The organism is Rhodospirillales bacterium, from assembly GCA_023898805.1.
GTDB lineage: Bacteria > Pseudomonadota > Alphaproteobacteria > Micavibrionales > UBA1664 > UBA6145.
In genome coordinates this window covers 1,595,343-1,709,180 of the sequence record CP060260.1, presented here as the reverse complement: position 1 = coordinate 1,709,180, position 113,838 = coordinate 1,595,343, and the positions used below count along the sequence as shown (strand labels likewise).

The following is a 113,838-nucleotide window of genomic DNA, read 5'->3' as shown; positions in this document are numbered from 1 at the left end:
GCCCCAGTTTCGTGGTACGGTGGATGCGGAAAAGCGGCCAAAGGACGAAGGGCAGACCCGATACCTGCAGCAGCGATTTTGGCGTTTGGGCCGCCAGCGCCCCCAGACGGGTCGCCGCCCCGCCCGCCAACACCACGATGTCGATCGGGGCCTGCGCCGTTGCCATACTTGTTGGGTCCATATTCTCCGCGCTCCCCCTCACCCGCATCCTAGACGTAAATTGGGATTTGTAAAAACAGGTGTTTTTTCAGTATAATGAAAGAACAGCGGGGTACAGGGACAATCGGGCATGTCAAGCTTCGAGCGTGGATTCTATTTAAAAATCATGGCTTTCGCGGCCGGGGCGTGGCTTGCCTTGGCCGGTCCTGTCTTCGCGGGTGGGCAGATCTGCGACAGCGTGATGACCCAGGGGGTTTCCGCGCAGATCGACCGCTATGTCACCGCCAAGAACGAATTCGTTTCGACCAATTTCACGCCGCCGCCGTCCGTGGCACAGGTATCGAACACGCCTTGCATGTCCAAGGAACTGCAACGCATATCGAACCAGTTTTCCAACGTGCCCAGCATGTATTCCAACCAGTTCATCGGCGGCCTGCTTTCCGCGGGCGGTCCCATTTCCGGCCTGATGGCCAAGATGTTCAAGGCGAACATCGATTCCTTCAACGATGCGGCAAAAATGCTGCCCAAAATGCTGGACTTCCAGTCGATGGCGTCAAGCGCGCTGGGCAGCCTGCTCGATTCCCTTGGACTCGGCGATGCGTTCTCAAGCCAATTATGCGGGTTGATGGTCGACATGCTGCTTAAATACGTGCAGTGCGAAAACCCGATCAAACTGCCAAGCCTTGGCAATCTCTTCGGGTCGCTTAACAACCTGCTGCCCAAGGGTTGCGCCGGTTCCGCCCTGCGTTCTGCCCTGTATCAGGCGGGCAACCTTGAAGCCATGCAAACGCGCAACCAGCCGATCTTCACCTCGCCCACCGGACAATCCTATATGGGCAGTGCCGACACGCTTAATAAGGCGCGCGGAACCATTGACGCGAAACAGCCGACGGAAAATGGAACATTGTACTAGGTGACAGACAAATACATGAAAGCAGATATCCAGACCCATTTTTCCAAGCGCGCCAAAAGTCGGCAGGAACGGACAGCCCGGCTGAGAACCGTGTTCGGCGCGTTTTCTCTTGGCCTGCTTTTCGTCGTCGGCGGCTGCACCAGCGGGCTGGCCAACACGGGCCATCCTCCCCTCGGAATCAATCAGCAAAACACCTCAGCAGGTTTTTCGGCGCTTGATTTAGCACCTGCAAAAAGCGATCCGGAGGCCATGCGCATCGCATCGGTGCTTGCCAAGGATATCATCAGCGAGGCCAAAAAGTTTCAAAACTTGCATTTTGATGTTTCCGCCCGGTTTATTCCTACTTCCATCCTGCCCAAGGACAGCCTGATCATCGTCTACATCGACAGCGATGCCTCCTGCGGGGCCGCAACCGGGTGTACAGCCTATATTTTTGAAAAGGTCGATTCGAAGAAGAATGTTTGGAAGCAGGTTTTTTATAACATGGGGGATGAATTCAGCTTCTCCACGGATGCCAAGGAAAACCTGCTTTTCATGAACATGCTCAGAGGCGACCACACCTCGCATTGGGTCATGCCCTCGAATGGCGGCTCTTTCGAGCTTATCAAACAGACTGGCGCGATACGCCCATGATAGAGGCCTATCCGCGAAACAGATTCTTTATTTTTCTGTTTTGCCTCCTTTTGCCTTTTTGTTTTTTTTCATTCCTACATGCAGAGGACACGCCGCCCGCATCCGGCTGCAAAATGGACGATTATTATAACGCGTTGGCGAAACAGGAGAGCAGCAATCGGCCTGATGTCTGCGCGATCACAAAAAAAGGCGACCATTGCTGCGGCCTGTATCAGTTTTGCAGCGCGGAAGCCGCCCAATATGGTCTGCAAACCGCTTACCAGAACGGTAAATGGGTCATGACATCCAGCGTGGAGGCGCAACAGAATGCGATCAGGGCCTATACAGAAGCGCACCGACGCGAACTTCAAGACATAATTAACCAATATGTTGGAAAAACAGACAGTTATGGTACGACGATTACCGAATCAGGGATTCTTGGTGCCGCGCATCTGTGCGGCGTTACCGGTGTCAAAAACTATCTTACAAAAAACATGGACGTGGATGATGGCAATACATCCTGTTCGGATTACTTGAGCCAGTTTGCCGGATACAGCGCAGAGGGCGGGCCGGAGTGCGGGGGAGGCGGCAACGGCAGCGCGGTAAGCGGGAAAATGTGCGATCAGGCAATCTATGCTGGCGTGTCGGATCAGGTGAACGGCGCGGTCTCGCGCAAGAATGAATTCGTGGCCACAAACCACTCCCCGCCCCCATCGGTGGCGCAGGTGACGAACACGCCATGCATGTCCAAGGAATTGCAGCGCATCGGCAACCAGTTTTCCAACGTGCCCAGCATGTATTCCAACCAGTTTCTGGGCGGCCTGCTTTCCGCTGGCGGTCCCATTTCCGGCCTGATGTCAAAAATGTTCGGCGCGCAGATGCAGTCCTTCACCCAGGCCGCGCAGTTCCTGCCCAAAATGCTCAACTTCCAGTCCATGGCCCAATCCGCCCTATCCTCCCTCATGGACTCGCTCGGCCTCGGCGATGCATTCTCAAGCCAGCTTTGCGGGCTGATGGTCGACATGATCCTTAAATACGTGCAGTGCGAAAACCCGATCAAACTGCCCAGCCTTGGCAAACTCGGCTCCCTCAACAACCTGCTGCCCAAGGGCTGCGCCGGCGACGCCCTGCGCTCCACCCTGTATCAGGCCGCGAACATGCAATCGCTGCGCACCGCCAGCCAGCCGATCGTTTCGCTTCCCAACGGTACGCTGAGCTTTGGGTCGGCCACGGACATCAACGATTCACGCGGCCTTCCGCCGACAAATACGACAAGCACGACCAGTATCGGGGGCAGCCAATGAATATGCCCCAAGCAAACATGATTTTTGCCCGGTTTTGGGTTAGAATGAAGGGCTTGCGTTTTTCAAAGGGTGTGGCCATGCAATTTTCACCGTATTTCCGTCATCTGGCACTGGCCGGCATGGCCTGTGCGCTGGCCTTCGGGTTGGCCGTGGGGCCGGTTTCGGCGACTGCGACGAAAGCATCGCAACCTGCCCAGAAAAGCCAGCCCGCGGCGGATCCGGATTCAGGCAGGCCGCAGCATTTCGATTCGGACACACAGACATCGGACAAGGCCGCCGAGGATTTGATCCGCAAGCTGTATGCCGCCAAAATCAAGGATATGAAGTCGTATATTCCTGATGAGCCGAAAATCTTCGCGCGCTTTGTTTCCCTTGGTCCCGGCAAGCCCAAGAACAGCATAGCCGCCGTGTTCAACCAACCCGGCGTTTGCGGCGTGCAGTACTGCGAAACCGCCATCGCCGAAAATCTGGGCGACAACAAATACCGCACGGTCTGGGATTACAATGCGGGTGACTTTTTCCTGATACAGGGTCCAAACCCGGATTATTACGATCTTGTGCTGCCAACGCCGACCAATGTGGGCAACGCGAATACGATCTGGCGGATGGATCCAAGAACGAAAGAATACGAATTCGTTTCAGGACCGAATGCGAATTAAGGCGGATTGAGGGGATACGCGCCAATGGCAGGGATGGGCATGCACGAACAGAATCTTAGACCACGTCTGAAACAGGCGGGTTCGTTTTTGCTGCTGCTTTCGGTTTTTCTTGCATCGTTCGTGTTTTTTTCCAATGCCCGGGCCGATCAATATCAGGATTGCATGGCCAAGCTGGAAAGTAACGGCGGCTGCGCGCAAGGGTCTGCCGGATACACATGCGTCAACACAGAAGGCTGCATGGGCCGGTATCAGTTTTGCCCTGGCACGCTGAAAGGATATATGGACCCGTACGACCCGCAAAAATTCCTCAACGATCCTGCGTTGCAGGACAGCATCATGGCAAAATTCACCGCCAACAATGCTGCATGCGTGGATAAAAACCTGTCTGGCTGGATAGGAAAAGATTACAAGGGCATTACCATCACACGCGAGGGATTGATCGGTGCATCCCACTTGCTTGGATGCGCAGGGGTTGGGAGATGCCTGAGCGGTGGCAAGTGTACAGATGGTTACCAGACAGATATGGGAAGATACTTGCAGGCGTTTAGCAGCCCTGATTGCGCATATGACGGCAAGGCCACGAATACCGGCACCAATCTTTTGTGCGACGAAAAAATTTATGCGCGGGTGTCGGAACAGGTGAACGCCGCGGTTTCGCGCAAGAACGAATTCGTCGCGACAAATATGGCTCCGCCCCCATCGGTGGCGCAGGTGACGAACACGCCATGCATGTCCAAGGAATTGCAGCGCATCGGCAACCAATTTTCCAACGTGCCCAGCATGTATTCCAACCAGTTTCTGGGCGGCCTGCTTTCCGCCGGCGGTCCCATTTCCGGCCTGATGTCCAAGATGTTCGGCGCGCAGATGCAGTCCTTCACCCAGGCCGCGCAGTTCCTGCCCAAAATGCTCAACTTCCAGTCCATGGCCCAATCCGCCCTGTCCTCCCTCATGGACTCACTCGGCCTCGGCGATGCGTTCTCAAGCCAGCTTTGCGGGCTGATGGTCGACATGATCCTTAAATACGTGCAGTGCGAAAACCCGATCAAACTGCCCAGCCTTGGCAAACTCGGCTCCCTCAACAACCTGCTGCCCAAGGGCTGCGCCGGCGACGCCCTGCGCTCCACCCTGTATCAGGCCGCGAACAGCAAGATGTTCGATACGGTCAACCAGCCGGTCACGCAGATTCAGGGCGGCGGTCTGGGTCTTGGCACGGCGACGAAGAAATAAATATCCAGGATTCGGGCGCCGGCCATTTTTCCTAACGTGGGTTTGACAAACCATGCGGAGCGCCGTTTAAAGATGGTCATGATTCTGCGCGTCTACCGGACAGTGATCGGGCATTGCGGCTGGCTTTTACGCCTTGTGGTTTTGGCACGGCTGGCGCGTAGGCATGAGGAGCGCGGTCATGCCGTCGAACGCTATGGGAACGCCACCCTGCCCCGGCCTGCGGGTAAGGTTTTATGGATCCATGCCGCCAGTATCGGAGAAATGCGCTCGGTGCTGCCGCTCGCGCGGCTGATTCTGGAGCGCAACGCCGATTTGACCTGCCTGATCACCACGGTCACCGTCACCGCCGCGCGGCTGGTGCGGGACATGAACCATCCGCGCATCCTGCACCAATACGCGCCTTTCGATCATCCCGCATGGGTCATGCGGTTCCTTGAACACTGGCAGCCGGCGGCGGCGGTATGGGTGGAATCGGAATTGTGGCCCAACACGCTGGATGCCCTGCATGCGCGCCGGGCCGGGGTCATGATGGTCAACGGGCGGATGTCGGAGCGCAGCGCGCGGCGCTGGTCGCGGGTTCCGCGCACGATCGCGCATGTATTATCGTTGTTCGACGTATGTCTGGCGCAGAGCGAGGCCGACGCCGTGCGGCTGCGGACGCTGGGCGCGCAAAACGTCGTGGTCGCGGGAAACATGAAATATTCAGGCGCGCCCCTGCCCTATGACCCGGCGGCACTGGAAACCCTGCGCGCGCAGGTCGCGAACCGGCCCGTCATCCTGTTCGCCAGCACGCATGAGGGCGAGGAAGAAATCTGCGCCCACGTCCTGCGCACGCTGAATGCCGCGCATCCCGATCTTCTGGGCATTATCATGCCGCGCCATCCCTCGCGCGGGCCACAGATTCGTACGATGCTGGAGCGCGAGGGGTTCCGGGTCGCGCAACGCTCGCTGGCCGAGCCACCGTACATGGACATGCAGGTTTATCTGGCAGATACGCTGGGCGAACCGGGGTTGTTTTACCGTCTGGCGCGGATCGTGTTTCTGGGCAATTCGCTGATCACCACACCGGGCGGCGGGCATAACCCGATCGAACCCGCGCAACTTGGCTGTGCCGTCGTCTTCGGTCCGCATATGTGGAATTTTGCCGAAATCGCCGAGGATCTACGCCAATCGCGTGCCGCAATCCGCATCGAAAGCGCGGGCGAGCTGGCCGGAGTCTTGCAACGCCTGTTGGAGGACGACACGCGCGCGGCGTCGATGGGCCGCACGGCGCAAAGCTTCATGGCCGATCAAAACGGCGTGCTGGGGCGCGTGGTCCTGCACCTGCGACGCACACTGACCAGCGCGGGGATCGCATCATGATGCCGCTGTGCGCACCGCGTTTCTGGTATGACGCGAATGGCGGCATACCCGCGCGCATTCTGGCGCCTTTGGGCTGGCTGTGGTGCATGGCGGCGGCGCGGCGGCAACGCCATGCCAATACCTATGCCGCGCGAATTCCGGTGATCTGCCTGGGCAATGTCACGATCGGCGGCGCGGGCAAAACGCCTACGGCAATCGCCCTGATGCAGGCGTTGATGGAAGGCGGCAAGGTACGCAACCCCTGTTTCCTGACGCGTGGGTACGGCGGCGAAGCGCGCACCGCAACCCTGGCTGCGATGCCCGAGAGCACGCGACACGGGGACGAGTCGGTTTTGCTGGCACGCCATGCACCTGTGGTGGTTGCCGCCGACCGGGTCGCGGGATTGAAACTGACGGAAAGCGCTGGTTTCGATCTGGTCATCGCAGATGACGGATACCAGAACCCGTCTTTCGCCAAGACTGCGGGCGTATTGGTCTTCGACGGGGCGGTGGGCATCGGCAACGGGCGCTGCATTCCGGCGGGACCATTGCGGGAATCGCTTGCGGCGGCGCTGGAACGCGCGCACGCCGCCGTCATCATCGGACCGGACAAGACGGGCCTGCGCGCACGGCTTGGGGATTTGCCCGTATTTATGGGACGGATCGAGGCCGGTGCCCTGCCGCAGGCACGGTATCTGGCATTCGCCGGAATCGGACGGCCGGATAAATTTTTCGACACGTTGCGCGGCGGCCTTGCCGAACTGGCCGCCTGCATCCCCTTTCCCGACCATCACCCGTATTCGGAATCGGACATGCAACGCCTGGAGCGGCTGGCCGCGCAGCACGGCGCGCAGCTCGTAACCACCGAAAAGGACCATGTGCGCATTCCGCTGGCATGGCGCGATCGGGTTTCGACCTTAAAAGTGCGGGTGGTCATCGACGCCATGGCGGATCTGGTCCGCCTTTTGGTGCCGTGATGCGCCACGTCCTTGAATACGCGCTGTTGCGCGGCTTTTTGGGGGTATGCGCCGTGTTGCCGGTCGATGCCGCGTCGGGCATGGGGGCGGTCATTCTGGGCGCGATCGGGCCGCGCATGGGCATTTCGCGCACCGCGCGCGCCAATATCGAACGCGCATTCCCTGAATGGACGCCGGCGCAGGTCAAAGCGTGCGTGGGCGGCATATGGCGGCATTTCGGGCGGGTGATCGCGGAATACCCGCATCTGGAAACCATCGCGCGCAGCCGCGTCACTTATTTAAACCTAGAGGTATTCGAGGCTTTGCGTGGGCGCACGGTTTTATTCGTCAGCGGGCATATCGGCAATTGGGAAGTCATGCCGCCCGCCCTGCTGCTGGGTCAGGGCATCACCATGCATTCGGCCTATCGCGCGCCCAACAACCCGCTGGTCGACCGATTGATCGTACGGCTGCGCGGCTTTGGCGGGCGGTTGAAATCCTTCGGCAAGCATCGCAAGGGACTGGCCGAGATTTTGCGCGCGCTGGAAGGCGGAGAGTCGGTCGGGATGCTGATCGACCAGAAAATGAACACCGGCATCGAGGTGCCCTTTTTTGGCCGCCCCGCCATGACCAGCACCGCCTTTGTCGAGTTGGCGCGCAAGACCGGCTGCCCGCTGGTGCCGGGACATATCGCACGCACGAAGGGCTGTCATTTCGTGTTTTCGCTTGAGCCGCCGATCGCGGTCGCAGGCCGTGAAACCGAAACGGTGGTGCGCGAGATGCACGGATTTCTGGAACGCTGGATCCGCGCTACGCCGGAACAGTGGTTGTGGATGCACCGGCGCTGGAAATCTTGACTTTCATCATTATTTTTCATATTATTTTTACATGGTTACACGCCGTACCATTTTACGTGCCGGGCTTGCCGTTGGCGCGGCCCTGACCGGGATTTTCGCCGAGGCCGCGAATTTCAAGATTCAGGACGGCATTCAGGCCATGCATGGCTGCGCCATCGATCCCGGCGTTTCCGCCCTCGCCCGCCGCATTCCACAACTGGATTTCGATTTCAACAGCATCAAGGCCGCCACGCCCGGCTGCCGCCTTGGGTATCGGCCCCGGTAAATTTCAGTTCTGTTTGTCTTCGGGTGTCGCACGCAGCTTGAGATAATAAAGCGACGGCGTCGAAACGAAGTAGGACGAGTGCGTCCCGATCAGGATGCCAATGAACAGCGCCGACACGAAGGCGCGGATTACCAGCCCGCCGAACAGCCACAGCGCAAGCAGCGCAAGCAGGGTCGAACCCGATGTCATGATCGTGCGCGGCAGGGTCGAGTTGATCGAGAAATTGATCACGTCGCGCATCGGCATTTTACGGTATTTGCGCAAGGTTTCGCGCACGCGGTCGAAAATGATCACGGTTTCGTTGATCGAATAGCCCGCGACCAGCAAAATCGCCGAAAGCGTCGAAAGATCGAACGGCATCTGGGTAAGCGAAAACAGCCCCAGAATCCCGACCACGTCGTGGATCAGCGCCAACATCGCCCCGATGCCGTACTGCCAGTTAAAGCGCAGCCAGATATACGAAAAGATGCACACGAGCGCCATGACCACGGCCTTGAGCCCGTCCATCTTGAGTTCCGCGCCCACCTGCGGCCCGACGAAATCGGCACGGCGGTAATCGACCTTGCCCGCACCGAAATCCTGATCCAGCAGCGCGCGGATCTTGTCGGTCGCGTCCTTTTGCGCATCCGGCCCGCCGGGTTGTTCGCCGAAGCGCAGCATCAGCGAGCGTTTGTTGCCGAGTTCCTGAATCGGCACCTCGCCTATATCCAGACCGGAAAGCTGTTCGCGCAGCTGCGCCATGTCGGGGTCGACGGGGGTCGCGATCTCCATCACCGTGCCGCCGGTGAAATCGATGCCGAAATTCAGGCCCTTGATGCTCAAACAGAGAATCGACCCGCCGATAATCACCAGCGAGGCGAAAAACGCGTAAAAGCGGTGGCCGAAGAAATCGATCTTCGTGTCGTGGGGGACCAGCGGGAACAGCTTGATGATCATACGGCAATCGCTTTCGGTTTCTTCCAGCGCAGGAAGCCCACCACCATCAGGCGGGTGAGCATCATCGAGGCGAAATAGGCGGTTCCCACGCCGATCGACGTGGTGACCGCGAAGCCCTTGATCGGCCCGGTGCCGAAGGAAAACAGAATCAGCGCCGAAATCAGCGCGGTCAGGTTGGAATCGATGATCGTGGTCTTGGCGCGTTCATAACCCGTATCGACAGCGGCAAGGATCGAGCGCCCGGCGCGCAGTTCCTCCTTGATGCGTTCAAAGACCAGCACGTTGCCGTCGACCGCAAGGCCGATGGCCAGCACGATACCCGCGATGCCCGGCAGGGTCAGCGTCGCCTGAAGCATCGACATCACCGCGATCAACAGCACCATGTTCATCAGCAGCGCCAGCGAAGCGAAGACCCCGAACAGGCCATAGACCGTGCAGGCGAAAACGATCACGAAAACCAGTGCCATGACGCAGGCCTTTTTGCCCGCCGCGACAGAATCCGAACCCAGCGTCGGGCCGACGGTGCGTTCCTCCACGATCTTGAGCGGCGCGGGCAGCGCGCCCGCACGCAGAAGCAAGGCAAGATCGCTTGATGTCTGGACCGTGAAAGACCCGGAAATCTGGCCGGATCCGCCGCAGATCGGTTCGTTGATGCGGGGGGCCGAGATGACGACGTTGTCGAGCACGATGGCAAAGGGCTTGCCGACGTTCTGGGTCGTCACATCGCAAAAACGTTTCGCGCCCAGCGTGTTCAACTGGAACGTCACCACCGGCTGGCCGTTCTGGTTGAAGCTGGGCTGGGCGTTGACCAGCATGTCGCCGGTGATCATCGCGTTCTTTTGCACCGGCAGGGACTGACCCGGATATTCCTGCATCGGCAGCATGACATCGCCCAGACCCGGTTTGCCGGTCATCGCCGCGTCGGAATCGACCAGTTGAAAGCCCAGTTTCGCGGTCTTGCCCAACAGATTCTTGACGTGTTCGGGATCGCCCAGACCCGGCAGCTGGACCACAATCCGGTCCTCGCCCTCGCGGGCGATGGATGGTTCGCGCGTACCGGTTTCATCGACGCGGCGGCGGACGATTTCGATCGACTGTTCGATCGCGTGGTCCTTGATCGCCTTGAGTTTCGCCTCGCTGAAAACAGCCGTGATGGTGCCGTGCCCGTCGTCGGTAAGGTCAAGTTCCGGGTCGGCCTTGCGGAAGGCCGAACGGGCCGCGTCGGTGTCGGTCGGGTTGCGCAGCACCACGACAAAGCCCGTTGGCGTGACACGCAGGCTGGAATAGCCGATCTTGCGCGTGCGCAGCTCGCTGCGCGCGGCCTGCATCGCGTTGTCGGCCTGATCGTGAATCGCGTCGTCGAGTCCGACCTGCAGCATCAGGTACGAACCACCCTGCAAATCCAGACCGAGATTGACGGTGCGCGAAGGCACGAAGGACGGAACCTTCGCCGCCCAGGCATCGGCCTGCGCGCGGGTCATCAGATTGGGCGCGGCATAGATAAAGCCCGCCAGGCAAACCAGCAGGATCAGAGCGACCTTCCAAAGCGGGATGCGGATCATGACGTGTACGCGACCCCGGGGTTATTTCGCGGGCGCGTCAGGGACCGTTTCGGACCCGCGCACGGAAAGCGTATAGCGCAGAGCCGTGACCTTGGTGCCGCCGAGATCGACCTCGACCTCCGCGTCCGAAACCAGACGGCTGATATTACCGACCAGCCCGCCACCGGTGACCACGCGGTCACCGACCTTGAGGGCGCCAAGCATCGTCTGTTGCTGTTTCATGCGCTTTTGCTGGGGACGGATCAGCAGCACGTAAAACAGCACGAACATCAGAGCGATCAGGCCCATATTGGTCAGGAACGTATCGCCCATGCCCGGTGTCGCGGCGGCATCGGCGGCAGCGGAAGCGGGCGCGACCGTTGCAGGGGCGGCATCCTGTGCGAAAGCTTGGGTAATCAACATATCTTCATGCTCCGGTTTGCAATTCGCCGGGTACTATAAAGACGATCGGGGCAAAGGCAAGGCGTTCGCCAAAATGCGCCGGTCACGGCGCGCGGGGCGCGGGCCGTTCGGGTGCCTGAATGCCAGCCAGACGCCTTGCTTGCTGTATTTCGGGCCAGATACCGCGCATGCGGGCGATTCTTTGCGCCCATGACGGATGCTCGTCCCAAAGCGCCTTCAGGCGTCCGGATGCGGTCGGCGGCGATTCCGACATGGATTCGATCGCGCTGATCCCATCCATGAACCCCACGGCCGCGTCCAGATCGCCGGTTTTGTACAATCCGTTGCGGTCGGCACGGTATTCCGTTTTGCGATCGGCATAGGTTATCGCCAACCCCACAAGCGGCGCGGCGGCAGCCGTGCCCAGAAGCGCGGCCAACGGCCCCAGCACATACCCGTTCCCGTTGAATGGCATCAAAAAGCCGGGCACGGGCACCGTGGGCGCGCTTGACATCCATATGCCATTCAAGGCCATCAACGCCGCTGTCGCGTAAAGCAGGGGCTGGAAGCCAGCAAGACCCAAAATCAGGACTTTCCTTGATATGGATTCGGGGTCGCCCGTTTCCCTGTGCGCACGTTCATGCGCATAGATAAAACGCAACTGTTCCGGCTTGTCCGCAAAACGCGAAAGCGCCTGCGGCGTGGTCAGCAAAGCATTTTCCGCCGTTGCAAAAAAATACTCGCGCGCACGATTGACGCCATCCATCAGCTTTTCCATCTGATCTTCCGGGTTATCGTCAACCAATGCGCGTATTGCCAGATCGTCCAGCGTGCAGCCAGCCACCAATGCTAAAGTTAATCCCGGGGATGCCAGATACGGTGTCAGACGCCTTGATGGATCATCGAAAAGCCCTTCTGTTTCGTGAAAAACGGCCAGCGCCGCCGCCTGATCCGGCACGGTTTCATCCAACAGCCTGATTTCATCCGCCGCCGTGTATCGATCAATGATCTTGTTTTTGGATTTCGCGAAAGGCGCGGCGTAATGACGGAACACCGCCGCCAGACCGCCTATGACCCCGGCCCCCAGCGCCAAAGGATTGAAAAGCTGCGTCAACATCCCACCCATGGCGAGCGCGGCCAAAGCGGGCACGCCCGTGATCATCGCCTGTTCTGCGGGCGGGCGATTTTTCCATGGTTTCTGGTGCGTTGGCCTGAGGCGTGACATAGCCCGTGTTTAGCAGCCACACACATAACGCGTCAATAATTATGGATAATTTTGGCCGGTATCAGGCCCAGGCCAGAAGCTTGTTGATGTCCGGCTCCAGATCCATCGATTCCGCGGCCACGTCGGGCAAAAGGGGAACGAAACGCACCGGCATCAATTCCTGACTGGTGAATTCGGTGTCGGAAACGCGGGTATATTTGACCAAGGTCTGGGCGGTGCCGTCCGGCCCCACGGGCACGACCATGATGCCGCCGATCGAAAGTTGAAAAAGCAGGTCGTTCGGCGCTTGCCCGTGCGCGCCGGCGGTGACGATGATGCGGTCGAAGGGCGCCTGCACCGGCCAGCCCTTCATGCCGTCGCCGACCACACAGGTGATGTTGCGGATGTTCATGGCGCGGAAACGCTGTTCCGCGATGTCGAGCAGGGGTTTGTGCCGCTCCATCGAATAGACGCGGCGCACAAGCCGGGAAAGAATGGCGGCCTGATACCCCGAACCGGTGCCGATTTCCAGAACCTTCATCCGGTCGTTGAGTTCGAGCGCCTGCGACATGGTGGCGACGACCAGCGGCTGGGAAATGGTCTGGCCCAGACCGATGGGCAGGGCCCGGTCCTCGTATGCCTGATCGAAAAACAGTTCGGGGACGAATTCCTCACGCGGGACGCGTTCGATCGCGGCCAATACCTGCGTATCGGCAATGCCATGGCGACGCAAATGCATGATCAGCCGAATTTTGTTTGCTTGCAATGCGTTCATGGATTTTCTTGAAGTTGTATAAGAGCGAATCGACCCCTTTATTCTGATCCGAACAAGGGGCCGATACAAGTGTTTTGGAATTAAGGATTTAAGACTGGTTCTTCGCGATCTCGGTCAGGCCGCCCATATAGGGGCGCAGGACTTCAGGAACCACCACCGCATCGCGGGCGGGGTCCCAGTAGTTTTCCAGCACCGCGATTAAAGCGCGGCCGACCGCCACGCCCGACCCGTTGAGGGTGTGGACAAAGCAGGTGTCCTTTTCGCCCGGACGCTTGGTGCGCGCCTTCATGCGGCGGGCCTGAAAATCCCCGCAATTCGAGCAGGAGGAGATTTCGCGGTAACGGTCCTGCCCCGGCAGCCAGACCTCGATGTCATAGGTTTTGCGCGCGCCAAAGCCGGTATCGCCCGAACACAGGACGATGGTGCGGAAAGGCAAACCAAGTCTGGTCAGGACGCTTTCGGCGCATTTGGTCATGCGCTCGTGCTCGGCCACCGAATCCTCGGGCCGGGTGATAGACACCATTTCGACCTTATAGAACTGGTGCTGGCGGATCATGCCCTTGGTGTCCTTGCCCGCCGCCCCGGCTTCCGACCGGAAGCACGGCGTATGCGCCGTATAGCGGCGCGGCAGTGTGGATTCCTCGACGATCATATCCGCGACCATGTTGGTCAGACTGACTTCGGCGGTCGGGATCAGCCAGTCACCGCGCGTGGTCTGGAACAGATCCTCGCCGAATTTGGGCAGTTGCCCGGTGCCGTACATGGTTTCGGATTTGACCAGAAGCGGCGGGGAAACTTCGGTATAGCCGTGTTCGGCCGTGTGGGTGTCGAGCATGAATTGCGCCAGCGCGCGTTCAAGCCGCGCCAAACCCGAATGCATCAACACGAAGCGCGCGCCGGAAAGTTTGGCCGCGACATCGAAATCCATCTGGCCCAGCGCCTCGCCGATCGCGACATGGTCCGGGTGGCCCGGCCCGGTTTTGGCGGGCGTCCCGACGCGGCGGATTTCGACGTTGCTGTCTTCGTCCCGACCGTCCGGCACGTCGTCGGCAAGGATGTTCGGCAGGCGGGAAAGCAGATCGGTGAGCTTGTCGCCGATTTCCTTTTCCTCCCCCTCCAGCGCGGTCATTTTGTCCTTCAGCGCCGCGACCTCGGCCATCGCCGCGTCGGCGTTTTCCTTTTTCGCCTTCAACTGGCCGATCAGTTTCGATTTCTCGTTGCGTTGCGATTGCAGTTCCTGCAACGCTGTCTGGGCGGCGCGGCGCTTTTCATCAAGCGCCAGAATCGCGGGCGATTGCGCGGGCAAGGCGCGGCGCGCCATCGCAGAATCAAAGGTTTCGGGATTGGCGCGGATGTCTTTTAAATCATGCATGTGCCTGATTTAGCGCAACTCGAACACGGCTTCAAAAGATTCTTTCAAGGCGGCGTCCAGATCATCCATCGAAACGTTTTTGTCCAGGGCCGCCAGCGAGGTCACCCCGTGTTCGCTGATGCCGCAGGGCACGATGCCCGCATAATGCGAAAGGTCGGTCGTATTGTTGATGGATATGCCGTGAAACGTCACCCAGTGGCGCACGCGCACGCCGATGGCGGCGATTTTGGATTCTTTGATTCGCGCGCCGCCGCCCGCCAACCCGGCGCGCGTTTTGGTTTGCGCGCCGCCGCCCACCAACCCGGCGCGCGGGTGCACCACCCATATCCCCACGCGGCCGGGGCGGCGTTCGCCGGTCACGCCGAAGGTCGCCAGCGTGCGGATAATCCATTCCTCCAACTGCCAGATGTATTTCTTCAGATCCGGTTCGGGCTGGCGGGCGCGCAAGTTGAGCATCGCATAGGCCACGCGCTGGCCCGGCCCGTGATAGGTGTATTCCCCGCCCCTGCCCGTTTCATGGACAGGAAAGCGGGCATCCAAAAGGTCGGCGGCCTTGGCCGAGGTGCCCGCCGTATACAGCGGCGGGTGTTCCAGCAGCCAGACGCATTCCGGCGCATCACCGGCAGCAATGGCGGCAACGCGCCCCTCCATAAAGGCCAGCGCATCGGCGTAATCTACCGGCGCGGTGCCGGATTTCCATTCAACCCTTGCAGGATCGCTTCTTCTTATGCAAAAAGTTTGCATGCCGCTTTCCAAAGACGCCATTGAAACCATGGTCGAGTCCGCGCTGTTAAAAGCAGGGCTTACGCGCGGACAGGCCCCTGAACTGCATTACCTTATCAGCGGATCTCTGATCCGTTATCAGCATGTTCTACCCAGCGCAGGGGCAAGGCTCAAGAGTATCGAGGATACATGGGCTCTGGCGCATGCGTTTTGCACGCCGTATTTCCCGTCCGCCCGCGACATCAGCCAGGATTTTTACTGCATGGCGGCGATGCCGTCCCTGACGCTGACAACACCGCATACCATCGGGGAGGTTCCTTTTTTCCTTGAGAACGTGCGCCCGCGTGAACATCCCTTGGAACACCCATGGATCTTAAGCCTGTGCGCCGACAGGATTTTCAGCGACAGAGGGGATTGGAAAAAGATGCACGACCAGCCGCAAGAGGTGCGGATGATGGTCGAATTGCTGGCCGTCATGGCCATTCGTCCCCTGCCCGAAGCGCAAATCGCGCGGGCGCTGGCCGATTCGTCGCATGTACCCAGCACTCCGCAGGACGCGCAGGGCGGCAAGGTCACGCCGCTGTTCGGCGCAAAAGCCGCGCCTGCCGCGCCAAAAGCGCATGATTACGACATGATCAGGCTGCGCTGGCTGCGCGCACGCCTGACCGGGCGCGAGAGCGCGCTTGCGCAGGAATTCCACCGGCGCATGAGCGAACTGGATGAACGGCTGCATCCGGGCGCTGAGGCGGTGGCGGGGGCTGGCGAAAAGGTCGTCACCCTTAAGCCAAAAGTCTAGGCAAACCACGTTTCACCTTCTTTTCCATGGTTTTCCCAGCCCCTGCGGTAAAATTTGCTTTTATCGTTATGACAATATACTGTCGGCGGTCATGACACCTCCGCGCTTCCCTGCCCCGCATTTTGCCTGCTACGCGCAAGACAACGGTTTTTCCGCCGGCCTGTTCGCCCTTAGGGAAATGGGCGTGGCGCCCGACCGCTCGCCGGGGCTGCTAGCCCTGATGGACGCGTATTGCGCCGTGCATCCGCGTGTGGCGATCTGCAAACCCGGCACGCAGGCGCAACAGAATGCCATCATGGCCGCGTTCGCAACCCCCTTGCGCAGGCATCTGAACCTGCTGCGCACCAATCCACAGCCCTATCTGCTTGGCGCGGACGACATCACCGATGATCTGCGCTGTGCCGCGGTCATCAGCCTGCAAGACCGGCGGCTGGACGAAAAATTGCGCGCCATCATTACGCCAGACACGCGCGGTATGACCGCCATCCAGGCCGGGTATGAAACGGCCAAGGATGTCGAGAAAGCGATGAGCGCCAAAGGCACGGCAGAGATGCGCGAAGCCTTTGATCAATTGAGGGCGTATGGCCAGATCTGTTACCTGCTGATGGGGTGCCAGTTGGCGCGAACCTATATCGATATTCGCAGCGGGACAGTCCCCGAAGTGACGGCACGGTTCAGCACCGTTCATGGCCGGAAGATATTGCTGGGGTTCCGGGGATGGCTGAACGAATTGAACGATGCCATCAACGGCCATCAATCCGCCCTTGCCGACAGACTGCGCGCCATGATCGGCACCGCGTTCAGGCTGCACGAATGCGCGCCCGAAGTACCCAAAGCGCCCTAAAGCCATTTTCCGCTTTCCTTGGTGCGGCGCACCGTGTATGCGTATTGCCACGTTCAGGCGGATTTGCTAGACCTCGCGGCAATCCGTAGTGATAATGCGGTCGTGGCGGAATGGTAGACGCGCAGCGTTGAGGTCGCTGTGGGGCAACCCGTGGAAGTTCGAGTCTTCTCGACCGCACCATCACTACATCCCAGACATTGCACCCTTGCCCGTTTTTGGATGACCGATGGACCAGTCCCTGCGCGACGCCGCCTTTGAATACCATTTGAAACCGACCCCCGGTAAACTTGCGATCAAGGTCACCAAGCCGATGACCACGCAACGCGACCTGAGCCTGGCCTATTCGCCCGGCGTTGCGGCGGCGTGCGAGGCGATCGCCGAAAACCCGCTTAAGGCGCTGGATTATACCAGCCGCGGCAATATCGTGGCCGTCATATCCAACGGCACCGCCGTCCTTGGGCTTGGCAATATCGGCGCGCTGGCGTCCAAGCCGGTGATGGAGGGCAAGTCGGCCCTGTTCAAGAAATTCGCGGACATCGATTCCTACGACATCGAGATCGACGAAACCGACGTCGATAAATGCGTCGAGATCATCGCCAGCCTTGAGCCGACCTTCGGCGGCATCAACCTTGAGGATTTCAAGGCGCCTGAGTGTTTCGAGATCGAGCGCCGCCTGCGCGAGCGCATGAAAATCCCCGTCTTCCACGACGACCAGCACGGCACCGCGATCATCGTCGGCGCCGCGTTCACAAACTGGATCCGCTGGTCCGGGCGCAGCATGTCGGAAATCCGGCTTGTCGCCTCCGGCGCGGGGGCCAGCGCCCTTGCGTGCCTGAACATGCTGGTGCAACTGGGCCTGCCGCGCGACAACATCACCGTCACCGACAAGACCGGCGTCATCTATAAAGGTCGCAAGGAAGGGATGGACAAATACAAGGAAGCCTATGCGATCGACACCAACGCCCGCACCCTGAAGGACGCGATCGCGGGCGCGGACGTGTTCCTTGGCCTGTCGGGCCCCGGCGTCCTGAACAAGGACATGGTGCAATCGATGGCGGCGGCGCCGCTGGTGATGGCGCTGGCAAACCCCACCCCGGAAATCATGCCCGAAGACGTGCGCGCCGCGAAACCCGACGCGATCGTGTGCACCGGCCGGTCGGATTACACCAATCAGGTGAACAACGTCCTGTGCTTCCCGTTCCTGTTCCGCGGCGCGCTGGACGTCGGCGCGACCGCGATCAACGAGGAGATGAAGGTCGCCTGCGTCAAGGCCATCGCGGATCTTGCGATGGAGGAAGCGACGCACGAGGTCACCGCGATCTATGGCGACGAAAACCTGAGCTTCGGCCCCGAATACCTGATCCCCAAGCCGTTCGACCCCCGCCTGATCGTGACGGTGCCGATGGCCGTCGCCAAGGCCGCGATGGATTCCGGCGTGGCCGCGCGTCCGATCAAGGATTGGGATGCGTACCGCGACCGGCTGACGCAGCATACTTACCGGTCCAACATGCTGATGCGGCCGCTGTTTTCCCGTTCCAAGGCGGTGCAGAAAAAAATCATCTATGCCGAGGGCGAGGAAGACCGCGTATTGCAGGCCGCGCAGACCCTGATCGACGACAAGCTGGCGCGTCCGATCCTGATCGGGCGGGAAAAGGTCGTGGCAATGCGGTTGAAAAAGCTGCGCCTGCGGATGCAGGCCGGGCGCGATTTCGACCTGGTCGACCCCGAGGACGATCCGCGTTACCGCGATTACTGGACGCTGTACCACCAGATCATGGAGCGCAAGGGCGTGACGCCCGACGTCGCCAAGCTGACGGTGCGCACCAACCCCACCGTCATCGCCGCACTGATGGTCCATCGCGGCGAAGCCGACGCCATGATCTGCGGCGTCATCGGCCAGTACCACGAACACATGCGTTACGTGCAGGACATTATCGGCCTGAGATCCGGAGTCGAAACCGCCGCGGCTTGCGTCGGTTTGATTACGGGCAAAGGAATCGTCTTTTTCTGCGACACGCACGTCAATCCAAACCCGTCGATTTCCCAGATCACGGAAATGACCCTGCTGGCCGCCGAGGAAATGCGCCGTTTCGGCGTCGAACCCAAGGCCGCGCTGGTGTCGCATTCCAATTTCGGGACGCATAACCACCCGTCGGCGATCAAGATGCGCATGGCGGTGCAGGATTTGCGCATGCGCGCGCCGGAGCTGGAGGTCGAGGGCGAGATGCACGCCGATGCCGCGCTTTCTGAAGACGTGCGCCGGATCGTGATGCCCAATTCGCCGATGAAGGGCGCTGCCAACCTGCTGGTCTTTCCGACCGTCGAGGCCGCGAACATCACCTATAACGCGGTCAAGGTGCTGACCGAGGGCGTACCGGTGGGTCCGTTCCTTCTGGGCATCGCGCGGCCGGTGCATATCGTCACCTCGGCGGCGACTCCGCGCGGGCTGGTCAACGTGTCGGTGATGGCGGCGGTGAGCGCTCAGGTCATGGCCGACGAGGCCGAGGCGCGCAAAACGATCAATGCCGTCGCCGCGGACCTGGGGTAAGGACCACCCGTTAAATCACTCGCATTCTTCGCGCCTTTGCGTATAAAGAGGGCGAATGGAACCGGACGACACACGCACCGTGGAGTCGTCCGTCAGCGAAGACCGGCAAACCCCGCCCGTCGAGAACGAAGTCGTCCTTGACGCGTCGCTTTCGGACGAAGCCATCGCCAGCATCCTGACCGCGCTCGACGATGGGCGCGACGACGATGTGCGCGTGTTTCTTGAGGTGTTGGGCCCCGCGGACCGCGCCGACCTTCTGGCCAAGATCGGGCCGCAGGACCGCGCCTTCCTGATTGACCGGTTCCCGCACGTCTTCGACGCCGAGGTGTTTTCATGGCTTGCGCCCGAACTGGCGCGCCAGACGCTGGAGGAAATGGCGCCGGGACGCGTCGCGCAACTGATTTCGACCCTTGAAACCGACGACGCGGTGCATCTGATCGAGGATCTTTCGCCGCGCGTACAAAAAGAAATTTTGCGCAAGCTTTCGGCCGTGGACCGCGAGGCGGTCGAAGAAAGCCTTGCCTATCCCGACGATTCCGCCGGACGTCTGATGGGGCGCGACTTTGTTGCCATCCCGCGTTTCTGGACGGTGGGAAAGACCATCGATTACCTGCGCGAGGCACCGGAGGACGATCTGCCCGAAAACTTTTCGGTCGTTTTCGTCATCGACCCTTTGTACCACGTGGTCGGGGAAATTCCGCTGGACCGCATCCTGCGTTCGCGCCGGGCGGTGAAGATCGAGGATCTGGCGCTTGACGCCATCCACCCGATTCCCGCCGAAACAGACCAGGAGGACGTGGCGCGCCTGTTCCAGCGCGAGGAGTTGTCGTCCGCCCCCGTGGTCGATGCGAACAACCGGATCATCGGGGTGATCACCGTCGACGACGTGGTCAGCGTCATTACCGAGGAAGCGCAGGAAGACATCCTGCGTCTGGGTGGCGTGGGCGAAAGCGACATGCACCGCCCGCTGGTGCCCACGGCCGTATCGCGGTTCTGGTGGCTTGCGATCAATCTGGGGACCGCGTTCCTCGCCTCCAGCGTGGTCGGGTTGTTCGAGGGCACGCTTCAGAAAATCGTGGCGCTGGCGGTGTTGATGCCGATCGTCGCGGGCATGGGCGGCAACGCCGGGACCCAGACGTTGACCGTTGCCGTGCGCGCGCTGGCAATGAGGGAGCTTTCACGCACCAACATGGCGCGAATGATCTTCAAGGAAACGGCGGTTGGATTCCTGAACGGCACGGCGTTCGCCCTGATCACCGGCATCATCGCCGCGTGGTGGTTTTCCAACCCGCTTCTGGGCGTGGTCATCGGGCTTGCGATGACCATCAATCTGGTGGCGGCGGGGTTGTTCGGCATCATGATTCCGCTGGCGCTGCAAAAAATGCGGATTGATCCGGCACTGGCCTCCGCCGTGTTCCTGACCACCGTCACCGACGTGGTCGGATTTTTCACCTTCCTTGGTCTGGCCACGCTATTGATGCGATGAGGCGGAGGCGATGACCGGCTTGCTGTTCGAAACCTGTATTCCCCTTGCGATCTTGATCGCGGTGGGATTCATGGCGGGCAAATACCAGCCGACCGACATGAAATCGGTGCCGATCATCGCGATTTACGGCATCACGCCACTGGTCGGTCTGGGCGCGGCGGCGCAAATGCATTTCACGCCGCAGCTTGCCCTTTTGCCTTTCGTCACCTTTTTTCTGGCCGCTCTGGTGGCCGGCGTTTCCATGGCGGTGGGGCGCATCGCGCTGACCGATGCGGGGCAGCGTTACCTTCTGCCCGTGGCGTGCGGGTCTGGCAATACCGGGTATTTCGGCCTGCCCATCGTGCTGGCGCTGTTCGGTGACAAGGCAGCGGGGGTGTATTTTCTGGCCAATCTGGGGGTTTCGATTTTCGAGACCACGATCGGATATTATTTCATCGTGCGCGGCACCACCACGCCGCGCGCGGCGTTCGTGCGGGTCGCCCGCCTGCCGCTGATCTATGCGCTGGCGGCGGGGCTTGTTTTATCGGGCTTCGATGTCGCGCTGCCCGCGTGGTTTTTAAAGCTCTGGGGCATGACCAAGGGCGCCTACGCCGTCGTGGGCATGATGATCGCGGGCCTCGCGCTGGCACAGCAGCCGGGCTTCACGCTCAACCCCCGGCTGCTTGGCGTCACCGTGCTGGGGCGGTTCGTGTTCTGGCCGTGCGCCGCGCTTGGGTTCGGGTGGCTGGACGCGCATCTTTTGCACTGGTTCGATTCCCAGACCGATCATCTGCTGATCGTGCTTTCGCTTGTGCCGGTGGCCGCCAACCTGCCCGCCTATGCCGCCACGGTGGGATCGTATGTCAAGGATTGCGCCCTGCTGGTGTTGATCAGCACCATCGCGGCGATCATCGGCCTGCCGTTTATTTTGCCGCTGTTATTGTAGCGCCTTGTAGCCCGCGAACAGGCAGGCGGAGGCAAGGATGGTCAGGGCCGCGCGCAGAATGACGTACCAGTCGTGCCCCGGCCAGACGCGGCGATCGACGACGAAGGCCGCGACATAGCCCCAAAAGATCAGGAACAACGCCTGCGGCACCGGCAGCAGCAGCGCCACCCACGCAAGCAGCGCCGGGCAGACGCCGTAAAGATACCGCCAGCCATTTTCCGGCCCCTCGCCCTCATACAGGGCCGCGCCCCAGTGCACCGCACCCGAAAACGCCAGCACCAGCGCCGCCCATCCCGCCAGCGCGCGGGCAAAAACGGGTTGCCATTCAGGCGCCACAAACCACAGACAGGATGCCAGAACGACGAAAGGCACCAGCCCGGCCATTCCCAACGTTACGGCAAGGCGTGAGGCGGGTATGCGCAGTGCGGGCATTGTCTTGTCCTTTGTTCCATAGGCGTATGAAAACACTTGTATTTCCAGCCCAATCTAGCATGTTAAGCCTGCATGGCCAGACGTTCCCGCATTGACGATTTTGACGCACCGCGCGGGAGCATTTTCATGCGCCTGCTTAAATGGCTGTTCGTGCTGGCGATCTGGGGTGGCATCGCGATGGCCGGTGTCGTGCTGTGGTACGGCAAGGATCTGATCGAACTGACCAAAAAATCGAATTTCGAGCGCAAACGTTCGGTCCTGATTCTGGCCGAAGACGGACAAACAGTTTTGGCCAATTACGGTGAAAGCGCGGGCGTGCGCGTGCGGGTGCAAGACCTGCCGCCTTATGTCGGCAACGCGGTGCTGGCGATCGAGGACCGGCGATTCCGCTACCATTTCGGCATCGACCCGATCGGACTTGTGCGCGCGGCCTATACCAATTTCCGCTACGGCCACGTCATACAGGGCGGATCGACGATCACCCAGCAACTGGCCAAAAACCTGTTTTTGAAACCCGACCGGACACTCAAGCGCAAGATTCAGGAGGCGATCCTCGCGATCTGGCTGGAAACCAAATATTCCAAGAACGAGATTCTTTCCGCCTATCTCAACCGCGTGTATTTCGGGTCCGGCGCTTACGGCATCGACGCCGCCGCGCATGTCTATTTCGACAAACCCGCCGACCGCCTGACGCTGGAGGAGGCGGCAATGCTGGCCGGCCTTTTGAAAGCACCGACGCGGCTTGCGCCCGACAACAATCCAGACAAGGCCATGGCGCGCATGAACATGGTGCTGGACGCGATGCAGGAAGCCGGGTTCCTGGAACAGGACAAGGAAGAAAGCAGCGTCGAGCAAGACGGACGCCCGGTACCGCCACCGCGCAAGCCGATCAATCTGCGCGACACCAACGACGGCAGCCGGTACTTCGCCGACTGGGTGCTGGACCGCGCGAACGAGCTGATCGGCATTTCGGGCGCGGATCTGACCATCGTCACCACGCTGAACCCGCGCTTGCAAAAAGCCTCGCAGGCGGCGATCGGCAACTCGCTGGACCTGTTCTTCAAGGACGCCAAGAAAATACCGCAGGCCGCGCTGGTCATGCTGGCCCGCGATGGGGCGATTTTGTCGATGATCGGCGGACGCAATTACAAGGATTCGCAGTTCAACCGCGCGACGCAGGCGATGCGCCAGCCGGGATCGTCGTTCAAGCCGTTCGTATATCTGGCCGCGCTGGAGCGCGGCTGGCGTCCGGGCGACCCGATCACCGACGCACCGATCAACCTGAACGGCTATGCCCCCGCCAACCACGACGGCAGGTATTACGGCGACGTGCCGCTGACATCGGCCATCGCGCTTTCGCTCAACGCCGCGACGGTCAATCTGGCTTCCAAGGTCGGGGTGGACGCCATCATCGATACCGCTCGACGCGCAGGCATCACCAGCGAATTGGTGCATAATTACAGCATCGCGCTGGGCACGTCCGAGGTAAACGTCCTTGAAATGGCCGGAGCCTACGCCACGATTGCGAATGACGGCACATTCACCCCGCCTTACGGCATCATCTCGATCCGTGGGTCGGGCAACGACATTTTATACCGCCATGAAGCCAAGCCCGAGCCCGCCGTGCTAGACCCCGATTCCTGCAACCGGTTGATCGCGATGATGCAGGAAGTCGTCTATCGCGGCACCGGCGGGCGCGCCTTTCCCGGCTTTCCGGTCGCAGGCAAAACCGGCACGTCGCAGGATTACCGCGACACGTGGTTCGACGGATTTTCCAGCGTCGCGGTCGCTGCCGTGTGGGTGGGCAACGACGACAACACGCCGATGCGCAAACAATACGGCGGCAACGCCCCCGCCGACATTTTCCGCCAGATCATGCAGGCCGCGCAGGAAGGCCACCCCATCGCCGCACTGACCAATGCCGATCCGTATGAAATGTCGCTGGGTTCGGCGCTGATGAGTCAGGGGTTGGGCGGCGTGTTCAGCCGCATCTTCGGCGGCGATGACGCGACGGCCCCGGCGCAGCCTCTGCCGCAGGGTCAGCAACCGCCCATGTATGTCCGGCCAGACCGGCGCATGCGCCCGATCATGGACGGGCCGATGCATTTCAACGATTAAAGGCCCCCGTTTTTAACTGCGGAGAGCCCCTTCGCGTTTGGTCATTGCAATGAAGGCAAGGAAGAAACCGTCTTACCGTCGTTTTCAGACTCCGGCGTGTCAGCCGCCTTTGGCCGCGGCCTGCTTGTCGTAGTAACGCTTACAAGCGGCACGAATCTCGGCCAGAAAGCTTTGGCCGTGTTCGTTGGTTTCGTCGCGGATCTTCATATCCAGAAGCGTGCGTGCGACCCGGACGAAAGCGTCGAGAATATCAAGCACGTCGATATCGAGTTTCCGCACGTCCTCGATAAAGGTCAGCACAAAGGCCGCGACGCGGCAGACCATCATTTCATGGAACATGCCGGATATCGATTTGATGTCCATCAGCGGCTTGCTGATCGCGGGCAAAAATTCCTCGCGATCGTAGGAAAGCTTGCGGGCTTCGGCCATTGCCGTCTGCATCGCGGTCAGCATTTCGCGGATTTGGGGCGCGACATCGACCGACACGCTGTCGAGATATTGCTGCGCCTTGGCGACCGAATCGGCGTCCAGCGCGCCGGTGCCGACTTTCTGCTGTAGCTCGAAATCGGCACGATAAAAACGCGGAAAGGTTTCGCGGTAACCGTATTTTTCCTTTTTAGACATGGTCAGTCGTCATCCTCCTGCCGGCGGTCGGGGCCGTTATATTCGCTTCGACGGCGGCGGCGGTCGGGGCCGAAAAATTCCTGCGTTTCGACAAAATCGCGCGGATGGTCGATGACATAGGCGATGCGGCGCGCCAGTTCGTTGGCGGTGAACGGCTTGACCAGAAATTCGGTGATACCTTTATCGCGCGCGACCGCCACCCGGACCGAGGCCGCATAACCGGTCATCACAATCACCGGCACGTTACGTTTGGGGCTGGATGTGTTGCGGCGGATCCATTTGACCATTTCAAGGCCGTCCACCGGGTCCATTTCCCAATCCGTGATGATGACGTCGGGACGTTCGCGGGTGAAAACCTGATACCCCTGCTCGCCATTGCGGGCCTGATAAACCTGGCCCACGCCGATCAGTTTAAGGGTGTTGGTCACCACCTCAAGCATGGCCTGATTGTCCTCGACGACCAGTATGCTGAGTTTGTCGAATTTGTACGGCATCTCGTGATCTTCCTATACCCATAGGAAAATTGGCGGATAATCCGTTCAAACCTATCACAGATTCAGGCAAATAAAAGTTCTTATGCGCCGCCGGATATTCAGCAACGACCGGGAGGCGTTACAACCTCGCCAATGGCGCGATGGGCCGTGCGCGCCGATCCGACTTCAGGCGCCATTTCGTCACCGATCGCCTGCCAATGGGCCTGTAGCGCGATGTAGCCGGGCGGCGGGCTGGCCAAAGGCCGCAGACGATAGAGATTCGCATCGACATGGTCGAGAAAATCGCCGGGAAAAGCAAGGCGCGGCGCCATCAAGCCCAGATCGACCAGCACCCGGCTGACATAGGCGTCGGAATTGTCGGTTGCATCGGCGGCACGGTGAATTGCGGTCAGAATCCGTACCTCCATCCTGCGCGACGGGCCTTCGCGCAGGGCACGGATGAACCCCATATAGATGTCGCGTTCAACCGGCCCGGCGCTTTCGGGCAAGCAGGGCAGGATGATGCGGATTTGCGTACGACGGGCGGGCGTTAAGACGATTCCGGTCATGATTAACCCCTTTGGCTGGCGGGGCGTCTGTATGACGTCCCTTGCCACCATGGTCCGCCCATAAAGATTAATGGAATCTGAATCCGTGCGTTTCGGCCCGACAGGCCTGTGGATGAATATTTTCAAGCCTTTGGAATCGCTGCGCGCGCGGCTTCATCAACACGTTCGTTTTCGGGGTGGCCCGCATGACCCTTGACCCATTCCCAGCGTACTTCATGCGGTACAAGCGCGGCGTTGAGTCGTTGCCAGAGGTCCTGATTCTTGACCTCTCGCCTATCGGCGGTGCGCCAGCCGCGCGCGACCCAGCCGGGCATATATTTCGTGATTCCATCCATGACGTATCGGCTGTCGGTATAGACCGTGACCCGCATCGGCTTTTTCAAAGCCTCTAGCCCCACGATCACCGCGGTCAATTCCATGCGGTTGTTGGTGGTCGCCGCCTCGCCGCCCGAAAGCAGCTTTTCCGCCGCACCATAACGCAGCAGCGCAGCCCAGCCGCCGGGGCCGGGATTGCCCGAACAGGCGCCGTCGGTGAACAGGGTCACGGCCATTGGAAATCTGCCTTGAGCTTGGCTGCGTATTCGTCAGGATCCTTGCGCACGACATCCGCACCCGGCGGCGTGAAGGTCCAGTCATACAAGCGCGTTGCCAGAAAGCGCAGCGCGGCGGCGCGGCGCAGCGCCGGAAAGGCCGCACGTTCATCCGCATCCAGCGGGCGCAACGCGCGGTACGCGGCCAGCATCGCGGCGACGCAATCCACCCTTGCCTTGCCCCGCCGGTCGTAACACCAGGCGTTGAGTGTGATCGCAAGATCGTAGGCATAGGGCGCGGTGCAAGCGAAGCCGAAGTCGATCACACCCGAGAGTGTCCCCGTCGAATCAAAAAACACATTGTCGACGAACAAATCAGCATGGACCGCACCGGACGGCAGCGCACCCCATGCAAGCGACGCGGCTTCGTCCAGGGCTGTTTGCGCCAGTTCAAACAAGGCCGGGTCGGCGGCTTCCCGCACCGCATCGAACAGAGCACGCCATTCGGGCACGCCCACCGGATTGATCCGCGCTGGCGCGAAATCCCGCGCCGCCAGATGCATGCGCGCCAGTGCCGCGCCGACCTGTGCGGCATGGCCTGGCGTCACGTCCTCAAGCGCGATGTCACGCCCATCCAGAAAGGTGATGATCGCTGCGGGTTTGCCCGCCAGCACGCCCGGCGACCCCATGCATTCAGGTACCGGGACGCCCGCGCGGGCAAGATGGCTTATGAAGGAAAAGATGAAGGGCAGGTTTTCCGGATTCACCCGCTTTTCAAAAAGGGTCAGAACATAGCGTCCAGCATCGGTGAACAGATGATAATTGGTGTTTTCGACGCCCTGCGTGATGCCCTGATGGTCGCGGTATTCGCCAACGCCGTGCCCTTGGATGAAGGCGCGCACGGCGGATGCATCAACGGGGGTGTAAACTGCCATGGCCTAAGGCTAGGCGACTTCGAGCGCGCGCGGAAGGCGGAAGGTAACGTTTTCCTCACGGATCGTGACGGTTTCCAGCGTCACGGCGAAACGCGCGCGGAAAGCTTCGACCACCTCGTCAACCAGCACGTCGGGGGCGGAGGCGCCCGCAGTCAGGCCGAGCGTGCGGACAGCGGCCAGCCACGCCCAGTCGATGTCGGCGGCACGCTGGATCAGCCGCGCACGCGGACAGCCATAATTGCGCGCGACCTCCACCAACCGGTTGGAATTCGAGGAATTGGGCGCGCCAATCACCAAAAGCGCATCGACATGAGGGGCGATGGCCTTGACCGCCTCCTGCCGGTTGGTGGTGGCGTAACAGATATCCTCGCGCCCCGGCCCTACGATACCGGGAAATCGTACCTTCAATGCCTCGACCACCTGCGCAGTGTCGTCAACTGAAAGCGTCGTTTGCGTGGCGTAGGCCAGATTGCCCGGATCCCTGACCGCAAGACGGGCCACGTCTTCCACACTTTCGACCAGAAGCACCGCGCCCGGCGGCAGTTGGCCCATCGTGCCAGACACTTCAGGGTGGCCCGCGTGCCCCACCAGTACGATCTGGCGCCCCTGCGCATCATGACGCTGCGTTTCGTAATGAACCTTGGTCACCAGCGGGCAGGTCGCATCGATCGCGAACATGTTGCGTCGGCGCGCCTCGTCATGCACTGCGCGCGGGGCGCCATGGGCGGAGAACACCACCGGGCGCTCGGCATGATTTTCTGGAATCTCGTCCAGTTCCTCGATAAAGACCGCGCCCTTGGCCCTTAATGCATCGACGACATAGCGGTTATGGACGATTTCATGGCGGACATAGACCGGCGCGCCGAAGCGTTCAAGCGCGCGTTCGACGATCTGGATCGCGCGGTCGACCCCCGCGCAAAAACCACGCGGCGCGGCCAGCTTTATCGTAAGCGGCGTCTTGTCCATGCGCGCAACATAAGGCAGACTCTTGGTAATTGCCATGGGCGATTCGTATAGGTCGCCCCGTCTTTTTTGGCCCCATATCCATTGGAAGGTTGATCCATGCGTCATTTTTCCATTCTGTTCGTTTCCTGCGCCGCGATCGCGCTTTCCGCCTGTTCCATGCTGCATAAGGACGCCGGAACGCCGGCGGCCCACGATACCACGCCGGCGGCGGAGGCCGCCGCACCGGTCGCGCCGTCAACGCAGGAACAAAAGGAAATATCCGCGATGATGGGCGAGTCCGCCCCTGCCCCTGTCGCGCAAACCACCGAAGCCGCCGTGCCGCAAACGCCTGCGCCCGAAACCGCACCGGATTCGGTTTCGGCTGCCGCGACGGACACCGTAACCGCCGACACCGCCCAGATCGTCAAGCCCGGCCCCGCCCCCGCCGACGCGCCCAAGGAATGCCCGGGCGTCGCGGTACTGCCTGATACCAAATCCATCACCTATTTCGACGACCCTGAAGGTAAACCCACCGGTGCGCTGGTCGCGCGCGCATCGCTGGTCGACATCAAAGGCGGGTGCGATTACACCCCGACCGGGGTCATCGTCGACATCGACATGATCATGAAAGGCCGCATCACCGACAAAGGCCGGTACGAAGGCCGCCGCGACCTTGAAGCGTTCATGACCTTCCCCTATTTCGTCGCGGTCATGGATCCGTCAGGCAAGATGATCGACAAGAAAATTCTGGCCACCGCCATGCGTTTCAAGCCGCAGATCGACGATCTGGACCATGCGGAAAAAATCACCCAGACGATTCCGCTGCCCGATATCGCGCAGGGCCCCAAATACACCATCACCGTAGGTTTCCAGTTGAACCGCGCGCAGCTTGATTACAACCGTGGCGCCACCGAGGACACGCCGAAACCGGCGGGCAAGGCAGGCACCAAAAAGGCCCCGGACACCAAAGGAATGAGCGGCGCGCCCAAAAACGTGAACGTCAAGCAACCGGGCAGTATGTCCGACGACCCATTGGCGGCGGCAAAGGCGGCGACCAAGGAGAAAGCTGATTCTAAGCCCGCCGTTTCGTCGAAACCTTCGACGACGGGCGACACGCCGCAGGCGCCCGCAGAAAATGCGTCCACACCTGCTCCAGCCCCTGCCGCAACTCAATCCGGGGCATCCAAGATGTCGCCGATAGTCGAGTAACGTCGAGCAGCTTGCGCGGCACGCCGTCCGGCTTCGACCCGTCATAGACGATCGTCCCCTTGAATCCCGCGATCTCGCCCAGCATATGGGCGAGATTTTTTATGCCGATCTCCCGCCCCGTGCCGACATTGACCGGTTCCACGTCGCGATAGCAACCCGCCAGATGCAGCGCCGCGTCCGCCAGATCGTCGACATGCATGAATTCGCGCAGCGGCGCGCCGGTGCCCCAGATCGTCACCGACTTCGCACAGGTTTCCAGCGCCTCGCGGAATTTGAGCATCAGGGCCGGAATGACATGGCTGGTCCGCGCATCATAAGTATCGCCGGGGCCATACAGGTTGCAGGGCAAAAGGCTGATATAATCCAGCCCGTACTGCCGGCGCATCGCGCGGACCAGCTCGATTCCCGCCAGCTTGGCCATCGCGTAGGCGCGGTTGGTTTCCTCCAACGGGCCGGACATCAAATCCTGCTCGCGCATCGGCTGGGGCGCATCTTTGGGGTAAATGCAGCTTGAGCCGAAAAACACCAGCCGCTTCACGCCCAGTTCCGCCGCGGCGGTGATCACGTTGGTCTGGATCTGCAAATTGTCGGCGATGAAATCGGCGGGGCTGGTCATGTTGGCCAGGATGCCCCCGACTCGCGCCGCCGCCAGAAAAATGATTTCAGGACGATTTTTAAAAATGAATTTTTCTACGTCAACCTTGCATCTTAGATCAAGATTCTCACGCGATGGATCAGGTATGGCTTTCGGCAGCCTGCGCGCCAGCGCAGCCCCCACCATGCCGCGTGACCCGGCAATCCACGTGTGCGATTCGCAGTACTTGAACCTCATCGTCGCTTCCTGTTAGGAATCCATAAAAAATAACCATAAAAACAGAGGCTTTTCAATGAACACATCTGGGAACACATCTGGAAGCGCATTCGGGACAGTATCCAAGGCCGCATCGGCATATTTCAAATCGATTTTCATGGCTTATTCGGACATCGGCCATGATTTCACCGAGGGCGGAACGCCGATCTGTGTTTTTCGCAACCCGAATGAAACGCCTACAGCCTACCATGCGCAAAGCTTTGCCACATCTAATGGCGGGACGCTGATCGTGCATGATGCCGCGTCCCTGAGGCGTTTTTTGTCCGAACACAGATACATCCGCTTTCTTGCGCCGTCTGCCTATGTGCGCTGGAACCACGCCTATACCGAGTTGGCCCGCCGCCCCCGACACGATACTAAAGCGGCGCCAGCCCTGCGCGTAGCGGCCTGAGCGCCGGGTTTCTGGCCTCGCCTTCGACCATTTCTGCGACCAGATCCTTAAAGGCGGTTGTCGGCGTCCAGCCCAGAACGCGCCGGGCTTTACCGGCATCGCCGATCAGCGCAGGCACATCGAGGGGACGATACAAGGCGGGATCGACACGGACGATCAGGCGGCCCTTCGCATCGCGCGCGGTTTCAGACACAGCTTCGCCAGACCAGACCAGGTCAGGCAGGGCCGCATCGACAAAATCGCGGACACTGTATGCAGTGCCGGTGGCCAGCACGTAATCGTCGGACCTGCCCTGCTGCAACATGCGCCACATGCCCTCGACGTAATCGCGGGCGTGGCCCCAATCGCGCCGCGCATCAAGGTTGCCAAGCGCCAGCGGTTCGCCATTCCAGCTTCCGTTGCGCACATTGTGGGCAAAGGCCGCGATCTTGGCGGTTACGAAATTGCTGCCGCGGCGCGGGCTTTCATGGTTGAACAAAATGCCGTTGCAGGCGAACAAGCCATAGGATTCACGGTAAATGCGCACCATGTGAAAGGCATAAAACTTGGCCGCGCCGTAAGGACTGGCGGGCACCATCGGCGAGGTTTCGTCGAACGGGCCGCCGCCCTGACCGAAAAGCTCCGATGTCGAAGCCTGATAGAATTTCGCATCCGGTTTCAAGGTGCGCAACGCATCCATCACCCGCACGCAGCCCAGCGCGTCGATATCGCCGGTATGCTCGGGTTCGGAGAAACTGACATGGACATGGCTTTGCGCGGCAAGGTTATACACCTCGTCCGGTTGCGCGGCGGCCAGCGCGCGCCAGATCGACCCAGCATCGGCCATGTCGCCATTGTGCAAGGTCAGGTCAAGGCCGCGAATGCGCACATGATTGTCCACCGAAGTGCGGCGGACCATACCGTGGACGCGGTACCCCTTGGACAGCAGCAGTTCGGCCAGATACGATCCGTCCTGTCCGGTCACCCCGAAAATGAAAGCCGTTTTATGCAACGTCATACGGGCGTCATCATCATTACCCATCCCGACTTCGTCAAGCACGATACCGGACCCGGCCATCCCGAGCGACCGGCGCGGATTGCCGCGATCATGGACATGGTTGCGCGCGATTTGCCCGATATTCCCGTGATCGACGCGCAGTCCGCGACGGACGAACAGATCACGCGCGCGCATCCACCCGCCTATCTGATGGCGCTGGAGGCGCAAGTGCCGATGCGCGGGCTGGTCGCGCTGGACGCCGACACGACGATGTCGCCCGGTTCGATGGAGGCCGCACGGCTGGCTGCCGGGGCCGGGATTCAGGGTGTCGACATGGTGCTGGACGGGCGTGCCGGGGCCGTATTCTGTGCCATCCGCCCGCCCGGACACCATGCCGAGATGCTGCGCCCGATGGGGTTTTGCCTTTTGTCCAATGCCTATATCGCGGCGCGGCACGCGATCGACGCACACAGGTGCCGGGGGTGCCGGCGCGTCGCCATCGTCGATTTCGACGTGCATCACGGCAACGGCACCGCCGATCTGGTACGCCGGCACCAAAAGGGCGACGTACTTTACGCCTCCACCCACCAGTTTCCGTTCTATCCCGGCACCGGCAACCCGGCGGTCGAGGGCGATGCGGGCGGTTTCATCCTTGATGTCCCCTTGCCCGCCGGTACGGGTTCGGACGTTTTCCGCGCGGCCTATACCGATGCCATCCTGCCGCGATTGCGCGATTTCGCGCCCGATCTGGTTATCCTGTCCGCCGGGTTCGACGCCCACAAGGACGACCCGCTGGGCGGGATGCGGCTGGAAGCCGGGGATTTCGCGTGGGTGACGCAGGAAATCCGCGCGATTTGTCCGCGCATCGTTTCGCTGCTGGAAGGCGGGTATGATCTTGCGGCGCTGGCGGATTGCGCGCGGGCGCATATCGGCGCTTTGGCTGCGTAAACAGGCATTAATTCTTGCCGTTACGGGGGTTTGGCGGTAGGCTTTCGCCCCGATGCCCAAGACAAGCCAAGATTTCAGTGACGATGCCGTCGCCGCCCTGTCCTTCGAGGATGCGCTGGGTGCGCTGGAGGGCATCGTCAAGTCGCTGGAAAGCGGTCAAATCCCGCTGGAAGACTCGATTCAGGCCTATGAGCGCGGCATGAAGCTGCGCGCACATTGCGAGGCGCGGCTTAAATCCGCCCGCCTGCGCGTCGAAAAAATCACCCTGAATGCCGACGGCCAGCCGGACGGCACCACCCCGTTCAACCCCGACCAGTAAAAGCAGGCCCAATCCCATGCCGTCACCCCGCGAAGCCTCCCCCGAACTCCAACGCGCACTCGACGAAACCGTCGCCGGCATCAACACCACCGTCAACACGCTGATCCCTGAATCGGATGAGCCGGAAAACCGCCTGAACGAAGCGATGCGTTACGCCACGCTGGAAGGCGGCAAGCGCATCCGTCCATTTCTGGTGATCGAGTGCGCGAAACTGTTCGGAGTCGACCATCTGCGTGCCAAGCGCGTGGGCGCGGCCCTTGAATTCGTCCACGCCTATAGTCTGGTGCATGACGATCTGCCCGCGATGGACGACGCCGATCTGCGGCGCGGCAAACCTTCGGTGCACAAGAAATTCGACGAAGCGACTGCGATTCTGGCGGGTGACGCGTTGCTGACGCTGGCCTTCGAAATTCTGGCCGAGCCGGAAACGCACGAAGACCCGCGCGTGCGCTGTGAATTGATCACGTTGCTGGCACGCTCGGCCGGCATGACCGGCATGGTCGGCGGGCAGATGCTGGACCTGATCGGGGAAAAGGCTCAATTCGACGTCGGTCAGATCAGCCGCCTGCACCGCATGAAAACCGGCATGCTGATGTCCTTTGCGTGCGAGGCCGGCGCGATTCTGGGCAAGGCCGACGAAACGCGACGCAAGGCGCTGCGCAGCTATGCCTTCGACCTCGGCCTCGCCTTTCAGGTCACCGACGACATCTTGGACGTCGAGGGCGACCCCGCCGAAACCGGCAAGGAAAAGGGCAAGGACGCCCAATCGGGCAAATCGACCTTCGTCACCACGCTGGGCCATGAGCAGGCCAAGATGCGCGCGGAAATGCTGGTGCATCAGGCCATCCGCCACCTGCACGTGTTCGACCAGCGCGCGGCCACCCTCAAGGCCTTCGCGATGTACGTTCTGGAACGCCGGGCATAATCGCCTCGACCCGGATTACGCCGGAATATACCGCAAATGCGCGTTTGCCACCGCCGGGTGCGGGGCGGGTTTTATTTTGATCTCGACTTTGTCGCCGACGCGGATGATACCCTGATGGGCCACTGCGGCGTTCTGGCCGAAGAACACACCCTGCAGGCCACCGCCCTTGCCGCGACGCTGGGCCACCAGCGCCCTGGTCGGCTGGTCGTCCGGATAACGTTCGCCGGTGATCTGGTTGATCGTCGGGATGGAGCAGCGCGTGCAGGGTTTGACCAGTTCCAGCGATGCGGCGTTGCCGATGCGAACAAGGCGCACCCAATCCTCGATCCACGGGTCCAGCCCGTCGATCACGATATTGGGCCGGAAATCGCCCATCTTGACCGCGACGTTGTTGAAATGCGGACGCAACGCGTCGAACGACGACGTGCTGGTCACCAGCACCGGGCCGCCATCAGCCAGCGCGGTCGTATCCATCGCTCCGTAATGGTCATTATCAAGATGACGGCGGCGGGATTCATCGAACCGCACCAGACGCACCTTTTGGCCCACAAGATCGGAAAACCACGTGGCGGCATCGTCCCCCGAATCCAGCACCGACACCGGGTTGCCATGCACGAAGGCGGTACGGGCAACGCGATTTTCATCCAGATTGGGGTTGGCAACCTGAAGATGATGCGCGCTGATGAAATGCGCGGCGCTTTCCGTGAACACATCCTGAAGGCTGGGTATAAGATGGGTATGGACCTGCGCCAGTTTTTCGCCGCCGGGTTCGCGCTGGGTGAAATGATGCAGGGCTTTTTCCCCCTCGGCCCAGACCAGCATCCAGTTGCGGTCGTCGCGCAGACCGCGATTGGTCAGCGCGATTTCGGCATGCTTTTGCGCCGCACCTGATTTCAGGGGGTAGGTATAAATCTCAGAAACATGCGCCATGGGGTGCTCCGTTGCCTTATGGATATTATGGCGTAGCGGAGCGCGCCTATTTCTGTCAAATTTTCGGGGTGGCGGAAGGTGGCGCCAGTTGCGCCGCCGGGGCCCCGGCAGCCTGATATTTTTTGGCTTCAAGCAGGGCAGCGCGCAGCAGCAAGGCCCGGCGGCCCGACCAAACGGCCGTTCCCAGCAAGCCCATGAGCAGCGCGATTTCGCCCGAATATTGCGAAAAAACCTCACGTCCGCCCACAAGCATCGCCGCCGCAGCCGTGCCGATCGCGTTGGAAGTGTGGAACCGTCGACCCTCTTTCAAATATCTCATCACGAAATCGGTGCCCGGTACCTCGTCCGGGAAGCTCACATTCGTTTGAGAATCACGAATTGCCGTGTAACGGCGATGGTTTTTAAACGCGACCATCAGAAAGAAGCCCGACAAATAGGCTATTGAGAGCGTTTCCGGTCTAAGCTGGTACAAGCCCTGCAAAAATCCATCCAACCCGTTTGATATCTGCCAGTCCGCAATGCCCGAGACCACCGCGACGGCGAATGCCTCCCCCGCTTTCAGGCGGTAATACATCGCGCGGGGGCTGGAGAGGATGTTGAATTTCGCCTTCATGCCTTACGCTGCCGCCTTGTTGCCGGAAAGTTTGCCGCAGGCGCGGATGATGCGGGTGCAGGCCTCGCGCAGCGCCTCGGTCGAGGTGGCGTAGGAAATGCGGAAATGCGGCGACAGGCCAAAGGCCGATCCCTGCACGGCGGCGACCCCTTCCTCCTCCAGCAGATAGGTAACGAAATCGTCATCGGATTTGATCGTCTTGCCCCCCGGCGTCGTCTTGCCGATACAGCCCGCGCAGGACGGATAGACATAGAACGCGCCTTCGGGTTTGTGGCAGGTGATGCCATCGGCCCGGTTGAGCATCTCGACCACCAGGTCGCGGCGTTCGCGGAAGACGGCGTTGCGTTCCTTAAGGAAGCCCAGATCGCCGTTCAGCGCCGCCACCGCCGCCGCCTGCGAGATCGAGGACGGGTTGGACGTCGAATGCGACTGGACACTGGCCATCGCCTTGATCAGTTCCTTCGGGCCCGCGGCATAGCCGATGCGCCAGCCGGTCATCGCGAAGGCCTTGGATACGCCGTTCACCGTCAGCGTGCGGTCGTAAAGTTTCGGTTCGACCTGTGCCACGGTCGTAAATTCGAACCCGTCATAGACCAGATGTTCGTACATGTCGTCGGTCATCACCCAGACATGCGGGTGTTTGAGCAGCACATCCGTCAACGCCTTGAGCTCGGCCTTCGTGTAGGCCGCGCCGGTGGGGTTAGACGGAGAATTGAGGATCAGCCATTTGGTTTTGGGCGTGATCGCCTTTTCAAGGTCGGCAGGCTGTAATTTGAATTGGCGGCCGGCGGCGCATTCGACGAAAACCGGCGTGCCTTCGGCCATCAACACCATATCGGGATAGCTGACCCAATAGGGCGCGGGGATAATCACTTCGTCCCCCGGATTGAGAGAGGCCATCAACGCGTTGAACAGCACCTGTTTGCCGCCGGTGCCGACGCTGACCTGCGCGGGTTCGTATTTCAGGCCGTTTTCACGTTCGAATTTGGCGCAGATCGCCTTTTTCAGTTCGGGCGTACCATCGACGGCGGTGTATTTGGTCTTGCCCTGTTCGATCGCGGCAATGCCCGCCGCCTTGATATGGTCCGGCGTATCGAAATCCGGCTCGCCCGCGCCCAGCCCGATGACGTCGCGACCCGCCGCCTTGAGTTCCGCCGCCTTGGTGGTCACGGCGATGGTGGGCGAGGGTTTGATGCGGCCGAGACGGTTGGCGACGATCGACATGACGGGCGACATTGCGGGGGCTCCCTTGGGGTGAAATTCCTGAAACGCGCCGGTTTTACGCCTGCGCACCACGGGGCGCAAGTTCAAATAGCCTAGTCGCCGGCGTTTTGCGCACACATGAAAAAGCCCGCCTGAACAGGCGGGCCATTTCCCAAGGATAATACCGGGGTTCCGGTGCGATCAGGCCGCGATGGAGTCGTTCGCCTTTTTCATGGCGGCGGACATTTGCTTGTTCAGCGGCTCGAAGGCGTCCATCATCATTTTTACAGACATTTCAGACATTTGCGCGGTTGCGTTCATAGCATCCTCGAAGGATTCCTGCGCGATACGGTTCTGCGCTTCCGCGAATTCGTTGATGGTCTTGCACGCCATCAGGGATTTCCAGACATTGGCGTTTTTCTCGCCGCAGGACTGGGCGCGCGACATGCAGGCCTTCATCATCTCTTCGACCCCTTTGGCGAAGATCGACCCGCTTTTCATGATGGCGTCGGTGGATTCTTTGCCCATCGACATCATATCCTCCACCTGTTTCATGCCGGACTCGGCAAATTTGTCCATGGAGTAGGCGTTATTCTTCATTTGCGCTTTCATTTTGAACACTCCTTAAAAGTAAGCACGCGTTGTTCCAACCCAGTCTTTATTTGCAACCAAGGTGGGCAACGGCGCTGGAGAGGTTCAAGTCTTCAGCGCCGTTGAGATTATTTTTTCTTGGCTTTTTTAGCCGGTTTTTTAGCGACTTTTTTCGCGGCTTTTTTAGCGGGCTTCTTAGCCACTTTTTTAGCCGGTTTCTTCGCGACTTTTTTAGCGGGCTTTTTGGCCGCTTTTTTAGCCGGTTTCTTCGCGGCTTTTTTAGCAGGCTTTTTGGCCGCTTTTTTAGCCGCAGGCTTTTTAGCCGCTTTTTTGGCCGGCTTCTTCTTAGCAGCCGGTTTTTTCTTAGCCGGCTTGGCCGCAGCCGCCGGTTTCATACCTTCCAGTGCCTGAAGAGACACGGTCTGGATGAGATCACTCATGGTTAAACCCCCATTGTTGCAGTGCACAAAATAGGACAAATTCCTATTACAGTCAACAATGATACCTAAATGTGTGATGCTGTCGAGTGGATGTGTAAAAAGATGGACAAGCGGTCGTGAAAATTTTTACACTGGTGGTGGTTAGCATCTTCTTCAAACTCTCAGAAACCAAAGCGCCAGAGGTAAACGTGGAATTAAAAACGCCATCCGTTTCCACGATTGTGCACAAGTCCGCCTTTGCGCGTTTTTTCGTTCTGGCGCTGGCCGTCCTTGCGACTCTGCTTGCCGGATTCGGTGACGCCGACGCCGCCACGAAGAAGAAATCCAGAACCCATCATGTCGCCCCCAAAGCCACGCAAACCAAGCCTTACGCGGCAATCGTCGTCGACGCGCAAACGGGCGAGGTGTTGATGGCGCGGCAGGCCGATTCGATTCGCCACCCCGCATCGCTGACCAAGATGATGACGCTTTACATGCTGTTCGAGGCGATCGACGCGGGGCGCATCCGCATGAACGACCGCATCGTCATTTCGTCGCACGCGGCGTCGATGGCGCCCAGCAAGCTGGGGCTTCCCGCCGGGCAAAGCCTGAACGTCGAGGACGCGATCCAGGCGTTGGTCACCAAATCCGCGAACGACGTGGCGGCGGCCATCGCGGAAAAACTGAGCGGCAACGAAAGCCGGTTTTGCGCCCGCATGTCGCGCAAGGCGCATGATCTGGGCATGTCGCGCACCAGCTTCCACAACGCGTCGGGCCTGCCCGACGACCGGCAGGTGACATCGGCGCGCGACATGGCCAAGCTGGCGATCGCGCTGTTGCGCGACTTCCCGCACTACTATCACTATTTCGGCGTCCGCGATTTCGAGTTCCGCGGCCAGACGCTGGTCAACCACAACCGTCTGCTGGGCGAGTATCCCGGCCTGGACGGCATCAAGACCGGGTATATCAACGATTCCGGTTTCAACCTCGTCGCCTCGGCCAAACAGAACGGGCGGCGGCTGGTCGGCGTGGTGTTCGGCGGCCGCACATGGCGGTCGCGCAACGAGCACATGGTGGCGCTTCTGGACGAAGGCTTCGCCGAGATCCGGCGCCGCGGGCGCAATATTCGCGTCGCATCGGCTCCGGCGGCCATCGCGCCCATCCCCCTGCCCCCGCCGATGATGGACGAGGATACGCGCGGCGTTGAAACCGCGATGATGACCAGCGCCGACGACGAAACCGACAGCGCTGAGGAAGGCCTTGCCACCACGCCGGAAGATTCCGCCCGCGTGGAATCGATGATCGACCGCGTCGCGCAACAGGGCACGGACGATGGCATGGGCGACGGCATGGCTCCGCCGATCCCGTCTCCGCGCCCGGCGGCTTTGGCCGTGTCGCAGACACCGGCCGCGGTCGCGCGTCCCAATCAGGCGGCGGCTGCCGCCGCCGTTGCCGCCCTGCGCAGCACCAATGCCCGCGCCGCCAGCGCACAGCGCGCCCCCGTGGTCATGCAATTACGCATTCCGCGTTCGCAACTGCCCAAAGGCGTTGCGCCCTCGCAAATCGTGTCCAACGGCGGCGCCAGCCGGATTTCCAGCATCCAGCCCGCCAGCGGCGGCGCATGGTCGATACAGGTTGGCGCGTTCCCAAGCCGGGCGATGACCGATCAGGCGCTGCGTACCGCTCAGGCCCGCCTACCCGCCCATTTGCAGCAGCAGGGCCAGCCGGTGATCGTGCCACAGGCAACCGGCGGCGGCGTCATCTTCCGCGCTCGGTTGCAGGGATATGACGAAATCTCGGCCAACGCCGCGTGCGCCCATCTTGGCTCATGCCTTGTCGTCGCGCCCGGTTCGTGACAATTTAGGCCCTTAAGACCAGCGAGGGCCGGATGCTTTCCACCAAACTGAAAAACGCACGCGCGTCACGCGGGAACGTGCTGTTTATGATCCTGATCGCGATCGCGCTGATCGCGGGGCTGACCTATGCGATCACACGCACCGAAAACGGCGGCGATGCCATGTCGCGCGAACGGGCCGACCTGGCGGCGGACCAGTTGGCGGGTTTCGCGCTCAACCTCAAACGCGCGGCGGAAAACATCACGCGGGCCGGATACAGCGAAACGCAGATCAGCTTCGCTTCGGACCAGTTGACGGGGTACGGCACGCCCGACAGCAATCCCCGGGCCGAGGTGTTCAACATCGCGGGCGGCGGGGTTTCGTACATGCCACCGCCCGCCAATGTCAGCGACGGCAGCCAGTGGGAATTCACCGGTTCGACCGCCGCGCCCGGCGTGGGCGACGATGCAACACCGGACCTGATGGTCGTCTTTCCGCACATCTCGGAAGCGGTGTGCCGCGCCTACAACAAAAAGGCCGGATACGACCCGGCGGGCAGCATTCCCACCGACAGTGGCGAATGCGTCTATAACACCGCCAAGCGTTTCGACGGCACGTTCCCGTCATCGGGCGCGAACACCATGGACGCGAACACATTCCGCGTGCCGGCGCCTTTTGCCTGCGTCCAGTGCGGCAACGATTACAACGCGTATTACGTGCTGCTGGAGCGTTGAGGACCGTCCATGAACCTTAACTGGGACAAGCTGCGCATATTCCACGCCGTCGCCGAGGCGGGCAGCTTTACCCGCGCGTGCGAGGTTTTGAACCTTTCGCAATCCGCGATCTCGCGCCAGATCGGCGCGCTGGAGGAACAGCTGGGCGCGCCTTTGTTCCACCGCCACGCGCGCGGGCTTTTGATGACGGAACAGGGCGAGTTGCTGCTTAAGGCGACGAAGGACGTGTTTGAAAAGCTCGCGCTTCTGGAAGGCCGGATATCGGACACGAAATCGGCACCGGAGGGCCCGTTGAAGCTGACCATGCCGGGCTTTATCGGTTCGGCGTGGATGGGGCCGCGCATCGACCGGTTCCGGCGCAAATATCCGAAAATGTGCCTGACGCTCCTGCTCGACAACCGCGTGTTCAACCTGAGCATGCGCGAGGCCGATGCCGCGCTGCGCCTGTACGAACCCGACCAGCCGGATTTGATCAAGCGCAAGCTTGCGACCATCCGCTTTCATTTATGCGCGTCGAAATCCTATCTGGCCGAAAGCGGCACGCCGAAGACCGCCGCGGATTTGCGCAAACACTGGCTGGTCGGCTATCCCGCCGGCGTGCCCATCCCGCACGAGCATACCGACTGGCTGTTCCAGTTGGCGGGGGTGGACAAGGAAACCGCGCCAAAGGTTTTGTTGATGAACGCGATGCAGGCGATCCACAACACCGTGGCCGGGGGATGCGGCATTGGCTGTCTGCCGGACTTCATGATTGGCGATAACCCCAATTTACAAATCATCCTCGACCAATACCCGGCACCGGAAGTGCCGATTTTCTTCGTCTATCCGCAAGAACGGCGCAACAGCACAAAAATTCAGGTTTTGCGCGACTTCCTGATCGACGAAGTGGCGCATTCGGTGCTTTGAAAACCACAAGCGATACATGGGAAATCGCCAGAGGTATGCGTTTTATGCATATCTGCCCTGTATATTATTTTCTAGCTCCTCCCACAACGAAGCATTACACAGACCTCGCCGATGTTTCATCGGCTTTACGTCTCCCAGACGTGAAACCTCCCTGTTCAACTCGCCGGACCGCAAGGTCCGGTTTCTTTTTGGGCCATGTTTTTTGCGGCCAGATACCCCCATTCGCTGCCCAATGACGCAGATTTCGCGGGAAGGACGACAAAGCCGTCCATCGGCGCGGCCAGCACCGTGCCGTCGTCGTGTCGGGCGAAGGTTTCGCCCGCCCGTATCGGGTCCAGATGCCGCCATGCGCGCGCAAGCGCACCGGGTTTGCGCCTGAAAAAGATATGCGCCAGAACCAGATGCGCGGGCGGCGACGGTTTCGTTTCATTCGGTATGTCCGCGGCAAGCGCGAAATGCGCAAGCGCCGCGCGCGCCGCGCGGTATCCGTTTTCAGGCGAAGCCGGGTCGGCATGGCCGCCGCATTCAAAAGTGATCGCGCAGGCGCCGCGGGCGCGCGCGTATTCGGTCGTCCCCATGCCGGCGGTCGCGGCATTGGCGGGGTCCGCCGCGGCTTGTGCTTGCTGCCATCCGGTGATGATCGCCGCCGCGGGCATGGCTCGGGCAAAGCCCATGGTCGCCGCGTCATCGGCCGCGAAAACGAAAGGCGGCCCGCCCGCCGAATACGAATGCAAATCCAGCAGCGCGTAGCATTTTTCCAAGAGCGCGCGCAAAGGGGGGACCAACGCGGCTTCGGCCGTATCGGGATCGTATGCGCCCAGAATACGGTTGAGATTCGCGTCGATGAAACGCAGGTCGCGATCAAGCGCGGCGCGGTTGACGCGCGGGGCGCAGATCAACATGCCGGAATCCAGCGCCACGCGTCCGCCGTCCAAGTCGGCCATCAGCCGTTCCACGGCCATCGCCCCGCAGGGTTCGTTGCCGTGCACCCCGCCCAGAATCAACAGGGTCGGGCCGGGTTTGGCACCCGTGAAGGTCCGGGTTTCGATCATGACGGACCGGGCATGGCGGGTCAGGCCGCGCGCAAGAGATCGTTGATGCCGGTTTTGTCGCGGGTGCGGGAATCGACGGTTTTTACGATCACGCCGCAGGCCAGCGCCGGGCCGCCGTTTGGCGCCGGCAAAGTGCCCGGCACCACCACGGCAAAGGGCGGCACGCGACCCAACGTCACCGCGCCAGTTGCGCGGTCGACGATTTTGGTCGAGGCGGAGATATAGGTGCCCATGGCGATCACCGCGCCCTCGCCGATCTCGACGCCTTCGGCGATTTCGCAACGCGCGCCGATAAAGGCGCGATCGCCGACGATCACCGGGCGCGCCTGCACGGGTTCCAGCACGCCGCCGATTCCAGCACCGCCGGAGACATGGACGTTCCGGCCGATCTGGGCGCAAGACCCGATAGTGGCCCATGTATCGACCATCGTGCCGTCGCCGACATGGGCGCCGATATTGACGAAACACGGCATCAGCACGCAACTGCGTCCGATATAGGCGCCGCGCCGGACGATCGCGCCGGGCACCATGCGAAACCCCGCGTCGTGAAACCGCGCCGCGTCCCAGTTTTCGGTTTTTAGCGGAATTTTGTCGAAGGCCATCGACGCGCCCGCGCCCGGCATGGGCACGGCGCGGTTGGCCCGGAAATAAAGCAGGATCGCGCGGCGCACCCAGTCATTCCCTTCCCACGCCGAACCGGCAAGGCGCACGGCGCGCAGGCTACCGTCATCAAGCGCGGTAATGACCGATTCGACCGCATCGCGCGCAGCGGCGTCCGGCTGCCATTCCGGGCCGCCTGAAAGCATCGCGTCATGGGCGCGTTCGATCGCGTCACGCAGTTGGTGCAGGCTGGTCATTTCCTTCGCTCCGTTCGTCGATAAAGCGCATCAGGGCGCGGGTCGCCGCAGGATCGTCGGCGTAATACAGGCGCAGCGCCCGGCCCGCCACCACCGCCATCGCACGGACGCGGCGCGCCGCATCGCGCACGGCCATGATACGTCCGTTTTCGCCGGTCAGGGCGGCGGCAAAATCGAAATGCGGCGCGGCAGCGGCGATTTTGCGCCTGATCTCGGCAAAGCCCGCATAGGCGCCGGCAGGCCGGGCATAGCCCAGATACAGCTCCAGATCCGTTGCCGGTTCGATGGCGCAGGTCAGGGTCATGCCGCCACCAGACGCGGCGCGTTGGAAGCGCCCCCGGTTGTCGTGCCGTTTGTCGCGCTGGGCGTGAATTCGCGGTTGAAATCGTCCAGAGTCATGGGCCGCAAGGTTACGCGACCGCCCGGCGTGTGGATTTCCTCCAGTATCGTGGGGCGGCCGGTGGCTGCACCTTTAAACCCGCGACGCAGGGCAGAAAGTGCGGTGGTCGGCTGGCGGTCGGTCGGCGTATTCACTTGCGTACTCATTGGGGCCCTTCCATTCATTCGTTGTATGTGCGCTGTGCATTGCTGTGGACCCAGTTTCCACAGACGGGCGCGGGTTTGGAATTTCTTTGTTGTCATTGACGATGCAAAAAATGCATCATAAGCCTCTGGTGCCCGGAAACCGGGCGGTTGTAGAGTGAGGATATGGAGTTCACCGAGATCGAGGATTTTCTGGCTTTGGCGCGCACCGGCAGTTTCCGCCGGGCGGCAGAATTGCGCCATGTGACCCAGCCCGCATTTTCGCGCCGGATCATGGCGATCGAGGACCGGGTGGGCGCGCCTTTGTTCGATCGCAGCGTCACGCCTGTCGACCTGACCCCGGCGGGGCAGCGGTTCCATCTGCATGCCGAACAGATCAGCCGGACCATGGCCAAGGCGGTGGAAGACACGCGCAGCGCGTCCTCGGCGCTGGCCAACCCGATCCGCATCGTGATCTCGCACACGCTGGCGGTGTCGTTCTTTCCGATGTGGTGGAAGGGGTGCGTGCGCGCCTTGCCGGATTTAAGCGTGCGGTTGACCGGGCAGCGGATCGAGCAATGCGTCGCCGATCTGCGCGAGGGGTTGGCCGATTTCGCCTGTGTCCACGCCGCGCCCAATTTCCTGCCGTTCAACGATACTAGCGGGCTGAAATCCATCCGGCTTGGCGGCGACCGCATCGTGCCGGTCATCGCGCGGCGGCTGATCGGTCAGGATACAGGGTTGCTGGCCTATGCGCCGGGGTCGTTCCTTGGCCGTTGTGTCGAGGGGTTGATCCACGACATGCCCAGCCACCGGCGCAAGCTGGCCACCGTGTTTGAAAGCCCGTCGTCGGAAGTGCTGCGCGCGATGGCGCTGGCGGGTTTCGGCATGGCGTTTTTGCCCGAAAGCCTGATCGAGGACGATCTGCAGGGCGGGTTCCTGATCCCGGCCTTGCCAAAGCGGTATCGGCTCGACCTCGACATCCTGATTATCCGACGGCAGGCGACCTTAAGCGAAAGCGCCGAAAACTTGTGGTCGCACCTGATTTCCGCATAAAGTTTTTCAATGGAACTGGTCGTACCCGCATTGCCGTATGTCGAATCGTGCCGCGCCGCGCTGGCCAGGGGCTGGTCGCCCGATAACACACGCCCCGAGGCGGCGCAGGAAGAACTGGCGCGGCTGGACGCCGACCCGGCAGCCTATGCCGCCAGCAAGACCGACATCGAAGCCAAAGGCGCCCCGGTCACCCTTCCCGACGGCAGCACCGTGCCGCGCCTGCCGGGGTACAGCAAATGGATGTGGGACGGGGAATTCTGCGGCAGTATCGGCCTGCGCTGGCAAAAGGGCACCGAGGCGTTGCCGCCGCATTGCCTTGGCCATATCGGGTACAGCGTGGTGCCGTGGAAACAAGGGCGCGGTTACGCCACCAAAGCCCTGTGCCAGATTCTGGCCGAGGCGGCGGCGACGGGCCTGCGCTATGTCGAAATCACGACATCGCCCGAGAACTTCGCCTCGCAAACGGTGATCATCAAGAACGGCGGCAAATTCGTCGAACGCTTCATCGAAGAACCTCAATTCGGGAGCGTAGCCGGCTTGCGTTACCGCATTTCTTTTTAAATCGTTAAAAAGTTTTGCGCGGCATCATCAACAAACACTTACAACTTACTGAAAATTTTATAGAATAAAGGTGTGATAGACAGGTTCGTCACCCTTTTCACCTATGGCGGCGGCATGCGCGGCCTGATCCCCGCGCATCTGATGGCCGCGATCGAGGAGCGCACGGGGCTGGGCATGGCGCAGATGGTCGACCTGTTCACCGGGCCGTCCACCGGCGCGATCCTCAACGCCGCGCTGACCCGCCCGCACCGCCGACGTCCGAGCGAGCCGCAATACAAGGCGCGGCACATGATCCGGTTTTACGAGCGCGAGGGTGAATCGATCTTTCCGCGCGACCGGTTCCGCGAATTGCGCGGGCTTTTGCACGATTTCAACAACCGGACGATGAAAATCTCCACTCTCTCGCGGCTGGTGCGGCATGGGCATTACAATGAACGCAATCTTGCGAACGCGCTTTACGCGCTGTACGGCGACGCCAAGCTGGGGGACAGCGTCACCTCGCTGATCGTGCCGTGTTACAGCCTTGGCGGTGAAAACGCTCCAGACGACCCAAGCGCACACGCCGTGGCCGAAACCGGCGCGGCGCTGCACGCCGGCGCGGCGGTATGGCTTAAACACATCCGCGCGCCCGCATTCAACCCCGCCGGGCACAAGCCATACGACGTCACGCTGTATGACGCGGTCATGGCATCGGCGGCGGCGCCGACCTATTTCCCGTGCCACGATTTTTCCGCCTACGACCCCAATGACGGGTCATGGCGAGCGATTCACGCCATCGACGGGTCGATTTTCGACAACCCTTGTATTTCCTGGCACGGCGCGATCAAGCAGCACGTCCCACCGGAAAGCCAGCCGGTGATGATCTGCCTTGGCACCGGCATCACCAACCGTCCGATCCACAAGGACGAATGGAACCGGTTCGGCTCGCTGGGCGTCGTCGATCCCGCCAACCACCTGCCCTTGATCAACATCTTTTTCCACGCGTCGGAAAGCGCGCTGATGGACGGGTTCGGGCGCGACATGGGGCGCAACCTGTATCTTTTCAACGGGTCGCTGGTCGCGCATGCGGGCATGAACGAACTGCCCAGCATGGACATAGACGACGCCACACCCGAAAACATGACGCGGCTGGCGCGCTTTGCGCAAATCCTGATCGAGGACAATAAGGCCGCGTTCGAGGAAATGTGCCACATTCTGGTTTCCAACCGCGACCGGCGGCAGGCGCAAAAAACCGAGCAGACCGACATCATCAAATCCATCCGGCGCAAGGTGCGCGCCCTGCGCGGCAAACCGGCCGAATAATTCACATACCCATAGCATGGGCTTTTTTGTTGCGCTGCAGATTGTACGGTGGCCACGAATCCATCCAGACTTCCCCATAAGAATAAAAAGTCACGGACATAAGGATCCGAATGGCGCAGGCGCAGGTTGTTACCGGGATGGTTTTCCCCTCGGCTGGGGTGCGGATCCTTGTCCCGCTTGTCGTTTGCGCATTGATGGAGGAGGCCTCCGGTCTCCCGATGTTCGCCTTAAGCGATTACAATACGGGGATGTCCGCAGGCGGAATCATGTCAACCGCCTTTGCCATGACCAATGCCGATGGCAGCCCGCGTTTCACCGCAAGGCAGGTTCTGGAAGACACGCTTTTGACCAGCGCCGTGATGTTCGCGCGCGATCCGGGGCATGTGATGTTTAACAACGTGCGCCGCGACATTCCGGGCCTGCTGCGCGGCAGCGGCAATTCGCGTCTGGTGCGCCTGATTGCCAACGAGCTTGAGGCGCGTTTTACCCCTTCGCACGATAAGGCACGGTACGATCACGGTATTCTTGGCCAATCCCTGACGCAGCATTTCGGCGATTTGCGCATGCGCGAAACCGCCAAAAGCAATTTCGTGCTGGCACACAACATGGACGATGCGCGTCCATCGGTGTTCGGCCATATCGATGAAGCGGCATTTCCCGGCGAAGGGCTTGATCTGTGCTTCGCCGCCGAACACGAAGCGCAGGACGACGGGCGGCTGTCCCTGCACGGGGGGGCGCGCATCACCAGCGCGCTCAAGGCCGCGACCGCGATGCCCGGCGTCATCGGGTATTACAAGGTGCCGTCGGTCGAACGGCATTTCATGGATACCGGGTCGTTCGGGTATCCGACCCTGGCCCTGCTGGCGCAGGACATGCACACGCGCGCCGAAAACCGTGCAGCAAGATTGAAAACGGAACCCGCGGGCAGATGGCCGCGGATCAAAGGCCTGAACGCCACCTTCGGCAAACGCGCAAAACCACCCGAAACCGTCACCCGCCTGATCATGCTGGGCATCGGGGACGAAAAACGCATGGGTTTTGATCGCAGCGGCATGGGTGGCGTGGTGTCCGAGGCCGGCACCATCGTGCGCGCGGCCGCCGACATGACCAAGGCGCCATCCCTGATCGGATTGCGCAACCGATTCAACCGCCCGTCCATGGCGGCAACCGGCATGCCCGCCCTGCGCAGCATCGATACGCCAATCGTGGATGAGGCGGGGCGCCCTTTTGCAGGCGGCCCTTCGCCCGACATCACCGACGGACGCCCGGAAAATCTGGAGCGGCTGTTGACCTTCGGCGTCAGGCTTGCCGCCGCCAACGGTGCGATGCTGGCCGATGAATTGCAATTGCGCGCGCAAACACTAGCCACGCGCGGCACGATTTCAACCGCGCAGGCAAAGGATGCCGTGCTGCGGGCAGAAATCCTGCGCCAACCCGGCGGGACCGAGGCGCTGTGCGATCAATTCCTGACGTCGATGCGGGATGTCGGCCGTTTTATAATCGAACGCACCCCAACGCCCAAAGCTGTGCCCGAAGCTTCGCGCGGACGGTTGGCCGGTTGGCTTCCCACCTTGCGGCGCGCCACGCCACAAGAAGCCGCGCCGACACCCGCAAGCGCCTGACCCTAGTCCTGATCTTCGGGGAAGCCGAAATCGTCGAGCGGGACGGACCCGTCCACGTAATAATCCCAACGTTCAACCAGCGCCTTCAACTGCCTGTCGATTTCACGAAGGCGGGCCTGTGCCTGTTGCTGTTTCAGGGTTGCGACCATGCCCGTAACCGTGGATTCGATCGCATAACCCGCCGCAGCCATGATGTAGATGATGATCACCGTCTTGGGCTGCATGATGATGCCGACCGCGGCGTCGAGCGAATTGGGCTGGGTCCCCATCCAGAGTTCGAGCAGGAAGGGCAGGCAACCCGCGAAATTCATCATACCGACTGAAATGGCACGGCTTTTCTGGCGCGATTTGTCGACCAGATTGGCGGCCAGGGTCGGCATCATCCCGGCGACCAGAATGATCGTCGACGCAGCGAACAGCACCGCGCAGGTCAACCCCACCACGGTCAGAAAATGTTTACGCCAGCCAAGTCCGCCGCTCATAGGATGCGTGCCCCGTTCAAATACATGACGATGATGCCGAACATCAAAAGCGCGGCGACAACGCCGGCGATCACCACCGACATTTCGCGCCCTTCGCGCCGACCATAGAATTTTTCCTTCACATGCATCCTGAGATTATCGCGTTCGGCCACCAGCGCCTTGTGCATCATCATTGCGCGCCGGAAATTACCCAGATCGTTACGCAGCAATTCGGCATCGTCGAGTATGGACAGCAGGCGCGGCAGATCACCCCGATCACGCGCATCCGCGACCTTGCGGCGCAGTTCACGACGGGTATCGCGGTCGTGGAAACGCTCGAAGACCGGCTCGACGAAATCCGTCATCCATTGAGTCAGGTTTTTCAGATTGGGAATGCGGTAATAACGCTGGATCGCGGCCAGACATTGCAGCGTGCCCAACGCATAGCGATAGGGTTCGTTTGATTGCAGCTCAAAAAGATAGGGTTCGGCGACCTTGCGGTCCTTGACGCACAGGAAGGCGATGGAATGCCGATCCATCAGGCGCTGGGGGCGATTTGCCTCGTCCGTCGCGATGGTTTCGCACGCCGCCACGAACTCCTCGGGCGTGCGGGCGTAATATCGGCACACCACCGGCGAAAGGCAATGCACGTCGGGATTGAGGAAATAAAGCACGCGTTCAAGGCCGAAACCCATGCCCGGCTGTTTGACGTAGTTGCGCGCGGCATCAAAGCGGCTGACGAAGTTCGCCATGTCGTAATTAAGATCGGTCAGCGTCGTCATCCAGAAGGAGAGCAGCGAGCCAGAAAAAATATCGGCATAGGTTGCAAGGTCCCTGTTGGAGACGAACGCCTCGGCCAGCGCGGTCGCGATCCCTTCGCCGGTCATCGAAAGATTTTTGTAACGGATCGGCCCGTCCGGATCGAGGGCGATGGCCACGCGCGAGATCAGCCGATCGCCATAGGCGGCGTTGCGCCCCTGATCCTCGGCAGAGCGCATGGCATTTTCAAAACGCGCAAGCATCTGTTCGTCGTCCAGCGAACGGTTGATCCACTGATAAAGCTCGCCGCTTTCGATCAGGGTCATCGCCTCGGCCTGACGGGTGAACATGTCGCGGGCCAGCGCCGCCGGATAGGAATAGCTTTTACCGCCGAATTCCAGCGGGCGCGCGGCGCGCAGTTTCTTGCTGGCCTGTTTTGGGCTGAGCCTGCGTCCGTCCAGCCAGGTCAGCACCTCGTCCAGCGTCCATCGCTGGTGGCGGTCGTCGTATAACAGGCCGCGCAGCAGCTCCAGAATCGCGCCGGTGAAATGGTCGTCGGTGCCCAGAAGCGTGGCATAGGTGCCGTACTGCATCTTGTTCTGGGTGATCTCGGCGTCCGATCGCCCCTTCATTGGGTCCTTGGAGCGCAGCATCATCGCCAGCGTCACGCCCAGAGAATACAGATCGTCCTGATTGGACCCAAGGCCGCGGCCCGTGGGCTGGGCCAGCGCGCGGTCGATAGGTTCGTAGATCGCGGGTTGAGCCATGGAAGGCGGAAGACTCAACCCCTCGCCCAGCGTGACGCGATCGTAATTCTCCTTGCCGCCGTCGAACAGGTTGCTCGCACGGATGCCGCCATGGACGATGTCGTTGTCGCGCAGGTCCTTGAGCACGGCGATCAGGGGCCGCACGAATTTCTCCATCACGCGCTCGGATTTGATGCCGAGAGCCAGATTCTGGTCGTTTTCGACAAGCGGCTTGCCCAGCGTGTTTTCAAAAATAAACACGAAGCGGTTTATGCCCTGTTCCGGTATCCGACCGATGCCGGAGCCGATCAGGCGCAGCAGGCCCGGATTGTCGATCGCGGCATAGGCAGGCCCCACCCGGTTGCGCGGGGTGAATTGCGGTTCGCAGACATAGGCGATGTAATCGCGCGCATCAGCCCCCAGCGCCTTTGCGGCATAGGCGTTGACATAGGGGTTGGAATAGGGCGCAAGGCGGCGGCCGGTGTCGATTTCAATGGCGTCGTTGAAGACCATCGGGCCGCGCAGCACGCTGGGCTTGAAGCCACGCAGGCCGACATCGCCCGTGGCTTCGGTATTCCCTTCGATCATGCTGGCCGAAGCCTGATCCTTAGCCATAACCCCGTACTTTCGATTCAGACATTGAATTGTAAGGGAAAAAAGCGCCGGAGGATACAGGGCGGATATGGGGCCAGAGCGTTTCCTTTTTTAGATTGGCGTAACGTTCACGCGTCATGCCCCGACTTGTTCGAGCAAATGACTAGGGTCATTCCTTACCATGGATTATCCGCATGCGCGGGTAATGACGGTTTTTGTCGTGACTTAGCTTGATCGCAGATTCCTTTTTTTCGCAAAATATGCGATGATCGGGGTCTTATGACGATGGATTATGCCGACCACAAGGTTTCCGAAGCCCTGCGTCTTGCCGGGGGCAACGCCGCCAAGGCGCGGCGCCAGATTCAGGCCTGGTTTTACGAGGATGTGAAACTGCTGCTTGAACTGACCCGGCCGCACTGGGCAGGTATCGTCGCGCACGCGGTCGACCGCGCCGCCGCGCGCGCCGAACGGGGCGAGGACACATCCCCGCAAGCCGCCAAAAAGGCCGCGCGCGGCAAGGGAGAAAGCAGTTTCGGCAAAGAAATGCTGCGCAGTTTCGTTTCCGAAAAGGCCGCGCGTTTCGGGCACGAAGCCGGGAGCGCCCCGGTGCGCAGCAAGACCGCCAGCCAGGCGCATGTCGACACCATCCATCTGCTGGCCGCCAAGGCGAAGCAGAAACCCAAGCGCAAATCCTGATTTACGGTTTTGAACCTATAGCGGGGTAAACCCCGTCCGGCGTGTTACCACCGCCGGGTGGACCAGCTGATCCATCGCCCAATACATGGTTTTGCGGGCTGGATATTCCAAACCCATAGGAAACAGGACATAATCCACATCAAGCGTATTGATCATCGCCTGCGCCTGCACCGCCACACGCTGAAAATGGCAGGAAACTTCCAGCACGGGATGGCGCGGCGCCACCACAATCTCTGCCGCGCTTTCAACCAGCGTTTCCAACCTTGCAATATCCCTGCCCGCGCGCACGCCCCCCTGCCTGCGCGTAAAATAGGACTCCAGCCCGTGTTGCTTGATTCTGCGTCTCCCGAAACTGCGGAACAAGCCGAAGGAATCCGCCTGATACGCCGCATCACGATCGGAAACGGCGCCTGCATTTCGTCGCGCGGAAACAACCCGCCAAGAAAACGGCTCTGCCGCCATTGGCCTCCCCCACTTAATCCGTATTGATTGAATATCGCGCGGATCCCCTGATCGAGATGGGCGCGCAGCATCAATATGTCGGCAAGATCGGGGTTGTGCGCGATGCGGTTTTGCGCCTTTCTTCGCCGCTGCGGCAAATCACCGGCTGCACCTTTCCATACGCGCGGGATTTCGGGTTTCGCTTCCTCGACCAGCGCGGGCAGGCTGCGCGCGTACCAGCCACGCATATGCGGATTGTCCAAAAGGCCCATGCGGATCCGGCCCAGCGCCGCCCGTCCATCCGAATCGCCAAGGCCGCCGAAATCGCCATCCTCGCTAACCGCACGCAAAAGCGCCAGCGCCGGGCCGGATTGCATGTCCGTCACGTCATCGACACGCAATTCGCGGGCACGCCTGGTGTAATCGGGTGCAATTCTAGCCGGTGCGGGCCGTTTCTTTTCTTTGCGCCGTGGGTAGGTCATAATTTCTATGTTATGTTTTTTAACAGGCTTACTTATGATTCCGGTAAAAGGCAAATTTTCATAGATACATGACCCTCGACCCCGTCATTTCCGATTTCCTTGCGCGCGCCGGGTGGCCGGATCCGGCGATTGTGCCGATCACGCCAGACTGGTCGCCGCGGCATTTTTGGCGGCTTGCGCGCGCCGACGGCGCGCGGGCGGTGCTGATCCATGCGCCGATGGCCGTGCCCGGTCATTCTTTGGATGATTTCGCGCGGCTTGCGCAGGTTTTGCGCGGCGGGGGGTTGAGCGCACCGGCGATTTTCGCGCAAGAGCCCGGTTTGCTGCTGGTCGAGGATTTCGGGGACACGCCCATTGATACGCCCGCGATCGAGGGCGAAGGTTATGCGACGGCGATCGACGCGCTGGCGGTATTGCGCGTGCTGCCTACCGACGGGCTGGTCGCGTATCGCGACGGGTATATCTATAAAAAACTGGCGCTGTTTTCGGACGACCCGGCATGGCTGGCCGCGTGGGAAGCGGCAAAGGCCGCGCTGCCCCCCTGCCCGTCCGTGTTCGCGCATATGGATTACAAGGCGGGAAACCTGCATTGGCTGGCCGCGCGCGCGGATGTGGCGCGCGTGGGCATTCTTGATTTTCAGGCGGCGCAATGCGCGCCCTTTACCTATGACGTCGTGAATCTGCTGGAGGATGCGCGGCGAAATCTGGACCCCGCGTTCAAGGCACAAATGAAGCAGCGGTTTTACGATGCGCTGCCCGACGACTGGAAGCCTTTGTTCGACGCGTGGTATGTGTTCATGGCGGCGCAGTTCCACGCGCGGGTGCTGGGACAGGTGCGCGGACAGGCGAATGCCGCGCCCGATATCGTCCCGCGCCTTGAGCATTATCTGGCGGCGGAATTACGTCATGGGGCGCTTGCCCCCATCAGGCCGTTTTTTGACGCCTTGTTACGCGGCTGACACCGCAAAGTCCTGACTTTCCGTCTTCCGCAAGTTTGGCGCCTTTATGCGCCCTTCGCGGATTCCAGCCTTGCGGTCAGCGCCTCGATCATCTGGGTCAGCTTCATGATCTCCTGCTCGCGCATCAGGTCGATTTTCTGGTGCAGCAGCTCGATTTCCAGTTCCGCCTTCAGATTGACGTCGTAATCCTTTTCGGCCTTGCGGCGGTCGATGTCGGCCTGACGGTTTTGCGACATCATGATGATCGGCGCGGTATAGGCCGCCTGAAAGGACAGCATCAGGTTGAGCAGGATGAACGGGTACGGGTCCCACGCCTTCATCCAACCTGTCACGTTCAGGATCAGCCAGAACACCAAAAGCACGCTTTGAATGATGATGAAGCGCCAAGATCCCACGGTCGCGGCGACGACGTCGGACACCCGTTCGCCCAGCGTATGGCCGCTGCGCGGCACATGGCGCTTGGCCGGGTCCTTGTGGCGCAGAACACGCAGGATCTTGCGGTCCTCGGACGTGAAATAATCATGATTCTGGGTTTCCGGTGCGGGCTGTTCGGTCGCTTGGGCGTCGGTCATGGCGGGCCTCCTTGGGTGGGAGAAGCTAAGCACCAAGGAAAAACCGGAACAAGAGGCATAAAAGGGTTGCGCCGCGCGCCTTAACCCCCTATCACGTTCTCTTCAGGACCCACCAGACCGCAGGACCTGAAAGCCATGCCAAAACGGACCGATATCAAATCCATCGCCATCATCGGCGCGGGACCCATCGTTATCGGCCAAGCCTGCGAATTCGACTATTCCGGCACGCAGGCATGCAAGGCCCTGAAGGACGAGGGTTACCGCATCATCCTGATCAATTCCAACCCGGCCACGATCATGACCGATCCGGGGCTGGCCGACGCCACGTATATCGAGCCGATCACGCCCGGCATCGTCGCGCGCATCCTTGAAATCGAGAAGCCGGACGCGCTTTTGCCCACCATGGGCGGACAAACGGCGCTGAACACCGCGCTGGCGCTGGCCGACGACGGCACGCTGGACAAACTCGGCATCGAGCTGATCGGCGCCAACCGCGAGGCCATCAGGAAGGCCGAAGACCGGCTTTTGTTCCGCGAATGCATGGACGCGCTGGGCCTGCAATCGCCCAAATCACGCATCGCGCGCTCGCTGGCCGAAGGCATGGACGCGCTGGAATATGTGGGCCTGCCCACCATCATCCGCCCGTCCTTTACCCTTGGCGGCACCGGCGGCGGCATCGCCTATAACCGCCAGCAATTCGAGCAGATTTTACGCGAGGGGCTGGACGCCAGCCCGGTCCATGAGGTGCTGGTCGAGGAATCGGTCCTTGGCTGGAAGGAATACGAGATGGAGGTCGTGCGCGACAAACACGACAACTGCATCATCGTGTGTTCCATCGAAAACGTCGATCCGATGGGCGTGCATACCGGCGATTCCATCACCGTCGCCCCGGCGCTTACGCTGACCGACAAGGAATACCAGATCATGCGCGATGCCAGCATCAAGGTGCTGCGCGGCATCGGCGTCGAAACCGGCGGGTCGAACGTGCAATTCGGCGTCAACCCCGCCGACGGGCGCATGGTGGTCATCGAAATGAACCCGCGCGTTTCGCGTTCGTCGGCCCTTGCATCCAAAGCCACGGGGTTCCCGATCGCCAAGATCGCGGCGAAGCTGGCGGTGGGATACACGCTTGACGAGTTGGGCAACGATATCACCGGCGGCAAGATCCCCGCGTCTTTCGAGCCGACCATCGATTACGTCGTCACCAAAATCCCACGTTTCGCGTTCGAGAAATTCAAGGGCACCGACAACCGCCTGACCACCGCGATGAAATCGGTGGGCGAAGCGATGGCGATGGGCCGCAGTTTCGAGGAGTCGATGCAAAAGGCGCTGCGCTCGCTTGAGGTCAATCTGAGCGGCTTTGACGAAATGCGCATTCCCGGCATCGCCGAAGGCGTCACGCCGGATGCCGACCAGATCCGCGCGCATCTTTCCAAACCCACGCCGCAGCGCATCTTGTACGTCGCGCAGGCGATGCGCCACGGCATGTCGGTCGCCGACATTCATGCCGTTACCAAAATCGATCCGTGGTTCCTTGAACGCATCAAGCGCATCGTCGAGATGGAGGGCGCGGTCAAGGCCAACGGGTTGCCCAAGGACGCCGAAAACTGGTCGCGCCTGAAAGTCGCCGGTTTTTCCGATGCGCGATTGGCAAAACTGACCGGCGCGCAGGAGGATTCGGTGCGCCGCGCGCGGCACAAGCACGGCGTGCGGCCCGTGTACAAGCGGGTCGATTCCTGCGCCGCCGAAATCCCGTCGGTCACGCCATATATGTATGGCTGTTATGAATCTTACCTTAACGGCGTGCCGCAATCCGAAATCACACCGACCGACAAGGAAAAGATCGTCATCCTTGGCGGCGGCCCCAACCGGATCGGACAAGGGATCGAATTCGATTATTGCTGCGTCCATGCCGCCTATGCCCTGAAAGAGGCGGGGTACGAAACGATCATGGTCAACTGCAACCCGGAAACGGTTTCGACCGATTACGATACATCCGACCGGCTTTATTTCGAGCCGCTGACGCAGGAAGACGTCATCGAGCTGATCACCGCCGAAAACGAGGCGGGCGCACCGATCAAGGGCGTGATCGTGCAACTGGGCGGGCAGACGCCACTGAAACTCGCGAACTTCCTTAAAGACCAGAAAATTCCAATTCTGGGCACCGATCCGGACGCGATCGATCTGGCCGAGGATCGCGACCGGTTCAAGAAGCTGATCGACAAGCTGAAACTCCTGCAACCACCCGCCGACACCGCGACCTCGGTCGAAGGTGCGGTCAAGGCCGCGAACGCGCTGGGTTATCCGCTGGTGGTGCGTCCGTCCTATGTGCTGGGCGGGCGGGCGATGATGATCGTCACCAATCAGGACGAGCTGGAAGATTACATGAAGAACGCGGTGCATGTGTCGGGCAAAAACCCGGTGCTGATCGACACCTATCTTCAAAACGCCACGGAAGTCGATGTCGACGTGCTGGCCGACGGCGAGGAGAGCTATGTCGCCGGGATCATGGAGCATATCGAGGAAGCGGGCGTGCATTCGGGCGATTCATCCTGCGTGCTGCCGCCGCATTCCCTGCCCTACAAAGTCGTGCGGGAAATCGAGCGCCAGTCGGCGGCGCTGGCCAAGGCGCTGAAGGTCAAAGGCCTGATGAACGTGCAATACGCGGTCAAGAAGAACCCGTCGACCGGCGAACACGACATCTTCATCCTTGAGGTCAACCCGCGCGCCTCGCGCACCGTGCCCTTCGTTGCAAAAGCAACCAACGTGCCGGTCGCCAAGATGGCGGCACGCATCATGGCGGGCGAAAAACTGGCGGCCTTGCGCGCGGAGGGGATGCTTAAAGGGATGCGCGACGACCATGTCGCGGTCAAGGCGCCTGTCTTTCCGTTCTCGCGTTTCCCCGGCGTCGACGTGGTGCTGGGGCCGGAGATGAAATCAACCGGCGAGGTCATGGGCATCGACCGCAACGTCGCGCAAGCCTTCGCGAAATCGCAGCTGGGCGCGTCGATGAAGCTGCCCAAGACCGGCACGGTGTTTTTATCGGTGCATGGCGGGGACAAGGACGCGCTGGTGCCACTGGCGCGCGACCTGCTGGAAATGGGGTTCAAGCTGATCGCGACGGGCGGCACGGCGACCCATCTGGCGCAGGCCGGCATTGACGTCACCCGCGTCAACAAGCTTTCGGAAGGGCAGCCGCATATCGTGGATTCGATCATCAACGGCGACGTCGATCTGATCATCAATACCACGCTGACGCGCCAATCCCTGACCGACGGGGTGGAAATCCGCCGCTGCGGACTGATGCACAAGGTGCCGTATTACACCAATATGGCAGCGGCCACGGCAGCGGTTCAGGCGATACGATCGATCCGGGCGCGGGACTTCCATATCGCGCCGATCCAGTCGTATTTCGAAACACAGGCGGCCTGACGCCGGATCGTGTATAATTTAGCGATGCGATTTTTCCTTTCGCTTGTGCTTTGTCTGGTCGCAGCTTCCGCCCTCGCGCAGGAGCTGAGCGCCGCCAAGCTGGGCACACCGGATGCACGGCCGAACGACAATGCGGCATTGATCCGCGCGGCCCTGGACGGGCCGCCAGACGTGTTGGTATCACCCGCCACGCGCGCGGCGCGGACGCAGGCGCGCGAAGCCCTGCGAATGACCCTTTCGGCACAGGCAACGGCGGCGGACAATCTTGCCATTTGCGACCGGCACGCGGATGTCGCGGCCATTTATCAGGCCCTGCCCGCCGATGCCGGCGCGGCGGAGCGCGGGGCGCTGGCCGACATGCTTTTGACCACCGGCAACGCGCCCGAGGGGATGCGTACGGAAATCCTGCTGGATATTACCGCCGCGCCGCGCGGCGACATCACCGCGCCCGCATTCGACGCCGTGCTGGCGTCCACCATATTGCAACTGGCCGAGCGGCACGCGGACGCCGCACATATTCTGCCCCGGTTGATGCAGGGTTCGCTGACATGGCCTTACGGGCGCCAATCGCTTGAGGCAGCAGGCGAGGCGATGTCCAGTCTTCTGGGCGACTTGCCGAAGGACACGGCGCAAGATCAGGTCCGCGCGTTCGTCGCGTGGCGCGAGAAGGTGGCGGCACGGTTTGCGGATACGCCGGATAAGGCCGATCTGGCCGCGCTGATCGCGCGGTACGACCAGATCGCCTGTCTGTACCCGCCCGAGGGCGGCTGGCTGGCCGCGCATGGATGGTCGTACCCCCTCTCCGGCGGCGGGACCGTTCATTGCGGGGCGCTTTAGGACCGGCGCGGTTTAGATTTTTCCAGCTTGCGGTTGCGCCCGCCGATATGCTTGGATTTCCTGTTATTATAAAAAAACAGGGAGAGTTTCCATGAATCGCCGCCTCATGGCCGGTCTGGCTGCCGCCGCCTTTACCTTGGCCACAGGGCCCGTTTTCGCACAGGAGGCTACGCCGGACACTCAACCCGGCGCGGGCGCCAAATCCATACCTTACGCGCTTACACAGCAGGAGAACGCGCTAGGTTTAAGGGCGTATGTAAAAAATGACCGACTGATCATCGTATACAACAACATTTCAGGCTCATGCCTGCCCAGCGGTCAGGAGCAGATTGTCGGCAACCTGCAGATTCAGGTCGACGTCGGCGATCCCGTAAACCCAAAACTCGATGCGAATGGGCGTAATCGTTATTTTCAACTAACAGACGACTATATCAGAAAAGTCATGAGCGAAATCGCCAAGACGCCCAATATTCAAGGGGCGATTGCGAACGCCCCGGTCACCGTGGCCTTCATGCAAAGAATGATTCATTTTTCACAAGGCCTGGGTGCCGCCATGAATCTGCAAGGCGGGATGTTCGAGATGTCCGCCCCGATGCCGATCTTCGTGGCGCCCGGTTGCAACAAACTCACGTCTGCCGAAATCGCGCGGGCTTTCGAAGAATTCGTTGCGCGCGCACGTGGAAAAACCCAGGAACCCAGCGCACCGCGCGCCCTTTGAACGCGCCATTTGACAACCCCCGCGCGGGCGGTCTAAATTGAATTGTCCCGCCCGCGAGGCGGGATTTTTCTATTCTTCAAGGAAGGCGTTTTCATGAGCATGGACAAAGTTCCCATGACCGTGCGCGGGCACGCATTGCTGACCGCAGAACTCAAGGACCTGAAAGGCAACCAGCGCCCCGCGATCATCGAGGCGATCGCCGAGGCGCGCGCGCATGGCGACCTGTCGGAAAACGCCGAATATCAGTACGCCAAGGAACAGCAAAGCTTTATCGAAGGCCGAATCGACGAGTTGGAAGCCGTGCTGAGCCGTGCCGATATCATCGACCCCGCCAAGTTATCCGGCGACAAGGTCATGTTCGGCGCGACGCTGACTTTGGCGGATGACGACGACAAAAAGGTCGCCTACCAGATCGTGGGCGAACACGAAAGCGATATCAAATCCGGCAAGCTGGCCATCGCCGCACCCCTGGCCCGCGCGCTGATCGGAAAAAAACCGGGCGACGTGGTCGAGGTCGCAACGCCCAAGGGCGCGCAGTCATACGAAGTCCTGAAAATCGAATATAAGTAACAAAGCAGGGCAAAACTTGCGATTCCGGGGGCAGGTTGGCTAAAACGGTCGAACCATGCTCACGGACGCAACGCCCGATCCCGACCAATTTTTGGAAATACCGGTCACCATGCCGGGATCCGAAGACGTGCCCGGCTGGTACGCGCTGGAAACGTTTCTGCGCGGGCCTTTGGGGATCAGCGGCGATATCGGCATCGAGACATTCCGCAAATTCTACAACCACTACCTTAAACGTTTCCCGCTGCATTATTTTACCGGCAAAACCGTTCCGGGGCTTGATTTCGCGGTCTATCTGCCCGCCAGCGCGCGGTGGCGCGGCATCAACAAACCGCATTACCTTGTGCTGATCAAGCCGGAGGGCGGCGATCTTTCGATATTCTACAGCCGCATTCCGCTGCATGTGCGCAGCCGGCTGAATTTTTATAATCTTACAAAACGCTGGCTTGACGAAGGTCTGAAGCGATCGAATTACCTGCACGACGTACGCGAGATCCTGCGCATCTGCCAGCGACCCGATGAATTGTTCCGGATGCGTACCGCGCGCTATCATGGGTTTTTACGCAAGGCGCGCTGGAAGATCAGAAAAACCCGCGATAAAAGCCAGTTCCGGGAAGAATGGAAATGGACGGAGATCCGAAAATTTCTTGATCTGCGTGATCAAAGATACATTTCCATGGTCGTCGAAAGAATCGTCAACCGACATATTTCGAAGGACGCGCTTGATGCCGCATGGGCGCTGGCGAAAGACCGGAACGTCGCCGCCTATAACTGGCTGACCGCAGGCAACGGGCCGGAGGCACAGCGCAACCGCATCCAGCTTGCTCAAGCGATGCCGTGGCTGGCGCTGGCGTTGAGCGACGAGCGCCTGCGCGATGCCTATCGTCCGCTTGAACCAGTCATCGATTCCGGCGAGAAGCTGATCCCGGCGATGCAGGACCTGTTTTCGCAAGGCGAAAGCGAAGCTGTTTCGGCCGCCGCCATACGCAAGCTGGTGGGGCTGGACATCCCGCCGAACATGCAGGCGTTCGGCTTGCTGCGCCCCGTGATGGGCGGTATCAGCCGGCATTTGCCGTCGTTTTTTCCCGACCCCGCGCATCTCGGCTGGCTGTCCGACGGGCAACGCACAACCGCGGGCATCTGTTCTTACCTGAGCACCGATTTCTTTTTCCTGTTCGCCAGCCTGACGCAGGACGAGAAAAAGGCCCTTCTGGAACGCGATACGCAACAAATATTTCCGGCGTGGAACAACACTCGCGATTATCTGCAGGAGGTGTACCGCAAGCTGGTCTTACCCTATTTCGCGGCGCGGGCGCATCAATACGGGCAGACAGGCCTTGGCGAGCTTGCGATTCACGCGATCAAGGGCACGATCGAACCGGAGTCGTTCCTGATCCGAAACGCCGAGCAACGCAGCCATCCGCCCTTCCTGCGTCCGTTCGGGAATATCGGGTTCCTGACCATGGTACGGTTGAGCGAACACTGGCACCAAGAACAAAAACGCTATGTCCGCTATATGAGCGGCATCGAAATCGGCGACGACCTGCACTGGCCGGGACTGCTTGCCGAGCCTGTCACCGCGCCCAACGGCATTCGCATCGAATCCGTCACCAGCAAGCGTGGCCTGATTCAGGAGTTCAGCGACATGCACAACTGCATCCGTGGATTCGCACCCAACTGTCTGGGTCTATCCGCCGATCCGAAAAAGCCAGAAACACAAAATTTCAGTCATCTTTTCAGGCTGGCGGCCAAAGGCGGCAAACACCGCGCGACTTTGGAGTTACTGGAGCCGTTCGCCAAAAATTCATCCGGCGATTCCCCCGTTTTGCGTTTCGGGCAGATCGAAAACCCACGCGCCGTCAAGGATGTCAAAAATGTCCCGGACGACCGCGAGCCCGAAGTCATCGCCGCAAAATGGCTGCTGGGACAGTTCAATACGGGGCATTTGAAAGTCGACTGGCCGGTGTTGCGCGCAAGGCGCAGAACCATGATGAACAGCCGATCTTTCGACCGGCTTTATGTCGAAATCGGGTTCGACCCGCGGGACGAAGCCAAGCGCGCCGAGGCGTTTCTGGCGATGCGCCCGTTCCTGCCCGATGGCAGCCGGTTTCTGGAATATGAAGACTGGATTGAAAAAATGGGTTTCGCGGCCGACGCCGACATCCTGTTTCCTGCCAATGCCCCAGCCAATACCCATGGCCATGCGGACCCCGGTCGGGCATTCGATCTGGCTTATAGCTGTTAAACGACGCCGCGCTCTCTGGTACAAAGGCACATGTACCGGGCGATTCTCATTCTTGTCCTGTTTTTCAGCATCGCGGCGCATGCCGACGACGGCCAGCATCTGCACCGACGCGCGCAGGCCCAGAATGCCGCGCAGGAAGCGCCGCACGACCCCGGTATTTTCTACAAATTCGTGCATAGCCTCGCGCCCGAAGCCGCGGTCAAAATGTGGCGCGGCGGCGCGCGGCCCGATTTACCGACCTTGATGACGCTGCGCGGTTTCGTGCCGGGTTCGCCGGTCTATCTGCGTATCTTCAAGGAAGAAGACGTGATCGAGGCTTGGGTCAAAAAGGGCGACCGCTTCGCACTGTTTGAAATTTATCCGATCTGTGTCAAATCGGGCGCGCTCGGCCCCAAGCAGCGCGAAGGCGACAGGCAGGCGCCCGAAGGATTTTACGAGGTCGGGGAAAAGCAACTGAACCCCAACAGCAGTTACCATTTGTCCTTCAATCTTGGGTATCCCAACGCGTATGACCAAAGTCTGGGGCGGACCGGCGGCATGCTGATGGTGCATGGCGCGTGCGCGTCGATCGGATGCTATGCCCTGACCGACGCCAATATCGACGAGGTTTACGGGCTGGTGCAGTCGGCGCTGGCCAACGGTCAGGTATCGGTGCCCGTCCATGCATTCCCCTTCCGCATGACGCGCGAGGCATTCATCAAGCACGCGGACAGTCCGTGGGCAGGGTTCTGGATGCACGAGCTTCTGCCCGCGTATCAGGCCTTTGCCGCCAGCGGCCTGCCGCCGCGCTTGATGGCGTGCGACGGGCATTACCAGATCATGCCGGACGATGCGGATGAAACGGCCCCCTTGCCCGAAGGCTGTGCCGCGATCACGGCATGGCCGTAAAATCATCGCGCCATAAAATTTCCATAATTTGTCGATATCTGGTATGGTCGCCACCATGACGCCAAAGCCGACACAACGCTCCGCCCTTTTCACGCGCCTGCGCGCCGCTCTGGCACGCCGCGTGATCCCCGCCGCGCTTGCCGCAATGGCGGGTTTTACGCCCGTGCCTTCGCAGGCCGGGTTTTTCGATTTTCTACACAGGCTCAATGCCGGGCCGGAGGCACAAAAAGAAGCCACGCAGCCGGGCCGCCGCGGGCGGAGGCCACTTACACGACGGGTCGCCAATATCCCGCAGGTGCACGCCCGCGCCGCGCATGCGCTGGCGGCCAAAGGGTTCAAACTGGGCGCGCCGGTTTTTGTTCGTGTTTTCAAGCAAGCCCCCGGTTTCAAGCGCGGGGCGCTGGAGCTTTGGATCGAACAAGGCGGCGAATACAAGAAGTTCAAGGATTTTCCGATTCTGGCATGGTCCGGTGGCATCGGCGGCAAAAGGCGCGAGGGCGACAGGCAGGCGCCGGAAGGTTATTACCCCGTCACCAGCGCGGCGCAGTTCAACCCATACAGCCGCGAATATATCTCGATCAACACTGCCTTTCCCAATGCGCGGGACCGGGCGCAGGGTTATACCGGCAACGCGTTGATGATCCACGGCGGCGCTGCGTCGATCGGGTGCTATGCCATCGGCGACGACGCCATGGAAATCGTCTATGCCGCGATTGAGGCCGCGTTCAAAGGCGGGCAATCCAAAATCATGATGCAGTTCATGCCGATGCCCATGACCGATGCGGCCATGGCGCAACTGGCCAAAACGCGCGCGGCAAAAATCTGGATGCCGGTCTGGAAAGAACTGAAAGCCGGATACGATATTTTCGCAGCCACCAGGCGCCCGCCGGAAGTAAGCGTGCAAGGCGCACATTACGCAGTGCGCGCACAAGGCGGCAAAACCATGCTGGCCAGCAATGAAGAATCCGTAACGCCGCCTTTGCCCCCGGTGCGGCCGGATCCTGCAACCCTTTCAGGCACCCTTCCCGGCATCCTCCCGGTTTTTGCCTTCGCCGCAATGGAAAAGCCGCCCGCCTTGCCCTTCGTCCGCTTTGCCGATGCGGGTGCGACGCCGAATGGCACGTTAAAGGGCGCATGGGGCATCGCCATCACGCCCGAAGACAGAAAAACGGTAAGCGCCAGCGCGGACCAGAAACGCGAATGCATGGCCAAAATCGGCCCTGACGCCGATCCGATCGCCCTTGCGCGCTGCGCCCTGCAACAGCGCCTGTATACGCGCTGACGCTTACAGGAACGGGTCGCGCATCAAGATGGTGTCGTCGCGTTCCGGGCTGGTGGAAAGCAACGTCACCGGGCACTGAATCAATTCCTCGATATGACGGACGTATTTAACCGCGCCCGCGGGCAGGTCGGCATAGGCGCGCGCGCCGCGCGTGGTCTCGCGCCAGCCGTCCATGGTTTCATAGACAGGTTCCACCCGCGCCTGATCGGCCTGACCAGAGGGGAAATAATCCAGCGTCCTGCCATCCAGTTTATAGCCGGTGCAGATTTTCACGGTTTCAAATCCATCCAGCACGTCCAGTTTGGTCAGCGCGATACCGTGGATGCCGCCCTGTACCACCGCCTGACGCACCAGCACCGCATCGAACCAGCCGCAGCGTCGCTTGCGGCCCGTATTGGTGCCGAATTCATGTCCTTTTTGTCCCAGCGTTTCACCGACTTCGTTTTCCTGTTCGGTCGGGAACGGGCCCGAACCGACGCGCGTCGTATACGCCTTGGCCAGACCGAGCACGTAATTCCGGCTGGCGGCGCCCATGCCAGAACCGGCCGCGGCCTGCGTCCCCACGCAGTTGGAGGAGGTAACAAACGGATAGGTGCCGTGATCGACGTCGAGCAATGCGCCCTGCGCGCCCTCGAACAGGATTTTCTTTCCGGCTTTGCGCGCGTCGTCCAGCGCCTTCCACGCCACGCCGATGAAAGGGACGATTTTGGGCGCAATCGCCATCAGATCGGCGTAGATTTTGGCGGGATCAAGCGGCGCCGCGCCAAGCCCGGTCAACAGGGCGTTGTGATGCAGCATCATCGCGGCGATCTTTCCGCGCAGCAATTCGGGTTCGGCCAGATCGCACAGGCGTACGCCGCGGCGGGCGACCTTGTCCTCGTAAGCGGGACCGATTCCGCGACCGGTCGTGCCGATGGCGGCCTTGCCGCGCGCAGTTTCCAACGCCTGATCAAGCGCGGCATGAACCGGCAGGATGATATGCGCGGAATCGGCCAGCATCAGGTTTTCGGGGCTGACGGAAACGCCCTTGGCCGCGATTTTTTCGACTTCGGCCAGAAACGCCCATGGATCGATGACGACGCCGTTGCCGACGATGGAAAACTTGCCCGGGCGCACAACGCCGGACGGCAGAAGCGCCAGTTTGTAATCGACCCCGTCAATGACAAGCGTGTGGCCGGCATTGTGCCCGCCCTGAAACCGGACCACGACATCGGCACGGCTGGAGAGAAAATCGACGATCTTGCCTTTGCCTTCGTCGCCCCACTGGGCACCCACAACCGCCACGTTCGCCATATTGGTACCGCCTTCCTTCGTGCTTAGGAATTACGGCGCACCATGGCTTATAAGGATATGAAAATCAAGCCTTTTTGAACCACACGTCCAAGGCGCGCCAACATGCCCCGCCGCGCTCGAAAAAGTCTTTCTGGTATTCGGGGTCGAACCATTTTTGCTGATAGGCGATGCTTTCTTCCTGCGTGTACAGCCGGGTGACCGGAAAACACACAAGACCGTTATCCCAAGACCCGATGGTCAGGCCGTATTTCGCAAGACCGGGTTGAAAACTGGGATCGAGCGCACGCCACGCGCCGTCAATCAGTGCCTCGACGAAAAAATGCGTGGTCAGAATATCTGCAGGCAAAAGCGCGACGATTTCGGGCGGAAAAATACGGTCATCCCAATATGTTTCACCGACCCGACCGCGCACGGCATACCCCAATACACCCAGCCGTTGCAGAAGCTCGACCCCCTTGAAATAGCAATTGTCGGAAGGCACGCCGGGCACGGTCGACAGGCTGTATGGCCTTGCCTGAATCTGCGCAAAAATTTCCTTGCCGCGCGCGTGATCCATTATGCCTTTTCCGGCTTGAAGAAGCCGATCTGCCAGTCCATTTCCTCGGTCGAAAGGGGAAAATCCTCGCCATTGCGGGGATAAAGCAGTTCGGCGTGCGGCACCTTGGCCAGTTCGCGCTGGAGATCGAGGGCGAAGCGCATCGAAAGCCCCGCGCGCCAGGCCAGCGCGGTCACCGCCTTGGCCGACCTTGTTTCGACCATGCGCCGCACGGTGTCGAGCGGCAGGCCGGATTTGAGCGCAAGGCCCATCTGGATGAAATCGTATTCGCGCAAGGCCAGCGCGTCGGACATGATCGCGTCGTCCAGACGGCCCGCCTTGTGCAGGGCCATCAGCTTGTCCTTTGGCGCGATGCGGTTGCCCCGTTCATCAACCAGAAAACGCATCCGGCGGGTGACCGTATCCTCGATCGCGTCGCGCGTGTTGGCATCGAAATCGGTGCGTTCAAGTATGAATTTGTGCAAGGACACATCGATGAAGCGCACAATTTCGCGCATCAACGTCGCCGGCAGGTGTTTGCGCAGGCATAACGGTTTGTGCCATTCGGGTGTTTCGTGCGCGCGTTCGACGATGCGGGCAAGCGTATCGTCGGGGATATCCGCCCCTTCGTTTTCGATCAGCGCCTTGCCGGCGGCGACGTTGGCCTTTTTCGCAACCGCAGCGGCAACGCGCGGGGATACGGTGCGTCGAGCAGCAATCGCCTCGGGCACCCAGCTGCCGGGATGTTCGGCCAGAATGTCGAGCAGGTCTTCGTCCGGCAGGGTCGCGCAATAGCGCAGCACGGGTTCCGACACCTCGCGTTCCAGATCGCGGGCTAGCTGGGCGATCACCTCGGGCGGGGCGCAGGCCATGTCCTTAAGCACCGAGGAAAGCGCCATGCGGACCTTGAGCACCTCGTCCAGCGCGAGTACGCCCAGCGCCTGCGCCGCGAAGGCGTAAAGCTGGCTGTGTTGTTCCTCGGACAGCTCGGGCAACAGCGCCATCAGCCGCTGGGCCAGCGCGATACGAACATCGACGCTTTTATCGCGCGCGATAATCGGGCTGGCCTGAATCGGGGTGGATACGTTCTTTGCGACGGCCAGACGCACGGCCTCGTCCTCGTCGCCCGCAAGGTAATACAGGATTTCAAGGTGCGTATTTGGGTTTTTGGCCAGTTTCAGGCGCGCATGCGGGTCGGGGGACGCCGCGATGTCGCGTTCGTTCCGATAACGCACGGGGTCCGGTGCGACGGGCTTGCGCAACCTGATCGCGCGTGGTTTTGTCGTATCGGCCGAAAACAGGCGGCGCAGGCGTTCCAACATGCCGCGCAGCATAGCACAGACAAAAAGGATTTGAACCATGCCCCAAATTCACCCCCACAATCATGCGGAGGAGCATTTTACAGGCTCCGAGATCGTGCGCGACATCGTCATCGGCATGGCGGACGGGTTGACCGTTCCCTTCGCACTGGCCGCAGGCCTGTCGGCGGCTGTCAGCAGCACCGGCATCGTGGTGACGGCGGGCCTGGCCGAGATCGTCGCCGGGTCGATTGCGATGGGGCTGGGCGGTTTTCTGGCCGCGCGCACCGAGCAGGAGCATTACGCAGCCGAGGAAGCCCGCGAATATTGGGAGGTCGACAATCTGCGCCAGCGCGAGATCGACGAAACCGTCGAGATTTTCGAGGCCTACGGGCTTTCGGGCGACAATCTTAAAAACGTCGTCGACGCGGTGGCCGCCGACAAGAAGCGCTGGGTCGATTTCATGATGCGGTTTGAACTGGGGCTGGAAAAGCCGGACCCCAAACGCGCGCCGATCAGCGCCGGAACGATCGGGGCGTCCTATATCGTCGGCGGGCTTATCCCGCTTGCGCCTTATATGATGTACGGCGACATCCACGAAGCGCTGCCGGTATCGGTGGTCATGACCGGCATCGCGCTGGTCGTGTTCGGCGCGGTCAAGGCGCGGTTCACGGGTCTTAAGGTCGTCAAGACCGCGATCCAGACGCTGGTCGTCGGCGGGCTTGCCGCGGGGGCGGCGTATTACCTCGCCTCGCTGTTCGGGTGAAACCGGATTTTCCGTTCTTCCACGCCTATGACCCCGAAAGCGGGCGTTTAAGCCTGCGCGGGGCGGATTCGATTCCGGACGCCGCGATCGATTTCGCGCGCGAATTCGGCGTGCGGATATTCGACGCGTCAGACGGAGATCTGACCGACCTACCACCCGCCTTCGCGACGCTTGAATCGGTTTCGGTCGTTTTTCTTTCGGGCAATCCGATCACCCGCGTGCCGCCGGTGCTGGCGGATATGGCGCGGATCAGGATGCTGGCCTTCAAGGGATGCGCGATCCGGCATATCGATCCGGGCGCGCTGCCCGCCGGTTTGTGCTGGCTGGTGCTGACGGGCAACGGGCTGGCCGCCCTGCCCGGCGATATCGGACGGCTTGGCGAACTTGAAAAACTGGCGCTTGCCGGGAACGCGCTTAACGCCCTGCCTGAAAGTTTACAGGATTGCCGTAAGTTGGGGCTGATCCGCCTGTCCGCCAACGCGTTTGAAACCGCGCCACCCGCGTGGATTTACGATCTGCCGATGCTGGGCTGGTACGGCGACGCGGGCAATGCGTTCGCGCGATTTCCGGCGCCGGATTCCACATTGCCGGTTTATGCATGGGGCGACATATCGCTGGGCGAAAAGCTGGGCGAAAGCCCGTCGAGCGAGGTGTTTCGCGCGGCCCTGCCGGACGGGGATGTCGTCGCGCTGAAGCTGTTTCGCGGGTTCCTGACCAGCGATGGGCGGCCCGAAGACGACCGCGCCGCATGCCTGCAAGCGGGCAACCATCCGCAACTGATGTGCGTGCGCGGGGCGCTTACCGGGCATCCGGATGGTCGCGCGGGATTGGCGCTGGGCCTTGTTCCCGCCGACTTTCGTACCATCGGCCTGCCGCCAAGCCTCTATTCCGTTTCGTCATCATGCGATGACGAAAGCGTTCAGGCGTCACGCAGGCTTCGCGCTATCGGGCGGGGTTGCGGTCGCAACCCGCACACCGATTCTTATTCAATGAATGAAAATCCGTATAGAAGCTGCACGCGCGACGATTTCACGCCGGGTACGACATTCACCCTGCCCTTCATCGCCAACGCGGCGCTGGACGTGGCGCAGGCCGCCGCGCATCTGCATGCGCGCGGGCTGATGCACGGCGATATTTACGCGCATAACATCATGGCGGATTCGTCGGGGCGCGCGCTGTTGGGCGATTTCGGCGCGGCCAGCCCGTGCGGGGATCATGCAGCGGCGCGGCAGGCAATCGACGTGCGCGGGTATGGATGTTTTCTTGACGACCTGCTGGCGCGGGCGGACGAAGCCGCGCGGGAGGCCGGGGAATACGCGACGCTGCGGGCGCTGGCCGATTCCTGCATGGGGGAAATACGCGCGCGGCCGGATTTCGCGGCGATCAGCGCCTTGCTGTCTTCATCCACACGTCGTGCGCTGCCGATGCCACCATCTCGACGCTGAGGCCTTCCATCAGGCAGGGCGCGGTTTTGGAGTCATAGCCGGGATAATCGATCAGCTGCGCGAAGTTTTTGGGCGTGGCGACGAACCCCTGTCCCCACGGGCGATAGATATGCGGCCAGCTTGGGCCGTACAGGCCCAGAGTCGGCACCCCGGCGGCGGCGGCGCAATGCGTCAGCCCCGAATCGTTGCCGACGAAAAAGGCGCAGCGCGCGATACAGGCGGCGGCCAGCTCGGGCCGGCCCTTGGCGATCAGGTCGATGCGCCGTTCGGGCGGGATGCTGTCCAGTACGGGTCGGGCCTGCGCTTCCTCGCCCGGTGCAGCGATCACGGCGATGCGCGCGCCGGGCAATATGCCGCCCGGCCCGGTCAGAATGTCGATCAGTTCGATAAAACGATCGGCGGGCCATGTCTTGGCCAGCCAGTTGGCCGCGGGGCCGACGCCCAGCACCGGCCCGCCATCCGGCACCAGCGCCGCCGCGCGCGCCAGCGTTTCGGGCGAAAACCACAGGCGCGGGGCGGGTACCCCGGTCAGGCGCATCACCGCCGCGTTTTGTTCGACCTTGTGCTTGTTCCGGTCGATCGCCGGGCCGAAAATATAGCGTTTTTTGGCACAGATCAGGCGGGAAACGGCGGAATTGCGTAAATCCACCACCATATCCCAGCGCGTCGTCACCACCTGTTTCCACAATTTGCGCCAATGGCCCGCGCGTTTTTCCTTTTTCAGGACGATGACGCGCGCGACACCGGGAACGGGGGTAAAAAACCCCTCGACCAGCGGGCCGCAGGCGACCGTGATGCTGGCCTGGGGCCAAGTGCGCACCATATGATCGAGCAGCCCCATCGAAAACACGGCATCGCCGATGCGCGTGGCGGTGATAAAGAGGATTTTTTTCATACCGGGCAAACATGCTATAAACGACATGCGATGACAAAGGGTTATTACACATTGCTGGAAGATCGCATCGGTGTGTCGGTTCGCGGGGCCGAGGCGCGCGGTTTTTTACAGGCGCTGGTGACGCAGGATTTGATCGGCGGTCCGACAGGAATCTCATACGCCGCGCTTTTGAATGCGCAGGGACGGTTAGAACACGATTTTTTCGTTTATCCGCAGGATGATGGCGTGCTTCTTGAATGCGATGCGGTACGCGGCGAACGGCTGGCGGCGACACTGGCGCGTTATCGGTTGCGGCGCGAAATTGTCATCGATTATGCCCCCTTGCGCGTGGTTGCGGCGTGGGGCGACGAGGTGCCGGCGGTGTTTCAAAATTTATGGGCGGACCCGCGACCCCTGCCCGGCGTGTACCGGAACATTATCTTTCAACCATCTGATTTAAATGAATTAACTGCCCTTGAAAAAGCCGATTTCAAATTCTATCATCGGTTGTGCATTGGGCGCAAAATCCCATGCGGCGGGCGCGATATCGCATGGGGCGAGGATACGGCGGCGGATATCGGGCTCGACCGGCTCAACGGCGTTTCTTACGCCAAGGGATGTTATCTGGGGCAGGAGTTGACCAGCCGGATGCACCACCGGGGACTGGCCAAAAAGGGGCTGTATGCGGTGCGGATTGCGGGCGAGGCTCTGCCCGCCTTTACCGACATCGTGACGCCGGAAGGCGACCTGATCGGCGAAATGCGCTCGCACGAGGGCGATCTGGGGCTGGCCGTGCTGCGCCACGACCAATTATCCGCCGCGGCGCGCATGGGCATCGTCCCGATGACGGATGGCGACAGCTAACCCAGCAGCGCCTTCATCATCCTGTATTCGGCGCGTTCCTGGCGCGCATCCAGAAGCGCCATGTGCCGTTCGGCATCGGGGATGTGGCTGAAGGGCGGTTTGACGCCCTGTTCGTAAAGCCGGGTGCGCAACATGTCGGAATCGTTGAAGTACGACCGTTTGAAGCCGCAGGCGCCGACGGCGGCATAGAATTTCGACAGACCGCCGAAGATCAGGCCCAGCACCGCCATGTCCATGCCGATATTCTTGCCCCAGAATTCCAGCTTGGCATCCTGCCCGTTTATGGGCGCGCAGGCGTTGAAATAGGTGCTGATGTCGTCGCGGATTTCGGCAAGCGTCAGACGTTCGCCGCGCGGGGGCAGTTTGGGCAGGACGTGCATGCGCAACCAGCCATGGGCCGCGCCTTCGCTGAATTCGCTGGAAACCGCATAGAATTCGCGCGCGGCATCGTCGTCGGGCACCAGCGCGAGGCTGATCGGCTCGATCCGGCAATCGCCGATTTCGTCGTTGAATTCCGCGTCGATGAAAAAGCGCCTGATTTCCATACGCTTTTAGGTAGCGCATCGGAACCCGATGCGCAAATCAGGCACGTTTTAGGCGGGCAATCACGCGTTTTTCATGCCCATGGAATCGTGGGGCACAAAACCAAACGCCCGTTTAAAACGTTCATCCAGTTGGCGTCCGTGCGTTTGCCGCGCAATATCAAGAGCGCGGTTTCCCCATCCGGATACGTTCTCCATGATCCCCGCGAAGCGTGCGCCAAGATCGAAATCGGCGCGCTCATAGCGATAACCACCAGTGACCAGAATATTCAATGCATGGGCAGCAGCCATCGTGTCGCCGGTTTCTCCGTGAATGCGGGTCCATCCGTTCGCCGTCCTGTGTTTGGCCTCAATTTCATCCATCAGGCCGGACGCCAATGCGCTTACGCGCGCTTTTTCCAAAGGAAACACAGCCAATCCAGACCCCAAGGAGAGGAAGGTATTATTGGCCACTTTGAGTGCTTCGCAACGATCTTCCATGGATGTTTCCCGGTTTTCAGCGATGCCAAACAGCGCGTCGACCAAAGCCGTTTTCGACTTCGTACCGGCTGGCGTCTTCGCGGCATCGGCGGCAGTCTGCCACGCCCATCGCAGATCGTGCACACAGGCAATGGCGTCTTTACGATCCAGAGTTTCTATCGCTCCGGCATCTCCACGCAGGGTTGCCGATAATGTTTCCATGAGCGCATCAGTAATCATGCTTTGATCTTGCATAACGAGTTGCGCGAACGGCGAGAAACTGCCCTTTTTGCCAAGGGGCGTATTGATGTCGGCCAATTGCGCATCGCGCGCCTGCCTGCGCCGCTCAGCCTCTTGATGCTGCATTTTCATCCACGCATCGTACGCCGAGGTAATCTTTAAAAACTTTGTTAGGGTATTCATTTTGTCGCCTGTGATTTTTGTTGCCAATTTTTACGAGATGACGAAGCCAGTTTTGTGCATTTGTGCGCGGACTGTGTCGTTGGTGGGATCAATACCGGCGTTGCGCAATTCGTTCGCGCCGATTTCCGCTTTTGCGCCGTAGCCCAGACGGTCCAGTCCCAGAAAGCGGTCGCGTGCGATGCGCCCTTCCTGCTGACGCATCAGGATGGCAAGACGCGCGCTTGTCGTGCGTTCGCTGCCCGGCACGGCACGCAGCGTGTCGTACAGCCCGTTATCGAGCATGTGCGAAATTGCATGGATGCCCGGTTGCACCTGATAGGCCGCGCCCACCAAAGTTGCCAGCAGACCGCCAACGGCCACCGTGTTAAAAATAGCGGATTTCAGGCGCATGGACCCTCTCTTTGCTTGCCTGTCCATCCCTAGCAAACAACTTATGTGTTATGCAAATTTATGCCGGGGTCAGCCGTTCGCGGCTTTCTTGAGCGGCGCGACTTTTGCCGATCCCGCCCGGATTGCCGCCTGCGCCGCGGCCAGACGCGCGATGGGCACACGGTAGGGCGAGCAGGAAACGTAATCGAGCCCCGCCTTTTCAAAAAAGCCGATCGAGTCCGGGTCGCCGCCGTGTTCGCCGCAAATGCCGACCTTGAGGTCGGGGCGGGTTTTGCGTCCGCGTTCGACACCGATTTCGACAAGCTGGCCCACGCCGTCCTGATCAAGGCTGGCGAACGGGTCGCGCGCGAATATGCCCGCGTCTTGATAGGCGGGCAGGAAATTGCCCGCGTCGTCGCGCGAAAGGCCCAGCGTGGTCTGGGTCAAATCGTTGGTGCCGAAGGAGAAGAACGCGGCATCCTGCGCGATGTCACCTGCCATCAGCGCGGCGCGCGGCAGTTCGATCATCGTGCCGACGCTGTAATTGTTGATGCCCACCTCGGCCGCGACACGGTCGGTCATGGCTTTGAGAATCGAAAGCTCCTTGCGCGTCGCGATCAGCGGAATCATCACTTCGGGGGTTACGGTCTTGCCTTCCCCGGCCTCGGTTTCCCTTGCGGCCTCGAAAATCGCGCGGACCTGCATTTCATAGATTTCCGGATAGGTGATGCCAAGGCGGCAGCCGCGATGGCCCAGCATCGGGTTCGCCTCGTGCAATTGCGCAAGGCGCTGGCGCACGCGTTTTTCGGGGATACCCGCCGTCGCCGCAAAAGCCGCGACATCGGCGTCGGCATGCGGCAGGAATTCGTGCAAGGGCGGATCAAGCAGGCGCACCGTTACCGGCAGGCCGAGCATGATTTTGAACAGCGCCTTGAAGTCGCCCTTTTGCATCGGGGCGAGATGCGCAAGCGCGGCTTTGCGGCCCGCCACGTCCTCGGCGAAAATCATTTCGCGCACGCGCTGGATGCGGTTGGGGTCGAAGAACATGTGCTCGGTCCGGCACAGGCCGATGCCCTGCGCCCCAAAGTGGCGCGCGGTCGCGGCGTCGTCCGGGGTTTCGGCATTGGCGCGCACCTGCATCCGGCGCGCCGCGTCGGCCCATTGCATCAATTTGGCGAAATCGCCCGAAAGTTCGGCCTGAACCGTGGGCACCGCGCCCAGCATCACCGTGCCGGCGCCGCCGTCGATGGTGATGGTGTCACCCTCGCGCAGTTCGCGGTCGCCGATTTTCATGGTCTTGCCGCGCGCGTCGATCAACAGGCTGCCCGCGCCCGCGACGCAGGGACGGCCCATGCCGCGCGCGACCACCGCCGCGTGGCTGGTCATGCCGCCGCGGCTGGTCAAAATGCCCGCAGCCGCGTGCATACCGTGAATATCCTCGGGGCTGGTTTCAACCCGGACCAGCAGCACGGATTCGCCGCGCTTGGCCCACGCCTCGGCCTCGTCCGCCGTGAACACGATGCGCCCCGTCGCCGCGCCGGGGCTGGCGGGCAGGCCCTTGGCCACCACATCCTTTTTCGCCTTCGGGTCCAAAGTCGGGTGCAGCAATTGATCCAGGCTTGCGGGATCGACGCGCAAGACCGCTTCGGATTCCGAAATCAGACCTTCCGCCACCATATCGACCGCGACCTTGACCGCGGCGGCGGCCGTGCGTTTTCCGGTGCGGGTTTGCAGCATGTAAAGATGCCCTTTTTGCACCGTGAATTCGATGTCCTGCATGTCGCGGTAATGTTTTTCCAAGGTCAGGCGGACGTCGTTGAGCTGTTTGAAGACGCCGGGCATGACCTCCTCCATCGCGGGCAATGTGCCGCCCTCGCGCTTTTTCGCGTCGATGGTCAGTTGCTGCGGCGTGCGGATGCCGGCGACCACGTCCTCGCCCTGCGCGTTCACCAGATATTCGCCGTAAAAAACGTTTTCGCCCGTGGACGGGTCGCGGGTGAAGGCAACGCCGGTCGCGCAATCGTCACCCATGTTGCCGAAGACCATCGCCTGAACATTCACGGCGGTGCCCCAGTCCTGTGGAATGTTGTGAATCGAACGGTAGGTCACCGCGCGCGGTGTCATCCAGCTTTTGAACACCGCGCCGATCGCGCCCCAAAGCTGTTCCTTCGGATCCTGCGGGAAATCGCGGCCAAGGCGCTGTTTGACCAGCGCCTTGTATTCCGCGACCACGGATTGCCAGTTTTTGGCCGAAAGCTGGGTATCCTGCGTCAGGTTCAGGCGGCGCTTGGCGGTGTCGAGGATATCCTCGAAATCATGATGCGGGATATCCAGCACGACGTTGGAATACATCTGGATAAAGCGGCGATAGGAATCCCACGCGAAACGTTCATCCCCCGATCCGGCAGCCAGCCCCGCGACGGTTTCGTCGTTGAGGCCGAGATTAAGCACCGTATCCATCATCCCCGGCATCGAGGCGCGCGCGCCCGAACGCACGGAAACCAAAAGCGGCTTGCGCGCATCGCCAAAGGCGCAATCGACCTGTTGTTCGACCGCGCCGAGGGCCGAAGCGACCTGATCCTCCAACCCTTGCGGATAGGCGCGATCATGGGCGTAGAAATGCGTGCAGACCTCGGTCGTGATGGTAAAACCGGGGGGAACGGGCAGGCCGATCGCCGACATCTCGGCCAGATTCGCGCCCTTGCCGCCCAACAGGTTTTTCATCGACGCCTCGCCGTCAGCCTTGCCGCCGCCGAAGCCGTATACCCATTTCTGCGCCATGTTTCTTTCCCCGGTTGGATTCAAGGGCGACTCTAGACCGTCCGGAACCGGCTTTCAAAAAAATTTAAGGAGCATCAGGGTCAAATCGTCGTCGACCGGGTGGCGCGCGCCGGGGACGACGGCCACACGGTCATAGGTCACGCCCTGCCCGTCCGGCACGTAGCCTAGTTTCGTGTAAAGGCGCTGGGCCGGGCCGTAATCAGCATACAGGCCGACCGACAAGCCCATGCCGCGAGCGCCGCCGCCACGCGCCATATCCTCGCACGTTGCGATCAGGCGGGTGGCGACACCGCGGCGGCGCCAATCCGGCGATACGCGTAAATCCTGTAATTCCGGTAGTTCCAGACGGCGGTAAAGCGGGTATTTCGGCACCCAGTTAAGGTAACAGCCCCCGATATCCACACCATCGGCGGTTTCGGCCAACAGCACCCCCCATGCCCCCTGTGCCATGCACTCGCGCAGGGCCCGGTCGTCATAGCCGGTGCGGTCGTAATTGAAAAACCGCGCCGCGCGTTCGATATCATGCGATTTCAGGTGGATGACGCGAATATCTTGGTTGTCCATAAAAACCATGCTACCGTGCGGGCATGGTCCGTAAAACCCTTCTTTTCGCCGCGCTCTCGTTGTCGGCAGCCCTTCCCGCCGCACACTCGGCGGGGGCGCAGATGTACGTCAACGGCCAGAATATTAACAATCAGAGCGTCGGTCAGATCGTCAAAAGCCAGTCCAACGTGCAGAACGGCCGCGCCAGCGTTGCCGCATCCCAGATGTCGCAGGACGATGCCGCGTATCTTAGCCAGATGTCGGCCAAGGATTTCCCCGGCAATACAGGCAATACGGGCGCATCCGGCGTGCCAAGCACCGATAACCTGCAAGACCTTAACCATGACGGCGTGGTCGACGGATCGGATCTTGCGATTTCCATCGGCGCGCCTTACGCGGCACAAGACGCCAAGGACGCGCAGGCCGCACCCAAGGTCCAGTACGTCTACAAGCCGCCTGCGTCATATGAACTCTCGCGCCAGATTCAGGACGACCGCATCAACGACAGCTACGTTCAGGGCCTGTTACGGCAGGGCGGCGGGGCGCAGTAGCGCCGATCCCTTTCCTTTCCCGCCTTTTTCTGTTTAATTCCCTTTCAAAGACCCCAACGAAACGACGTGTCATGACCGCCGCCGCCAAATCCGATTCCACCCCCGCCACTCCTGAAACCAAAACTCCGACCGAGCTGATGAAGGACATCGTCGCGCTGTGCAAGCGGCGCGGCTTCATCTTTGGCGCGTCCGATATTTACGGCGGCATCAACGGTTTCTGGGATTACGGTCCGCTGGGCGTCGAGCTGAAAAACAATCTGCGCGATTTGTGGTGGAAGGCGATGGTGTTGTGCCCCCCCATCGGCCCGGACGGCGAGCCGATCGAGATTGTCGGCCTTGATTCCGCGATCATCCAGAACCCGAAGGTCTGGGTCGCATCCGGCCATGTCGGCGGCTTCGCCGACCCGATGGTGGATTGCCGCGAAACCAAGAAGCGATACCGCGAAGACCATCTGGACGTGCTGGTGCCGAACGACGGTCAGGGCGCATGGCTGGCCGTGCCGCAATCGGACGAAGACGGCGTTACACCTTCGCGCATCAAAAAATTCGGCAAGGGCCGCGCGGAACCGGATTTTACGCGCAAGGCGCTGAATGCCATTCCGTTTTCCGATTACGGCAAGATCGTCGGCCCCGATGCGAAAGAGCCCGGCACACTGACCGAGCCCAAGGCGTTCAACCTGCTGTTCGAAACCAAGATCGGCGCCGTGGCGTCGGACGACAACGTCGCCTATCTGCGCGGCGAGACGGCGCAGGGCATTTTCATCAACTTCAAGAACGTGGTCGATTCCTCCCGCGTGCGCGTGCCGTTCGGCATCGCGCAGATCGGCAAGGCCTTTCGCAACGAGGTCAACCCACGGAATTTCATCTTCCGTTCGCGCGAGTTCGAGCAGATGGAGATGGAATTCTTCTGCCATCCCAAGGATGCAAAAACGTGGTTCGATTTCTGGAAGGCCGAACGCCGGAAATTTTGGGAATCCATCGGTCTTTCGGGCGACAACATTTTGCTGCGCGAACATGGCGCGGACGAGCTGGTGTTCTATTCCAAAGGCACGTTCGACATCGAATACCGGTTTCCGTTCACCGCGCCGGGTTTTGGCGAGCTGGAGGGAATCGCTTATCGCACCGATTACGACCTGACGCAGCATACGCAGCATTCGGGCCAGAAGCTGGATTATTTCGACCCCGTGACCAACGAACGTTTCGTGCCGCATGTCATCGAACCGGCGGCGGGCCTGACGCGCGGGGTTCTGGCGCTTTTGTGCGAGGCATATACGCTTGACCCATCACGCCCGTCCGGCGTGTATCTGAACTTTCATCCGGCGATCGCGCCGAAAAAGGCCGCGATCCTGCCGTTGACGGCGAAGGGCGATCATCCCGCGCTGGCGCAAAAGCTGTATATGGCGCTGCGCGAGGAATTCGCGGTCGATCTGGACATCAAGCAGAATATCGGCAAGCGTTACGCGCGGCAGGATGAAATCGGCACGCCGTTCTGTTTCACCATCGACGACCAGACCGTGACCGACGGCACCGTAACAGTGCGCGAGCGCAACACCATGGCGCAGGAACGCATCGCGATGGATTCGGTCCCCGCCTATCTGCGCGACAAAATCCGCGCGGCGTAAGATCACGGAACGCGCGCGGATAACGACGGCTTTGCCCGTTCGATCGTTTCGCGCGTCCACAACCCCAGCAAGGTCATATCACCCACGTCATAGCGCGGCTCCAGCGGCCAGCGATCCATGATGAAGGTCATGGCGTCTATTTTTTTCCGCGCGCCATCTTTATCGCCCTGTGCCAGGTATTCTTCCGTCTGCGCGCGCAATGTCTTAAGCGCCACGATTACCAGCGGATCGATTTCCTGTTGATGCGCCGAAGCCGATTCAAAGCCAAGCCTGATTGCGGTTTTCGATGCATCCGGAGGTAGTTTCGCGGTTTCCAGACCGCGCAGATATGTACCCAGCGCCGCGAGCAAGTAGCCCCTATCATCCCCCTTTGCCTTGTCGCGCAGCAATCCCAGGGACACGTAGCTATCGACGCAACAGGCCATATCGACCATTTCGGCCGCCTCGTCGTGACCAAAGCCCATTTTTCGATATTCCGCAGCGGCAACAGGCGCGCCATCGATCAGGCGCAATGTTTCAACCCCATCAACCGTCGCGGGAACCAAACTGCCTGGCTTTTCACCAAGCGCCGCAAAAGAAAAGTGGCTGGCCGCCATGCGTCTGAGCGTTTGACGACGATTGGCTTCGTAACGTTGGAGAAGCTTGACCATTGGCGCATCCCCAAGATCGAAAGAAAGATCAAAATGCTGGGCCGCCAAGATCCTGTTACTGCGCTCCTGCAGGGGCAGCGAAGGGTCCATCGTCAATTGCAGGAAAACCGGCGCCGCGACTTCCTCGGCGCTCAGGCGCAGCAAACGCAGCTGGCCAGTCGACTTGTTCATCGACTTCACCACCAGCGCGACGTCATAACGCGACATCAAATCCTGAGAAACAATGTGATCCAATCGCAGGAATTCCTGCATAATCTCCAGATGCAGGCGCGGCTCTCCGGTTTTGTCATCTGACATGTTCTCGATGGAAGACAGCCGGTCGACAATCTGCCGAATCCGCAGATCAGCCGCAAAGAACGCGAAACTTGCGAAATCACGGAAGCCCTGTTCCTGAAATGCCTCGTTCATATGGGCATGCAGCTGTGGCGGCAGACGATTGATGATTTTTTTCAGGGCCGACGCCATCCATACCCAGCGCGCAGGCGACCCCGCATGCCGAGAGAACATCTCCAACGCAGATCGAACACGCGCCGCGGTCAACTGGATATACTGGGTATCCAGAACGCGCGCCTGATTGCCGACACCAAAATCATTTGCGCCAACCATCATGGAAAAATCATAAATTCCGACGAAGGCGCGGTAGCGCGCAGAATGCGATTTATTTTGATTTATGACATTTTGGCATGCGGCAAACCCATAATCGCGAATGGCGGCGCGCATTTCATCCACTGATATGCGTGGCTGTCTTATATCCATTTGCTCGTACAAGACATACAGGCTTTGCAGATACTCGATATATCGTTGCGGGGGGATCGAATCCCGGCCTCGCAAGCAAACATCTTCAAGCTGGGCTAGAAAATCCCGTTTGGACGCGCGCAAGGTATCCATAAACTGCCTGCGATCGCTCATACCGGCCTCCAGCCAGGGCCTGTTCGTCGCCAGCGCAAAAGTCGAACGCAGAACCCAGTCATGCGCGGCCACCACATGCGTCAACGGACGCTCATCCGGCATCCCCACGGCTACTGGCCGCTTGCGCGCATCAAAACCTTTTTTTAATTCATCACGCGCCGCCAGAAACGCATTGTGGTTAAGAAATTTTTCGAGCTCCACCCCATTCAGCCCCAACGCCTGCGGCAATGAAAGCCCGTAACGGCGCGATGTCGCGCCAGAGGATGCCAGTATCTCAAATGCACGCGCGCCCGCATTTTCCTCTTTCCTTGCCCCAGCATACAGGGCAGCCGGGTCGAAATCCGGTTTATGGCTTTCGACAAAGGCGTCCATGTCGAACCATGTCTTGGTTCGCTCCTCCAGAGCGCGCATATCTGCCTGAAACTCCGCCAGATCCCGGCCTGTCATGCGGCGGAAAGTGTACGGCTCCTCCAGCGCCTTGGGATTAGCAAAGGTCAGGCACTCCCTAAGCGTTGCGTAAACGGTAACCAGTTCTGCGTCATTGCCTTCGGCTTTTTTCAGGTCCGCGATGCACTGATTATAAAGAGCCCCACAAACATCTTTGATCAAGACATCGAAACGCGCGGCCGTATCCGCTTCTTTAAGCCGGCGCTTGAGCAATTTTTTTGTAATTTTGTCGATTTTTTTCAGGCTTTCCGCCAGATCGCGGATAATTTCAAAACGCTCGATAGGAAGTTTTTCTTGGTCCGCGACGTCCAGCCAATCCTCGGCAATCACAAGCGCATCGTGCCAACGCTCAAGACGCCGCGCCTGTTTTGCGGTCATACCCATGGATTCATGAACCTGTGGATCCATGAAATTGATGTCCATCAATTCCAGCGGCTCCATGGCGAAACCCAGCACATCATAGGCGCCGGTCGAATAAGGAATGCAGATGCAAGCTTCGGCCAGGCGTTGTTCGGCCTGCAGCACGCTGATCGAATATCCCATGTCCGGCATCTGTGCGCGCAGATCGTCCAGCGGGTCCTGTTTGTCGGAATTCGTGTAAATCGCCTGCCGTTCAAGCGCACGCTGCATGCGTTCGATGATCTGGATTTTTTCATCAAGGGTGAACTTGATCGCGTGCAACATGCTCCAGTCGCCCAGAACACCCCCCGAAGCGGACATGCGTTCAAGCGCACGCACTGTCGCGGCATCCAATTGAAGATCGCGGTACGCCGAGTCGTCGTATAGCGGAAATCCTGCGTCTTCAAGAATACGGTCGGCTTCGGCAAGATCGGCATAGACCTGTTCCACCGGGTGCTGGCCTGCCCGGATAACATTGCGAATGCGCTCGGCCGCCTCTACCATTCGCATACGATTGATGAATTGCGTATAGGAACGAAACTGAAATTCCTTGAGTACATCCTCCATCCAGAAATCTTCTCTCTGGTATACAAGCGGCGCGCTTTCCGGCGCGGCTTCGTAATCGTAAAGTTTTCGTATGCGTTCGATGTCGTCCATGGCTTTTTCGCATGACGCGCCCGTCGCATCGTCATTCGCCATGATCCTTGGGACCAGTATCCGCATCAGGGTTTTGGCCGCGTCATCGAATGCCAGGTCAAAGCCCTCTTTGGTCGGCCAAATCAAACCGTCATAGGTTTGCGGATCCATGTTGGCCACTGATGAAGGCTTGAGGCACTCCCCCGCCTCGATAACCTTCCACGCCCATGCCTCGGACATCTGACCCGGCATTTCAGATTTTTTGCCGACTGCGTTTTTCATGAATGCCGCCGGCCGGATGACATTATTGTGAGAAGTGCTATCTTCCGGCAAACCGGCCGTCGGAAATTCGTGCGCGATCGCCAATATCGCAGCGCGAAAGCGTCCCGCACAGAACGCATCCAGCATCATTTCAAGGTCGTCCGAATCCGCTTTCAGAAAGAAGCTTTCACGCGGTTCGATCGTCTTAATGCCCAAGCGGTCGAGATGCTTGGTATAGACATCATTCACCAGATTGAAGCCTGCCGTATCGTCGGCGCCGTTTTCAAAAAGCTGCTGCGCAAGATGGATTTTTTGGCGCGCGGCATCGAAATGCGCGGCGCGCAAGGTTGCGAAGAATACAGCGTGGCTGCCTCCGCAATCCCGATAGGTATCATCCGCGAACAAGGGCAGGCTTGCCCTGCATAGCCACGTGAAGGCTTCTTCGTACAGATTCCACGGGTGTTCACCGATGGTTTTCAGCGTGGCGTCGCCATGCATCGGCGTTGCCTGTGCTTCGTCCCAGCATTGGGCCGCCGCGATCAGGGCGTGGCAGCTGGTCCGTTCGCGGAATTCGGTGAAGGTGCCAAGACCGCCCAGTTGGTATCCGTCGTCCAGATCCAGGCGATAGTCGTTCTCCAGCAATTCGTCCTGATATTCCTCAAGTTTCTGAAACGCTTCGGCACCCGCAGCATCCGGATTATTTATGACTGCGGCCAGATCCTGTAATTTGCGCAAAAATGCCGCTTTAGATTCAGCTGACACCGCCAGATCTTCGCCCGGCGCATGGCCGGGATCGAAAAAGCGGCTGATATCCGGTTGCGGCTGCGGCGCGGCGTTTTCTTTCATACCCTTGTATTCCTGCTGTGACTGACAGGCATTATGGGTAGCGGAAAGACGCCGTCTTGGCAATTTTTACGGCAAATATTTTGGGTGATCTTTCGTAATGGGTCAGGCCACCTGCATATCGCCCTTGCCTGCGTCGTGCCCGTCGACCAACGGCGGCACCGTGCGCGGGCGCCCGGGTTGCGGCATCAATCGACCGATCATGCGGTCCAGCCCGCCGTGGCCCGCGCGGTTGTGCCCGTCCTCGGTCGCGGCGGCCTTGAAATAAAGCATCAGGAAAATCCGGATGCTGGCAGTCAAGGACAGATCCTGTTTGCGGCGGCTGGCCACCAGCGAACACAGATCATGGATCGAACAATGTTCGCGCGTGGCGATTTCCTTGAGCGCCACCCACATCTGGCTTTCGAGCCGGATCGATGTGCGCTTGCCCAATACGGTGATGTTGCGGCTGACGAGCGCGGAACTGGACGCACCCCCTGTTTCCAGCCCTGTTTTTTGTGTGTTTCCCTGTATAGAGGCTTCGGAAATGTCTGTTTTTGTCATGATTTCCCCCTTCATGATCCACTATCTGCGATAGAAAAAAATATATATTACAATCAGTGATAGTATCCCTGTACGCAAAAATCAAGCCCATTTGTAGAGCGTTTTCGCTACGGATTGTTGTGGAACCGCACCGCGCGCCCGCGCGGAAAACTCTTACGCCTGCCGCGCGCGGCCCATGGCCAAAAACTTTTCGCGGCGCTGCTGGCGCAGGGCGGCAGGGTCCATGCCGTCGGATTCGCGCAGGGCGGATTCAATCCTGTTGCCCACGGCGGCGATCGCGGTTTCGCGGTTGCGGTGCGCGCCGCCCAGACCTTCGGGAATGATGTCGTCGATCAGACCGGCGGCCAGCATGTCCTGCGCGGTCAGTTTGAGCGCCAGCGCGGCCTCCTTCGCGTGCGCGGCGGCGCGCCAGAGAATGGAGGCGCATCCCTCGGGACTGATGACCGAATAGATCGCGTTTTCCAGCATGAAAATTTTGTTCGCGGTGGCGATCGCGATGGCACCGCCCGATCCGCCCTCGCCAATTACCGTGGCGACGATCGGCACCCCTAGGGAAAGGCAGGTTTCTATCGACCGGGCAATCGCCTCGGACTGGCCACGCTCCTCGGCATCGACGCCGGGATAAGCACCCGCCGTATCGACAAGAGTAATCACCGGCAGGCTGAACTGGTCGGCCATTTGCATCAGGCGTTGCGCCTTGCGGTAGCCTTCGGGCCGCGCCATGCCGAAATTGTGTTTCAGGCGGCTGGTCGTGTCGGCCCCACGCTCCTGCCCCATGATCACGCAGGCGCGGCCACGGAAACGGCCAAGGCCGCCGATCAGGGCGCGGTCCTCGGCGAACAGGCGGTCGCCGGCCAGTGGCGTGAAATCCTCGATCAGCGCCCCGGCGTAGTCCAGAAAATGCGGGCGTTCCGGGTGGCGGGCCACCTGCACGCGCTGGTCCGGACTGATGTCCTGATAGGCGGATTTAAGCAGGCGATCGCGTTTTTTTTCCATGCGCGCGACTTCGTCGGCGACCGAGAACCCAGGCTCCCCCGCCTTGCCGCGCAATTCACGCAGCTTGGCTTCGAGTTCAAGAACGGGTTTTTCAAATTCCAGACTCATGATCACCCTGCAAGCTATTGATTTCGGAAGGACGCTAACAAAAAAGGCTGGAAACTTCCATCGTTTCCAGCCTTTTTATAAACAGAATACCGACAGCGAAACAGGCGCGGATCAGCGCCCGGCCTGACGGTTCATCGGATGTTTTTCCGAGACTTTTTTCTTCATGTCCTCGCCCAGCATGTGGGTATAGATCTGGGTCGTGGCGATGTCGGCGTGGCCAAGCATTTTTTGAACCGCACGCAGATCGGCACCGTTGCGCAACAGATGCGTCGCAAAAGCGTGACGCAGAACGTGCGGGGACACTTTTTCCGAAGGCATATCAGCAGCTTTCGCCAGCTCTTTAAGAAGTTGCGCAAAGCGCTGGCGCGTCAAGTGGCCGACAACCGAGGTCTTGGACGGGAACAGCCATTGGTTGCGCACCGATTCCTCTTCCGAACCGGCGAATTGCGCACGAATCTTAAGATAGGAGGATAGCGCTTTCTGGGCCGGCTCGGACAGCGGCACCATGCGCTCGCGCCCGCCTTTGCCCGCAATGATCAGGAACTGCGCGCCATCGTTGACGGCGGATACCGGCAGACCGACCAGTTCGGACACGCGCAGGCCGGTGGAGTACAACATCTCCAGAAGGCAGACCAAGCGTTGCGAATTGGCACCGCCCATACCGGCGGCGGTTTTGATCAGGTGGCCGACCTCGCCCTCGCTCAAAGTTTTGGGCAGGGTGCGGGTTTGTTTCGGAGATTCGATGGTCGCGGTCGGGTCGTCCTTGCGAACGTTTTCCGAAACCAGATAACGGTAGAACTGGCGCAGGGCCGACAGGCGGCGCGCCACGGTGCGCACGGCGATCTGGGCGGTCTGTTCGCCCTTGGTGTGCTGTTTGTGCGAAAGATCAGCCAGATAGTCGCGGATGTTCTGGGTCGCAGCCTTGGCGATGTCGATATTACGCGGTTTGAGATACGCCTCGACGTCGATCAAGTCGCGCTCATACGCATGGCGCGTGTTCAGCGCCGCGCCCTTTTCGGACATGAGCATGTCGAGGAAACCCTCGATCTGCTTGTGCAGCGGTTGCTTGGGTTTCGCTGGGCGGCCGGGACGCGGCATGGTGACTCTCCTTAAACCTTGTCTGTCTCAAATTAACAGAGGTTAATTTTTATAACTTTATAATTTCTTACCCTAATCCACAACGGATGCAAGTGTTAACGTTAACGATTAACGCAGCACCTCCAGCGCGAAGCGTTGCGCGGAACGCCCCAAGCCAGCTTTATTCATACCGTCTATTACCAATGCCATCTGGTGTGGAATGACCTGATCTGGCGGGATGGCACCGTATCCGATCAGTAGCAGAGCGACAGACTGACCTGTCTGTCCTTTTTCAATAACATCAGCCAGACGCTCCGTCAAACCATAAGAAGGCATCGCATAGCTTCTGGAAAATGTCAACGATAATTTGTTGTCATAATCTCGCAAGTTGGTCTTTGGATTTTTCCCTGTTTTGCCCGCTTCCACCGCTTGCCCCAGCAAAAGCGGCAATATTGGGTCGCGGCCGGCTATGCGCCGCGCCTCGTTCGGCCATTCACCACGCCAAATATTCAGGTCTTCGGGCGGTTGCGCGCCGGGCGCGATGATCGCGGCGATCGGCCAGAATGGGGCCACGCCCGACACCTGTGCGCCCTTGTCGGTGCGAGCCGTCCAGCCTTGCGTCCAATCGGCTGGAAATTCGCCTTTTTCGTACGCGAGGATCCGCGCGACGCGCCAAAGATATTTGCGGTTGGCCGGATCGTGGACGCGGAAATCCTTAAAGTAAAATGCCATTGGCCACAGCGCGGCATCCGGCAGATCGTCCATCAAATCGAGCGCAACACGAATCGTGGCATCACGTGCGGCGGGACCGGAATCGGCGGAGGCGATACGCTGATAGAGCACGGACGGTGCCATACAGGGATGGACATTGCCAAGCGGCGGCACCGCGCCGGGGCTGCCAAGCAACAGGCTGGAATCGTAATGCGGTTTTTCATACAGGGTGATCAGGTCGCGCGTCGAGGCCATGCCGCGGCGCACCGCCTCGATCAGCAGACATGCCTTTTCCGGGGCGGGCTGGTCAGGGTCCATCTGATACAGCACCGACAGCAGTAAAGGCGGCATCTGCCCCGCCTTTGGGCTCAGGCTGCGGATCATCGACGGATTGATCAGGCCGGTCGCGACGGCAAAGGCCATATCTTGCGCCGACAGCCGTGCCAGATTGCCCGGGCCGCGCCCATGCACATAATTGTTGAGTTGAGGGAAGCGGATGAATTTGCTTTCGCCGACCAGACGCGCGCGTTCGCCGCCGCTTGCGAACTGGATACGGCAAAGGCGGTTCAACTCCTTCCATTCCGGGTTTCCGCCGTGCTGGGCCTGCATCGCCTGCAAATCCAGACATGCCGCCGAAAGCTGGCCGCGCAGCATGAGAATTTCCTGCGAACGCAGCACCAGATCAAAATTTTGCGGCGTATCGGGCGCAACCGTGTCGTACAGGTTTTCCGCATCGCGCAGCGCGCCCATTTGCAATAATTTATCAAGCCGCGCGATCAGCACGTCGGGTCGGGTCGGATCGGCGGGCGTGGCATTGTCCTTTTCGCCCTTGGCCAGCTGTTTTACAGGATCGGCAGGCAGGGACGGCGCATCGGAAAGCAGCAGGCGGCGGGCCAAATCGTAATAAACCGGGCTGGCATAGCGCGCAGGCAGCGCATCGATCAAAAGCAGCGCATCAGACCGGCTCAACCCCGACCAGACATTGCCCACGATCTGACCGTTGGCGGCGGAGGTTAGCGTACCACGGGTTTCAAAGCTGCGGTCGTTTGCATGGACGGCCCAAGGCACGAATGTCAATGCGGCAAGTGCAGTGGCGACAAAACCAGAAAAAAAACGGCGGGCAGTCATGAAAAAATCCTGAAACGGGTTAATGCGTATCGCTATCTAACAGAAACGCCCCACGCCGGAAAAGCGCAGGGCGTTGCCATATATTTATGTGGAAAACCTTATTCGGCGGCCGGTTTGTTTTCTTCAGCCGGAGCAGCCTCAGGAGCCGGAGCAGCCTCAGGAGCCGGAGCGGCCTCAGGAGCCGGGGCAGCCTCAGGCGCCGGAGCGGCCTCAGGAGCCGGGGCAGCCTCAGGCGCCGGAGCGGCCTCAGGAGCCGGAGCAGCCTCAGGCGCCGGAGCAGCCTCAGGAGCCGCTTCAGGCGCGGCCATCATCGCCCCTTCCGGAGCGCCTGTCATTTCAGCCTGGGTTTGGTCAACCGGCACATCCTTTTTCGCAAAAAAGGCAAAGCCGCCAATCACCACCAGCACGAAAACGACGATGCCGATGATGAAGGTTTTGCTGTTATCTTCAGCCATAGTAATCTCTCTTCCCAATATTTGTTTTTGAACAGAATGCTTCTATTCGACGCGCCTTTCATGGCATAACCCAAAGCACTATGCAAGATCGCCCGGCCCCAGACGCGCAAATTTCCGCCAATTGTGACCGAATTGTGGCGCAACCGCCTCGGCTTGAAAAAACGCTGGCACGCCCGGTCGTCCTGATCGGCATGATGGGGTCCGGCAAAAGCCAGCTTGGGCGCAAACTGGCCCGTGCGCTGGCGTTGCCCTTCAGCGATGCCGACACCGCGTTCGAGCAGGCGCAAGGATGCCGCATCGCGGATTTCTTCGCCCAGCACGGTGAAGACGCATTCCGGAAACAAGAAGCGCAGGTGATGGACCGGCTTTTGGATGCAGAGGCGCGCGTCATCGCCGCAGGCGGCGGCATCGTCGCCACGCCGGAGATGCGGGATGCGCTGCGTCGGCGCGCCTGCGCCGTATGGCTTACCGCCAGCCCGGAAACACTGGCCGCGCGCTGCGCCGAAAGCACCGCGCGCCCATTGCTTAACGGCGGCGATCCGGTCGCGATCCTGCGCGCATTGATGGAAAAGCGTGCGGCATGGTACGAGGAAAGCGCCCAATTCGCGGTTTCAACAGACAGGGCGTGCGGCGACGACGCGTTGAACGCGATCATCGCCGGGCTGAACGCATGGATGGCGGCATCATGACGACACGGGTTTCCGTTCCTCTTTCCGGCGGGCGCGCCTATGACATCGTGATCGGCGCGGGGGCGCTTTCGGCGCTTGAAGCCGCCTGCCGCACGCAATTCGCCGGACGGCGTTTCCTGACGCTGTGCGATCCGGCAGCGCAGACGCATCTGCCCGCGTTTTTAAAGGAAAACCTGCGCGTCACCGGGCGCGGCGAAGGCGTCAAGACATGGGAATCGCTGGGCGAGACGATGTCATGGATTCTGGCGCAGAAGCCGGAGAGAAAAACCATTATCGTCGCCTTCGGCGGCGGGGTCGTGGGCGACCATGCGGGGTTCGCGGCGGCGATCGCGCTGCGCGGCCTTGATTTCATTCAGGTGCCGACGACGCTTCTGGCTCAGGTCGATTCCTCGGTCGGCGGAAAGACCGGCATCAACGCCGAAGCAGGCAAGAACCTGATCGGAGCGTTCCACCAGCCGCTTCTGGTGGCGGCGGACACCGCGACACTTGCCACCCTGCCCGCGCGGGAAATGCGCGCAGGATATGCCGAAATCGTCAAATACGGTTTTCTGGGCGATCCTGCGTTTTTCGACTGGCTTGAAGCGCACGGCGAAGACGTGCTGGCGCGCAACGAGGACGCGCTGGTCCACGCCATCGCCACGTCATGCCGCGCCAAGGCCGCGATCGTCGCGGCGGACGAGCGCGAGGGCGGCGTGCGCGCGCTCTTGAATTTCGGGCACACCTTCGCCCATGCGCTTGAAGCCGCGTGCGGATTCGACGACCGGCTTGCGCATGGCGAAGCGGTGGCCGTCGGCATGGCGCTGGCCTTCGACGTTTCACGCCGGATGGGGCTTTGCCCGGAACAGGACGCCGCGCGGGCGTGCGCGCATATGCGGCGGATGGGCCTGCCCGTTGCGATATCGGACATCGCGGGTTTTCCCGCGCTGGACGCGCAGGCCTTGATCGGCCTGATGGCAGGCGACAAGAAAGCGGCGGGCGGGCGGCTGACCTTCATCCTCGCGCGCGGAATCGGCTCGGCGTTCGCAACGCAGGACGCCGATATGAGCGCGGTCGCGGACGCGCTTACGCAATCGGCGAAAGGATAAGCCATGGAAATGGAATTCGACCTGAAATGGGGATTGTGGGAGTCGGTATCGGCGATCGGCGTGCTGATCCTGTTTTCCGCGTTTTTTTCGGCGGCGGAAACCGCGCTTACGGGCGCGAGCAAGGCGCGGATGCACGCGCTGGAGTTAGAAGGCGATGCGCGCGCGGCGCTGGTCAACCGCTTGCGCGAAAACAAGGACCGGCTGATCGGCGCGATCCTTTTGGGCAACAACATCACCAATACCCTGTCCTCGGCGATCGCGACGTCGATTTTGATGTCGATCTTCGGGGCCAGCGGGATTTTGTACGCCACGGGCATTATCACCGTGCTTTTACTGATTTTCGCCGAAGTCCTGCCCAAGACCTATGCATTGATGCGCGCCGACGCCATGGCGATGCGCGTCGCGCCCGCGGTGCGCGGCATGATCTGGGCGTTTTCGCCCATTCTGGCGGTGGTTTCGATGATCCTGCGGGTGATGCTGCGGCTGATGAAGCCGATCACAGGGCAGAACGAGGCCGCCGAGGAGGAATTGCGCGGCGCGATCGAGCTGCACGAAAGCACGGAGGCCATGCGCACCCAGGCCAAGCGCGCGATGCTGCATTCCATCCTCGATCTCGCGGATATCGAAGTCGGGTCGATCATGACCCACCGCAAGACCGTCGAAACCGTCGATATTTCCCAACCCATCGGCGTGGTCATAGACCAGGTGCTGGACAATGCCTATTCACGGCTGCCGGTGTACCGCAACGACCCGGACAACATCGTCGGCATCCTGCACGCCAAGGCGCTTTTGCGCGAAATGTCGCTGGCGCAGGGCGATTTTTCACGCATCGATATTTCGCGTCTGATTTCCGACCCGTGGTTCATTCCCGACACCACCATCCTGTTCGACCAGTTGCAGGCGTTCCGCGACCGCAAGGAGCATTTCGCCATCGTCGTCGACGAATACGGCACATTTCAAGGCATCGTGACGCTGGAGGATATTCTTGAAGAAATCGTCGGCGATATCGAGGACGAACACGATGTCAGCGTGCCCGGCGTGCGGGCGCAGCCAAACGGGTCGTATATCGTCGACGGCACGGTCACGATCCGCGATCTGAACCGCGCCCTGGAATGGAACCTGCCCGACGACGATTATGCCACCGTCGCGGGGCTGATTTTGCACGAATCCAAGATGATCCCGGCGGTCGGGCAAAGTTTCGTGTTCCACGATTACCGGTTCAAGATTTTAAAGCGCCAGCGCAATCAGATCACGCTGATCCGCATCGCGCCCGATGCGGCTCTTGCGCAGAAGGTCGCGTAAATCAATACGGATCAATCCTGCAGGTGGACGGGGTAGCCGATTTCCAGCGTGCGCGTGGCGGGCAGGCAGAAGCGGTCGACCGAGCGTTCGGCCGTCGCCGCCAGAATCGCGAACAAGATGTTCATCAAGTCGAAGACGTTGCCCGGATCGGGCGGGGCGATCACCCGTTCGTGGCCGATGATGTACAACGCCTCGTCGGTGTCGATTCCGTGTTCCGCCAGCGTCGCGCCGATGGTCGCGGGAATGTTGATCGCCTGCTGATAGCCGTAATGCACCTCGATCTTCAAAATGTTGGTGCCGATGGTTTCGGCGAACAGTCGTTTTTCGGCGCGGACATAGGGGCGGGATTCGATGCGGATGGTGATGATCACCATCCGTGCGAATTTGATGTGCAGCATGTCGGCCATGCGTTCAAGCGGCACCGGCGCCATTGTCCCGGTGCGGGAAAAGAAGATTCCCGTATGCTTGACCAGCGAAAGCGGCGCGCGACTGGTGCGGGCCGCGAAATCAACCAGCGGTTCGGTATATTCAAGGTGGCGGTCGACCAGTTTTTCAAGGCCGCGGTGCCACGCAACCATCGCCGTCAGCACGAAGGCGCCCATCAAAAGCGGCAGCCATCCGCCTTCGAACGTCTTCATCAGATTGCTGAGAACGTAGGAGGAATCAAGCAGTACGAACACCGCGCATAACGGAATGGCGAGCAGTTTTGGCCAGCCCGACTTTTTCATCATCCAATAAAAGAACAGGACCGAGGTCATCAGCATCGACACCGCGACCGCGATGCCATAGGCCGAGGCCAGTCGCGCCGAAGATTGGAAGATCACGACGATGGCCAGCGTCACCGTCATCATCGCCATGTTCAGGCGCGGGATGAAGATGTGCAGGCTGTTCTGGTCGGAGGTCGATTTGATACGCATCGGCGGGAAATAGCCGATCTCGATCGCCTGACGGGCGATCGCGAAGGCACCGGTGATCATCGCCTGCGAGGCGATGACGGTCGCGACGGTGGCCAGCGCCAGCAACGGAATGCCGAACCAGTCGGGCGAAATTTCAAAGAACGGGTTTTCGACCGCGCCGTTGCGCGCAAGCATCAACGCCCCCTGACCGAAGTAATTGAGCAGCAGGCAGGGCATGACGACCGCGAACCACGCAACCCGGATGACGCCGCGCCCGAAATGCCCCATGTCGGCAAACAGCGCCTCGCCGCCCGTCACCGCCAGAAACACCACGCCGATCAGCGCAGCGGAAAGTTCCGGATGGTTCATCACCAGCAGCACCGCGTAGCCGGGGTTGAACGCATCCAGCACGGCGGGCATTTGAAGAATCTGGTTCAGACCCACGGCGCCGATCGCAAGAAACCAGCACAAAGTCAGCGGGCCATAGAGCATACCGATGCGTTCGGTGCCGAAGCGTTGCGACATGAATACGGAGATCAGCACGCCCATGGTGATGTAGATCACCCAGCGGTCGAGCGACGGGGCCACAACCTGTACCCCCTCGATCGCGGAGAGGACCGAAATGGCCGGGGTGATCACCCCGTCGCCGAACAGCATGGCCGCGCCAAGCAGCCCGGCCGTCAGCAGCACCGCGCCGAAACCCCGGCGGCTGCCGTTCAGACCAAGGCCGGTGATCAGCGCCATCACCCCGCCCTCGCCCTCGTTGTCGGCGCGCAGGATGAACATCAGATATTTGGTCGAAATGGTGATGGTGAGCGCCCAGAAGATCATGGACAAAACGCCCAGAACCGCCATGTGCACATCGGCCCCGCCCTGCATGGCGACGCGGAAGGATTCGCGGAAGGCGTAAAGCGGGCTGGTCCCGATATCGCCGAACACCACACCCAGCGCGCCGATGACGGCGGCGGTGCGGATCGGGTGCGGCAGTTCGTTTTCGGCCTTTTCGGTCTGTGCCGCAGCTTGTTCGGTGGCTTTTACGCTTATCACGACGCGCATGGTACGGAGTTTTTATGTCCGGCGCAATTCGTCCTCGAACAGATCCGCCAGTTCCTGGGTCATGGTCGAGCCCAGATCCTCGACATCCCTTATGGTCACGGCGCGGCGGTAATAACGCGTGACGTCGTGGCCGATGCCGATCGCGCATAATTCCACCAGTCCGCGCTTTTCGATCCACGCGATGGCGCGATGCAGGTCGAATTCCAGATAATTCGCGCTGTTGGCGGAAAGCGTGGAGTCGTCAACCGGCGCGCCGTCAGAGATCACCATCAATATGCGGCGGCGTTCGGGCCGCGCGGCCAGACGCGCATGGGCCCAGACCAATGCCTCGCCGTCGATGTTTTCCTTGAGCAGCCCTTCCTTGAGCATGATGCCGATATTGGCGCGGGCGCGGCGCCACGGCGCGTCGGCGGCCTTGTAGACGATGTGGCGCAGATCGTTAAGCCGCCCCGGATGCGGCGGACGTCCGGCGGCGACCCATGCGTCGCGCGCGCGCCCGCCTTTCCATGCGGAGGTGGTGAAGCCCAGCACATCGACCTTGACGCCGCAGCGTTCCAGCGTCTGGGCCAGAATGTCGGTGGACAGCGCGGCGATGGCGATCGGCCGCCCGCGCATCGATCCCGAATTGTCGATCAAAAGCCCGACCACCGTATCGCGGAAATCGGTGTCCTTTTCGATCTTGAAGGACAGCGGGCTGCCCGGTGTCGCGACCACGCGGGCCAGCCGCGCGGGATCGAGGATGCCTTCCTCGATGTCAAAGATCCAGCGGCGCTGCTGGCGCGCCATCAGGCGGCGCTGCAAGCGGTTGGCCAGACGGCGGATCACGACCTGAAGGGGTTGCAGCTGCTGGTCCAGCACCGCGCGCAGGCGCGCGCGTTCGCCCGAATCGGCCAGATCGGCGGCATCCACCACCTCGTCATACTGCGTGGTGAACACCTTGTAGGTGCGGGCGCGTTCTGCACCCCCGGCCGCGTCGTCGCGACGGTCCGCATGGCCCGGCGTTTCGCCGCCACGTTCTTCCCGGCTGCCGTCGCCGTCCCGCGCCGATTCGGCACCGGCGGCGGATTCGTCGCCCGCGGCCTCGTCCTCTCCGCCCTCGCCCATCGCGGCGGCATCGGCCTCGCCCTGCGCTTGCGCGCCCGCGCCCTCACCGCCCGCGTTTTCCCCATCACCCGGCGCGGCGCCCGCACCGGCGGCGGTTTCATCGTCGCTGGCCGGGTCGTCGCGCCCCGGATCGATGGCCAGCGCGCGGATCATTTTGTAGGCCGCGCGGGCGAACGCGGCCTGATCGTCGAGATCGCGGGAGAGCGCATCGAACCCGTGGGAGCCGAGATGCTGCGTCAGCCATTCGCGCCACGCATCGGCGGCGGCGCGGGCGGCGGGTTGCAATGCCCGGCCTTCCAGCGCCTCGCTGGCAAGCGCGAAAATCCCGTCCTCGACCGCCACGGGGTTCGCGCGTTCGGGGCTGCCATAGCCCTTGCGGCGGGCCTGTGCCTCCAGCGCCGCGGCCAGATTTTGCGCAATGCCGCGCCCTTCGCGCGCGCCCAGCGCCTCGACCCGCACTTGTTCCAGCAGGTCGAATATCGCCCGCGCGCGGGAATCGGGCGGCGCGAGCGCGGCATGTTTTTTCGTGTCGTGGTATTTCAGATGCAGGGCCGCGGCATCGGCGGCACCGCGCAATTCGCCGCGCGCGGCGGCGTCCAGCGTCGCGGGCGGCAGCGGCAGGCGCGCGGTTTTTTTGCCGACATGGCGGGTTACGCGCTGCTGTCCCGATTGCATCGAGGAAGGCACGGGACCGAAGGTCGTGTCCAGCGTTTCGGCCGTTTCGCCCGACATCGCGCGCAGGGCCGCCGTGGTCAGCGCGCGAAAGGCCTCGGCCCGCGAATTATTGTCCGGTTCCCTTGCCGTCATCGGGCATCAGCTCCACACCAAAGGCGCGCTGGTAATATTCGGCGACGACCGGGCGTTCGAGTTCGTCGCATTTGTTCAGGAACGTGAATTTGAACGCTTCCTCGCGGTTGCCGAAAATCTGTGCGTTTTCGGCCCAGGCGAGCACGCTGCGCGGGCTCATCAGCGTCGAAAGGTCGCCCGCGCGGAAGCCGTTGCGCGTCAGTTCGGCGACGCGGACCATCGCCTTCACCTCCTCGCGTCCCTGTTTGGTATCAAGGACGGGAAACTTCTTCATGACCACCTCCATCTCGTGCTCAAGGCTGAGATATGAAAGCGTGACGACGATGTTCCAGCGGTCCATCTGGCCCTGATTGATCTGCTGGGTGCCGTGATACAGGCCCGTGGTGTCGCCAAGCCCCACGGTGTTGGACGTCGCGAACAGCCGGAAATACGGGTGCGGGCGGATGACGCGGTTTTGTTCGAGCAGGGTCAGGCGGCCTTCGGATTCCAGCACGCGCTGGATCACGAACATCACGTCGGGGCGGCCCGCGTCGTATTCGTCGAAGACCAGCGCGACCGGGTGCTGGAGCGACCAGGGCAAAATCCCCTCCTTATACTCCGTGACCTGTTTGCCTTCCTTCAGGACGATCGCGTCCTTGCCCACCAGATCGACGCGCGAGATGTGGGAATCGAGGTTGATGCGCACGCAAGGCCAGTTCAGGCGCGCCGCGACCTGTTCGATATGGGTCGATTTGCCGGTGCCGTGCAGACCCTGGATCAGGACGCGGCGGTTATGCGCGAAACCCGCCAGAATGGCGCGCGTGGTTTCGGGATCGAAATGATAGGTGTCGTCAACGATCGGCACGAATTCGTTGGCGGTGATGTAACCCATCACCGGCCACGGACATTCGACGCCGAATACCGCCTTGGTGTCGATGACGCGTTCGGGCTTTCCACCCTCGAACGGCGTGAGATGGGTGGAGATGGATGTCTTGCCGGGAAGAAGGGCCATGGGATTCGCTTTCGTTGCGTCCCCTCAATCTAGGAAAGCCGGCCGCGCTTATCAACGCAATTCGATCATCCGGCGGCGCGGCCCATGGCACGCCTGCGCAACGCCAGAAACCCGGCGAAGACAAAACAGGCCAGCCCCATCAACAGGGGATAGACGACGCTGACCAGACGCCATTCGGTCAGCGCCGCGCATACCATGAAGCTGCGCGTGCCGAACAGAACGTAGCCGGAGGCGCTTTCTTCCCACGGTTTGTGCAGGGATTTGCGGACGGACGGGTAAAACCCCACCAGATCGATCGCGGTGATCAGCACGACGGACGCCAGCGGATCACGGGTCAGCGGCCATAACAGTATCGCGACCACACAGCCGGCAAGACAAAGACGGTCGCCACGCGTGATCGCCTTTTCGCCCCTGAATGCCGCGACAAGCGCCACGATTCCCGCGGTCAGCACGCTGACCAGCGTCGACCAGCCACCCACGCCGCCATTGCTTGCGATCTGGGCCGCACCGACGACGGCGGGCACCAGCGCCCAGATGATCCAACTGTACATATGCGGGCGGGTTTTTCCGCGCCAAACCGAAAGCAGATAGACCACGACGTTCACGGCACTGAGCGCGCCGCTGGCCAAAGCCATGAATTCGCGCGCATGCGGCCCGAGGGGATTGAACATCACGCCCCGCCGTCCAGCGATTCGAATTTTTCATGCGCGGCCTTAAGGATGGTGTAGGCCATGTTGACGCGCTTGACGGTTTCCTCGGCCACGGCGTTGCCGGGGTTATGGTCGGGGTGGTGTTCCTTCATCAACTCGCGATAACGGGCCTTGATCGCGGCGAAGGTCACCGGCGGCTCAAGCCCCATGACCCCCAACGCCTCGCGCTCCGGCGTCGCCGCCTCGGCGGTTTTGCGCTGTTTTTTGGGTTCTTCGGAAAAATCGCGGTAGGATTGCGCGCGGGCGCGCAGCGTGTCCTCCCAATCCGGGGCGGCGGTATAGACCCAGGTCGGGCGGTCGCCGAACATGCTTTCGCGGATATGCGCCTCGATGTCCGACGGGCTCATGCCCGCGAAGAAATCCCAAGCCTTGTTGTATTCCTGCGCATGTTCAAAACAGAAATGATAATACTCGCGCAGGCCCCGGTCCTTGGGGGCACGATGTTCGCCCGGCCGGTCGCAACCCGGCATGTCGCAGGAATGCGCCCCCGGCCGGGATTTGCGGCTTTCGGCAAATTCCGGTGATTTGTCCTTGAGTTTGACGCGTTTGATCGCCATATGAGAGGGCAGATATGAGCATGACGCAAAGCAAACTCAAGAAAAAACTGCGGGACAGGCTAGAGGAAAAACTGGCCCCGCTTTCCCCTTCACGGCTGGTCGTCCACGACGAAAGCGACCGGCATATCGGCCATGCCGGGCACAACGGCGCGGGCGAAAGCCATTTCGCGCTGGAAATCACCTCGGCCGCCTTTATCGGGCTAAGCCGGTTGCAGCGCCAGCGCCGGGTGATGGACCTGATCGCGCCCCTGTGGGCCGAAACCGGGTTGCATGCCTTATCCATGCGCACATTCGCGCCGGATGAATCGCCTGTTGATTGACGGATTCGGGACGCGGTAAACTTGATCGTTCGCGGCGCGATTCTGCGCCGTTTCCATAGTCAATTGACGCCGTTTTAACGTTCCGGATGCCATTCTTGTCCCATAGCCCGAACCAGATTTCGCGCCGGAATGCGTGCCAGAAACAGCACGGCGAACCGCGTACGCACGGGCGACAGCCAGGAGAAGCCGCGGCATGTTGAAAATCATCGGTCTTGTTGCGGTCATCGTATGCACGTTCGGCGGGTTCCTGATCGCCGGCGGCAAGGTCGAGATCATCACCCACGTCATCCTGCATGCCCTGCCCGGCGAAGGGTTGACCATCATGGGCTGCGCCGTGTCTGCGTTCATCATCGCGAACTCGCCGCACGTCATCAAGGAAACGCTGCATTACCTCAAGCTGATCACAAAACCGGAAGCGCATTCCAAGGAAGACTATCTTGAGCTTTTGGGGATGCTGTACCTGATCTTCCGCACGTCCAAGCAAAAAGGCTGGCTGGCGCTGGAAGCGCATATCGAAAACCCGGATGAATCCGAAATCTTCAAACAGTTTCCCAAATTCAACGAAAACCACCATGCGCGCACGTTCCTGTGCGATTATCTGCGCATCATCTCGCTGGGCAACGACAACCCGCTGACCCTCGAAGCGTTGATGGATCAGGAGCTGGAGACGCTTGCGACCGAGCGGCGTCACCCCGGTCACGCCGTGCAGACCATGGCGGACGGGATCCCCGCGCTGGGGATCGTCGCCGCCGTGCTGGGTGTCATCAAGACCATGGGCTCGATCACCGAGCCGCCGGAAATCCTGGGCGAAATGATCGGCGGCGCGCTGGTCGGAACCTTCCTTGGGGTGTGGATGTCGTACGGCTATATCGCGCCTTTGGCGGGCGCGATCAACAGCCGCGTCGAAACGGAAATCAAATATTACGTGTGCATCAAGGTCGCGATCCTTGCGCTGTTGCAGGGCTGCGCCCCGCAGGTGGCGGTCGAATTCGCGCGCAAGACCCTGCACCACGACGCGCAGCCGACCTTCCTTGAGGTCGAGGAAGCGACCAACAAGGCCACGTCCGGCGGCAGCGCCGCGGCGGCCTAAGGGCGGGCGCGGACGATGGCCCAGCAGAAAAAGGACGAAAAGGAAAAACTCGCCCCGATCGTCATCAAGCGCATCAAGAAGAGCGGCGGCGGGCATCACGGCGGCGCGTGGAAGGTGGCCTATGCCGACTTCGTGACCGCGATGATGGCGTTCTTCCTGCTGTTGTGGCTTTTGAACGTCACGACCGAGGACCAGAAGAACGCGATTTCCAACTATTTCGACCCGTCGCACCCCAAAGTGTCCGACGTGATGAGCGGCGCGGGCGGCATTCTTGGCGGCCTGAGCATGAGCCCCATCGGCGCGATGGTCAGCACCGTGCAGCCGCTCACGCAGGTCCAGCAAAACCAGACTTCCGCGCAAGGCTCGCAAAGCGGCAACAAAAGCGAAAAGGGCGAGGAAAACGCCGATATCCTGGCCGAGGAGGCCTTGCGCAAGATCGAGGACAGCAAGTTCCAGAAGGCGGCGGAACAGCTTAAGGCCGAAATCGCGAAATCAGCGGACCTCAAGGATTTGCAAAAAAACCTGATGATCGACATTACGCCCGAAGGGCTGCGCATCCAGATCGTCGACGACAAGGGGCGTTCGATGTTCCCGTCCGGTTCGGCGGCGATGTACGATTTCATGCGCGAATTGCTGATCAAGGTGACGGGCGTGGTCACGCCGATGACCAACCCTGTTTCCGTGCGTGGGCACACCGATTCCTCGCGCTATCGCAATCCCAACGGGTATGACAACTGGAACCTGTCGGCCGACCGGGCACAGGCCAGCCGCCGGGTGATGGTGCAGGCAGGATTGCCGGAAAACCGCATTGAAAACGTCATGGGCCGCGCCGACCGCGAACCGCTGGACACCGATCCCGCCAGCCCGCGCAACCGCCGCATCAGCATCATTTTGATGCGCGAAAAGCCGAGCAAGGACGCCAAGGACAAGATGAAGAAGGAACTGGCACAGCAGGCCGCCGATAAAATCGCGGCGCAGGAGGCGGCGAAAGGCGCGGCCTCTGCCGGCGGGCTGACTATCATCGACGACACGGCCAAGCCCACAGCAGACAACGCGGCGGCACAACCGCCGGTCCAGACGCAAACCCCATCAGGCGCGGCGCAGCAACAGACGCAGGCAAAAGGCGATAGCAACGCCCCCGCCGTCGACACACTGGAGCAACAGAACAACGTGCCGCTGCCGACCACGCCGGACGATACGATTTCGGTGCCGCGCGGGCCGCAGGTGATGGTGTTCGGCGATGCACCGCCGCCCGCGTCGAGTTCCCTGTATGAGGGGCCGAAGCAATCACCCTATAAAACCGTTCCGGTTGAAAACCCCGGACCGCCGCGCATCACCACACCGGTATTCAAGACCGGCAAGGATACGCTGCCTGAAACATCAGAAGCCGCGCCCGCCGCCGCGCCGGAAACGAAGGGCCAAAAAAGCCTGACCTTCGGCGATCCGGCGCCCGCACCCGCCGCGCCCAAACAGCGCGCTGCCCTGCCCGCAGCGCCGGATATGGAGATATCCAACCCCCAATCCGCAATGCCGCAGGAAACCCCGCCCAAAAAGGCCGCCACGCCCGGCACGCCTTCTTCATCCGCCCTGCCGCTTCAGGCGGCGCCGGACGTGGGCGGGAACAAGGAACTGACGTTCTAGGTAAAGCTTGACGGGCAAAATTTGACGGAATGACGCCGGGGCTTTTAGCATCCCGACCCGTGACAGAAACCCTGACTTCAAACGCTTTTCATCTTGTGCATAAGGCTGGGCCCGCCGCGGCCTGTGCAATCGTGTCTGGCGAATTCCGCCTGACCGAGACAACCAATCTCTACCGCACCGCTCCTGACATCGGACCGATCCTGCCCTATCCCGAGAGCATCCCACAGGAACACGCCGACCATTATCTGGCGCAGGGCGCCATACCTATTCGTGAAGGTTTCAAAAAGCTGGCCTGTCCCGACTGCGTCAAATGCGTGCCTGCGCGTATCGTGCTGGACGATTTTAAACCCGGGCGCGAGCATCGCCGCATCGTTGCGCGGAACCGCGACCTCGCCATACAGATTTATCCCGGCCTGCCCCCGCTTGCGGGAAACGAGGGAAAGCCGGCTTTGGGCCTTGAAGCGAATATCGACCTCCACATACGGCACATGATCGCGCGAGGGTATTGGGATGCACCCAGTACCCAGAACCCTAACGAACAGGTTGCAACGCTCTCGCAAGCATTAGCCAGTTTTCAAGACAGCGCGCATTATCCCGGCCTGCGTCCGCATTTCATCGCCGCAATAGATGAAAGCGAGCGGCTTGTCGGCGGGTTGCTGTTCTTCACCGGCGCGGCCGCGGCTTTCGGCGGCATGTTCTACCATACGCCGGAGCGGATCAAAACCAGTCTGGGGCAGGCGATGGTTTTAGAGTCCATCGCATGGCTGCAGGATGCGGGATATAAATATCTATATCTTGGCGACTGGACGCGCGTGGCGACGCCTTATAGCTGGAAGGGCAACTACACGCCGCTGGAGCTGTTCATTCACGACGAATGGACACGCATGAAAAACCGCCCCGATATCCGCGCCCAGCGCTGCACATACGGGCAAATTCGCCCGGGGCCGCGCACGCCATGACATCACGTGAATACTTTGAAAAGTCCCGAGGCATTGTCAGCATATGCACGTTGGTTCCGGACAAACCAACGCGGCAGAACACCTCGGAAATACTCCGCACACGCCTGCGTACGCCTTTTACCCTTCCCGATCCTAGTATCCCCGGCGGCGTCCTGCCCTTTCTTGAGGATGGCTATATTCCCACAGAGGCTGGATTCACCAAGCCCGTTTGCAGGGATTGTCACGCCTGTATCCCCCTTCGCCTACCGCTGGCCGATTTCGTACCGGATGGCGAATTTAGAAAAACCGCTGCACACAACGACATGCTGAAACAGGCTGTGTTCGACGGATTGCCACGGTTCGACCATAACGGACGCGACCCCTTCAGCCGGCTGTACACCGTGTTCCAGAACGCCGTCCATGAACAAGGTTACGCCGCGCATCGGTCGGGCGCGTATTTCAATTATCTGAGTGGTTATGTCGGGACCGACCCATTTTATATCACCTTGCGCGATGCCGAAGGCGGGTTGCGCGGCGTGGTCATCGCGCATGGCTACGAAACAGCCGCATACGGCACCCAGTTTTTCTACGACCCTGCTTTGCGCCAACAGGGTATCGGGCAGGCGCTGGTGCTGCGGCTGATCGCGCATCTGCAAGAACACACGGATATGAAATACCTGTATTTTGGTTTCTGGACCAATAAACCAGGGCCCTTAAGCTGGAAATCCAAGTTCCTGCCGATGGAGTTTTATCTGAACGGCGAATGGGTGCGCGTGGACAGCCGCGCGGGCGTGCGCGCGTTGCGCGACCCCCGTTTTCCGGCCCAGCCAGCCGCGCGCGTGTCATGACCTGCGCGATTCCCATTCGTATTCCGACGGTTAGGTTCCAGCCCAGTAACAGCCAGCGCAGGGCGTATCTGCGCCCTAAACGTTGAACCGGTTGTCGCGGCGGAATCCGTCGGGCGGCATTTTTCCCTGCGAAGCGCGGCCTGCGAGCCAAAGTTTGGCGTTCGCGCTTTTTTCGCTGCCGCGTCCGTCACGGAAAGGCAGGCCGCCTTTTATCGTGAAGGTGATCGCGTCGGCCAGTTTTCCGCCCTTGTATTTTTGCAGCGTCACGCCCTTGCCGCGCGTCATTTCCGGCAGATCTGCCAACGGAAAAACCACCAGCTTGCGGTTTGTGCCGGACACGGCGACGTGGTCGTCACCCGCCGCGACAGGCCGGATCACCGCCGCCTGCGCGCCATCGTCGAGGTTGAGGACGATCTTGCCGTTTTTGGTCTGGGCCAGGCAATCCGCCGCCCTGACGACAAAGCCGCGCCCGTCGGAAGACGCCACCAGATAACGATCGGATTCGTTATAGACGAACAGCGCGACGATATCGTCGGCGGGCTGCATGTCGATCATCAGGCGGATCGGTTCGCCGTAACCGCGGCCCGAAGGCAGCTTGTCCGCACCCAGCGTGTAGGAGCGCCCGTTGCTGGCGAAGACCAGAACCTTGTCGGTGGTCTGGACCGGCATGACGAAACGGTTTTCGTCACCATCCTTGTGCTTGAAGCTCAACGGGTCGAGGCCGTGGCCCTTCATGGCGCGGATCCAGCCCTGCGCCGAAAGTACCAGCGTCACCGGTTCCTTCTCGATGAAATCTTCCTCAGACACGACCTGAATCTGCGATGGTTTGCCGATTTTTGTGCGGCGCGCGCCCAGCGCGGTATCCTTGCCGAACTGCTTGCCCAGCGCGACGATCTGTTTCTTGATCGCGGTCCACTGGCGTCGTTCGGAGCCAAGCAGCGCCTCCAGCTCCGCCTTTTCGGCCAGAAGCTGTTTGTTTTCGGTCTTGATCTCCATTTCCTCAAGCCGGCGCAGGGAGCGCAGACGCATGTTGAGGATCGCGTCGGCCTGCACCTCGGTCAGTTTGAAGGCCTTCATCAAGACGGGTTTCGGCTCGTCCTCGGTGCGGATGATCTTGATGACCTTGTCGAGGTTGAGATAGGCGATCAGATACCCCGCCAGAATTTCCAGCCGGTGTTCGACGATGCCAAGCCGGTTTTTCGAGCGGCGGACCAGAACCTCCTGCCGGTGGTCGAGGAAGGATTGCAGCGCCTCCTTCAAATTCATCACGCGCGGCGAGCGTCCGCCCTCCAGCACGTTCATGTTGAGGCCGAAACGGATTTCCAGGTCCGAAGCGCGGAACAGTTGCTCCATCAACAAAGCCGGTTCGATGTTGCGCGTTTTCGGGACCAGCACGAGGCGCACGTCCTCGGCCGATTCATCGCGCACGTCGTCCAGAGTCGCGATTTTTTTATTGGCGATCAGGGCGGCAATATCCTCGATCAGCTTGGCCTTTTGCACCTGATAGGGGATTTCGGTGACGACGATCTGCCAGTTGCCGTTTTTCAGGTCTTCCTGCGTCCATTTCGCGCGCAGACGGAACGACCCGCGGCCCTTGGTATAGGCGTCGACGACGCTGGCGCGGTCCTCGACCAGAATGCCACCGGTGGGAAAATCCGGGCCGGGGATCATCTTGACCAGATCGGCGATCGACGGATCGCCCTCGATCATCGCGACCATCGCCTCGCATAATTCGGCGGCGTTGTGCGGCGGGATGTTGGTGGCCATGCCGACCGCGATGCCCGACGAGCCATTGGCCAGCAGGTTGGGGAACCCCGCCGGCATCACCACCGGTTCCTGCGTTTCGCCGTCATAGGTGGGGCGGTAATCGACCGCGTCCTCGTCCAGGCCGTCCATCAGCAGTTCGGCGACGGGGGTCAGGCGCGCCTCGGTGTAACGCATGGCGGCGGCGTTGTCGCCGTCGATATTGCCGAAATTGCCCTGCCCGTCGACCAGTGGATAACGCACCGCGAAATCCTGCGCCAGCCGTACCAGCGCGTCATAGACAGACTGGTCGCCGTGCGGGTGGAATTTACCGATGACATCGCCGACCACGCGCGCCGATTTCTTGGGGCCGTATTGCGGGCGCAGGCCAAGTTCGTGCATCGCGTATAACAGGCGCCGGTGCACGGGTTTGAGGCCGTCGCGCACATCGGGCAGCGAGCGCGAGGTGATGGTGGAAAGCGCATAGGCGAGGTAATGCCGGGAGAGAATATCGACCAACGGCTGTTCGACGATGGTGCCGGGATTGTCGCGGATGGGATCGGATTTACGGGCCATGATAGGGCCGTGTTTAACCGGAAATGCCCGGAAATCCAAGAAAAAATGATAAAGCGTCCCATGCCGAAAAAATTGACATAAGGTTATCCCGCCCCCTACAACACGGCATGAGCCAATACATCGCCCATGCCCGCGGGTATGATTTGACCGCGCGCATCCTTGGTTACAGCCTGCTACCGCGCCGCATCGCGGCGCTGTTCGCGCAGGTGGCGGGGCCGTTCGGAGAAGACGCGCATATTCTTGATTTCGGCATCGGCACGGGCCGGGTGACACAAGCACTGGCGAAACACACGCGCGCACGGATTACCGGCATCGACCCCGCCGCGCCGATGCTGGCGATCGCGCAACGCAAGCTGGCGATGCATCCGCGCCTGCATCTGGTGCGCGGACAATATCAACCGGGCGTCGCCCTACCCTTCGCGGATGCCGTTTTCGACGGCGCGGTGTCGGCGGGCGTGTTCGGACACATTCCGGCCACGCCGCATCTTGCAGGCGAATTTCATCGCATCCTCAAACCGGGGGCGGCGTTCGTGTTCACCTATGAATGGCTGCCCTTGGGCGAACCCGGTTCAGCCGACATCGTCGGAGAGCGTGATTACCCGGAAGATTTGTGGAATTACGCGCAGACGGAGCCGCGCGTGCGCGATGCTTTTAAAAAGGCCGGGTTCGACGTAATTTCACATACCGTCATGCGGGCACATTTTGATCCAGATTTATTGAATATCCGTCGTTACGGCGTGTTCAGCATGCGCAGACCGGGTTAAGCAAAAAATTCCGGCAGGCGCAGGCGCGCATCGGGCAAGGCACAGGTGGTGTGCGCGAACAGCCGATGTTCGAGAAAATGGCCCGCGAGTTTGAGTCCGTCGCGGATATCGGCGTTATCCGGCAGGTCGCCAGCGCCGTGCAAAAAGGACGGCAGGCGCAGCAGACGATCGCGATATTCGCCCGCGCCCGCGCGGCTGACCGCGCCGCCGGATTTCGGGCTGACATAGGCCAGATCGTCGCGGCCGTTCGTGACCACGCATTTCGTCAGATCGAGCCCGAAGCCGAGTTCGCGCAGCAGCGCGAGTTCCCAAAACACCAGCGCCGCCGCCCAGACCGCGCGTTCCTGCGCCAGCGCGTCCAGCCATGCACAGGTGCCCGCGAACAAGGCGGGGTGTGGTTCGCGCTCCGGCAAGGCACGATCCAGAATGGCGCAGACGGATTGCAGTGCGCACAAACCCGCCGGATCGTCGAACGCGGCGGGCGGCGGCGGCGCGGCGTCCGTGACCGCGAAACTACCCAACTGGTCCATGCTTTGCGCATGCCAATCCAAGTCAATGCGCGTGCCGGGCTGAAGCGCCGCGCGCAAACGCTGGCTGGTCGCGCCGCCATGCACATAGCCTGCGTGGCGGCCATGACGCGCGGTCAGCAAGGTGACCACCGCCGCGCCCTCGCCATGCGGGCGGGATGCCAGCACGATGCCCTGATCGCCCCATTTTTCCAAAGTTTTGCGCCCCCGCCCTTTGTCGGCCGTTTCTTGCGCCAATATGCCCGATTCGGGATGGGCATGATTTGGGTGCGTTATAGCCTGTTGCTATATTAGCTAAGCTAGACTAGACTTAGTTTATGATTAATATTCATGCCGCCAAAACCAATCTGTCCAAAATCATCGCCGGGCTGGAGGACGGGGGCGAACCCGTCACCATCGCCCGCGCAGGAAAGCCGGTGGCCGTGCTGTCCCCCGCGACGTCCCCGAAAAAACGGCGCGGCGGGCAGTTGCGCGGGCAGATCATACTGGCGGACGATTTTGATGCCCCAGATGGGCGAATCTTCGGGATCGCGCCATGACGCAAGGCTATTTGCTGGATACATCCGTATTTTTGCGCTTCATGGACGCGCCGGAGCGCCTGCCCGACGCGGTTTCGGCGATTCTGGCCGATCCGGCCGCGCGGGTTTACGTTTCGGCGGTCAGTTTTTTCGAGATCGCGGTCAAAAAGGCGATGAAAAAAGCGCAAGTGCCGGACAACCTGCCTGAAACCGTGGCGGAAACGGGGCTGTCCATCCTGCCAATGACTCCGGAGGACGCGTGGAAAACCCTGCGCCTGCCCTATCACCATACCGATCCTTACGACCGGCTGTTGCTGGCGCAGGCGGCGACGCACGGGCTTGCGATTGTCAGCGCATGCGATTATTTCGACGCCTATGCCGTTCCCGTTCTTAAAATTTAGACATCGATGCTGCCCGCACGCCCGTTTTTCCTGATCCGCCACGGCGAAACCGTGATGAACGCCAAACGCCTGTTTTGCGGCGGCGGCGTGGATACCGAGCTGAACGCCGAAGGGCGGCGGCAAGCCTTTGACGTGACCAAGGTTCTGGACGCCATGCCCGCCCACCAGCGCCCGACCCTGATCGTGCATTCCGACATGGTGCGCACACGGCAGACGACCGAAATCCTGAACAGCAGCCTGAATTTGCCGGTCATGGCCGATCACGATCTGCGCGAGCAGATGATGGGCGAATGGGAAAAACTGCCCTGGTCCGAGACCTTGCCCCTTTTGCACAGCGGCGCCAAACCCAAGGGCGGCGAAAGCCGCGCCGAATTCGGCGCACGGGTGCGGACGGCCTTTATCCGCGTTTTGTCGAACCATGCGGGCGAACGCATCCTGATCGTCGGCCATGGCGGAACGTTCCACGCACTGCAACTGATACACGGGGTGGACCGGCGCGTTTTCATCCCCAATGCCACGCTGCATCGATTCGCGCCAGAACCCGCGCACGCACCGATGCCGTGGCGGATCACTTATTACCGATGGAAAAACGCGCTGCGCGAGGATACCGCCCCGATCTGCCCCTCCGCAGACGCGGCGAGAACCATCTACGGATAAGCAATTTTAAAAATTTGAAGATTTGCGTCATTTTTTGCTAAGTTATAAGCAGAAGAGAGAAAAAAGGGAGATGACGCAGATGATCAGCAAGGTTTTCAATTCCGTTGTCGGCAAAATTTCCGGCGCCTTCATGGGAGCCGTGGCCACCGGCGCCGCGATGTCGGCCGCAGGCGACATCCTTAGTCTGATGGATCGCATCATTCCGGGCGCGCCCATGATCGCGGGTGGAATCGCGACCGCCTTTGCCGGCGTGGCCGCAGGTTATGCCTTTTACGCCATCCATAAAGCGCATGCCGCCGGCGAACACCCCGCCCTTGCCCACGCACACGCACCCAGCGCGCTTCACCGGCATCCCAGCGCCTGTCATACACCGCATCCCGTGAGCCGGGCTCGTCACCCCCACCACCCGATCTAACACGGCAAAAGGCACCCTAAAAAACAAAAAAACCCTGAAATCAGGGCTTTATTTGTTTTCTTTGTATTTTTTGTTAAGCAACCCAGGTGCGTACGTCGCCCGTATCGACATGGACGAATTCGTGGCGGGGATAATAACCCACACCACCCGCACGCAGGGACAGGGCGACCTGCCGTACTTCGCTGGTCGTGCTGCCAGGAACGCGGATATCCGCCGCCTGACCCTTCATATGGAAGGAGTTTTTGGCGACGTTGGGCGATTCGCGGCGCAGCATCGCGTTGGTCGTCGGGCTGCGGTAGCCGGAAAGGATGGTCAGCGGCTGGTTGCAAGCGCAGCGTTTCTGCAGGCGGGCCAGCACATCGACCAGACGCGGGTCGATCGGATGCAGCGTGCCGTCGTAATGGTCGCGCATGACATGGTTGATCTGGCGGAAGGCGCGCGGCACGTAATAGCCGCCGACGCGGTAAACGCCATTAAAGGTTTCGCCCGTGTGGACGTTTTTAATGGAAATGCTGTAACCGATGGTTTCCCGCGCGGCGGCAGGCAGAATACCGGCAAGGCTGGCGGCAAGGCCCGCAAAACCGGCCAGACCGGTTTTGAGGATGCTTCTTCTCGTCAGAAAATTCTTCATTCGCAAATCCCTTGTCTTGGAGCAGCGTCGGCTGGACTGTCCTTAGTTGGTGGATTGGGAGGCGATCACTTCCCCTTTGTGGTCCGAGGATCCGGAAGGCTCCAGATGCGCTTCGGCGAGTGGCGGTTCAAGAATATCCGGCACCCTGGCAAGGATCGATTGGGCATTCCTTTGGGTTGTTAATCCATTTTTAACCAAAGCATCATACCGGGGTTTATCGAGTCCGTAAACATCGACGCCCAGAATAAGCTGGTCGCGATCATTAAACCATGCGGTCAGGTAGTCAAGATATATCGGTATTTTATTTTCAATAACCACATCCGTAGTCTGGCTACTTTTAACGATTTTGGCTGTTTTCTCGGCATTCCAGTCCTGTTTTCCGTTCAGGATAAAGGCCGCCAGATCCTCCGGACGGGACAATCTTACGCAACCCGAGCTTTGCGCCCGCATCGATTCGCGGAACAGTTCCGGGTGGTTGGTGTCGTGCAGATAGATGTCGTATGGATTGGCCATAATGACACGATACCGCCCCAGCGGGTTGCCATCACCCGCGGGCTGGGTGAAGGCGACCTGCATCAATTCATGCGGGCTCATCTGCGACCAGTCGACCCGGGTCGGGTCGACGTTGCGGCCATCGTGATAGACCTTGACCGGGTGGCGGCGCATCAGCCGGGCCGGATCGCGCAAAAGCTGGGGAATGAAATCTTCCTTTTTGATCGTGGGCGGCACCGACCAGGTGGGGTTAAGGCGCACCCCCGTGATCTCGGCGCGGAAGGAAATGGTCTGGCGTTTCGGCTGGCCCACGATCACCGGCATCGAGAGCACCTCGCGTCCGGCGTCATAGGCCTTGAGCCAATAGCGCGCGATCGACACCTCGACCCGCCGGTCCTCGCGCAGGCGGCGGTGCGGTTCGCGCAGGCGCTGGAGGTTGGCGATAACCTGCTCGCGCTCCTCCGTCCCCCCGCGGTTAAGAACCTTCAGGGTCACCGGCCCGATCGTGCCGTCGTCGGTCAGGCCGTATTCGTTCTGGAAGCGTCCGACCGCGCGGGCCAGCTGTTTATCGTACAGGGTCGGCGCCTGTCCCGCGTCGGCGGGCAGGTCGTCGAAGGCGCCGAAGGACACCATGCGCGCGCGCAAAAGGGGCACCATCGGCGCGCTCATCCCCGGACGGAACATGTTGCGCCCGAAAGACAGCGTATCGGGCACGCCAGCGGTGGGTGTCGCATGTTCGGCATCCAGCAGCGCGAGGCGTTCTTGCAACGCGTGATAGAGTTTCGTATCCGGCGCCAGCGAGGCCAGATTGTCGGCGATATCACCATCGACCACGCTGGCCAGCGTCGCGGCGTCGAGCTTCATACCCGCTAGATCGCTGGCATAGGCGTAAAGGTTATAGGTGAAGAACAGCTCCGCCTGACGGTAGGCTTCCTGCCCCGCCGGCGGATCGTTCGAGAGCATCGCCCGCATCCGCGCGACGCCATAGGTTTCCGGGTCGATGCCGTGGCGCGCCGCGCCCGCCAGCATGCCAGGCAACGCGCGGGCGGCCGGGGTAAAATGTTCGCTTCCGGCAGCGCCGGCGGTCCATAACGGTTTGTAATCGCGTTCGGCGTAAAACTGGCGAATGACGTTGAAGGCGGCCGTGCCGTCATCACCGGCAGCGCGGGCAGACAGGGCAGGAAGCGCCAGCAGTAGCACGAATAGCGCAAACAGCACGGGCCGCGCGGCGCGGGCGGCAAAGTGAAATACGATCATACGGCGGACCCCTTTCTTTTCCTTCATGTACGGCGCGGCTGATGCTCGCGCGCGTATTCAATCGCGTTGCGCATCACGATCGGACGCGCAACCGGCGGCAGGATGATTTCCCCGATGCCCATGCCGCGCACCATGATCGTACCGAAATCCAGCATCCGGCCCAGCACCGACTGGACGACATGCACGGATTCGATGCGGTCGATGTTCATTTCGTCGACATGACGGGAAAGTATCCCCTCCTTGAGGACAAAGCGCGTGGTCGTCACCGCGATTTCGGTCGTAGCGCGCACGACCATCATGTGCGCGAACAAGGCGAACCCCATCAACAGCAGCACAAAACCGGCGGTGCGCACCACCACGCTGATGTCACGGATGGCGGCAACATACCCACCCTCGCGCGCGATCACGTCGCCCCAGGCCTGCCAGAACATGCCGCCGGGCAGCCCCGGATAAAGCGCCTGAACCCCGCGCCATGTGTCGAAGGCCAGCGCGCCGCCGATAATCACAGCGCAGGCGACGACGCCCAGTACGATCCACAACACAGCCCCGGCCAGATAAATCCAGTGAAAGCGCCCGATATGGACCACTTTTTCGCCGGGGGAAATGGATTGTTCGATATACGACACGTCAGGTGTTCAATCCCCCATCGAAATGCCTAGGGCGCGGGCGGTATGCGCCAGCGGCCCCTTGATGTCGACTTGTTGATAGGCAGCGATCGCATCCTCGATCGCGACGTCGATGACGCCGCGATTGGTCCACGACACCATGCGGTCGAACTTGCCCGCGTGGATCAGATCGACCGCGTGCACCCCGAAGGCCGAGGCGATCAGACGATCGGAATAGGTCGGCGGACAGCCGCGCTGGACGTGGCCCAGAACCGTCACGCGGGTTTCCGAACCGGTCATTTCCGCGATCTTGTGGCCGATATACTGGCCGATGCCACCGTAACGCTTTTGCCCGTCGGCATAGGTGATCTTGATGTCCTGCCCGTCGGCGGACTTGACCGCCTCGGACACGACGACGAGCGCGAAATTGCGCCCGCTTTCCTTGACCGACGCGATCTTGGCCGCGATACGCTCGAGGCTGTAGGGAATTTCCGGGATCAGGATGACGTCGGCGCCACCCGCGATGCCCGCGCACAGCGCGATATGACCCGCGTCGCGGCCCATGACCTCAAGAATCATCACCCGGTCGTGGCTGGCCGCCGTGGGCTGGAGGCGGTCGAGCGCCTCGGTCGCGACCGCGACGGCGGTGTCGAATCCGACCGACACTTCGGTTTTGCCCAGATCGTTGTCGATGGTCTTGGGCACGCCGACCATGCGGAAACCGCCCTGCTGCGCCAGCTTGCGCAGAATGGCGAAAGACCCGTCGCCGCCGATGCCGATCACGGCATGCAGGCCAAGTTCCTTGATGCCGTCGATAATATCCTGCGAAAGGTCCCTGGTCGTGCCGTCGGGCATCGGAAAGGCGAAGGGGTTGCCCTTGTTGGTCGTGCCCAGCACCGTGCCGCCCTGCCGCATCATGTTGGAATCGGTCAGGTCCGGCGTCAAAATCCTGTGCATCGGCGGACGCGAAATCAATCCGTGCGTGCCGTCGATGATGCCCACCATCTCATAGCCCAGCAAATGCGCCCGGTGGGTAGCGGCGCGAATCACAGCGTTGAGGCCTGCGCAATCCCCGCCGCTGGTCAGTATTCCGATACGTTTTGTCATGCCCTTTGTTGTAGGGGGTCACGGGCTTTCGCGTAAGGGGGAAAAACAGGGTTTTTCACAGATGATACAGGGACGATGCGGGGCCGTGTTTGGAGGCCTGAGGAACGGCGACATAAAAAACTTATAAATCAAACGCTTTTATGATACACATGAGGCCCGTTTTAACAGGATAAGGGCCGGTTTCGCTTATGGATGAGGCATCCATTCAACTTAAGGAAAAGCTTGAGGCGCTCAAGATCGAACACCGCGACCTCGATGCCGTCATCGGTCAACTTGCCAACGCACAGCCGGTCGACCTGTTCCAACTGCAGCGCCTGAAAAAGCGCAAGCTTGTCCTTAAGGACATGATCCTCAAGCTGGAAAGCGACCTTCTGCCGGACATCATCGCGTGAACAGCAGCGTTTTCCAGCCTCTGGTCGGCATCATCATGGGGTCCCAGTCGGACTGGGAAACGATGAAGCACGCGGCCGACGCGCTTGAAGGCCTGAACGTTCCCTTTGAAACCGCCATCGTTTCCGCGCACCGCACGCCGGAGCGTTTGTGGGATTACGCCAAAACCGCCAAAACGCGCGGGTTGCGCGTCATCATCGCGGGCGCGGGCGGGGCCGCGCATCTGCCGGGCATGTGCGCCAGCATGACGCCTTTGCCCGTTCTGGGCGTGCCGGTGAAATCGAAGGCGCTTAAAGGCATGGATTCGCTTTTGTCCATCGTCCAGATGCCGGGCGGCGTACCCGTGGGCACGCTGGCGATCGGCGAGGCCGGGGCCAAAAACGCGGGCCTTCTGGCCGCCGCGATTCTGGCCATCACCGACGATGCGCTGGCCGCGCGGCTGGACGCCTTTCGCGCCGCGCAAACGGCGAGCGTCGCAAATACGCCCAAGGGGTAACAACCGGAATTCGTGCGATTCGGCAGCAGGCGACGTGAACGCGAGCGCGGGCGCGATTGGACCATCGAGCGCTGAACCCTCGTCTCCAGCCCCCCACCATACCGGGTGAATTTGTCGCGGGTTTCAAGGAGTGCACCCCGCGTCATATGGGGTTAAGGTCAATTCATGATCGCCGGTTTCCTTACCCACATATTCGCCCGCGTCCGGCTTCCCGACCGGTTTTTCCGGTTTCGCCGCACCGCGCTTGCGATCAGCTTTGCCTCATGGCTGCCGTGGGGTGCAGGGCTGGTCATCGGTTATGACGCGATCAAACAACCAGCCCAGAAATCCGCCACGATCCACCCTGCCGTTTTGCGAGAGCCGGACGAAGCGCCCGCGCATACACGACGGCTTGGCCTTGCCTTTCTTCTAGTCGCGGGCTCGCAGGCCGTAGGATATCCGGCATGGGGTTATTACCTGCTTGCCCGCAGGCGCCGCATCTTGCGCCCGCCCCTTTGACCTGAAACGCGCGAGGCCTTACAACAGCGCGCATGAGCGCGAAGATCATCGGAATGCTGGGCGGCGGGCAACTGGGCCGCATGTCGGCGCAGGCGGGCGAAAAACTGGGCGTCAAAACCCATGTCTATTGTCCGGAAAAAGCCCCGCCCGCATCGCAGGTCGCGGCAAACACCACCTGCGCCGCCTATGATGACCGGGCGGCGCTGGCCGGTTTTGCCACCAAGGTCGATGTCATTACCTATGAATTCGAGAACATCCCGCTTGAAACCGTGCAGTTTCTTGAAACCCTGAAGCCTGTCTATCCGTCATCGTCCGTGCTGGCGGTGGCGCAAGAGCGGCTGGCGGAAAAAGCCGCGCTCAACCGCTTTGGCATACCCACCACACGTTTCGCCCCGGCGCGCAGCGCCGACGAAATTCAGACGATCATGCAGGAATGGGGCGCAAGCCAATGTATCATCAAGACAACGCGGTTCGGCTATGACGGCAAGGGTCAGGCACTAATCCGCGCGACGCACGAAGCGGCCACGAAATTCGCCGGGCTGAACACCGATCTGGTCATCGTCGAGGAGGTCGTTGATTTCGCACATGAAATTTCGGTCATTACGGCCCGCGACACGCATGGCAATGTGGGCAGTTATACACCGGGGCTGAACGTGCATCGCAACCATATCCTGCACACCACCACCGTCCCCGCGCCGCTGCCGGAAGCCATTCTTAAAAACGCGCAGCATCTTGCTGAAACCCTTGCAAAAAAAATCGATCTTGTTGGCGTACTGGGGGTCGAGATGTTCGTAACGAAAGACGGCAGGCTTCTGGCCAACGAAATCGCGCCGCGCCCGCATAATTCCGGACACTGGACCATCGATGCGTGCGATTGTTCGCAGTTCGAGCAACATATGCGCGCGGTCGCCGGGTTGGCGCTGGGGCCGTTCACCCGGCATCACGATGCGGTGATGACCAATCTTCTGGGCGACGACATCCTGCAAAAGGACGATCTGGCGGGACAACCCGGCCACTTCGTCACCGATTACGGCAAGAATGACGCCAAGCCCGGCCGCAAAATGGGACATGTAACCGTTTTGACGCCGCTTTCCGGTGCCGCTTGACAAAGACCGCCGTTTTTATGTCTATAATTTCCGGGTAATCATAATAAAAAAACGGACAGGGATTACCGGACGTGACCGACGACGCCAACGTGATTGTCGCC

114 protein-coding genes and 1 tRNA gene (2 of these 115 running past the window's edge) are annotated in these 113,838 nt (G+C 60.8%); 59 read left to right on the top strand and 56 right to left on the bottom strand.

Translation table 11 applies throughout. The features are described from left to right. Window positions 1-166, bottom strand: the start of a protein-coding gene (locus tag H6866_08395) for an NTP transferase domain-containing protein (GenBank protein USO07423.1). Its footprint begins 599 nt before the window's first position; 166 of the gene's 765 nt are visible here — the first part of the coding sequence; it begins with the start codon at window positions 164-166; the stop codon falls past the left edge of the window. A gap of 159 nt (window positions 167-325) precedes the next feature. Between H6866_08395 and H6866_08390 the strand changes: the two genes are divergently transcribed. The 9 genes from H6866_08390 (at window position 326) to H6866_08350 (ending at window position 8,293) form a co-directional block, all read left to right on the top strand. Then, on the top strand, window positions 326-1,072 hold the full coding sequence (locus H6866_08390; GenBank protein ID USO07422.1) for a hypothetical protein: 747 nt from the start codon (window positions 326-328) through the stop codon (window positions 1,070-1,072). 15 nt (window positions 1,073-1,087) lie between these two features. Then, complete coding sequence (locus H6866_08385) at window positions 1,088-1,705, top strand: hypothetical protein (protein ID USO07421.1); 618 nt, start codon at window positions 1,088-1,090, stop codon at window positions 1,703-1,705. Between the two features lie 113 nt (window positions 1,706-1,818). Beyond that, the gene (locus H6866_08380) at window positions 1,819-2,988 is read left to right on the top strand and encodes a hypothetical protein (protein USO07420.1); all 1,170 of its coding nucleotides are present in this window, start codon (window positions 1,819-1,821) and stop codon (window positions 2,986-2,988) included. Window positions 2,989-3,065: 77 nt separating this feature from the next. Next, complete coding sequence (locus H6866_08375; protein USO07419.1) at window positions 3,066-3,647, top strand: hypothetical protein; 582 nt, start codon at window positions 3,066-3,068, stop codon at window positions 3,645-3,647. Between the two features lie 24 nt (window positions 3,648-3,671). After that, a complete protein-coding gene (locus H6866_08370; protein USO07418.1) occupies window positions 3,672-4,874 on the top strand; it encodes a hypothetical protein in 1,203 nt (400 codons plus the stop codon). A 78-nt stretch (window positions 4,875-4,952) separates the two neighbouring features. Further along, window positions 4,953-6,236, top strand: a complete 1,284-nt coding sequence (locus H6866_08365; GenBank protein ID USO07417.1) for a 3-deoxy-D-manno-octulosonic acid transferase — start codon at window positions 4,953-4,955, stop codon at window positions 6,234-6,236. Then, complete coding sequence (lpxK, locus tag H6866_08360) at window positions 6,233-7,192, top strand: tetraacyldisaccharide 4'-kinase (GenBank protein USO07416.1); 960 nt, start codon at window positions 6,233-6,235, stop codon at window positions 7,190-7,192. The genes H6866_08365 and lpxK overlap by 4 nt, the downstream gene beginning before the upstream one ends. Further along, entirely contained in the window at window positions 7,192-8,028 is an 837-nt protein-coding gene (locus H6866_08355; protein USO07415.1) for a lysophospholipid acyltransferase family protein, read from the top strand. Before lpxK ends, H6866_08355 begins: the two co-directional genes overlap by 1 nt. A 31-nt stretch (window positions 8,029-8,059) precedes the next feature. After that, the gene (locus H6866_08350; GenBank protein ID USO07414.1) at window positions 8,060-8,293 is read left to right on the top strand and encodes a hypothetical protein; all 234 of its coding nucleotides are present in this window, start codon (window positions 8,060-8,062) and stop codon (window positions 8,291-8,293) included. Window positions 8,294-8,296: 3 nt separating this feature from the next. On the opposite strand, the gene secF is transcribed toward H6866_08350, so the two are convergent. The 7 genes from secF to lipB all read right to left on the bottom strand — a co-directional run bounded on the left by secF (window position 8,297) and on the right by lipB (window position 15,288). After that, a complete protein-coding gene (gene secF / locus H6866_08345; GenBank protein ID USO07413.1) occupies window positions 8,297-9,229 on the bottom strand; it encodes a protein translocase subunit SecF in 933 nt (310 codons plus the stop codon). After that, on the bottom strand, window positions 9,226-10,791 hold the full coding sequence (gene secD, locus H6866_08340; protein USO07412.1) for a protein translocase subunit SecD: 1,566 nt from the start codon (window positions 10,789-10,791) through the stop codon (window positions 9,226-9,228). Before secD ends, secF begins: the two co-directional genes overlap by 4 nt. Before the next feature lie 21 nt (window positions 10,792-10,812). Next, window positions 10,813-11,193: a preprotein translocase subunit YajC gene (gene yajC, locus H6866_08335; protein ID USO07411.1), complete on the bottom strand. Its 381-nt coding sequence runs from the start codon at window positions 11,191-11,193 to the stop codon at window positions 10,813-10,815. An 82-nt stretch (window positions 11,194-11,275) separates the two neighbouring features. Then, on the bottom strand, window positions 11,276-12,397 hold the full coding sequence (locus H6866_08330; GenBank protein ID USO07410.1) for a M48 family metalloprotease: 1,122 nt from the start codon (window positions 12,395-12,397) through the stop codon (window positions 11,276-11,278). A 61-nt stretch (window positions 12,398-12,458) separates the two neighbouring features. Continuing rightward, window positions 12,459-13,151 carry a protein-L-isoaspartate(D-aspartate) O-methyltransferase gene (locus H6866_08325; protein ID USO07409.1) on the bottom strand — a complete coding sequence of 231 codons (693 nt, stop codon included), beginning with the start codon at window positions 13,149-13,151 and terminating at the stop codon, window positions 12,459-12,461. A gap of 88 nt (window positions 13,152-13,239) precedes the next feature. After that, entirely contained in the window at window positions 13,240-14,523 is a 1,284-nt protein-coding gene (serS, locus tag H6866_08320) for a serine--tRNA ligase (GenBank protein USO07408.1), read from the bottom strand. Between the two features lie 9 nt (window positions 14,524-14,532). Then, on the bottom strand, window positions 14,533-15,288 hold the full coding sequence (gene lipB, locus H6866_08315) for a lipoyl(octanoyl) transferase LipB (GenBank protein USO08640.1): 756 nt from the start codon (window positions 15,286-15,288) through the stop codon (window positions 14,533-14,535). On the opposite strand from lipB, the gene H6866_08310 reads away from it, so the two are divergent. The 6 genes from H6866_08310 (at window position 15,266) to H6866_08285 (ending at window position 21,845) form a co-directional block, all read left to right on the top strand. Then, window positions 15,266-16,042 carry a hypothetical protein gene (locus H6866_08310; GenBank protein USO07407.1) on the top strand — a complete coding sequence of 259 codons (777 nt, stop codon included), beginning with the start codon at window positions 15,266-15,268 and terminating at the stop codon, window positions 16,040-16,042. The genes lipB and H6866_08310 overlap by 23 nt on opposite strands. A gap of 91 nt (window positions 16,043-16,133) precedes the next feature. Beyond that, window positions 16,134-16,886, top strand: a complete 753-nt coding sequence (locus tag H6866_08305; GenBank protein ID USO07406.1) for a hypothetical protein — start codon at window positions 16,134-16,136, stop codon at window positions 16,884-16,886. Between the two features lie 96 nt (window positions 16,887-16,982). After that, window positions 16,983-17,066 (top strand) — tRNA-Leu (locus H6866_08300). Between the two features lie 46 nt (window positions 17,067-17,112). After that, on the top strand, window positions 17,113-19,434 hold the full coding sequence (locus H6866_08295) for an NADP-dependent malic enzyme (GenBank protein USO07405.1): 2,322 nt from the start codon (window positions 17,113-17,115) through the stop codon (window positions 19,432-19,434). Window positions 19,435-19,489: 55 nt separating this feature from the next. Further along, window positions 19,490-20,920, top strand: coding sequence for a magnesium transporter (gene mgtE, locus H6866_08290; GenBank protein ID USO07404.1), 1,431 nt, complete (start codon window positions 19,490-19,492; stop codon window positions 20,918-20,920). Window positions 20,921-20,930: 10 nt separating this feature from the next. Continuing rightward, window positions 20,931-21,845, top strand: a complete 915-nt coding sequence (locus tag H6866_08285; protein ID USO07403.1) for a hypothetical protein — start codon at window positions 20,931-20,933, stop codon at window positions 21,843-21,845. On the opposite strand, the gene H6866_08280 is transcribed toward H6866_08285, so the two are convergent. Further along, window positions 21,837-22,277, bottom strand: a complete 441-nt coding sequence (locus H6866_08280) for a DUF3429 domain-containing protein (GenBank protein USO07402.1) — start codon at window positions 22,275-22,277, stop codon at window positions 21,837-21,839. The genes H6866_08285 and H6866_08280 overlap by 9 nt on opposite strands. A gap of 72 nt (window positions 22,278-22,349) precedes the next feature. On the opposite strand from H6866_08280, the gene H6866_08275 reads away from it, so the two are divergent. Continuing rightward, window positions 22,350-24,395 (top strand): PBP1A family penicillin-binding protein, encoded by a 2,046-nt coding sequence (locus H6866_08275; GenBank protein ID USO07401.1) that lies wholly within the window; start codon window positions 22,350-22,352, stop codon window positions 24,393-24,395. 99 nt (window positions 24,396-24,494) lie between these two features. Here H6866_08275 and H6866_08270 read toward each other — a convergent pair whose 3' ends face one another. The 7 genes from H6866_08270 to H6866_08240 form a co-directional block, all read right to left on the bottom strand. Then, entirely contained in the window at window positions 24,495-25,019 is a 525-nt protein-coding gene (locus tag H6866_08270) for a hypothetical protein (protein ID USO07400.1), read from the bottom strand. A 2-nt stretch (window positions 25,020-25,021) separates the two neighbouring features. Beyond that, a complete protein-coding gene (locus H6866_08265) occupies window positions 25,022-25,513 on the bottom strand; it encodes a response regulator (protein USO07399.1) in 492 nt (163 codons plus the stop codon). A 98-nt stretch (window positions 25,514-25,611) separates the two neighbouring features. Continuing rightward, entirely contained in the window at window positions 25,612-26,061 is a 450-nt protein-coding gene (locus H6866_08260) for a hypothetical protein (GenBank protein ID USO07398.1), read from the bottom strand. A 122-nt stretch (window positions 26,062-26,183) separates the two neighbouring features. After that, on the bottom strand, window positions 26,184-26,612 hold the full coding sequence (gene rnhA, locus H6866_08255) for a ribonuclease HI (protein ID USO07397.1): 429 nt from the start codon (window positions 26,610-26,612) through the stop codon (window positions 26,184-26,186). Then, a complete protein-coding gene (locus tag H6866_08250; protein USO07396.1) occupies window positions 26,603-27,526 on the bottom strand; it encodes a homoserine kinase in 924 nt (307 codons plus the stop codon). Before H6866_08250 ends, rnhA begins: the two co-directional genes overlap by 10 nt. A gap of 9 nt (window positions 27,527-27,535) precedes the next feature. After that, a complete protein-coding gene (gene ispH, locus H6866_08245) occupies window positions 27,536-28,492 on the bottom strand; it encodes a 4-hydroxy-3-methylbut-2-enyl diphosphate reductase (protein ID USO08639.1) in 957 nt (318 codons plus the stop codon). A 1,051-nt stretch (window positions 28,493-29,543) separates the two neighbouring features. Next, a complete protein-coding gene (locus H6866_08240) occupies window positions 29,544-30,512 on the bottom strand; it encodes a GDP-L-fucose synthase (GenBank protein ID USO07395.1) in 969 nt (322 codons plus the stop codon). A 136-nt stretch (window positions 30,513-30,648) separates the two neighbouring features. Between H6866_08240 and H6866_08235 the strand changes: the two genes are divergently transcribed. Next, entirely contained in the window at window positions 30,649-30,942 is a 294-nt protein-coding gene (locus H6866_08235; protein USO07394.1) for a hypothetical protein, read from the top strand. Here the strand turns inward: H6866_08235 and H6866_08230 are convergent. Continuing rightward, complete coding sequence (locus H6866_08230) at window positions 30,908-31,933, bottom strand: GDP-mannose 4,6-dehydratase (protein USO08638.1); 1,026 nt, start codon at window positions 31,931-31,933, stop codon at window positions 30,908-30,910. The genes H6866_08235 and H6866_08230 overlap by 35 nt on opposite strands. Here H6866_08230 and H6866_08225 point away from each other — a divergent pair. Genes H6866_08225 through H6866_08215 form a run of 3 tightly spaced genes read left to right on the top strand, consistent with a single transcriptional unit; the run spans window position 31,928 to window position 34,110 of the window. Next, the gene (locus H6866_08225; protein ID USO07393.1) at window positions 31,928-32,866 is read left to right on the top strand and encodes a histone deacetylase family protein; all 939 of its coding nucleotides are present in this window, start codon (window positions 31,928-31,930) and stop codon (window positions 32,864-32,866) included. The two genes, H6866_08230 and H6866_08225, sit on opposite strands and share 6 nt — an antisense overlap. 52 nt (window positions 32,867-32,918) lie before the next feature. Continuing rightward, window positions 32,919-33,185, top strand: a complete 267-nt coding sequence (locus H6866_08220) for an exodeoxyribonuclease VII small subunit (GenBank protein USO07392.1) — start codon at window positions 32,919-32,921, stop codon at window positions 33,183-33,185. 16 nt (window positions 33,186-33,201) lie between these two features. Next, complete coding sequence (locus H6866_08215; protein USO07391.1) at window positions 33,202-34,110, top strand: polyprenyl synthetase family protein; 909 nt, start codon at window positions 33,202-33,204, stop codon at window positions 34,108-34,110. A gap of 15 nt (window positions 34,111-34,125) precedes the next feature. Here H6866_08215 and H6866_08210 read toward each other — a convergent pair whose 3' ends face one another. The 5 genes from H6866_08210 to H6866_08190 all read right to left on the bottom strand — a co-directional run bounded on the left by H6866_08210 (window position 34,126) and on the right by H6866_08190 (window position 37,887). Beyond that, entirely contained in the window at window positions 34,126-35,040 is a 915-nt protein-coding gene (locus H6866_08210; GenBank protein ID USO07390.1) for an MOSC domain-containing protein, read from the bottom strand. Between the two features lie 55 nt (window positions 35,041-35,095). After that, window positions 35,096-35,614 carry a hypothetical protein gene (locus H6866_08205; protein USO07389.1) on the bottom strand — a complete coding sequence of 173 codons (519 nt, stop codon included), beginning with the start codon at window positions 35,612-35,614 and terminating at the stop codon, window positions 35,096-35,098. 42 nt (window positions 35,615-35,656) lie between these two features. Beyond that, window positions 35,657-36,877 (bottom strand): pyridoxal phosphate-dependent aminotransferase, encoded by a 1,221-nt coding sequence (locus H6866_08200; protein ID USO08637.1) that lies wholly within the window; start codon window positions 36,875-36,877, stop codon window positions 35,657-35,659. A 180-nt stretch (window positions 36,878-37,057) separates the two neighbouring features. Beyond that, on the bottom strand, window positions 37,058-37,468 hold the full coding sequence (locus tag H6866_08195) for a phasin family protein (GenBank protein ID USO07388.1): 411 nt from the start codon (window positions 37,466-37,468) through the stop codon (window positions 37,058-37,060). 107 nt (window positions 37,469-37,575) lie between these two features. Next, window positions 37,576-37,887, bottom strand: a complete 312-nt coding sequence (locus H6866_08190; GenBank protein USO07387.1) for a hypothetical protein — start codon at window positions 37,885-37,887, stop codon at window positions 37,576-37,578. Between the two features lie 116 nt (window positions 37,888-38,003). On the opposite strand from H6866_08190, the gene H6866_08185 reads away from it, so the two are divergent. From H6866_08185 to H6866_08175, 3 genes are read left to right on the top strand one after another with little or no spacing between them, the layout of a single operon-like run. Continuing rightward, on the top strand, window positions 38,004-39,722 hold the full coding sequence (locus H6866_08185) for a D-alanyl-D-alanine carboxypeptidase (GenBank protein USO07386.1): 1,719 nt from the start codon (window positions 38,004-38,006) through the stop codon (window positions 39,720-39,722). 32 nt (window positions 39,723-39,754) lie between these two features. Further along, window positions 39,755-40,435 (top strand): hypothetical protein, encoded by a 681-nt coding sequence (locus H6866_08180; protein ID USO07385.1) that lies wholly within the window; start codon window positions 39,755-39,757, stop codon window positions 40,433-40,435. Window positions 40,436-40,444: 9 nt separating this feature from the next. After that, complete coding sequence (locus H6866_08175; GenBank protein ID USO07384.1) at window positions 40,445-41,341, top strand: LysR family transcriptional regulator; 897 nt, start codon at window positions 40,445-40,447, stop codon at window positions 41,339-41,341. Window positions 41,342-41,496: 155 nt separating this feature from the next. Here the strand turns inward: H6866_08175 and H6866_08170 are convergent, their stop codons facing one another. Genes H6866_08170 through H6866_08155 form a run of 4 tightly spaced genes read right to left on the bottom strand, consistent with a single transcriptional unit; the run spans window position 41,497 to window position 43,796 of the window. Next, a complete protein-coding gene (locus H6866_08170; protein ID USO07383.1) occupies window positions 41,497-42,393 on the bottom strand; it encodes a succinylglutamate desuccinylase/aspartoacylase family protein in 897 nt (298 codons plus the stop codon). A gap of 20 nt (window positions 42,394-42,413) precedes the next feature. Continuing rightward, window positions 42,414-43,250, bottom strand: coding sequence for a 2,3,4,5-tetrahydropyridine-2,6-dicarboxylate N-succinyltransferase (locus tag H6866_08165; GenBank protein ID USO07382.1), 837 nt, complete (start codon window positions 43,248-43,250; stop codon window positions 42,414-42,416). Beyond that, the gene (locus tag H6866_08160; GenBank protein ID USO07381.1) at window positions 43,225-43,554 is read right to left on the bottom strand and encodes a hypothetical protein; all 330 of its coding nucleotides are present in this window, start codon (window positions 43,552-43,554) and stop codon (window positions 43,225-43,227) included. The genes H6866_08165 and H6866_08160 overlap by 26 nt, the downstream gene beginning before the upstream one ends. Beyond that, window positions 43,551-43,796: a hypothetical protein gene (locus H6866_08155; GenBank protein USO07380.1), complete on the bottom strand. Its 246-nt coding sequence runs from the start codon at window positions 43,794-43,796 to the stop codon at window positions 43,551-43,553. The genes H6866_08160 and H6866_08155 overlap by 4 nt, the downstream gene beginning before the upstream one ends. Before the next feature lie 162 nt (window positions 43,797-43,958). Here H6866_08155 and H6866_08150 point away from each other — a divergent pair, with 162 nt between their 5' ends. The 4 genes from H6866_08150 (at window position 43,959) to H6866_08135 (ending at window position 48,313) form a co-directional block, all read left to right on the top strand. Further along, window positions 43,959-44,828, top strand: coding sequence for a LysR family transcriptional regulator (locus H6866_08150; GenBank protein ID USO07379.1), 870 nt, complete (start codon window positions 43,959-43,961; stop codon window positions 44,826-44,828). 9 nt (window positions 44,829-44,837) lie between these two features. Further along, window positions 44,838-45,389, top strand: coding sequence for a GNAT family N-acetyltransferase (locus H6866_08145; protein ID USO07378.1), 552 nt, complete (start codon window positions 44,838-44,840; stop codon window positions 45,387-45,389). 114 nt (window positions 45,390-45,503) lie between these two features. Further along, the gene (locus H6866_08140; protein USO08636.1) at window positions 45,504-46,691 is read left to right on the top strand and encodes a patatin-like phospholipase family protein; all 1,188 of its coding nucleotides are present in this window, start codon (window positions 45,504-45,506) and stop codon (window positions 46,689-46,691) included. A gap of 266 nt (window positions 46,692-46,957) precedes the next feature. Beyond that, the gene (locus H6866_08135) at window positions 46,958-48,313 is read left to right on the top strand and encodes a hypothetical protein (protein USO07377.1); all 1,356 of its coding nucleotides are present in this window, start codon (window positions 46,958-46,960) and stop codon (window positions 48,311-48,313) included. 2 nt (window positions 48,314-48,315) lie between these two features. On the opposite strand, the gene H6866_08130 is transcribed toward H6866_08135, so the two are convergent. Together H6866_08130 and H6866_08125 are read right to left on the bottom strand one after the other, a co-directional pair. Continuing rightward, window positions 48,316-48,795 (bottom strand): hypothetical protein, encoded by a 480-nt coding sequence (locus H6866_08130; GenBank protein ID USO07376.1) that lies wholly within the window; start codon window positions 48,793-48,795, stop codon window positions 48,316-48,318. Further along, entirely contained in the window at window positions 48,792-50,894 is a 2,103-nt protein-coding gene (locus tag H6866_08125) for a serine/threonine protein kinase (GenBank protein ID USO07375.1), read from the bottom strand. The genes H6866_08130 and H6866_08125 overlap by 4 nt, the downstream gene beginning before the upstream one ends. Before the next feature lie 258 nt (window positions 50,895-51,152). Here H6866_08125 and H6866_08120 point away from each other — a divergent pair, with 258 nt between their 5' ends. Next, window positions 51,153-51,569 (top strand): hypothetical protein, encoded by a 417-nt coding sequence (locus H6866_08120; protein USO07374.1) that lies wholly within the window; start codon window positions 51,153-51,155, stop codon window positions 51,567-51,569. A 152-nt stretch (window positions 51,570-51,721) separates the two neighbouring features. Here the strand turns inward: H6866_08120 and H6866_08115 are convergent, their stop codons facing one another. Continuing rightward, window positions 51,722-52,492: a hypothetical protein gene (locus tag H6866_08115; protein ID USO07373.1), complete on the bottom strand. Its 771-nt coding sequence runs from the start codon at window positions 52,490-52,492 to the stop codon at window positions 51,722-51,724. A gap of 68 nt (window positions 52,493-52,560) precedes the next feature. Between H6866_08115 and H6866_08110 the strand changes: the two genes are divergently transcribed. Further along, a complete protein-coding gene (locus H6866_08110; protein ID USO07372.1) occupies window positions 52,561-53,451 on the top strand; it encodes a phosphotransferase in 891 nt (296 codons plus the stop codon). 44 nt (window positions 53,452-53,495) lie between these two features. Here the strand turns inward: H6866_08110 and H6866_08105 are convergent, their stop codons facing one another. Continuing rightward, entirely contained in the window at window positions 53,496-54,023 is a 528-nt protein-coding gene (locus tag H6866_08105) for a DUF1003 domain-containing protein (protein ID USO07371.1), read from the bottom strand. A gap of 135 nt (window positions 54,024-54,158) precedes the next feature. Between H6866_08105 and carB the strand changes: the two genes are divergently transcribed. The 7 genes from carB (at window position 54,159) to H6866_08070 (ending at window position 63,992) form a co-directional block, all read left to right on the top strand. Further along, complete coding sequence (carB, locus tag H6866_08100; protein USO07370.1) at window positions 54,159-57,455, top strand: carbamoyl-phosphate synthase large subunit; 3,297 nt, start codon at window positions 54,159-54,161, stop codon at window positions 57,453-57,455. A 24-nt stretch (window positions 57,456-57,479) separates the two neighbouring features. Further along, entirely contained in the window at window positions 57,480-58,292 is an 813-nt protein-coding gene (locus H6866_08095; protein ID USO07369.1) for a hypothetical protein, read from the top strand. A 91-nt stretch (window positions 58,293-58,383) separates the two neighbouring features. Beyond that, on the top strand, window positions 58,384-59,010 hold the full coding sequence (locus H6866_08090; protein USO07368.1) for a hypothetical protein: 627 nt from the start codon (window positions 58,384-58,386) through the stop codon (window positions 59,008-59,010). A gap of 99 nt (window positions 59,011-59,109) precedes the next feature. Beyond that, complete coding sequence (gene greA / locus H6866_08085) at window positions 59,110-59,580, top strand: transcription elongation factor GreA (GenBank protein ID USO08635.1); 471 nt, start codon at window positions 59,110-59,112, stop codon at window positions 59,578-59,580. 55 nt (window positions 59,581-59,635) lie between these two features. Further along, entirely contained in the window at window positions 59,636-61,822 is a 2,187-nt protein-coding gene (locus tag H6866_08080) for a hypothetical protein (protein ID USO07367.1), read from the top strand. Window positions 61,823-62,026: 204 nt separating this feature from the next. Further along, on the top strand, window positions 62,027-62,710 hold the full coding sequence (locus H6866_08075; GenBank protein ID USO08634.1) for a murein L,D-transpeptidase: 684 nt from the start codon (window positions 62,027-62,029) through the stop codon (window positions 62,708-62,710). Between the two features lie 55 nt (window positions 62,711-62,765). Then, window positions 62,766-63,992 carry a hypothetical protein gene (locus H6866_08070; protein ID USO07366.1) on the top strand — a complete coding sequence of 409 codons (1,227 nt, stop codon included), beginning with the start codon at window positions 62,766-62,768 and terminating at the stop codon, window positions 63,990-63,992. Window positions 63,993-63,995: 3 nt separating this feature from the next. Here the strand turns inward: H6866_08070 and H6866_08065 are convergent, their stop codons facing one another. The 3 genes from H6866_08065 to H6866_08055 form a co-directional block, all read right to left on the bottom strand. Further along, complete coding sequence (locus H6866_08065; GenBank protein USO07365.1) at window positions 63,996-65,285, bottom strand: adenylosuccinate synthase; 1,290 nt, start codon at window positions 65,283-65,285, stop codon at window positions 63,996-63,998. 64 nt (window positions 65,286-65,349) lie between these two features. After that, window positions 65,350-65,841 carry a hypothetical protein gene (locus H6866_08060; GenBank protein ID USO07364.1) on the bottom strand — a complete coding sequence of 164 codons (492 nt, stop codon included), beginning with the start codon at window positions 65,839-65,841 and terminating at the stop codon, window positions 65,350-65,352. Continuing rightward, the gene (locus H6866_08055; protein ID USO07363.1) at window positions 65,841-67,181 is read right to left on the bottom strand and encodes a DUF2336 domain-containing protein; all 1,341 of its coding nucleotides are present in this window, start codon (window positions 67,179-67,181) and stop codon (window positions 65,841-65,843) included. Before H6866_08055 ends, H6866_08060 begins: the two co-directional genes overlap by 1 nt. Between H6866_08055 and H6866_08050 the strand changes: the two genes are divergently transcribed. Continuing rightward, window positions 67,180-67,884 (top strand): VIT1/CCC1 transporter family protein, encoded by a 705-nt coding sequence (locus H6866_08050; GenBank protein ID USO07362.1) that lies wholly within the window; start codon window positions 67,180-67,182, stop codon window positions 67,882-67,884. The two genes, H6866_08055 and H6866_08050, sit on opposite strands and share 2 nt — an antisense overlap. After that, the gene (locus H6866_08045; protein ID USO07361.1) at window positions 67,881-69,329 is read left to right on the top strand and encodes a serine/threonine-protein kinase; all 1,449 of its coding nucleotides are present in this window, start codon (window positions 67,881-67,883) and stop codon (window positions 69,327-69,329) included. The genes H6866_08050 and H6866_08045 overlap by 4 nt, the downstream gene beginning before the upstream one ends. Here H6866_08045 and H6866_08040 read toward each other — a convergent pair. Next, complete coding sequence (locus tag H6866_08040; protein ID USO07360.1) at window positions 69,268-70,224, bottom strand: glycosyltransferase family 9 protein; 957 nt, start codon at window positions 70,222-70,224, stop codon at window positions 69,268-69,270. The genes H6866_08045 and H6866_08040 overlap by 62 nt on opposite strands. A gap of 30 nt (window positions 70,225-70,254) precedes the next feature. Between H6866_08040 and H6866_08035 the strand changes: the two genes are divergently transcribed. Then, window positions 70,255-71,067: a folate-binding protein YgfZ gene (locus H6866_08035; GenBank protein USO07359.1), complete on the top strand. Its 813-nt coding sequence runs from the start codon at window positions 70,255-70,257 to the stop codon at window positions 71,065-71,067. Here the strand turns inward: H6866_08035 and H6866_08030 are convergent. The 5 genes from H6866_08030 to H6866_08010 all read right to left on the bottom strand — a co-directional run bounded on the left by H6866_08030 (window position 71,064) and on the right by H6866_08010 (window position 76,205). Further along, entirely contained in the window at window positions 71,064-71,612 is a 549-nt protein-coding gene (locus H6866_08030) for a hypothetical protein (GenBank protein USO07358.1), read from the bottom strand. The two genes, H6866_08035 and H6866_08030, sit on opposite strands and share 4 nt — an antisense overlap. 60 nt (window positions 71,613-71,672) lie before the next feature. Next, window positions 71,673-72,491, bottom strand: coding sequence for a hypothetical protein (locus H6866_08025; protein ID USO07357.1), 819 nt, complete (start codon window positions 72,489-72,491; stop codon window positions 71,673-71,675). A gap of 30 nt (window positions 72,492-72,521) precedes the next feature. Then, window positions 72,522-72,881 (bottom strand): hypothetical protein, encoded by a 360-nt coding sequence (locus tag H6866_08020; GenBank protein USO07356.1) that lies wholly within the window; start codon window positions 72,879-72,881, stop codon window positions 72,522-72,524. Between the two features lie 69 nt (window positions 72,882-72,950). Further along, window positions 72,951-75,641, bottom strand: a complete 2,691-nt coding sequence (locus H6866_08015) for a pyruvate, phosphate dikinase (protein USO07355.1) — start codon at window positions 75,639-75,641, stop codon at window positions 72,951-72,953. Between the two features lie 54 nt (window positions 75,642-75,695). Continuing rightward, the gene (locus H6866_08010; protein ID USO07354.1) at window positions 75,696-76,205 is read right to left on the bottom strand and encodes a GNAT family N-acetyltransferase; all 510 of its coding nucleotides are present in this window, start codon (window positions 76,203-76,205) and stop codon (window positions 75,696-75,698) included. Window positions 76,206-76,228: 23 nt separating this feature from the next. Here H6866_08010 and H6866_08005 point away from each other — a divergent pair, with 23 nt between their 5' ends. Beyond that, window positions 76,229-76,735 carry a hypothetical protein gene (locus H6866_08005; protein ID USO07353.1) on the top strand — a complete coding sequence of 169 codons (507 nt, stop codon included), beginning with the start codon at window positions 76,229-76,231 and terminating at the stop codon, window positions 76,733-76,735. Window positions 76,736-76,872: 137 nt separating this feature from the next. After that, complete coding sequence (locus H6866_08000; protein ID USO08633.1) at window positions 76,873-78,357, top strand: glycine--tRNA ligase; 1,485 nt, start codon at window positions 76,873-76,875, stop codon at window positions 78,355-78,357. 2 nt (window positions 78,358-78,359) lie between these two features. Here H6866_08000 and H6866_07995 read toward each other — a convergent pair whose 3' ends face one another. The 6 genes from H6866_07995 to H6866_07970 all read right to left on the bottom strand — a co-directional run bounded on the left by H6866_07995 (window position 78,360) and on the right by H6866_07970 (window position 87,520). Further along, window positions 78,360-82,505, bottom strand: a complete 4,146-nt coding sequence (locus H6866_07995; GenBank protein ID USO07352.1) for a hypothetical protein — start codon at window positions 82,503-82,505, stop codon at window positions 78,360-78,362. Window positions 82,506-82,607: 102 nt separating this feature from the next. Beyond that, a complete protein-coding gene (locus H6866_07990; GenBank protein ID USO07351.1) occupies window positions 82,608-83,045 on the bottom strand; it encodes a ribbon-helix-helix domain-containing protein in 438 nt (145 codons plus the stop codon). Between the two features lie 153 nt (window positions 83,046-83,198). Next, entirely contained in the window at window positions 83,199-84,152 is a 954-nt protein-coding gene (locus tag H6866_07985; GenBank protein ID USO08632.1) for an acetyl-CoA carboxylase carboxyltransferase subunit alpha, read from the bottom strand. Window positions 84,153-84,260: 108 nt separating this feature from the next. Beyond that, entirely contained in the window at window positions 84,261-85,247 is a 987-nt protein-coding gene (locus tag H6866_07980; protein ID USO07350.1) for a site-specific tyrosine recombinase XerD, read from the bottom strand. Between the two features lie 108 nt (window positions 85,248-85,355). Continuing rightward, entirely contained in the window at window positions 85,356-87,065 is a 1,710-nt protein-coding gene (locus H6866_07975; protein ID USO07349.1) for a hypothetical protein, read from the bottom strand. Between the two features lie 98 nt (window positions 87,066-87,163). Further along, window positions 87,164-87,520, bottom strand: a complete 357-nt coding sequence (locus H6866_07970; protein ID USO07348.1) for a hypothetical protein — start codon at window positions 87,518-87,520, stop codon at window positions 87,164-87,166. Window positions 87,521-87,654: 134 nt separating this feature from the next. Between H6866_07970 and H6866_07965 the strand changes: the two genes are divergently transcribed. From H6866_07965 to H6866_07955, 3 genes are read left to right on the top strand one after another with little or no spacing between them, the layout of a single operon-like run. Beyond that, window positions 87,655-88,209, top strand: a complete 555-nt coding sequence (locus H6866_07965; protein USO07347.1) for a shikimate kinase — start codon at window positions 87,655-87,657, stop codon at window positions 88,207-88,209. Continuing rightward, a complete protein-coding gene (locus H6866_07960; GenBank protein ID USO08631.1) occupies window positions 88,206-89,294 on the top strand; it encodes a 3-dehydroquinate synthase in 1,089 nt (362 codons plus the stop codon). Before H6866_07965 ends, H6866_07960 begins: the two co-directional genes overlap by 4 nt. Before the next feature lie 9 nt (window positions 89,295-89,303). Next, the gene (locus H6866_07955) at window positions 89,304-90,596 is read left to right on the top strand and encodes an HlyC/CorC family transporter (GenBank protein ID USO08630.1); all 1,293 of its coding nucleotides are present in this window, start codon (window positions 89,304-89,306) and stop codon (window positions 90,594-90,596) included. An 11-nt stretch (window positions 90,597-90,607) separates the two neighbouring features. Here the strand turns inward: H6866_07955 and H6866_07950 are convergent, their stop codons facing one another. The 5 genes from H6866_07950 to H6866_07930 all read right to left on the bottom strand — a co-directional run bounded on the left by H6866_07950 (window position 90,608) and on the right by H6866_07930 (window position 96,630). Next, window positions 90,608-92,548 carry a KUP/HAK/KT family potassium transporter gene (locus H6866_07950; protein ID USO07346.1) on the bottom strand — a complete coding sequence of 647 codons (1,941 nt, stop codon included), beginning with the start codon at window positions 92,546-92,548 and terminating at the stop codon, window positions 90,608-90,610. A 12-nt stretch (window positions 92,549-92,560) separates the two neighbouring features. Continuing rightward, window positions 92,561-94,459: a cobaltochelatase subunit CobT gene (locus H6866_07945; protein USO07345.1), complete on the bottom strand. Its 1,899-nt coding sequence runs from the start codon at window positions 94,457-94,459 to the stop codon at window positions 92,561-92,563. Next, a complete protein-coding gene (locus tag H6866_07940; GenBank protein USO07344.1) occupies window positions 94,434-95,450 on the bottom strand; it encodes an AAA family ATPase in 1,017 nt (338 codons plus the stop codon). The genes H6866_07945 and H6866_07940 overlap by 26 nt, the downstream gene beginning before the upstream one ends. 65 nt (window positions 95,451-95,515) lie before the next feature. Then, window positions 95,516-96,121, bottom strand: coding sequence for a hypothetical protein (locus tag H6866_07935; GenBank protein ID USO07343.1), 606 nt, complete (start codon window positions 96,119-96,121; stop codon window positions 95,516-95,518). Further along, entirely contained in the window at window positions 96,121-96,630 is a 510-nt protein-coding gene (locus H6866_07930) for a J domain-containing protein (GenBank protein ID USO08629.1), read from the bottom strand. Before H6866_07930 ends, H6866_07935 begins: the two co-directional genes overlap by 1 nt. A 107-nt stretch (window positions 96,631-96,737) precedes the next feature. Between H6866_07930 and H6866_07925 the strand changes: the two genes are divergently transcribed. From H6866_07925 to H6866_07905, 5 genes are all read left to right on the top strand, one after another. Further along, the gene (locus H6866_07925; GenBank protein ID USO07342.1) at window positions 96,738-97,037 is read left to right on the top strand and encodes a BolA family transcriptional regulator; all 300 of its coding nucleotides are present in this window, start codon (window positions 96,738-96,740) and stop codon (window positions 97,035-97,037) included. Window positions 97,038-97,230: 193 nt separating this feature from the next. After that, window positions 97,231-98,127 carry a flagellar motor stator protein MotA gene (gene motA, locus H6866_07920; GenBank protein ID USO07341.1) on the top strand — a complete coding sequence of 299 codons (897 nt, stop codon included), beginning with the start codon at window positions 97,231-97,233 and terminating at the stop codon, window positions 98,125-98,127. 15 nt (window positions 98,128-98,142) lie between these two features. Then, window positions 98,143-99,768 (top strand): flagellar motor protein MotB, encoded by a 1,626-nt coding sequence (gene motB, locus H6866_07915; GenBank protein ID USO07340.1) that lies wholly within the window; start codon window positions 98,143-98,145, stop codon window positions 99,766-99,768. A gap of 131 nt (window positions 99,769-99,899) precedes the next feature. Beyond that, window positions 99,900-100,727, top strand: a complete 828-nt coding sequence (locus tag H6866_07910; protein ID USO07339.1) for a hypothetical protein — start codon at window positions 99,900-99,902, stop codon at window positions 100,725-100,727. Then, a complete protein-coding gene (locus H6866_07905) occupies window positions 100,724-101,554 on the top strand; it encodes a hypothetical protein (protein ID USO07338.1) in 831 nt (276 codons plus the stop codon). The genes H6866_07910 and H6866_07905 overlap by 4 nt, the downstream gene beginning before the upstream one ends. 75 nt (window positions 101,555-101,629) lie before the next feature. Here H6866_07905 and parC read toward each other — a convergent pair whose 3' ends face one another. Next, entirely contained in the window at window positions 101,630-103,873 is a 2,244-nt protein-coding gene (gene parC, locus H6866_07900) for a DNA topoisomerase IV subunit A (GenBank protein ID USO07337.1), read from the bottom strand. A 107-nt stretch (window positions 103,874-103,980) separates the two neighbouring features. Here parC and H6866_07895 point away from each other — a divergent pair, with 107 nt between their 5' ends. Continuing rightward, complete coding sequence (locus tag H6866_07895; GenBank protein ID USO07336.1) at window positions 103,981-104,637, top strand: methyltransferase domain-containing protein; 657 nt, start codon at window positions 103,981-103,983, stop codon at window positions 104,635-104,637. On the opposite strand, the gene recO is transcribed toward H6866_07895, so the two are convergent. Continuing rightward, a complete protein-coding gene (gene recO, locus H6866_07890; protein ID USO08628.1) occupies window positions 104,634-105,359 on the bottom strand; it encodes a DNA repair protein RecO in 726 nt (241 codons plus the stop codon). The two genes, H6866_07895 and recO, sit on opposite strands and share 4 nt — an antisense overlap. A gap of 122 nt (window positions 105,360-105,481) precedes the next feature. Here recO and H6866_07885 point away from each other — a divergent pair, with 122 nt between their 5' ends. The 4 genes from H6866_07885 (at window position 105,482) to H6866_07870 (ending at window position 107,155) form a co-directional block, all read left to right on the top strand. Beyond that, a complete protein-coding gene (locus tag H6866_07885; GenBank protein USO07335.1) occupies window positions 105,482-105,703 on the top strand; it encodes a type II toxin-antitoxin system prevent-host-death family antitoxin in 222 nt (73 codons plus the stop codon). Then, window positions 105,700-106,083 (top strand): type II toxin-antitoxin system VapC family toxin, encoded by a 384-nt coding sequence (locus tag H6866_07880; protein ID USO07334.1) that lies wholly within the window; start codon window positions 105,700-105,702, stop codon window positions 106,081-106,083. Before H6866_07885 ends, H6866_07880 begins: the two co-directional genes overlap by 4 nt. A 6-nt stretch (window positions 106,084-106,089) precedes the next feature. Next, window positions 106,090-106,740, top strand: a complete 651-nt coding sequence (locus H6866_07875; protein USO07333.1) for a histidine phosphatase family protein — start codon at window positions 106,090-106,092, stop codon at window positions 106,738-106,740. Between the two features lie 70 nt (window positions 106,741-106,810). After that, entirely contained in the window at window positions 106,811-107,155 is a 345-nt protein-coding gene (locus H6866_07870) for a hypothetical protein (GenBank protein ID USO07332.1), read from the top strand. A gap of 73 nt (window positions 107,156-107,228) precedes the next feature. Here H6866_07870 and H6866_07865 read toward each other — a convergent pair whose 3' ends face one another. Genes H6866_07865 through H6866_07850 form a run of 4 tightly spaced genes read right to left on the bottom strand, consistent with a single transcriptional unit; the run spans window position 107,229 to window position 111,247 of the window. After that, the gene (locus H6866_07865; GenBank protein USO07331.1) at window positions 107,229-107,786 is read right to left on the bottom strand and encodes a DUF882 domain-containing protein; all 558 of its coding nucleotides are present in this window, start codon (window positions 107,784-107,786) and stop codon (window positions 107,229-107,231) included. A 42-nt stretch (window positions 107,787-107,828) separates the two neighbouring features. Then, the gene (locus tag H6866_07860) at window positions 107,829-109,535 is read right to left on the bottom strand and encodes a L,D-transpeptidase family protein (protein ID USO07330.1); all 1,707 of its coding nucleotides are present in this window, start codon (window positions 109,533-109,535) and stop codon (window positions 107,829-107,831) included. A gap of 23 nt (window positions 109,536-109,558) precedes the next feature. Then, complete coding sequence (locus H6866_07855; protein ID USO07329.1) at window positions 109,559-110,161, bottom strand: PH domain-containing protein; 603 nt, start codon at window positions 110,159-110,161, stop codon at window positions 109,559-109,561. A gap of 9 nt (window positions 110,162-110,170) precedes the next feature. Next, a complete protein-coding gene (locus tag H6866_07850; GenBank protein USO07328.1) occupies window positions 110,171-111,247 on the bottom strand; it encodes an ATP-dependent 6-phosphofructokinase in 1,077 nt (358 codons plus the stop codon). A gap of 188 nt (window positions 111,248-111,435) precedes the next feature. On the opposite strand from H6866_07850, the gene H6866_07845 reads away from it, so the two are divergent. The 5 genes from H6866_07845 to H6866_07825 form a co-directional block, all read left to right on the top strand. After that, entirely contained in the window at window positions 111,436-111,639 is a 204-nt protein-coding gene (locus H6866_07845; GenBank protein USO07327.1) for a DUF465 domain-containing protein, read from the top strand. Between the two features lie 35 nt (window positions 111,640-111,674). Further along, window positions 111,675-112,133: a 5-(carboxyamino)imidazole ribonucleotide mutase gene (purE, locus tag H6866_07840; protein ID USO08627.1), complete on the top strand. Its 459-nt coding sequence runs from the start codon at window positions 111,675-111,677 to the stop codon at window positions 112,131-112,133. A gap of 165 nt (window positions 112,134-112,298) precedes the next feature. Further along, entirely contained in the window at window positions 112,299-112,631 is a 333-nt protein-coding gene (locus H6866_07835) for a hypothetical protein (GenBank protein USO07326.1), read from the top strand. A 32-nt stretch (window positions 112,632-112,663) separates the two neighbouring features. Beyond that, window positions 112,664-113,737, top strand: coding sequence for a 5-(carboxyamino)imidazole ribonucleotide synthase (locus tag H6866_07830; GenBank protein ID USO07325.1), 1,074 nt, complete (start codon window positions 112,664-112,666; stop codon window positions 113,735-113,737). A 71-nt stretch (window positions 113,738-113,808) separates the two neighbouring features. Further along, on the top strand, window positions 113,809-113,838 hold the beginning of the coding sequence (locus tag H6866_07825; protein ID USO07324.1) for a hypothetical protein. It continues 960 nt past the right edge of the window; 30 of the gene's 990 nt are visible here — the first part of the coding sequence; it begins with the start codon at window positions 113,809-113,811; the stop codon falls past the right edge of the window.

What these genes read in the sequence shown, in the direction of transcription:
- H6866_08390 (USO07422.1), top strand. Translation starts at nt 326, where the DNA reads ATGGCTTTCGCGGCCGGGGCGTGGCTTGCCTTGGCCGGTCCTGTCTTC.
- H6866_08385 (USO07421.1), top strand. Translation starts at nt 1,088, where the DNA reads ATGAAAGCAGATATCCAGACCCATTTTTCCAAGCGCGCCAAAAGTCGG.
- H6866_08380 (USO07420.1), top strand. Translation starts at nt 1,819, where the DNA reads ATGGACGATTATTATAACGCGTTGGCGAAACAGGAGAGCAGCAATCGG.
- H6866_08375 (USO07419.1), top strand. Translation starts at nt 3,066, where the DNA reads ATGCAATTTTCACCGTATTTCCGTCATCTGGCACTGGCCGGCATGGCC.
- H6866_08370 (USO07418.1), top strand. Translation starts at nt 3,672, where the DNA reads ATGGCAGGGATGGGCATGCACGAACAGAATCTTAGACCACGTCTGAAA.
- H6866_08365 (USO07417.1), top strand. Translation starts at nt 4,953, where the DNA reads ATGATTCTGCGCGTCTACCGGACAGTGATCGGGCATTGCGGCTGGCTT.
- lpxK (USO07416.1), top strand. Translation starts at nt 6,233, where the DNA reads ATGATGCCGCTGTGCGCACCGCGTTTCTGGTATGACGCGAATGGCGGC.
- H6866_08355 (USO07415.1), top strand. Translation starts at nt 7,192, where the DNA reads ATGCGCCACGTCCTTGAATACGCGCTGTTGCGCGGCTTTTTGGGGGTA.
- H6866_08350 (USO07414.1), top strand. Translation starts at nt 8,060, where the DNA reads ATGGTTACACGCCGTACCATTTTACGTGCCGGGCTTGCCGTTGGCGCG.
- secF (USO07413.1), bottom strand. Translation starts at nt 9,229, where the DNA reads ATGATCATCAAGCTGTTCCCGCTGGTCCCCCACGACACGAAGATCGAT.
- secD (USO07412.1), bottom strand. Translation starts at nt 10,791, where the DNA reads ATGATCCGCATCCCGCTTTGGAAGGTCGCTCTGATCCTGCTGGTTTGC.
- yajC (USO07411.1), bottom strand. Translation starts at nt 11,193, where the DNA reads ATGTTGATTACCCAAGCTTTCGCACAGGATGCCGCCCCTGCAACGGTC.
- H6866_08330 (USO07410.1), bottom strand. Translation starts at nt 12,397, where the DNA reads ATGTCACGCCTCAGGCCAACGCACCAGAAACCATGGAAAAATCGCCCG.
- H6866_08325 (USO07409.1), bottom strand. Translation starts at nt 13,151, where the DNA reads ATGAACGCATTGCAAGCAAACAAAATTCGGCTGATCATGCATTTGCGT.
- serS (USO07408.1), bottom strand. Translation starts at nt 14,523, where the DNA reads ATGCATGATTTAAAAGACATCCGCGCCAATCCCGAAACCTTTGATTCT.
- H6866_08310 (USO07407.1), top strand. Translation starts at nt 15,266, where the DNA reads ATGCCGCTTTCCAAAGACGCCATTGAAACCATGGTCGAGTCCGCGCTG.
- lipB (USO08640.1), bottom strand. Translation starts at nt 15,288, where the DNA reads ATGGCGTCTTTGGAAAGCGGCATGCAAACTTTTTGCATAAGAAGAAGC.
- H6866_08305 (USO07406.1), top strand. Translation starts at nt 16,134, where the DNA reads ATGACACCTCCGCGCTTCCCTGCCCCGCATTTTGCCTGCTACGCGCAA.
- H6866_08295 (USO07405.1), top strand. Translation starts at nt 17,113, where the DNA reads ATGGACCAGTCCCTGCGCGACGCCGCCTTTGAATACCATTTGAAACCG.
- mgtE (USO07404.1), top strand. Translation starts at nt 19,490, where the DNA reads ATGGAACCGGACGACACACGCACCGTGGAGTCGTCCGTCAGCGAAGAC.
- H6866_08285 (USO07403.1), top strand. Translation starts at nt 20,931, where the DNA reads ATGACCGGCTTGCTGTTCGAAACCTGTATTCCCCTTGCGATCTTGATC.
- H6866_08280 (USO07402.1), bottom strand. Translation starts at nt 22,277, where the DNA reads ATGCCCGCACTGCGCATACCCGCCTCACGCCTTGCCGTAACGTTGGGA.
- H6866_08275 (USO07401.1), top strand. Translation starts at nt 22,350, where the DNA reads ATGGCCAGACGTTCCCGCATTGACGATTTTGACGCACCGCGCGGGAGC.
- H6866_08270 (USO07400.1), bottom strand. Translation starts at nt 25,019, where the DNA reads ATGTCTAAAAAGGAAAAATACGGTTACCGCGAAACCTTTCCGCGTTTT.
- H6866_08265 (USO07399.1), bottom strand. Translation starts at nt 25,513, where the DNA reads ATGCCGTACAAATTCGACAAACTCAGCATACTGGTCGTCGAGGACAAT.
- H6866_08260 (USO07398.1), bottom strand. Translation starts at nt 26,061, where the DNA reads ATGACCGGAATCGTCTTAACGCCCGCCCGTCGTACGCAAATCCGCATC.
- rnhA (USO07397.1), bottom strand. Translation starts at nt 26,612, where the DNA reads ATGGCCGTGACCCTGTTCACCGACGGCGCCTGTTCGGGCAATCCCGGC.
- H6866_08250 (USO07396.1), bottom strand. Translation starts at nt 27,526, where the DNA reads ATGGCAGTTTACACCCCCGTTGATGCATCCGCCGTGCGCGCCTTCATC.
- ispH (USO08639.1), bottom strand. Translation starts at nt 28,492, where the DNA reads ATGGACAAGACGCCGCTTACGATAAAGCTGGCCGCGCCGCGTGGTTTT.
- H6866_08240 (USO07395.1), bottom strand. Translation starts at nt 30,512, where the DNA reads ATGAGGTTCAAGTACTGCGAATCGCACACGTGGATTGCCGGGTCACGC.
- H6866_08235 (USO07394.1), top strand. Translation starts at nt 30,649, where the DNA reads ATGGCTTATTCGGACATCGGCCATGATTTCACCGAGGGCGGAACGCCG.
- H6866_08225 (USO07393.1), top strand. Translation starts at nt 31,928, where the DNA reads ATGCAACGTCATACGGGCGTCATCATCATTACCCATCCCGACTTCGTC.
- H6866_08220 (USO07392.1), top strand. Translation starts at nt 32,919, where the DNA reads ATGCCCAAGACAAGCCAAGATTTCAGTGACGATGCCGTCGCCGCCCTG.
- H6866_08215 (USO07391.1), top strand. Translation starts at nt 33,202, where the DNA reads ATGCCGTCACCCCGCGAAGCCTCCCCCGAACTCCAACGCGCACTCGAC.
- H6866_08210 (USO07390.1), bottom strand. Translation starts at nt 35,040, where the DNA reads ATGGCGCATGTTTCTGAGATTTATACCTACCCCCTGAAATCAGGTGCG.
- H6866_08205 (USO07389.1), bottom strand. Translation starts at nt 35,614, where the DNA reads ATGTATTACCGCCTGAAAGCGGGGGAGGCATTCGCCGTCGCGGTGGTC.
- H6866_08200 (USO08637.1), bottom strand. Translation starts at nt 36,877, where the DNA reads ATGTCGATCGTCGCCAACCGTCTCGGCCGCATCAAACCCTCGCCCACC.
- H6866_08195 (USO07388.1), bottom strand. Translation starts at nt 37,468, where the DNA reads ATGAAAGCGCAAATGAAGAATAACGCCTACTCCATGGACAAATTTGCC.
- H6866_08190 (USO07387.1), bottom strand. Translation starts at nt 37,887, where the DNA reads ATGAGTGATCTCATCCAGACCGTGTCTCTTCAGGCACTGGAAGGTATG.
- H6866_08180 (USO07385.1), top strand. Translation starts at nt 39,755, where the DNA reads ATGCTTTCCACCAAACTGAAAAACGCACGCGCGTCACGCGGGAACGTG.
- H6866_08175 (USO07384.1), top strand. Translation starts at nt 40,445, where the DNA reads ATGAACCTTAACTGGGACAAGCTGCGCATATTCCACGCCGTCGCCGAG.
- H6866_08170 (USO07383.1), bottom strand. Translation starts at nt 42,393, where the DNA reads ATGATCGAAACCCGGACCTTCACGGGTGCCAAACCCGGCCCGACCCTG.
- H6866_08165 (USO07382.1), bottom strand. Translation starts at nt 43,250, where the DNA reads ATGACCAGCCTGCACCAACTGCGTGACGCGATCGAACGCGCCCATGAC.
- H6866_08160 (USO07381.1), bottom strand. Translation starts at nt 43,554, where the DNA reads ATGACCCTGACCTGCGCCATCGAACCGGCAACGGATCTGGAGCTGTAT.
- H6866_08155 (USO07380.1), bottom strand. Translation starts at nt 43,796, where the DNA reads ATGAGTACGCAAGTGAATACGCCGACCGACCGCCAGCCGACCACCGCA.
- H6866_08150 (USO07379.1), top strand. Translation starts at nt 43,959, where the DNA reads ATGGAGTTCACCGAGATCGAGGATTTTCTGGCTTTGGCGCGCACCGGC.
- H6866_08145 (USO07378.1), top strand. Translation starts at nt 44,838, where the DNA reads ATGGAACTGGTCGTACCCGCATTGCCGTATGTCGAATCGTGCCGCGCC.
- H6866_08140 (USO08636.1), top strand. Translation starts at nt 45,504, where the DNA reads ATGCGCGGCCTGATCCCCGCGCATCTGATGGCCGCGATCGAGGAGCGC.
- H6866_08135 (USO07377.1), top strand. Translation starts at nt 46,958, where the DNA reads ATGTCAACCGCCTTTGCCATGACCAATGCCGATGGCAGCCCGCGTTTC.
- H6866_08130 (USO07376.1), bottom strand. Translation starts at nt 48,795, where the DNA reads ATGAGCGGCGGACTTGGCTGGCGTAAACATTTTCTGACCGTGGTGGGG.
- H6866_08125 (USO07375.1), bottom strand. Translation starts at nt 50,894, where the DNA reads ATGGCTAAGGATCAGGCTTCGGCCAGCATGATCGAAGGGAATACCGAA.
- H6866_08120 (USO07374.1), top strand. Translation starts at nt 51,153, where the DNA reads ATGACGATGGATTATGCCGACCACAAGGTTTCCGAAGCCCTGCGTCTT.
- H6866_08115 (USO07373.1), bottom strand. Translation starts at nt 52,492, where the DNA reads ATGACCTACCCACGGCGCAAAGAAAAGAAACGGCCCGCACCGGCTAGA.
- H6866_08110 (USO07372.1), top strand. Translation starts at nt 52,561, where the DNA reads ATGACCCTCGACCCCGTCATTTCCGATTTCCTTGCGCGCGCCGGGTGG.
- H6866_08105 (USO07371.1), bottom strand. Translation starts at nt 54,023, where the DNA reads ATGACCGACGCCCAAGCGACCGAACAGCCCGCACCGGAAACCCAGAAT.
- carB (USO07370.1), top strand. Translation starts at nt 54,159, where the DNA reads ATGCCAAAACGGACCGATATCAAATCCATCGCCATCATCGGCGCGGGA.
- H6866_08095 (USO07369.1), top strand. Translation starts at nt 57,480, where the DNA reads ATGCGATTTTTCCTTTCGCTTGTGCTTTGTCTGGTCGCAGCTTCCGCC.
- H6866_08090 (USO07368.1), top strand. Translation starts at nt 58,384, where the DNA reads ATGAATCGCCGCCTCATGGCCGGTCTGGCTGCCGCCGCCTTTACCTTG.
- greA (USO08635.1), top strand. Translation starts at nt 59,110, where the DNA reads ATGGACAAAGTTCCCATGACCGTGCGCGGGCACGCATTGCTGACCGCA.
- H6866_08080 (USO07367.1), top strand. Translation starts at nt 59,636, where the DNA reads ATGCTCACGGACGCAACGCCCGATCCCGACCAATTTTTGGAAATACCG.
- H6866_08075 (USO08634.1), top strand. Translation starts at nt 62,027, where the DNA reads ATGTGGCGCGGCGGCGCGCGGCCCGATTTACCGACCTTGATGACGCTG.
- H6866_08070 (USO07366.1), top strand. Translation starts at nt 62,766, where the DNA reads ATGACGCCAAAGCCGACACAACGCTCCGCCCTTTTCACGCGCCTGCGC.
- H6866_08065 (USO07365.1), bottom strand. Translation starts at nt 65,285, where the DNA reads ATGGCGAACGTGGCGGTTGTGGGTGCCCAGTGGGGCGACGAAGGCAAA.
- H6866_08060 (USO07364.1), bottom strand. Translation starts at nt 65,841, where the DNA reads ATGGATCACGCGCGCGGCAAGGAAATTTTTGCGCAGATTCAGGCAAGG.
- H6866_08050 (USO07362.1), top strand. Translation starts at nt 67,180, where the DNA reads ATGCCCCAAATTCACCCCCACAATCATGCGGAGGAGCATTTTACAGGC.
- H6866_08055 (USO07363.1), bottom strand. Translation starts at nt 67,181, where the DNA reads ATGGTTCAAATCCTTTTTGTCTGTGCTATGCTGCGCGGCATGTTGGAA.
- H6866_08040 (USO07360.1), bottom strand. Translation starts at nt 70,224, where the DNA reads ATGAAAAAAATCCTCTTTATCACCGCCACGCGCATCGGCGATGCCGTG.
- H6866_08035 (USO07359.1), top strand. Translation starts at nt 70,255, where the DNA reads ATGACAAAGGGTTATTACACATTGCTGGAAGATCGCATCGGTGTGTCG.
- H6866_08030 (USO07358.1), bottom strand. Translation starts at nt 71,612, where the DNA reads ATGGAAATCAGGCGCTTTTTCATCGACGCGGAATTCAACGACGAAATC.
- H6866_08025 (USO07357.1), bottom strand. Translation starts at nt 72,491, where the DNA reads ATGAATACCCTAACAAAGTTTTTAAAGATTACCTCGGCGTACGATGCG.
- H6866_08020 (USO07356.1), bottom strand. Translation starts at nt 72,881, where the DNA reads ATGCGCCTGAAATCCGCTATTTTTAACACGGTGGCCGTTGGCGGTCTG.
- H6866_08015 (USO07355.1), bottom strand. Translation starts at nt 75,641, where the DNA reads ATGGCGCAGAAATGGGTATACGGCTTCGGCGGCGGCAAGGCTGACGGC.
- H6866_08010 (USO07354.1), bottom strand. Translation starts at nt 76,205, where the DNA reads ATGGACAACCAAGATATTCGCGTCATCCACCTGAAATCGCATGATATC.
- H6866_08005 (USO07353.1), top strand. Translation starts at nt 76,229, where the DNA reads ATGGTCCGTAAAACCCTTCTTTTCGCCGCGCTCTCGTTGTCGGCAGCC.
- H6866_08000 (USO08633.1), top strand. Translation starts at nt 76,873, where the DNA reads ATGAAGGACATCGTCGCGCTGTGCAAGCGGCGCGGCTTCATCTTTGGC.
- H6866_07995 (USO07352.1), bottom strand. Translation starts at nt 82,505, where the DNA reads ATGAAAGAAAACGCCGCGCCGCAGCCGCAACCGGATATCAGCCGCTTT.
- H6866_07990 (USO07351.1), bottom strand. Translation starts at nt 83,045, where the DNA reads ATGACAAAAACAGACATTTCCGAAGCCTCTATACAGGGAAACACACAA.
- H6866_07980 (USO07350.1), bottom strand. Translation starts at nt 85,247, where the DNA reads ATGCCGCGTCCCGGCCGCCCAGCGAAACCCAAGCAACCGCTGCACAAG.
- H6866_07975 (USO07349.1), bottom strand. Translation starts at nt 87,065, where the DNA reads ATGACTGCCCGCCGTTTTTTTTCTGGTTTTGTCGCCACTGCACTTGCC.
- H6866_07970 (USO07348.1), bottom strand. Translation starts at nt 87,520, where the DNA reads ATGGCTGAAGATAACAGCAAAACCTTCATCATCGGCATCGTCGTTTTC.
- H6866_07960 (USO08631.1), top strand. Translation starts at nt 88,206, where the DNA reads ATGACGACACGGGTTTCCGTTCCTCTTTCCGGCGGGCGCGCCTATGAC.
- H6866_07955 (USO08630.1), top strand. Translation starts at nt 89,304, where the DNA reads ATGGAATTCGACCTGAAATGGGGATTGTGGGAGTCGGTATCGGCGATC.
- H6866_07950 (USO07346.1), bottom strand. Translation starts at nt 92,548, where the DNA reads ATGCGCGTCGTGATAAGCGTAAAAGCCACCGAACAAGCTGCGGCACAG.
- H6866_07945 (USO07345.1), bottom strand. Translation starts at nt 94,459, where the DNA reads ATGACGGCAAGGGAACCGGACAATAATTCGCGGGCCGAGGCCTTTCGC.
- H6866_07940 (USO07344.1), bottom strand. Translation starts at nt 95,450, where the DNA reads ATGGCCCTTCTTCCCGGCAAGACATCCATCTCCACCCATCTCACGCCG.
- H6866_07935 (USO07343.1), bottom strand. Translation starts at nt 96,121, where the DNA reads ATGTTCAATCCCCTCGGGCCGCATGCGCGCGAATTCATGGCTTTGGCC.
- H6866_07930 (USO08629.1), bottom strand. Translation starts at nt 96,630, where the DNA reads ATGCCGGGTTGCGACCGGCCGGGCGAACATCGTGCCCCCAAGGACCGG.
- H6866_07925 (USO07342.1), top strand. Translation starts at nt 96,738, where the DNA reads ATGACGCAAAGCAAACTCAAGAAAAAACTGCGGGACAGGCTAGAGGAA.
- motA (USO07341.1), top strand. Translation starts at nt 97,231, where the DNA reads ATGTTGAAAATCATCGGTCTTGTTGCGGTCATCGTATGCACGTTCGGC.
- motB (USO07340.1), top strand. Translation starts at nt 98,143, where the DNA reads ATGGCCCAGCAGAAAAAGGACGAAAAGGAAAAACTCGCCCCGATCGTC.
- H6866_07905 (USO07338.1), top strand. Translation starts at nt 100,724, where the DNA reads ATGACATCACGTGAATACTTTGAAAAGTCCCGAGGCATTGTCAGCATA.
- parC (USO07337.1), bottom strand. Translation starts at nt 103,873, where the DNA reads ATGGCCCGTAAATCCGATCCCATCCGCGACAATCCCGGCACCATCGTC.
- H6866_07895 (USO07336.1), top strand. Translation starts at nt 103,981, where the DNA reads ATGAGCCAATACATCGCCCATGCCCGCGGGTATGATTTGACCGCGCGC.
- H6866_07885 (USO07335.1), top strand. Translation starts at nt 105,482, where the DNA reads ATGATTAATATTCATGCCGCCAAAACCAATCTGTCCAAAATCATCGCC.
- H6866_07880 (USO07334.1), top strand. Translation starts at nt 105,700, where the DNA reads ATGACGCAAGGCTATTTGCTGGATACATCCGTATTTTTGCGCTTCATG.
- H6866_07875 (USO07333.1), top strand. Translation starts at nt 106,090, where the DNA reads ATGCTGCCCGCACGCCCGTTTTTCCTGATCCGCCACGGCGAAACCGTG.
- H6866_07870 (USO07332.1), top strand. Translation starts at nt 106,811, where the DNA reads ATGACGCAGATGATCAGCAAGGTTTTCAATTCCGTTGTCGGCAAAATT.
- H6866_07865 (USO07331.1), bottom strand. Translation starts at nt 107,786, where the DNA reads ATGAAGAATTTTCTGACGAGAAGAAGCATCCTCAAAACCGGTCTGGCC.
- H6866_07860 (USO07330.1), bottom strand. Translation starts at nt 109,535, where the DNA reads ATGATCGTATTTCACTTTGCCGCCCGCGCCGCGCGGCCCGTGCTGTTT.
- H6866_07850 (USO07328.1), bottom strand. Translation starts at nt 111,247, where the DNA reads ATGACAAAACGTATCGGAATACTGACCAGCGGCGGGGATTGCGCAGGC.
- H6866_07845 (USO07327.1), top strand. Translation starts at nt 111,436, where the DNA reads ATGGATGAGGCATCCATTCAACTTAAGGAAAAGCTTGAGGCGCTCAAG.
- purE (USO08627.1), top strand. Translation starts at nt 111,675, where the DNA reads ATGGGGTCCCAGTCGGACTGGGAAACGATGAAGCACGCGGCCGACGCG.
- H6866_07835 (USO07326.1), top strand. Translation starts at nt 112,299, where the DNA reads ATGATCGCCGGTTTCCTTACCCACATATTCGCCCGCGTCCGGCTTCCC.
- H6866_07830 (USO07325.1), top strand. Translation starts at nt 112,664, where the DNA reads ATGAGCGCGAAGATCATCGGAATGCTGGGCGGCGGGCAACTGGGCCGC.